General features: G+C 67.7%; 95 protein-coding genes (1 of these 95 running past the window's edge). 48 read left to right on the forward strand and 47 right to left on the reverse strand.

Annotation, left to right across the window (positions count from 1 at the left end; all coding sequences use genetic code 11):
• Positions 1-74: 74 nt before the first annotated feature.
• On the reverse strand, positions 75-725 hold the full coding sequence (locus tag Amac_RS55360; RefSeq protein ID WP_218041330.1) for a hypothetical protein: 651 nt from the start codon (positions 723-725) through the stop codon (positions 75-77).
• A gap of 246 nt (positions 726-971) precedes the next feature.
• Between Amac_RS55360 and Amac_RS28330 the strand changes: the two genes are divergently transcribed.
• The 3 genes from Amac_RS28330 to Amac_RS28340 all read left to right on the forward strand — a co-directional run bounded on the left by Amac_RS28330 (position 972) and on the right by Amac_RS28340 (position 2,944).
• Positions 972-1,592 (forward strand): TetR/AcrR family transcriptional regulator, encoded by a 621-nt coding sequence (locus tag Amac_RS28330; RefSeq protein ID WP_246268757.1) that lies wholly within the window; start codon positions 972-974, stop codon positions 1,590-1,592.
• 9 nt (positions 1,593-1,601) lie between these two features.
• On the forward strand, positions 1,602-2,549 hold the full coding sequence (locus Amac_RS28335) for an LLM class F420-dependent oxidoreductase (protein ID WP_155357463.1): 948 nt from the start codon (positions 1,602-1,604) through the stop codon (positions 2,547-2,549).
• Between the two features lie 65 nt (positions 2,550-2,614).
• Entirely contained in the window at positions 2,615-2,944 is a 330-nt protein-coding gene (locus tag Amac_RS28340) for a YkvA family protein (RefSeq protein ID WP_155357464.1), read from the forward strand.
• Here Amac_RS28340 and Amac_RS28345 read toward each other — a convergent pair.
• The 3 genes from Amac_RS28345 to Amac_RS28355 all read right to left on the reverse strand — a co-directional run bounded on the left by Amac_RS28345 (position 2,941) and on the right by Amac_RS28355 (position 6,117).
• The gene (locus tag Amac_RS28345; RefSeq protein ID WP_155357465.1) at positions 2,941-4,137 is read right to left on the reverse strand and encodes an amidohydrolase family protein; all 1,197 of its coding nucleotides are present in this window, start codon (positions 4,135-4,137) and stop codon (positions 2,941-2,943) included. The two genes, Amac_RS28340 and Amac_RS28345, sit on opposite strands and share 4 nt — an antisense overlap.
• Positions 4,138-4,295: 158 nt before the next feature.
• On the reverse strand, positions 4,296-5,084 hold the full coding sequence (locus Amac_RS28350; protein WP_155357466.1) for an SURF1 family cytochrome oxidase biogenesis protein: 789 nt from the start codon (positions 5,082-5,084) through the stop codon (positions 4,296-4,298).
• A gap of 538 nt (positions 5,085-5,622) precedes the next feature.
• The gene (locus tag Amac_RS28355; RefSeq protein WP_155357467.1) at positions 5,623-6,117 is read right to left on the reverse strand and encodes a winged helix-turn-helix transcriptional regulator; all 495 of its coding nucleotides are present in this window, start codon (positions 6,115-6,117) and stop codon (positions 5,623-5,625) included.
• 133 nt (positions 6,118-6,250) lie between these two features.
• Here Amac_RS28355 and Amac_RS28360 point away from each other — a divergent pair, with 133 nt between their 5' ends.
• The 3 genes from Amac_RS28360 to Amac_RS28375 all read left to right on the forward strand — a co-directional run bounded on the left by Amac_RS28360 (position 6,251) and on the right by Amac_RS28375 (position 9,045).
• Positions 6,251-6,694, forward strand: coding sequence for a GNAT family N-acetyltransferase (locus Amac_RS28360; RefSeq protein WP_246268759.1), 444 nt, complete (start codon positions 6,251-6,253; stop codon positions 6,692-6,694).
• On the forward strand, positions 6,691-7,278 hold the full coding sequence (locus Amac_RS28365; protein ID WP_155357468.1) for a TetR/AcrR family transcriptional regulator: 588 nt from the start codon (positions 6,691-6,693) through the stop codon (positions 7,276-7,278). The genes Amac_RS28360 and Amac_RS28365 overlap by 4 nt, the downstream gene beginning before the upstream one ends.
• Before the next feature lie 327 nt (positions 7,279-7,605).
• A complete protein-coding gene (locus Amac_RS28375; protein WP_373869891.1) occupies positions 7,606-9,045 on the forward strand; it encodes a DUF7059 domain-containing protein in 1,440 nt (479 codons plus the stop codon).
• A gap of 676 nt (positions 9,046-9,721) precedes the next feature.
• On the opposite strand, the gene Amac_RS28380 is transcribed toward Amac_RS28375, so the two are convergent.
• Entirely contained in the window at positions 9,722-12,670 is a 2,949-nt protein-coding gene (locus tag Amac_RS28380) for an AfsR/SARP family transcriptional regulator (protein WP_155357470.1), read from the reverse strand.
• Positions 12,671-13,045: 375 nt separating this feature from the next.
• Here Amac_RS28380 and Amac_RS28385 point away from each other — a divergent pair, with 375 nt between their 5' ends.
• On the forward strand, positions 13,046-13,576 hold the full coding sequence (locus tag Amac_RS28385) for a hypothetical protein (RefSeq protein WP_155357471.1): 531 nt from the start codon (positions 13,046-13,048) through the stop codon (positions 13,574-13,576).
• 81 nt (positions 13,577-13,657) lie between these two features.
• Here Amac_RS28385 and Amac_RS28390 read toward each other — a convergent pair whose 3' ends face one another.
• Complete coding sequence (locus tag Amac_RS28390; protein WP_155357472.1) at positions 13,658-14,302, reverse strand: GNAT family N-acetyltransferase; 645 nt, start codon at positions 14,300-14,302, stop codon at positions 13,658-13,660.
• A 160-nt stretch (positions 14,303-14,462) separates the two neighbouring features.
• The gene (locus Amac_RS28395; RefSeq protein ID WP_155357473.1) at positions 14,463-15,758 is read right to left on the reverse strand and encodes a pyridoxal phosphate-dependent aminotransferase; all 1,296 of its coding nucleotides are present in this window, start codon (positions 15,756-15,758) and stop codon (positions 14,463-14,465) included.
• 98 nt (positions 15,759-15,856) lie between these two features.
• Between Amac_RS28395 and Amac_RS28400 the strand changes: the two genes are divergently transcribed.
• From Amac_RS28400 to rnhB, 3 genes are all read left to right on the forward strand, one after another.
• Positions 15,857-16,792, forward strand: coding sequence for a LysR family transcriptional regulator (locus Amac_RS28400; RefSeq protein WP_155357474.1), 936 nt, complete (start codon positions 15,857-15,859; stop codon positions 16,790-16,792).
• Between the two features lie 364 nt (positions 16,793-17,156).
• The gene (locus Amac_RS55365; RefSeq protein WP_218041331.1) at positions 17,157-18,767 is read left to right on the forward strand and encodes a GDSL-type esterase/lipase family protein; all 1,611 of its coding nucleotides are present in this window, start codon (positions 17,157-17,159) and stop codon (positions 18,765-18,767) included.
• Between the two features lie 485 nt (positions 18,768-19,252).
• Positions 19,253-19,939, forward strand: a complete 687-nt coding sequence (gene rnhB / locus Amac_RS28410) for a ribonuclease HII (RefSeq protein WP_218041332.1) — start codon at positions 19,253-19,255, stop codon at positions 19,937-19,939.
• A gap of 183 nt (positions 19,940-20,122) precedes the next feature.
• On the opposite strand, the gene Amac_RS28415 is transcribed toward rnhB, so the two are convergent.
• The 3 genes from Amac_RS28415 to Amac_RS28425 all read right to left on the reverse strand — a co-directional run bounded on the left by Amac_RS28415 (position 20,123) and on the right by Amac_RS28425 (position 25,111).
• A complete protein-coding gene (locus Amac_RS28415; RefSeq protein ID WP_155357476.1) occupies positions 20,123-20,509 on the reverse strand; it encodes an SCO5389 family protein in 387 nt (128 codons plus the stop codon).
• Positions 20,510-21,134: 625 nt separating this feature from the next.
• The gene (locus Amac_RS28420; RefSeq protein WP_155357477.1) at positions 21,135-22,076 is read right to left on the reverse strand and encodes an ATP-binding protein; all 942 of its coding nucleotides are present in this window, start codon (positions 22,074-22,076) and stop codon (positions 21,135-21,137) included.
• Between the two features lie 701 nt (positions 22,077-22,777).
• On the reverse strand, positions 22,778-25,111 hold the full coding sequence (locus Amac_RS28425; protein ID WP_155357478.1) for an HNH endonuclease signature motif containing protein: 2,334 nt from the start codon (positions 25,109-25,111) through the stop codon (positions 22,778-22,780).
• Between the two features lie 1,438 nt (positions 25,112-26,549).
• Between Amac_RS28425 and Amac_RS28430 the strand changes: the two genes are divergently transcribed.
• A complete protein-coding gene (locus tag Amac_RS28430) occupies positions 26,550-26,993 on the forward strand; it encodes a hypothetical protein (RefSeq protein ID WP_155357479.1) in 444 nt (147 codons plus the stop codon).
• 427 nt (positions 26,994-27,420) lie between these two features.
• On the opposite strand, the gene Amac_RS28435 is transcribed toward Amac_RS28430, so the two are convergent.
• The 8 genes from Amac_RS28435 to Amac_RS28470 form a co-directional block, all read right to left on the reverse strand.
• A complete protein-coding gene (locus tag Amac_RS28435; protein WP_155357480.1) occupies positions 27,421-28,953 on the reverse strand; it encodes a serine/threonine-protein kinase in 1,533 nt (510 codons plus the stop codon).
• Positions 28,954-29,044: 91 nt separating this feature from the next.
• A complete protein-coding gene (locus tag Amac_RS28440; protein WP_155357481.1) occupies positions 29,045-29,443 on the reverse strand; it encodes an RrF2 family transcriptional regulator in 399 nt (132 codons plus the stop codon).
• A gap of 6 nt (positions 29,444-29,449) precedes the next feature.
• The gene (locus Amac_RS28445; protein ID WP_155357482.1) at positions 29,450-30,319 is read right to left on the reverse strand and encodes an ABC transporter permease; all 870 of its coding nucleotides are present in this window, start codon (positions 30,317-30,319) and stop codon (positions 29,450-29,452) included.
• Positions 30,309-31,100 (reverse strand): ABC transporter ATP-binding protein, encoded by a 792-nt coding sequence (locus tag Amac_RS28450; RefSeq protein WP_155357483.1) that lies wholly within the window; start codon positions 31,098-31,100, stop codon positions 30,309-30,311. The genes Amac_RS28445 and Amac_RS28450 overlap by 11 nt, the downstream gene beginning before the upstream one ends.
• Complete coding sequence (locus tag Amac_RS28455; protein ID WP_155344906.1) at positions 31,097-32,176, reverse strand: ABC transporter substrate-binding protein; 1,080 nt, start codon at positions 32,174-32,176, stop codon at positions 31,097-31,099. Before Amac_RS28455 ends, Amac_RS28450 begins: the two co-directional genes overlap by 4 nt.
• A gap of 132 nt (positions 32,177-32,308) precedes the next feature.
• Complete coding sequence (locus tag Amac_RS28460; RefSeq protein WP_155357484.1) at positions 32,309-33,676, reverse strand: LCP family protein; 1,368 nt, start codon at positions 33,674-33,676, stop codon at positions 32,309-32,311.
• 88 nt (positions 33,677-33,764) lie between these two features.
• Positions 33,765-35,132: an LCP family protein gene (locus Amac_RS28465; RefSeq protein ID WP_155357485.1), complete on the reverse strand. Its 1,368-nt coding sequence runs from the start codon at positions 35,130-35,132 to the stop codon at positions 33,765-33,767.
• Between the two features lie 243 nt (positions 35,133-35,375).
• Positions 35,376-36,386 (reverse strand): LacI family DNA-binding transcriptional regulator, encoded by a 1,011-nt coding sequence (locus tag Amac_RS28470; RefSeq protein WP_155357486.1) that lies wholly within the window; start codon positions 36,384-36,386, stop codon positions 35,376-35,378.
• A 365-nt stretch (positions 36,387-36,751) separates the two neighbouring features.
• Between Amac_RS28470 and Amac_RS28475 the strand changes: the two genes are divergently transcribed.
• The 12 genes from Amac_RS28475 (at position 36,752) to Amac_RS58085 (ending at position 49,799) form a co-directional block, all read left to right on the forward strand.
• On the forward strand, positions 36,752-38,506 hold the full coding sequence (locus Amac_RS28475; protein ID WP_155357487.1) for an ABC transporter substrate-binding protein: 1,755 nt from the start codon (positions 36,752-36,754) through the stop codon (positions 38,504-38,506).
• 89 nt (positions 38,507-38,595) lie between these two features.
• Complete coding sequence (locus Amac_RS28480) at positions 38,596-39,591, forward strand: ABC transporter permease (protein ID WP_155357488.1); 996 nt, start codon at positions 38,596-38,598, stop codon at positions 39,589-39,591.
• Positions 39,588-40,493 carry an ABC transporter permease gene (locus Amac_RS28485; RefSeq protein WP_155357489.1) on the forward strand — a complete coding sequence of 302 codons (906 nt, stop codon included), beginning with the start codon at positions 39,588-39,590 and terminating at the stop codon, positions 40,491-40,493. Before Amac_RS28480 ends, Amac_RS28485 begins: the two co-directional genes overlap by 4 nt.
• Complete coding sequence (locus tag Amac_RS28490) at positions 40,494-41,435, forward strand: ABC transporter ATP-binding protein (RefSeq protein WP_155357490.1); 942 nt, start codon at positions 40,494-40,496, stop codon at positions 41,433-41,435.
• Positions 41,435-42,214, forward strand: a complete 780-nt coding sequence (locus Amac_RS28495) for an ABC transporter ATP-binding protein (protein WP_155357668.1) — start codon at positions 41,435-41,437, stop codon at positions 42,212-42,214. Before Amac_RS28490 ends, Amac_RS28495 begins: the two co-directional genes overlap by 1 nt.
• 5 nt (positions 42,215-42,219) lie before the next feature.
• Positions 42,220-44,622: a glycoside hydrolase family 2 protein gene (locus tag Amac_RS28500; protein ID WP_155357669.1), complete on the forward strand. Its 2,403-nt coding sequence runs from the start codon at positions 42,220-42,222 to the stop codon at positions 44,620-44,622.
• Between the two features lie 59 nt (positions 44,623-44,681).
• Entirely contained in the window at positions 44,682-45,638 is a 957-nt protein-coding gene (locus tag Amac_RS28505) for an ROK family protein (RefSeq protein ID WP_155357491.1), read from the forward strand.
• A gap of 10 nt (positions 45,639-45,648) precedes the next feature.
• Positions 45,649-47,595 (forward strand): cellulase family glycosylhydrolase, encoded by a 1,947-nt coding sequence (locus Amac_RS28510; RefSeq protein WP_155357492.1) that lies wholly within the window; start codon positions 45,649-45,651, stop codon positions 47,593-47,595.
• Between the two features lie 26 nt (positions 47,596-47,621).
• Positions 47,622-48,716, forward strand: coding sequence for a mannose-6-phosphate isomerase, class I (gene manA / locus Amac_RS28515; protein WP_155357493.1), 1,095 nt, complete (start codon positions 47,622-47,624; stop codon positions 48,714-48,716).
• 17 nt (positions 48,717-48,733) lie between these two features.
• Complete coding sequence (locus Amac_RS28520) at positions 48,734-49,183, forward strand: FluC/FEX family fluoride channel (protein ID WP_155357494.1); 450 nt, start codon at positions 48,734-48,736, stop codon at positions 49,181-49,183.
• A complete protein-coding gene (gene crcB / locus Amac_RS28525) occupies positions 49,180-49,542 on the forward strand; it encodes a fluoride efflux transporter CrcB (RefSeq protein WP_155357495.1) in 363 nt (120 codons plus the stop codon). The genes Amac_RS28520 and crcB overlap by 4 nt, the downstream gene beginning before the upstream one ends.
• A gap of 77 nt (positions 49,543-49,619) precedes the next feature.
• Positions 49,620-49,799 carry an antitoxin VbhA family protein gene (locus Amac_RS58085; RefSeq protein ID WP_170322692.1) on the forward strand — a complete coding sequence of 60 codons (180 nt, stop codon included), beginning with the start codon at positions 49,620-49,622 and terminating at the stop codon, positions 49,797-49,799.
• A gap of 104 nt (positions 49,800-49,903) precedes the next feature.
• On the opposite strand, the gene Amac_RS28530 is transcribed toward Amac_RS58085, so the two are convergent.
• Together Amac_RS28530 and Amac_RS28535 are read right to left on the reverse strand one after the other, a co-directional pair.
• Positions 49,904-50,119: an RNA-binding S4 domain-containing protein gene (locus Amac_RS28530; protein ID WP_155357496.1), complete on the reverse strand. Its 216-nt coding sequence runs from the start codon at positions 50,117-50,119 to the stop codon at positions 49,904-49,906.
• A 16-nt stretch (positions 50,120-50,135) separates the two neighbouring features.
• Positions 50,136-50,630: an anthrone oxygenase family protein gene (locus Amac_RS28535; protein WP_246268762.1), complete on the reverse strand. Its 495-nt coding sequence runs from the start codon at positions 50,628-50,630 to the stop codon at positions 50,136-50,138.
• 99 nt (positions 50,631-50,729) lie between these two features.
• Here Amac_RS28535 and Amac_RS28540 point away from each other — a divergent pair, with 99 nt between their 5' ends.
• From Amac_RS28540 to Amac_RS28565, 6 genes are all read left to right on the forward strand, one after another.
• Complete coding sequence (locus Amac_RS28540; protein WP_155357497.1) at positions 50,730-52,442, forward strand: phosphatidylglycerol lysyltransferase domain-containing protein; 1,713 nt, start codon at positions 50,730-50,732, stop codon at positions 52,440-52,442.
• A gap of 14 nt (positions 52,443-52,456) precedes the next feature.
• On the forward strand, positions 52,457-53,269 hold the full coding sequence (locus Amac_RS28545; RefSeq protein WP_155357498.1) for a PIG-L family deacetylase: 813 nt from the start codon (positions 52,457-52,459) through the stop codon (positions 53,267-53,269).
• A 41-nt stretch (positions 53,270-53,310) separates the two neighbouring features.
• The gene (locus Amac_RS28550) at positions 53,311-55,692 is read left to right on the forward strand and encodes an ABC transporter permease (RefSeq protein ID WP_155357499.1); all 2,382 of its coding nucleotides are present in this window, start codon (positions 53,311-53,313) and stop codon (positions 55,690-55,692) included.
• 193 nt (positions 55,693-55,885) lie between these two features.
• Positions 55,886-56,440 (forward strand): carboxymuconolactone decarboxylase family protein, encoded by a 555-nt coding sequence (locus tag Amac_RS28555; protein ID WP_155357500.1) that lies wholly within the window; start codon positions 55,886-55,888, stop codon positions 56,438-56,440.
• 98 nt (positions 56,441-56,538) lie between these two features.
• Complete coding sequence (locus tag Amac_RS28560; RefSeq protein ID WP_155357501.1) at positions 56,539-57,081, forward strand: carboxymuconolactone decarboxylase family protein; 543 nt, start codon at positions 56,539-56,541, stop codon at positions 57,079-57,081.
• Positions 57,081-58,604, forward strand: a complete 1,524-nt coding sequence (locus tag Amac_RS28565) for an NAD(P)-binding domain-containing protein (RefSeq protein WP_155357502.1) — start codon at positions 57,081-57,083, stop codon at positions 58,602-58,604. The genes Amac_RS28560 and Amac_RS28565 overlap by 1 nt, the downstream gene beginning before the upstream one ends.
• Here the strand turns inward: Amac_RS28565 and Amac_RS28570 are convergent.
• On the reverse strand, positions 58,584-59,732 hold the full coding sequence (locus Amac_RS28570) for a carboxylate-amine ligase (protein ID WP_155357503.1): 1,149 nt from the start codon (positions 59,730-59,732) through the stop codon (positions 58,584-58,586). The genes Amac_RS28565 and Amac_RS28570 overlap by 21 nt on opposite strands.
• Before the next feature lie 143 nt (positions 59,733-59,875).
• Here Amac_RS28570 and Amac_RS28575 point away from each other — a divergent pair, with 143 nt between their 5' ends.
• Complete coding sequence (locus Amac_RS28575; RefSeq protein ID WP_246268765.1) at positions 59,876-60,757, forward strand: DMT family transporter; 882 nt, start codon at positions 59,876-59,878, stop codon at positions 60,755-60,757.
• Here the strand turns inward: Amac_RS28575 and Amac_RS28580 are convergent.
• From Amac_RS28580 to Amac_RS28590, 3 genes are read right to left on the reverse strand one after another with little or no spacing between them, the layout of a single operon-like run.
• Complete coding sequence (locus tag Amac_RS28580; RefSeq protein ID WP_155357504.1) at positions 60,752-63,004, reverse strand: xanthine dehydrogenase family protein molybdopterin-binding subunit; 2,253 nt, start codon at positions 63,002-63,004, stop codon at positions 60,752-60,754. The genes Amac_RS28575 and Amac_RS28580 overlap by 6 nt on opposite strands.
• On the reverse strand, positions 63,001-63,993 hold the full coding sequence (locus Amac_RS28585; RefSeq protein ID WP_155357505.1) for an FAD binding domain-containing protein: 993 nt from the start codon (positions 63,991-63,993) through the stop codon (positions 63,001-63,003). Before Amac_RS28585 ends, Amac_RS28580 begins: the two co-directional genes overlap by 4 nt.
• The gene (locus Amac_RS28590) at positions 63,990-64,463 is read right to left on the reverse strand and encodes a 2Fe-2S iron-sulfur cluster-binding protein (RefSeq protein ID WP_170322726.1); all 474 of its coding nucleotides are present in this window, start codon (positions 64,461-64,463) and stop codon (positions 63,990-63,992) included. Before Amac_RS28590 ends, Amac_RS28585 begins: the two co-directional genes overlap by 4 nt.
• Before the next feature lie 126 nt (positions 64,464-64,589).
• On the opposite strand from Amac_RS28590, the gene Amac_RS28595 reads away from it, so the two are divergent.
• On the forward strand, positions 64,590-65,234 hold the full coding sequence (locus Amac_RS28595) for a TetR/AcrR family transcriptional regulator (protein WP_155357507.1): 645 nt from the start codon (positions 64,590-64,592) through the stop codon (positions 65,232-65,234).
• Positions 65,235-65,242: 8 nt separating this feature from the next.
• Here Amac_RS28595 and Amac_RS28600 read toward each other — a convergent pair whose 3' ends face one another.
• The 6 genes from Amac_RS28600 to Amac_RS28625 form a co-directional block, all read right to left on the reverse strand.
• The gene (locus Amac_RS28600; protein ID WP_155357508.1) at positions 65,243-65,905 is read right to left on the reverse strand and encodes a potassium channel family protein; all 663 of its coding nucleotides are present in this window, start codon (positions 65,903-65,905) and stop codon (positions 65,243-65,245) included.
• Positions 65,898-67,256, reverse strand: a complete 1,359-nt coding sequence (locus Amac_RS28605) for a TrkH family potassium uptake protein (protein WP_155357509.1) — start codon at positions 67,254-67,256, stop codon at positions 65,898-65,900. The genes Amac_RS28600 and Amac_RS28605 overlap by 8 nt, the downstream gene beginning before the upstream one ends.
• 179 nt (positions 67,257-67,435) lie before the next feature.
• On the reverse strand, positions 67,436-68,449 hold the full coding sequence (locus Amac_RS28610) for a zinc-dependent alcohol dehydrogenase (protein ID WP_155357510.1): 1,014 nt from the start codon (positions 68,447-68,449) through the stop codon (positions 67,436-67,438).
• Positions 68,450-68,744: 295 nt separating this feature from the next.
• Positions 68,745-69,689 carry a DNA polymerase domain-containing protein gene (locus tag Amac_RS28615; RefSeq protein WP_155357511.1) on the reverse strand — a complete coding sequence of 315 codons (945 nt, stop codon included), beginning with the start codon at positions 69,687-69,689 and terminating at the stop codon, positions 68,745-68,747.
• 21 nt (positions 69,690-69,710) lie between these two features.
• A complete protein-coding gene (locus Amac_RS28620; RefSeq protein WP_155357512.1) occupies positions 69,711-70,739 on the reverse strand; it encodes a hypothetical protein in 1,029 nt (342 codons plus the stop codon).
• A 428-nt stretch (positions 70,740-71,167) separates the two neighbouring features.
• The gene (locus Amac_RS28625; protein WP_155357513.1) at positions 71,168-71,935 is read right to left on the reverse strand and encodes an alpha/beta fold hydrolase; all 768 of its coding nucleotides are present in this window, start codon (positions 71,933-71,935) and stop codon (positions 71,168-71,170) included.
• A 68-nt stretch (positions 71,936-72,003) separates the two neighbouring features.
• Here Amac_RS28625 and Amac_RS28630 point away from each other — a divergent pair, with 68 nt between their 5' ends.
• Positions 72,004-72,618 carry a TetR/AcrR family transcriptional regulator gene (locus Amac_RS28630; RefSeq protein ID WP_155357514.1) on the forward strand — a complete coding sequence of 205 codons (615 nt, stop codon included), beginning with the start codon at positions 72,004-72,006 and terminating at the stop codon, positions 72,616-72,618.
• On the opposite strand, the gene Amac_RS28635 is transcribed toward Amac_RS28630, so the two are convergent.
• The 3 genes from Amac_RS28635 to Amac_RS28645 form a co-directional block, all read right to left on the reverse strand.
• Positions 72,570-74,303 carry a cytochrome c oxidase assembly protein gene (locus Amac_RS28635; protein ID WP_155357515.1) on the reverse strand — a complete coding sequence of 578 codons (1,734 nt, stop codon included), beginning with the start codon at positions 74,301-74,303 and terminating at the stop codon, positions 72,570-72,572. The genes Amac_RS28630 and Amac_RS28635 overlap by 49 nt on opposite strands.
• A gap of 2 nt (positions 74,304-74,305) precedes the next feature.
• On the reverse strand, positions 74,306-74,755 hold the full coding sequence (locus tag Amac_RS28640; protein ID WP_155357516.1) for a hypothetical protein: 450 nt from the start codon (positions 74,753-74,755) through the stop codon (positions 74,306-74,308).
• Positions 74,756-74,826: 71 nt separating this feature from the next.
• Positions 74,827-75,306 carry an NUDIX domain-containing protein gene (locus Amac_RS28645; RefSeq protein ID WP_246268766.1) on the reverse strand — a complete coding sequence of 160 codons (480 nt, stop codon included), beginning with the start codon at positions 75,304-75,306 and terminating at the stop codon, positions 74,827-74,829.
• 201 nt (positions 75,307-75,507) lie between these two features.
• Between Amac_RS28645 and Amac_RS28650 the strand changes: the two genes are divergently transcribed.
• The 6 genes from Amac_RS28650 to Amac_RS28675 are packed head-to-tail and all read left to right on the forward strand — an operon-like array spanning position 75,508 to position 83,322.
• A complete protein-coding gene (locus Amac_RS28650; RefSeq protein WP_155357518.1) occupies positions 75,508-75,597 on the forward strand; it encodes a potassium-transporting ATPase subunit F in 90 nt (29 codons plus the stop codon).
• Positions 75,598-77,232 carry a potassium-transporting ATPase subunit KdpA gene (gene kdpA, locus Amac_RS28655; protein WP_155357519.1) on the forward strand — a complete coding sequence of 545 codons (1,635 nt, stop codon included), beginning with the start codon at positions 75,598-75,600 and terminating at the stop codon, positions 77,230-77,232.
• The gene (gene kdpB / locus Amac_RS28660) at positions 77,232-79,289 is read left to right on the forward strand and encodes a potassium-transporting ATPase subunit KdpB (protein ID WP_155357520.1); all 2,058 of its coding nucleotides are present in this window, start codon (positions 77,232-77,234) and stop codon (positions 79,287-79,289) included. Before kdpA ends, kdpB begins: the two co-directional genes overlap by 1 nt.
• On the forward strand, positions 79,290-80,126 hold the full coding sequence (locus tag Amac_RS28665) for a potassium-transporting ATPase subunit C (protein ID WP_155357521.1): 837 nt from the start codon (positions 79,290-79,292) through the stop codon (positions 80,124-80,126). It abuts the gene before it with no gap.
• Between the two features lie 5 nt (positions 80,127-80,131).
• The gene (locus Amac_RS28670; RefSeq protein ID WP_155357522.1) at positions 80,132-82,657 is read left to right on the forward strand and encodes a DUF4118 domain-containing protein; all 2,526 of its coding nucleotides are present in this window, start codon (positions 80,132-80,134) and stop codon (positions 82,655-82,657) included.
• Positions 82,654-83,322, forward strand: coding sequence for a response regulator (locus tag Amac_RS28675; RefSeq protein WP_155357523.1), 669 nt, complete (start codon positions 82,654-82,656; stop codon positions 83,320-83,322). The genes Amac_RS28670 and Amac_RS28675 overlap by 4 nt, the downstream gene beginning before the upstream one ends.
• Positions 83,323-83,363: 41 nt before the next feature.
• On the opposite strand, the gene Amac_RS28680 is transcribed toward Amac_RS28675, so the two are convergent.
• From Amac_RS28680 to Amac_RS28700, 4 genes are all read right to left on the reverse strand, one after another.
• Entirely contained in the window at positions 83,364-86,597 is a 3,234-nt protein-coding gene (locus Amac_RS28680; RefSeq protein WP_155357524.1) for a discoidin domain-containing protein, read from the reverse strand.
• Positions 86,594-87,997, reverse strand: a complete 1,404-nt coding sequence (locus tag Amac_RS28685) for a glycoside hydrolase family 43 protein (RefSeq protein WP_155357525.1) — start codon at positions 87,995-87,997, stop codon at positions 86,594-86,596. Before Amac_RS28685 ends, Amac_RS28680 begins: the two co-directional genes overlap by 4 nt.
• A 177-nt stretch (positions 87,998-88,174) precedes the next feature.
• Positions 88,175-90,088 carry a putative Ig domain-containing protein gene (locus Amac_RS28695; RefSeq protein WP_218041334.1) on the reverse strand — a complete coding sequence of 638 codons (1,914 nt, stop codon included), beginning with the start codon at positions 90,086-90,088 and terminating at the stop codon, positions 88,175-88,177.
• A gap of 54 nt (positions 90,089-90,142) precedes the next feature.
• Entirely contained in the window at positions 90,143-91,120 is a 978-nt protein-coding gene (locus Amac_RS28700) for a LacI family DNA-binding transcriptional regulator (RefSeq protein WP_246268767.1), read from the reverse strand.
• A 211-nt stretch (positions 91,121-91,331) separates the two neighbouring features.
• On the opposite strand from Amac_RS28700, the gene Amac_RS28705 reads away from it, so the two are divergent.
• From Amac_RS28705 to Amac_RS28720, 4 genes are read left to right on the forward strand one after another with little or no spacing between them, the layout of a single operon-like run.
• Positions 91,332-92,597 (forward strand): ABC transporter substrate-binding protein, encoded by a 1,266-nt coding sequence (locus Amac_RS28705; RefSeq protein WP_155357527.1) that lies wholly within the window; start codon positions 91,332-91,334, stop codon positions 92,595-92,597.
• Positions 92,598-92,645: 48 nt separating this feature from the next.
• On the forward strand, positions 92,646-93,578 hold the full coding sequence (locus Amac_RS28710) for a carbohydrate ABC transporter permease (protein WP_155357528.1): 933 nt from the start codon (positions 92,646-92,648) through the stop codon (positions 93,576-93,578).
• Positions 93,575-94,363: a carbohydrate ABC transporter permease gene (locus Amac_RS28715; protein ID WP_155357529.1), complete on the forward strand. Its 789-nt coding sequence runs from the start codon at positions 93,575-93,577 to the stop codon at positions 94,361-94,363. Before Amac_RS28710 ends, Amac_RS28715 begins: the two co-directional genes overlap by 4 nt.
• Positions 94,364-94,385: 22 nt before the next feature.
• Positions 94,386-96,047, forward strand: a complete 1,662-nt coding sequence (locus tag Amac_RS28720; protein WP_246268768.1) for a glycoside hydrolase family 127 protein — start codon at positions 94,386-94,388, stop codon at positions 96,045-96,047.
• Positions 96,048-96,078: 31 nt separating this feature from the next.
• Here the strand turns inward: Amac_RS28720 and Amac_RS55370 are convergent, their stop codons facing one another.
• Together Amac_RS55370 and Amac_RS28730 are read right to left on the reverse strand one after the other, a co-directional pair.
• Positions 96,079-96,537, reverse strand: a complete 459-nt coding sequence (locus Amac_RS55370; RefSeq protein ID WP_218041335.1) for a DivIVA domain-containing protein — start codon at positions 96,535-96,537, stop codon at positions 96,079-96,081.
• A 23-nt stretch (positions 96,538-96,560) separates the two neighbouring features.
• Positions 96,561-97,682, reverse strand: a complete 1,122-nt coding sequence (locus Amac_RS28730) for a ZIP family metal transporter (RefSeq protein WP_155357531.1) — start codon at positions 97,680-97,682, stop codon at positions 96,561-96,563.
• A 202-nt stretch (positions 97,683-97,884) separates the two neighbouring features.
• Here Amac_RS28730 and Amac_RS28735 point away from each other — a divergent pair, with 202 nt between their 5' ends.
• From Amac_RS28735 to Amac_RS28750, 4 genes are all read left to right on the forward strand, one after another.
• Positions 97,885-98,763, forward strand: a complete 879-nt coding sequence (locus Amac_RS28735) for an ABC transporter substrate-binding protein (RefSeq protein WP_155357532.1) — start codon at positions 97,885-97,887, stop codon at positions 98,761-98,763.
• Positions 98,724-99,605 carry an amino acid ABC transporter permease gene (locus tag Amac_RS28740; protein ID WP_246268769.1) on the forward strand — a complete coding sequence of 294 codons (882 nt, stop codon included), beginning with the start codon at positions 98,724-98,726 and terminating at the stop codon, positions 99,603-99,605. The genes Amac_RS28735 and Amac_RS28740 overlap by 40 nt, the downstream gene beginning before the upstream one ends.
• Positions 99,605-100,327, forward strand: a complete 723-nt coding sequence (locus tag Amac_RS28745) for an amino acid ABC transporter ATP-binding protein (RefSeq protein WP_155357534.1) — start codon at positions 99,605-99,607, stop codon at positions 100,325-100,327. The genes Amac_RS28740 and Amac_RS28745 overlap by 1 nt, the downstream gene beginning before the upstream one ends.
• Before the next feature lie 96 nt (positions 100,328-100,423).
• Entirely contained in the window at positions 100,424-101,422 is a 999-nt protein-coding gene (locus Amac_RS28750) for a zinc-binding alcohol dehydrogenase family protein (protein ID WP_155357672.1), read from the forward strand.
• Between the two features lie 76 nt (positions 101,423-101,498).
• Here Amac_RS28750 and Amac_RS28755 read toward each other — a convergent pair whose 3' ends face one another.
• Complete coding sequence (locus Amac_RS28755) at positions 101,499-102,347, reverse strand: hypothetical protein (RefSeq protein ID WP_155357535.1); 849 nt, start codon at positions 102,345-102,347, stop codon at positions 101,499-101,501.
• Positions 102,348-102,701: 354 nt separating this feature from the next.
• Here Amac_RS28755 and Amac_RS28760 point away from each other — a divergent pair, with 354 nt between their 5' ends.
• Positions 102,702-103,643, forward strand: a complete 942-nt coding sequence (locus Amac_RS28760) for an endonuclease/exonuclease/phosphatase family protein (RefSeq protein WP_170322693.1) — start codon at positions 102,702-102,704, stop codon at positions 103,641-103,643.
• A 36-nt stretch (positions 103,644-103,679) separates the two neighbouring features.
• Here the strand turns inward: Amac_RS28760 and Amac_RS28765 are convergent, their stop codons facing one another.
• From Amac_RS28765 to Amac_RS28790, 6 genes are all read right to left on the reverse strand, one after another.
• The gene (locus tag Amac_RS28765) at positions 103,680-104,813 is read right to left on the reverse strand and encodes an esterase-like activity of phytase family protein (RefSeq protein WP_246268771.1); all 1,134 of its coding nucleotides are present in this window, start codon (positions 104,811-104,813) and stop codon (positions 103,680-103,682) included.
• Between the two features lie 245 nt (positions 104,814-105,058).
• A complete protein-coding gene (locus tag Amac_RS28770; RefSeq protein WP_155357537.1) occupies positions 105,059-106,300 on the reverse strand; it encodes a trypsin-like serine peptidase in 1,242 nt (413 codons plus the stop codon).
• Between the two features lie 232 nt (positions 106,301-106,532).
• The gene (locus Amac_RS28775) at positions 106,533-108,143 is read right to left on the reverse strand and encodes an MFS transporter (protein ID WP_155357538.1); all 1,611 of its coding nucleotides are present in this window, start codon (positions 108,141-108,143) and stop codon (positions 106,533-106,535) included.
• Positions 108,144-108,161: 18 nt separating this feature from the next.
• A complete protein-coding gene (locus Amac_RS28780; RefSeq protein WP_155357539.1) occupies positions 108,162-110,195 on the reverse strand; it encodes an ATP-binding protein in 2,034 nt (677 codons plus the stop codon).
• Positions 110,192-111,073 (reverse strand): SIR2 family NAD-dependent protein deacylase, encoded by an 882-nt coding sequence (locus tag Amac_RS28785; protein ID WP_155357540.1) that lies wholly within the window; start codon positions 111,071-111,073, stop codon positions 110,192-110,194. Before Amac_RS28785 ends, Amac_RS28780 begins: the two co-directional genes overlap by 4 nt.
• 103 nt (positions 111,074-111,176) lie before the next feature.
• Positions 111,177-111,332, reverse strand: coding sequence for an FxSxx-COOH-like cyclophane-containing RiPP peptide (locus Amac_RS28790; protein ID WP_155357541.1), 156 nt, complete (start codon positions 111,330-111,332; stop codon positions 111,177-111,179).
• 220 nt (positions 111,333-111,552) lie between these two features.
• On the opposite strand from Amac_RS28790, the gene fxsT reads away from it, so the two are divergent.
• On the forward strand, positions 111,553-114,105 hold the full coding sequence (gene fxsT / locus Amac_RS28795) for an FxSxx-COOH system tetratricopeptide repeat protein (RefSeq protein WP_281356352.1): 2,553 nt from the start codon (positions 111,553-111,555) through the stop codon (positions 114,103-114,105).
• A gap of 21 nt (positions 114,106-114,126) precedes the next feature.
• Here the strand turns inward: fxsT and Amac_RS28800 are convergent, their stop codons facing one another.
• A protein-coding gene (locus Amac_RS28800) for an HEXXH motif domain-containing protein (protein ID WP_155357542.1) crosses the window boundary here: on the reverse strand, positions 114,127-115,343 show its 3' portion. 112 nt of this gene lie beyond the right edge of the window; the window shows 1,217 of its 1,329 coding nt (coding positions 113-1,329); its start codon lies off the right edge, out of view — the gene reads right to left on this strand; it ends in the stop codon at positions 114,127-114,129.

The raw sequence follows: 115,343 nt of genomic DNA on the forward strand, positions 1-115,343 counted from the left end.
GAACAAAATGGGTGGGCGGGTGGGGGAATCACGGAGGTGATGTCCGTGATTGCCCCACCCGCACCACTCCGAGGTCAGTGCAGTAGTAGGTCCCAGTGGTCGGGTTCGCGGGCGTAGATGTCGTTTTCCTTGTTGCGGTAGAGGGCGGCTCCGTCGCCGCGGGTGCGGTAGAAACGGAATTTTCGGGTTATATATGAGTCGATGCATTCATTGTGTTTGATGTCGACTTTGTAGCCGTTGCCGTGGCTGTAGACGCCATGGGCGTGGCCGGTTTCGGTGCCGCCGGTGATGACGATGCGGCAGCCGCTGCGGCGTTTGAGGTCGATGGTCTTCATGAGTGTGCCGTACCGGATCGAGTGGAGCGAGGTGCAGTACGGGCGGTTCTGGTCGGTGCATCTGCCGGTGGCCTGCCAGCCGAGGCCGGCTCGGGAGATGCGGCGCATGGCACGGTTGCCGCTGATTCGCAGGCCGGACGCTCGGCCGTGCCACGTGGTACTTCTCACCTTGCCTTTCGTGGCCGCGATCCGGCTGCGCAGGGCGGCGGCGGCCCGGCCTTTCGTGCGGAGCGCCTGGAGCGGCGGCCGGATCTGCACCGATGACGCCGGAGCGCGCCGGACCGGCGTCCCGTTGGCGTCCTGGCGGGCAGCGGTGTCCTGTTTGGTGTCCTGCCGAGCCGCGGCCGGCCTGGCGTTCATGGGCAGGGTGGCCAGGACAATCATCGTCATTCCGGCTGCACCCCACAAAGTGTGACGTAACTGCACCTCGGTTTCCCCCGTTACTCTCAGTCGTGGGGGAGTTGCCAAAAGGATCAATCCCACCGGGATGTCGCGCCCATCCCTGTGTGGGGTGAGAGTTTGCCCCAGGATGCGCATCATCTGGTGGGTCCATGACCTAACGGGGGCGGGAGCCGTACAGTGACCGATGTGCCCGAGCCGCGTGTGAGAGCTTCCGAGAGGACCCGGGAGCTCATTGTGGAGACAGCCCTCCGGCTGTTCAGGGAACGGGGGTTCGAGGCGACGACAATGCGGGCAATCGCCTCCGAAGCGGGTGTTTCCGTGGGTAACGCGTATTACTACTTCGCTTCGAAGGAACAGCTGATCCAGGCGTACTATGACCGGGCGCAGGCCGAGCATGAAGCGGCGTGTGCGGAGGTGCTGGCCACCGAGGGGGCGTTCGCCGCGCGGCTGCGCGGGGTGCTGTGCGCGTGGGTGCGGGTGTCGGAGCCGTACCATGAATTCGCGGTCAAATTCTTTAAGCACGCGGCCGAGCCGAGCAATCCGCTGAATCCGTTCAGCGCGGATTCCGCGCCGGCGCGAGAGTCGTCTGTCGCGATTTATCGCCAGGTTGTGGATGGTTGTACGGATCGAATGGACGCAGAACTCCGGGCGGAGTTGCCGGAGTTGTTGTGGTTGCTATCGATGGGCGTGGTTTTGTTCTGGGTACACGACACATCCGCTGGATGCGCGCGGACCTATCGTCTGATTGATAGGACCGTGCCGCTGGTCGATAGGCTCGTCGGGTTGTCGTACTTGCCCGGTTTGCGCGGTGTGACCAGGGACTTTATCGAGGTCGTCCGCGAGCTTCGAGAGTGAGGATGGACTGTGGAACGTTGGGGCATCACGATTCCGTATGCCGGGCAGGTGCTTGATCGCGAGCTTGTCGCGGAGCTGCCGAAGCTGGGATACACGGACGCGTGGTCCGCGGAGGTGAACGGGAGCGACGGGTTCACGCCGCTGGCGCTGGCCGCGGGGTGGGCGCCCGAACTCCGGCTGGGAACCGCCATCGTCCCGGTGTCCACGCGCGGTCCCGGACTGCTGGCGATGACCGCGGCCACGCTGGCCGATCTCGCTCCGGACCGGTTTGTTCTGGGTATCGGCGCTTCGTCCCCCGTGATCGTCGAACACTGGAACGCGGGTGAGTTCGTCAAACCCTTCGCCCGTACCAGGGACACCCTCAGATTCCTCCGCGCCGCGCTCGCCGGCGAGAAGGTGACCGCGACATACGAGACCTTCGACATCAAGGGGTTCAAGCTTGAGCGAACCCCTCGTATCCCACCCAGAATCGTTCTGGCCGCGCTCCGGCCGAGGATGCTGCGGCTGGCCGCCGCCGAAGCCGACGGTGCGATCACCAACTGGCTGTCCCCGGAGGACGTACGGAAAGTCCGAGCCGAGCTCAACGACGACACCGAACTCATCGCCCGGCTGTTCGTGGTCGTCAGCGAGGACGCCGACAAGGTCCGCGCCCTGGGCAAGCGCATGATCGCCGCGTACCTGACCGTCCCCGTCTACGCGGCGTTCCACGACTGGCTCGGCCGGGCCGAGATGCTCCGCCCGATGCACGAGGCCTGGGCGGCCAACGACCGCCAGGCCGCACTCAAAGCCATCCCCGACGAGCTCGTCGACCAGCTGATCGTGCACGGCGACGCCGCCACCTGCCGCGCCCGGATCACCGAATACGTCGCGAACGGCCTCACCACCCCGGTTCTCGCCCCGATTCCCGCCGACGAGACGCCGATCGCCCAGATCGTCCGCGACCTCGGAACGGCCTGAAAAGATCGTTCGTTATCCGGGGGAATGCTCGGGTAAAGCACTCCTGAGCCCCTTGGAGGTCGGCGATGGCGAAGGCGCGGCGAGCGGCGCAGGTCTACCGTGCGTACCAGGACGTCTCCCGGCCGGGCAGCCCCGGCCTGATGGCCCGAATTCGGGCCGTCCCCCGCATGATCCGCGGGGCCATCCGCGGTGAGTATCGCGGCCTGGGCAAGGGCAGGCTCAGCATGATGGGCTTAGCCATCCTCTACATCGTCTCCCCCATCGACGCGATCCCCGACTTCCTCCTCGTCATCGGCGTCGTCGACGACTTCGGCGTCCTGCTCTGGCTCGGCACCGCCCTGCTCGGCGAAAGCGGTCAGTACGTCACCTGGGAGAAGCAGCGCCGCCTCCCCTAGAGCTCTTCCATTCGCAGCCACGCCCGCGAGGGCAGCGGATGGCCGAAGAGGCGGGCGGCATTGCCGTACGCGACCCGGGCGAGGTCGGCGGGGGGCAGGTTGCCGAGGCGGTGGGCGATGGCACGCTGCGTGTCGGGCCAGGACGATTCCGACCGGGGGTATCCGCTCTCCAGGAGCACGTGCTCCATTCCGACGGCCATCCGTACGGCGCTCAGCGCGGTGTCGTCGAGCGAGCCGAAGAAGAAGTTCCGGCGCAGGACCTCGCTCGGCTTGAGACCGCCCTCCCAGCTGGTCTCGCTGGCGACCGGGTGATCGAGGGCGTAGTCGGCCCGCTCGGAGAGCATCGGCAGCCAGCTCACGCCGCCCTCGACGATCAGGATGCGCAGGGACGGGAACCGCAGCGGGACGCCTGACCAGAGCCAGTCGGCGCAGGCGAACATCGCGCTGGCCGGGATCAGTGTGGTGATCGCTTCGATGGGGGTGTCGGTGGACGGGACCGGCGCCCAGGAGGAGCCGCCGGTGTGCAGGCAGACGACGGTGCCGGTCTCCTCGCAGGCGGCGAAGAACGGATCCCAGTGCCCGCTGTGAATGGACGGCAACCGCAGCCGCGTCGGGAACTCGGGGAACACCACGGCCTTGAAGCCACGCGCCGCGTTTGCCTTGATCTCCGAAGCGGCGATCTGCGGATCCGGTAGCCAGGGCAACTGCAGGGCGATGATCCGCTCCGGGTAGCTCCCCGCCCACACGTCCACATGCCAGTCATTCCACGCCTTGACCAGGGCAAGCCCGAGATCCTGGTCGCGGGTCCTGGCGAACGCCATGCCCGCCTGCCCCGCCAGCATGCCCGGAAAGTTGACCGCCGCCCAGATTCCGGCCCGATCCATGTCCTGGATCCGCTCATCGATGTCATAGCAACCCGGGCGCATGTCATCGAATCGCACAGGATCGAGCGTCCACTGCTCCTTGGGCAGCCCAGCACCAACGTCCAGCCCGGCGACCGGGTACGTCGCACCGCCATAGCGCCACACCTGGTGCCCGGAATCGGTGTCCACCACTCGGGGCGCCAGGTCTTCGAACTTGGCCGGAAGGCGATCTTCGAACAGGTCCGGCGGTTCGATCACATGATCGTCAGCTGAGATGATCACATAGTCCCGCCGCCTCGGCTCTGGGTCAGGAAGCAGCGGCGTGTTCACAGGAGTCAACGGTAGAGGCAAGGAATAACACCAAACAAGCTGCGAGGTCTCCGGTTGGTATCCGTTCGTTCACCCGGGGCGTCTGAGGTCTTTCGTCCAGATCGGGGGCTTGGTTAAACCTTACGTGCGAACGCGCGAGCAGGCGGAGAAATGCGGGTTCAGCGCGCCGTGGATTGCACGGATTCTGGCGAAGATTGCGCTGCGGCCCGCAGATCGCGAGCCTCCCGCCGGATCAGCAACAGCCACCCGCCGATCGCGATCCCGATGAACATCCACCACTGCACCCCGTAGGCCAGATTCAGCCCGCCACCGTTTCCCGCGTCGGGCTCCGGCACCGGCTCCGGCGCACTCGCCGCCGCGGGTTCCTGCGCACTGAGCTCGACAAATCCCCCATAAAGCCGGTACGGCAACCCAGCCCCCAACACGGAATCGTTGATCAACAGGATCTGCTTCGGAGGCAACCCCGCACGATCCTCGATTCCAGTCGTCTCCTCAGTCTCCGCAGGCCGCAACCGCCCGGTCACGCTAACCTCACCCGCCGGAGCCGCAGGCACCGAAGGCGTGCCATCCGCGTCCGTCCCCGCCGCGACCCACCCACGATTCACCAGCACCGCCCCCGTCGGCGTCACCAGCGGTGTGACCACATAAAACCCCACCCGCTGATTCTGGGTACGCCGCCGCACCAGCCACTCATGCGACGCGTCATAACTCCCCCGCACAGTCACCGCCCGGAACTTGTCCCTCTCCGGTACGGCACCGCCCACCACCGCCAGATCCGCCAGCGGAACCGGCCCGGCGGCCAGATTCGCGGAGGTCCGATCACTGGCCGACGAACGTTCCTCGTACCGCCCGAACTGCCATCGCCCCAGAAACACGAACGCCGGAATCACCAGCAGCACCACAACGTGAAGCGCCACCCAGCGGGGAGTCAGCAGAAACCGGTACACGAACTCAAGCCTAGGCACCCACCCGAGTGCCCCGTCAGCCGACCACGGCAACGCGAAGGTGGGAGCCCGCAAGACGGTGGCCCGACAACAGCGAAGGCGGGAAGCCCGCAAGTTGGTGGCCGACAACGGCCACGGCGCCCCCGGGGTCGGGCGGGAGCCCGGACAAGCACAAAGGGTGGGAGTTCCACCGCAACCAATCGAGCGTGAGGTGGTCGAGTTCCGTAGCGGATGGGTGGCGAAAGCCACGGCGCCCCCGGGGCCGGGCGGGAGCCCGGACAGGCATAAAAGGGGTGGGAGTTCCACCGTAACCAATCGACACCAGTCCGAAGGGTTGAGGTCCGTAGCGGGTGGGCAGGGCGGACACTCCGGCCGACCGTGATAGCTAGCCTCTCGTTAGCCGCTGGTCAGCGGCAATCGCGGGCGCGGTGGTCTCGGGCACGGTCTTACGTCGGCCTACGTGTCCGCCCTGCCCACCCGCGGGGTGACCCGCCGTACTTCGCGTCGGTTCTTAAGGCTTGCCGGGTGGTCTTGGTGAGTGTTAGCCGGCTGTGGCGGTTTGCTTTAGGCGGGCGCTGGGGCCTGGGCGGGGGGTGACGTCGCGGGGGGTGGCTACCTCGTGGCCTTGGGTGCAGCGCATGTGTTGTTCGATCAGGGCGCCGCAGCCTCGGTGGGTGAGGAGGACGGGAGGGCCTTCGGGGTCGGAGACGTAGCGGTCGCCCCAGTGCATCAGGGATACGAGGATGGGGTAGAGGTCGACGCCTTTTTGGGTTAGGCGGTATTCGTCGCGTTGGCGCTGGCCGGGCTCCTGGTAGGGGACTTTTCGGAGGAGGTCTTCTTCTACCAGGCGGGTGAGGCGGGCGCTCAGCACCTGGCGGGGGGCGCCGGTGTTGGCCTGGAGGTCGGCGAAGCGCCGTACTCCATTGAATGCCTCGCGTAGGACGAGGAAGGTCCACTTTTCGCCCAGCACGGCAAGCGTTCGTTCGATCGAACAGTTATCCAGCCGGTACGCGCTCCGATCGGTCACGCCGTCCATGGCTCGCATCGTAAATCATTACCTCCAGCTTCATCTGAGTCTACTTGACAGACCTAGCTGGCCCAAGGAGGCTGAGTCCATGGAGAGAACTCAGGTGGAGGTTCGGCCCACGCGGGCCGGCGATGAGGATGGCGTGCGGAAGTTCCTGCTCGGGCTGTCGTTGCACACTCAGTCTCACCGGTTCTTCGCGGGGGTGACGAAGCCGAGCGCGAGCATGATGCGGGCTTTACTGGCCAGGGACGAGCGACGGGATTCGCTTGTGGCGGTCGTGGAGGATCGGGTGATCGGGCATGCCATGGCGTTTCGGGATGGCCTTGATGTGGAGATCGCCGTGGTCGTCACCGATGAGTGGCAGGGGGTGGGGGTGGGGTCCCAGCTGGTGCGTACGTTGCTGGGGCGGGTGAGCGGGGCTGAGTGGGTCGCGATGGATGTGATGGGCGACAACCGGAAGGTGCTCGCCATGGTTCGGCGGGCCTGGCCGGATGCCATCATGACCATCGAATCCGGGTCTGTTCAGGTCAGAGCGGAACTTACATTTGCAGAACAAGGTTCTGTTGCGTCACCATTGACGGTGTGAAGAGCGCGAAGAATGGTCGTGACGGTCGGACCCGGATCATCGAGGGCGCCCTGCGCCGGTTCAGCCAGGATGGCGTCTCCGCGAGTACGCTGGCCAGCCTTCGCGAAGAAAGCGGCGTCAGCGTTGGTAGTTTCTATCATCATTTTGCAAGCAAGGAACATGTCTTTGGGGTTCTGTACTCGGAGACGCTGGCCATGTACCAGGAGGCGTTCGTCACCGAGCTGACCCGGCATGAGGAGGCTCGCGCCGGGATCGAGGGCATCGTCACCCTGCACATGGCTTGGTGTGGGGAACATCCGGAGCGAGCCCGGCTGCTGGTCAGCGAGCGTCCGCCCCGGCGCGAGGAGCCGGGGGGAGCCGAGGTGGCGGAGACCAGGCGCACCTTCTTCCGCCAGGTCTCCGACTGGTGGCGACCCCACACGAAGGCAGGCCTGCTCAAACCGGTGGACGCCACCATGTGCTACGTCCTCTGGCTGGGACCGGCGCAGGAGATGTGCCGCCTCTGGTTCGCGGGCGCCCACCAGCCCACCCAAGCGGAGATCAAGGAACTCAGCGAAGCCGCCTGGGCCAGCCTCCGCATGTGAGAAGGCCCCCGCGAAGCTGCCCGCGGCCGTCCGCCAGATCGCGCACCGCGCCCGCAGGCACGTCGATGCCCGCCGCCCTCGCGAGGTGGTCTCCCCGAGCGAGAACCCGGGTGGCTCTGGAGGCGTTCCAGCGCGCGCTCGAAAGCGGGGACCTGCAGAGCCTCCTCGATGTGCTCGCCCCGGATGTCGTCCTCGGCGGCGTGTGCACGCGAGAAGGGATCAAGGAGCTCCGCGAAGCCGTGTGCGCTTGCGAAAGGTGTGTATGTGAGCGGGTCCGAGCTGACCGTGCTGCGGGAGCGGGACTTGGGCACTCTTCGGCGGCGCTAGATTGCTTCCGTGAAAGCTCCATCTGACCTGCTGCGACGGCTTCGGGCCCGGTTCGATGAGACCGGATACACGATCGACGGGGTGCGTGAGCGGCTGGGGGACGTAGCCGCCGGGGCGCTGGCCCGGGAGGAGCTCGTTCCCGCGTTGCGGGCCACCAAGGACCTTGACCCGCTCGCGGCGCTGATCCGCCTGTGGTGGCTGGGCGTCCCGGTCAGTACGGCCGCCGCCGACCTTCCGCTCTCCGAACTCGTGCAGTGCGGCCTGCTGGTGAAAGTCGGAGACGCGGTGCAGGCCAGCGTGCACCTCCAGCCCTGGGAGACAGGCGGCTACGTCGTCTCCGACCGTAAGGTACGCCCAGGCGACCCCGCGGTTCGCCGCGACCACGTCGTCGGCGCGGGCGGCGCGTCCGCCAACCTGGCCCAGCTGGTCACCCGCCAACCGGTCGAACGCGCCCTGGACCTGGGCACCGGCTGCGGCGTACAAGTCCTCCACCTCGCCGATCGCGCCGGTCACATCGTCGCCACCGACGTCAACCGCCGCGCCCTCGACCTGGCCCAGCTGAGCTGGGGCCTGTCCGGAATCGAGGGCGTGGACGTGCGCAGAGGCTCAATGTTCGATCCGGTCGAGGACGAACGTTTCGACCTGATCGTCTCCAACCCGCCGTTCGTGATCTCTCCTCATGCCCGCCTCACCTACCGCGAGGCCGGCTACCAGGCCGACGACTTCTGCCGCGAGCTGGTACGGCTCGCGCCCACCCACCTCAACCCCGGCGGCCACTGCCAGCTGCTGGCCAACTGGCTGCACGTCAAAGGGGAGGACTGGCAGGACCGCCTGGGCGGCTGGCTGGCGGAGACCGGTTGCGATGGCTGGGCCGTACAACGGGATGCGCAGGATCCGGCCGAGTATGTCGAACTCTGGCTCAAGGACGCCGCCGAACAGGGCACGCCCGCCTACCGGGAACGCTACGACGAGTGGCTGGCCTGGTTCGAGGCCCAGAACGTCACCGGCATCGGTTTCGGCTGGATCACCCTGCACGCCTCCGGAACTCTTGATCCGGTCGTCCGCGTGGAGGAACTCTCCCAGCAGGTCGAACTTCCGGTCGGGGCCTACCTGGCCGACATCCTCGACTCGATCACCACTGCCCACCGCCTGACCGACGACGACCTGCTCGCCACAGCCCTGCACCTGAGCAAGGGCGTCCTGGAAGAACGCATCGGCCTCCCCGGCGCCGAAGACCCCACCCACATCATCCTCCGCCAGACCCGAGGCCTCCGCCGCACCACCACCGTCGGCACAGTCGAAGCCGCCCTGGCAGGCGTCTGCGACGGACAACTCCCCCTGGCCCCCCTCCTAGCCGCCATCGGCGACATCCTCGGCGAACAACACCTATCCCCCACTCCTCTCCGCCCTCTGATCGCCGAAGGCTACTTCCACACCTGACCCGGCCCGATGGCCGCCGTTCGTGTGGAACCACGGCCATGGCGGCGTCGGGCGGAGCCCGAGGGAAGGGCGATAGCGGGGCGGAGCCCGAGGAGGGCGATGGCGGGGCCGGGCGGAGCCCGAGCAGGGCGATAGCGGGGCCGGGCGGAGCCCGGGGAGGGCGATGGCGGGGCCGGGCGGAGCCCGGGGGAAACCAAAGGGCTGGGTGGGTGGGACAACCACCGAGCTCCCGGGGTGGCTTCATAACGGCAATCACGGCAGTGGCGGGGTTGGGTGGAGCCCGAAGCGCAACAAAGGGTGAGTGGGTGGGAGAACCCGGGTGACTCGCCGTTACGGCGTGGGCGGCAATCGGATGGTGATTGGACGTTGAGTTTGGTGCGGGAGGGTGAGGAGTGGGCATGGACCCGGGGGGTTCGGGGTCTGTGTCAAGTCCGGCCGGTCGTCGTAGAGAGGCGGCTAGCTGTCATGAGGCGCTCCGGTTAGCCGGGCCCCCCTACGCGCCGATTGAGAGCTGACGACCGGCCGGGCGCCCATCTGCACACTGGCTGAAAAACGCCATCAATGGGGAATGCCACCAAGGGGGCACAAAACGCTGGGGGAGCTGGACAGCCACGGAATGCACGCTTAGGAGGTCGCGGTGATCAATCACGTCTGGATGACCAGGTTGGATGATGAGCTAGGTCTCGACCTTCTGGGTGAGGAGGGCGCGGACGTCGTCGGCTTCGGGGGAACCGAGCCGAGTGAAGATGTCGAGGGCCTTCTCTAGCGCGTCGGTGCTCCGGGTGATGCTGCCCAGGCCGCGCAGCGCCTTGCCGAGGGCGGTCAGCGACAGCGCTTCGCCGTACGGATGGGTGATCTCGCGGCTGACGATGAGGGCTTGCTCGGCGTGCCTGGCGGCGTCCTGGAAGCGCCCGGCGGCGGTGAACGTGGTGGCCAGCCGGACGCAGACCCGCTGCTCCCACACGCGCTGGTTGCTGGCCCTGAAGAAGTCCAGGCATTCGGCGTGATGCACGACGGCCTCGTTGAGCCGGCCGACGGCGGAGAGCACGATGCCCAGGTGGTACCGAGCGCGGGCCACGCCGGGCGCGCTGCCGAGTTCGCTGAAGATGGCCAGCCCCTGTTCGGAGACGGCGATGGCGTCTTCCGGCCGCCCCAGACCGAAGTGGTCGCGCGCGGAGTAGCTGAGCACGAGCGCCTCACCGGCCACGTTCCCGACCTCGCGGTAGATCTTCCCGGCCCGGCCGAACCATTCCAGCGCTTCGTGGTGGCGGCGCTGCCGCCCGGACACCACGGCGAGCGCGTTGAACGTCTCCCCGAGCACGATCGCGTCGCCGCACTGCTCGGCCAGCGCCCGAGCACCCAGAAACTGCTCTTCCGCCTCGGCCATACGATTCGCCCCGAACAGCACCCGACCGAGCACATACCGGCAGCGCAACTCGCTACGCAGATCGCCGGCTTGCCGCGCGGCTTCGATGAGCACGCGCGTACGCTGGTCGAACTCGCGCCCGGTGGCACCGGTCTCCAGCAGCGGCTCCATCGCGACAAGCAGGTCCGCAGCGGGCAGCAACTCGCCGGTCGCCGCTTCCGCGGCTTGGCCGAGTATGGCGAACAGCGCCTCACTTTCGGCCGCCAGCCACGCCACCGACTCGTCCGCGGACGAGAACGTATGCCCACGATGCCCGATGACCTGGAGATTGTCGGCAACCGCGCTGCCCTCATAAGCGAGCCGATGAGCCGACCGCGCGGTCGCCAGATAGAACCCGAGCAGCCGCCGCAACGCCTCCGCCCGCTCGCCCGCGTCGTCCGCACCCTCCGACTGCCGCCGCGCGAACAATTTCAGCAGGTCATGAAAGCGATACCGCCCCGGCGCAGGCGCCTCCAGCAAACTGGCATCGACCAACGACTCCAGCAGATCCTCAGTCTCCACCAGACTCAGATCCAGTACGGCATCCGCCGCAAACACCGAAATATCCGACCCATTCGGCAGCGACAACAACCGGAACGCCCGCTTCTGCCGGTCATCCAGCTGGCCGTACCCCAGCGCAAAAGTGGCCGACACAGCCAGGTTGCCGATCTTCATCTCGTCCAACCGGCGACGCTCGTCAGCCAGCCGGGGCACCAGCGAGGCAACCGTCCAGGACGGCCGCGCGGCCAGCCGGGCGGCCACGATCCTGACCGCCAGCGGCAGGAAACCACAGGCGGCGACGACATCCATGGCAGCGGCACGCTCGGCCGACACCCTTTCAGGACCAGCGACGGCGCCGAACAGGGAGAGCGCCTCGTCGGGCTCCATCACATCCAGGTCGATCAGCCGGGCCGACGGCAGATCGCCGAGCTTCCCCCGGCTGGTGATAATCGCCGCACATCCAGCCGAACCGGGCAGCAGATGTTCGACCTGATCGGCATCACGCGCGTTGTCGAGCAGCACCAGCATGCGCCGATCGCCCAGCAGCGACCGGAACAGCGCAGACCGATCGGCCAGGCTATCCGGGATCACATCGACCGGGATGCCAAGGGCGCGCAGGAAAGCCACCAGCGCGGTCTCCGGCGGGGTCGGCTCCTGACCATAACCGCGCAGATCGGCGTAGAGCTGGCCATCCGGGAACAGATCATGAACCAAGTGAGCAACATGCACCGCGAGCGTGGTCTTGCCGACGCCGCCGATGCCGGACATGGCCACCACAGGCACACCGTCGCCGCTGCTAAGCAGTGTGAGCATGCGGTTGACCAGCTGCTTGCGCCCGGTGAAGTCGGTGACCGCCGCCGGGAGCTGCGCCGGTTTGGGCATCTCGATGAGGGTCTCAGGCTCGTCGGGCGCCGGAGGCCGTACCGGCGTGACAGTGAGCGTCGGGTCGGCGGCGAGGATGCGGCGGTGCAGGTCGGCGAGCTCGGCGCTGGGCTCGATGCCGAGTTCCTCGATGAGGGCGTGCCGGGTGTCGGTGAAGACGGCGAGGGCTTCGGCGGCGCGGCCGTTGCGGTAGTAGGCGAGCATGAGCTGAGCGCGCAACTGCTCACGCAGCGGATGCTCGGCGACCAGAGCGATCAACTCCGAGACGACCCCGGCGTGCCGGCCGAGCGCCAGGTCGTGCTCCATCAGGGTCTCGACCACGCCGAGCCGGCGCTCGATCAGACGGTCCCGCTGGTGGTCCGCGTACGGGCCGACAGCGCCGGCCAGCGGCTCACCGGTCCACAGGGCGAGCGCGGAGCGCAGCGTTTCCGCGGCCTCAGCGGTGGCCGAGGCCCGGTGGGAGGCTTCGGCGTCCGCGACCGCGCGGTCGAAGAGCGCCAGGTCCAGCATGTCGGGCGCGAGCCGCAGCGCGTAGCCGCGGCCCACCGAGGTGAGCAACTCCGGCGGCGTACGCGGCGAGCGGTCGGGCTCCAGCACGGTACGCAACCGGGACACGTATGTCCGTAACGCGCCCAGCGCCCGGGGCGGCGCGTCCTCGCCCCAGATCGCGTCGATCATTTCGGACGGCGTGACCGCCCGGCCTTCCCGCAGCAGCAACATCGCCAGGATGGAACGTTGCAAGGGCGTGCCCAGATCCAGCTCGACCTCGTCGCGCCAGGCCCGGACCGGTCCGAGTACGGCGAAGCGCAGCCCGTCCTCGGCACCGCGACCAGACATTTTCCATCCCCAGAAGGCCTCTATTGGCAGGTTTTCCGACCAAATGATAGATCCCACTGGGCCTGTCCAATAGTGCGGGATCCTCTCGTTAACCGGCGCGTTGGTTGTCATTCATCCTATTGATCAGGCGTTGATCGGTCGTTGAGCGGGCGGGGCCATCCTGTAGGCATGTGAGTCATGGCCCCTGCGGGGGCGGTCATGCCTCGTCTACATATGGAGTCCCTCCCCGGTCGGGGAGGGACTTTCCGCTGGTGGGGCGGGATCTTGCAACGGTCCCGTAAGGAACCTGTAAGTCGCCTGCAGGCGGCCGAGCCTACAAATGGGGCAACCCCGAAACGGGGGGCATCGTCCTCAAGCACACAGCAGGAGCACCCCATGCGTATCCGTAAGTTCTTCGGCGTCGCCGCCGCGACCGCGATCCTCGCGACCGGTATGGTCGGTTTCGCCTCGACCGCCGCCAACGCCTCGACCCAGAACACCGTCACCGCCTCGTCTCCCGACTGGGAGGACGACAGCTGGGGCCCCTACTTCTCCAAGAACCACAAGGCCAAGGCCAAGGGCTGGATCGACGTCGACTACTACGGCGACGAGGACAACAAGGTCCGCGTGGGCGGCAAGCTCTGGGACTACGACCACAGCAACAAGAAGTGCGCCTACGTCGTCTTCCGCTACACCAAGTGGAGCGACCACGAGGACGACTGGTACACCGACTACGTCAGCTACAAGGAGTGTGGCTGGGACAAGAAGTTCTCCTTCACCCGCTACGACGTCTCGCAGGTCCAGGTGAAGGTCTGCCAGATCGACAAGTGGAGCAGCTACCCCTACAAGTGCGGGTACTGGAAGGACATCTACAACGCGTACGACGACGACTACGGCTACGACGAGGACTACTGGGACGAGCACTAAGCCCTAACCCAGCAGGAAAACACAGCGCGGCCCGTCCCCAGCAGGGGGCGGGCCGCTCCGTTCCGTGTGCGAATAGAAGGGTCAGGCTGCTTCCACGAGGCCGAGCCGCGCGTGGAGCCGTTCTCGGACCATCGGCCATTCGGAGCGGAGAATCGAGTAGTACGCGGTATCTCGGACCGTATTGTCGGCGCCCCGGCTGTCAGCCCGTCGCACACCGTCCAGGTGCGCGCCGAGGGCCTCGATGGCGGCCCGAGATCGTGCGTTGCGTACGTCTGCTTTAAGCGTTATCCGGTGAACCTGCCAGGTCTCGAAGGCGAGTGAGAGCATCAGCAGCTTGCTCTCCCGGTTCACACCTGTGCCCTGGGCGGAGGCGCCCAGCCAGGTGTAACCGATGTCCGCCACGGACGGGACCTCGCCCACCACGCCTTTGGTACCCGGCGGCCAGGGCATGGGGCCCTGCCAGTACTCCAGGTGCATCAGACGGGTGGCACCGACCACACGATCGGTGAGCAGCCACCGGATGGCGAAGGGCATCGACCGGCCCTCCGCCTGCTCAGCCATGGCGGCCTCCACGTAGGAGACCATGTCGTCCCGACCGGCGGGAACGCGAGTGAAGGCGTAAGTTGAACGGTCCTCACTCGCCGCTGTGACGAGGTCGTCGACCACCGCGAGGCTAAGCGGTTCCAGGCGCACAGAGCGCCCGGACAGGGTGACAAAAGCGGGCATGAGCACATGATGGGGGCTCAGTGGCATTTGTGGTACCAAATGACACACGACATCTTGTGGAGACTCTGGTTAATCACCACGCGAGGCCTTGAAACCGCAGGTCAGACGGTGTGTAGCCTATCCTGCTCGCCCGCTTTTCAGGGTAAAGATTTCGACAAGATCACCGCACCGCATGGGCGGGTTTGAGGACGCCGATCCGGCGCTGGCTCGGGTGCCTGGCGGCGGTCAGATCGGCGAGGGCGGATTCGAGATGGATCAAGGATTCCGCCACCCACGGAAGGGTCAGCGGATCATCGGCGTGCAGGGTGGTCAGGCGCTGGTCCGGGGTGTCGCCGTAGAGCAGGCTGGTGGCGACGCGAACCCGGGGAGCGCGCGGATTGTCACCGAAAGCGGAGCCGGGAAGCACGCCCACCCCGTGCTGCTCGATCAGGGTGTGCGCCAACTCAGCCGCACTCTCAAACCCCGAAATTTCGGGGTATAGGTAGAAACCGCCTTGGGGGGCGTGCACGGATGCGCCCGCTTTCGTGAAGCGGTCGGCCACCGCGCGGGCGACCAGGCCGTGCAGCCGGCGTGACTCGTTCACCCGTTGGACGATCTCTGCCGGCTCAGTCAGCGCGTACGCGGCGGCGTGCTGCACCGGCGCGGCCGGGCTGGACCAGATCTCGCTGGCCACCGCGAGCAACCGGTCCCGCAGGGCCCAGCCAGCAGGGGTATGGCTCAGCCGGGCCATTCCGATCCGCCAGCCGCCGACGGCCAGGCTCTTGCTCAGCCCGCTGGTGATGATCGTCCGCTCCGGCGCGACCTCGGCCGGGCTCAGATACTCGGCCACCGGATCGTGCACCAGATCGCGGTAGATCTCATCGGAGATGATGACCAGATCCAGATCGCGGGCGATCTGGGCCAGCCGCCGGATCGTGCCCGGGCGCGCCAGCCGTCCGGTCGGGTTGTCGGGCAAGGTCACCAGCAACGACCGCACCGTACGCCCCTGCGCCCGCGCATGCAGCACCGCCGAAGCCACCAGATCGGGATCGGGCACCCCACCCTCGCCGGGAGGCGCCGGAACCATGATCGGCCGGACTCCGATGATCTCCGCCTGCGCGGCGTAGCTGACCCAGCTGGGCATGGGCAGCACGATGTCGGCCGGGCCGTCCGCGCCGATGGCCAGCAGCAGGCCGAACAGCAACGACTTGCTGCCGGGCCCGCACACCACCAGATCGGGATCGGTGGGCAGGTCGCGCCTGGTCCAGTAGCCGGCGGCGGCCTCGCGCAGCGCGGGCGACCCCGCGACCTGGCCGTAGCCGTTGTTGCCGCTCGCGTCGGCCAGCCGGGCGCGCAGGGCCGGGTGCACGGGCAGACCAGCCTCGCCGAAGGCCAGATGCAGGACCCGTTGCCCGGCGCGGCGTCTTCGCTCGATGTCCTGGTTGGCTGCCAGAGTGGCTGAGAGGGTAACGTGCATTCTTCTTTTTCCTTCCATCGCTCGGAACGTTCCCAGCCTGAGGCGGGAGAGGCATCGGTACAAGCGAGGCTTTTCGGTGCCTGGCATAAGGAGATCCGATGCTTGATTTGCGGCGTTTGACGTTGATATGTGAATTCGCCCGGCGGGGCAGCATCGCGGCCACGGCGTCCTCGCTCGGATACAGTGCGTCGGCGGTCTCGCAGCAGCTGGCGGCGCTGGAGCGGGAGGCCGGGGTGGCGCTCATCGACCGGACCTCGCGCAGCGCCGAACTCACCGACGCCGGGCGGCGGCTGGTCGAGCACGCCGAGCACATCCTCAGCCTGGTGGAGAGCGCGGAGTCGGATCTGTCCAGCCATGCGGCGACGCCGTCCGGGCGGGTGGTGGTGACCGCCTTCCCCACCGCGGCCGTCGCGTTCGCGCCCGCGCTGGCCCGGTCCTTGCGGCGGCATCAGGAGCTGTCGCTACGGCTCATGCAGAGCCGGTCCGGGCGGGGCATGCGGGAGGTCGAGTCCGGGGAGGTGGACATCGCGCTGGTGGACGACTGGTGGGGGCGGGTACGCCAGCATGCCACGCTGACGGTGTTTCCACTGCTCAACGACCCCTTGGTGCTCGCCGTGCCGCGTCGGCACCGGCTCGCGGATCCGGACGCGTCGGTGGATCCCGTACGCCTGCGGGACGAGTCGTGGATGGCGACCCCCGAAGGCGAACCGTCCCGTACGGCGGTGGACCGGCTGCTCGCCGATGTCGGGGGCGCGCCTCCGGTGGCGTGGGAGTTCGAAGGGCTCGGCACGATCCTGAGCCTGGTCGCCAAGGGGATCGGGATCGCGGCGGTGCCCGCGCTCTCGCTGGCCGCCGGGGTGCGCGGGGTGGTGGTCCGGGAGTTTCCCGGGGAGCAGATCGAGCGTCGCATCTATGCCGTCGCGCGGGGTTCCAGCGTGCAGCGGGCCTCGGTGGCGGCCGTGCTCCGGGCGCTGCACGTGGCCGCCCGCTATCTCGCGGCGGATCTGCCGCATCTGACCGTCGCCGAAGACTAGTCCGGATATTTCGTGACATCTTCCGCCTTGCTGGGGACGCCTAGGCGGGGTCGACGTCCCCGGTGGCAGCAGCCGAACCGGCCCCAGGGGCGAAGCCGCGCGCCCGATTTTCCCCTTTGAAGCGTTCCTACCATTCCATTCGAGAATGTAGAAGATCCGATGTCTAGTCGACCGAGGGTCCTCGCCATCTGGGGAATTAGGCGGTATCGGAATCGTAAGTCAACATTACGCCTCCCATACATCCTATCTATCTCTTGACGGCCTTGATGTGTCGGCTTAATCTCACCGTGATTACGCCAGGCCCCGAATCACCGATGAAGGCCGCCCATTCACGAATCCGGTTGCCCCTGACAAGAAGGACACCATGCGCCGAAGCCCTGTCCCCCGGCCGTCCACAACCTCCCTCGTGGCCGTCCTTCTCATGGTGATCGCCTTCGCGATCACCCCGTTGGCCACCGGTACGGCCATGGCCTCGACCTGGACCGGCACCTGGGCGGTATCGCCGCAAACCGGCGACCGCGAGTTCACCAACCAGACCCTGCGGCAGATCATCCGTACCAGCATCAGCGGCACGGCGATCCGCGTGCAGCTCTCGAACGCCTTCGGCAACCGGCCGGTGACCTTCAGCAATGTGCATGTGGCACGCCGTACCTCGGGATCTTCGGTGGATGTCAGCACCGACAAGGTGCTGACGTTCGGCGGCCAGCAATCGATCACCGTCCCGGTCGGCGGCCTGGCGGCCAGCGACGAGATCGCGATGAACGTCGCCGCGGAGTCCGACCTGGCCGTCAGTGTGCACCTGCCCACGGCTACCGGCCGGGCCACCTACCACCAGATGAGTTCGCAGAGCAACTACGTCGCCCCCGGCAACGTCAGCGGGAACGCCAACCTGACCGGGGTCCAGGAGTTCGGCAACTACTTCTTCCTGGCCAATCTGGACGTGGTCCACGCAAACGCGGCGGGCGCGGTAGTCACCTTCGGCGCGTCCATCGTTGACGGTGTCGGCTCCAGCTTCAACGCCAACCGGCGCTGGCCCAACCGTCTGGCCACGCGTCTCAACGGCTCGGGCCGTACCGTCGGAGTGATCAATCAGGGCATCAGCGGCAACCGGCTCCTGGTTGACGGAGCCGGGCAAAGCGCTGGAAACCGGTTTGATCGCGACGTGCTCAACCAGCCCAACGTCCGCTGGGTGATCTTCGCGGACAATCCGATCAACGACCTTACGTCCAGCAATCCGCCGCCCACGTCCAGCCAGCTGATCGCCGCGGCGCAAAGCCTGATCAACCGGGCGCATGCGCGCGGCATCACGTTCATCTGCGCGACGCTGACCCCGTTCCAGGGCGCCGGCGGCTGGACTCAGACGGTGGAGACGCATCGGGTCGCGTACAACAATTGGGCGCGCGGCGCGGGCAGCGGCTGTGACTCCTTCGTCGACTTCGACGCCGCCACCCGGGATCCCGGCAACCCCCAGCGCCTGCTTCCCGCGTACGACCCCGGCGACCACCTGCACCCCAACGACGCCGGCCTCCAGGCCATGGCCAACGCGGTGGACCTGAACTGGTTCGGCCCGCCCGGCACTCCCGTCCCCTCCGGAGTGAGCCTCCGCTCCCGGGTCAACAACCTCTACGTCACTGCTCCCGCCAACGGCCCGCTGATCGCCAGCAAGTCGACGGTCACGACCGCCGAACTCTTCGAGCGCGTGGACTTGGGCAACGGCAACATCGCCCTGCGCTCCAAGGCCAACAACCTGTACGTCGCCGCCGAGGCGGCGGGCACCCAGCCACTGATCGCCAACCGGACCGCCGTCGGCCCCTGGGAGACTTTCCAGGTCGTCACCAACCCGAACGGCACGATCAGCCTCCGCGCCCAAGCCAACGGCCGCTACGTATGCGCCGAAGGTGGCGGTTCCCAGGCATTGATCGCGAATCGCACCGCAATCGGTCCTTGGGAGCAGTTCGACCTGATCACCAACTAGCCTCGGGGCTTTCGCCTGGGCAGCGGGTGACCGGTCTGCTCCGCCACCTCCCCATGGACAAGCTCCGGCAGCTCACGCTGTTGGTCCGCCCGGACACGATCCTGCGCTGGCACCGGGACCTGCTGCGGCGCGGCCTGCGCCCCCGAGGGCTAGGACGGCCGCGCACCGTTCGGTCCATCCGCGCTCTGGTGCTGCGGCTGGCGAGGGAGGTTCCTGGGTCTGATGGCTTTACCTGGATCCGAAAGGTGAAGGGGACAATAGCGTGCCAGGAAAGCAGCGGTCGTGTTCAGGCGTATGAAGCGAGGCGCTGGGGGACCCGCGTGATATGGCGAAAGCTCGATTGCCTGAATCTCAATCTCCAGACGATGCAACAGGACATCCGTCGGAAAGACGTCTGAAACCGGCACCACGCTCTGTGTCGGTGTAGGTAACCCGCCGATGCAACCTCCAGGTTGGGTCTCGGCGGGAACCTCTGCTCCAGTAGGTTGTGCGGCGTGACGGATGCCCCCACCTATGACCTGGAACGCCTGCTCACCAGCGCCGGTGGGGCCAAACTCGTGGCCGGGGTGGACGAGGTGGGCCGCGGCGCCTGGGCGGGTCCGGTGTCGGTGTGCGCGGTGGTGACCGATCTGTCCGAGCCGCCGGCGGGTCTCACCGACTCCAAGATGCTCACGGTCAAACGCCGAACCGCCATGGTCGCCGAGATCGAAGCCTGGGCTCTGGGCATCGGCCACGGCGAGGCCACCGTCGAGGAGATCGACACCCTCGGCATGACCGAAGCCCTCCGCCGCGCCGCCCGCCGCGCCCTGGAATCCCTGCCGGTACGCCCCGACGCGGTCATCCTCGACGGCAAACACGACTACCTCGGCCCACCGTGGCCCGTCCGCTGCGAGATCAAGGGCGACCTGACCTGCGTCTCCGTCGCCGCCGCCTCCGTCCTCGCCAAGGTCAGACGCGACACCCACATGGCCACCCTCGGCTTCGAGGCGTACGGCTTCGCCGACAACGCGGGCTACCCATCCCCCGTACACCAGCAGGCACTGGCCGAATTCGGCCCCACTCCACACCACCGCCTGTCCTGGTCCTACCTGGACGACCTCCCGCAGTGGCGCCACCTCAAGCGCCACAGAAACGCCCTGGCGGGCGAAGGACAATTGCCGCTCTTCGGCTAATTCCCCGGCGTGGCCCCGCTGGCCACGGCCTGTCTTGGCCTGTCTTGGTCCTACCTGGAGGCCTTCCGTAGTGGCGTCACCTTAAGCGGGCGGGAACGCCTGGCGGGCGAAGGGCAATTGCCGCGCTTCAGCCGATTGAGGGGTGGCCCCGCCGGGATTGGCGGCGGAGCCACGGGAACGCGCTTAACAGTCCACGAGTTCGGGCTTCTGGTTCAGGATCTGGGCCCGGGGGCTGGTAAATTCCGTGAGGGCGTCGGTGGCGCTCGGGTGGAAGACAGCCACGCGGTGGCAGTTCTGGAAGGCGAGCCGGATACCGAAGTGGCGTTCCAGCGCGCCGCGCATGGAGTCGCTGGCCAGGCAGCGCAGGAGCTGGCCGCGGGCGGACTCGTCCGGCGGCGGGACGAGGTTGTCGGCGAACTCGGCGCCGCTGGTGGCACGCTGCTCGACCAGATCGCTGATCACCGACCAGGCGTAGGGAAGCGAGTCACGAACACAGGCGACGAAAGCCGCGTCGTCGACATCCCCCTCCCGCGCCCGATCGAGCAGATCGTTGGAAACGGTCAGCGACATGTGCTTTCTCCTCTCAAAGAGATCCATCTGACTCAAAGAGATCGATCCGACGCTATGTCGGCATCTCAGCGCCTCCACCTGTCGGCGAGGCGACACTCATATCCGCCCAACGCCACGCTTCACCCGGCCCAAAGGAGATCGTTACACCCAGTGAAGTCCTACAACCCCAACGGATTACCGCCGCTCTCCGAGCCAGCACGGCATGATCGGCTCCGATCAGACGATCCGCACCTTCACGATTGCCGTGGGTCCGGTTCAGGGAATCCGGGTCTGTCACGGTTGCCGCCGGTATGGCGTGATGGGGTCCGGTCAGACGATCCGCGCCCTTCACGATTGCCGTTGGGTCCGGTTCGGATGATCCGTGTCCCTCACGGTTGCCGCCGGTATGGCGTGATGGGGTCCGGTCAGACGATCCGCGCCCTTCACGATTGCCGTTGGGTCCGGTTCGGATGATCCGTGTCCCTCACGGTTGCCGCCGGTATGGCGTGATCGGGTCCGGTCAGCTGATCTGCGCCCTTCACGATTGCCGCAGCTCTTGGCGCCGTTACGGCGAGGACCATCACTGGCGTGAACGGTGCCGGATAACGGCGAGTAACCCGGCACCATGCTCATCCGTTGTGGGCTCTCAGAAGTGGGCGGGGGCAGGGCCGTACTGGTGGTGGGGGTCGATCTGGGTGGTTAGGTCGGTGCCGGTGGCGAGATTGGCCCAGGAGTGGGCGTTCTTGCGGTGGAACTCGGCGGTCTGGCGGGCGAAGCGAGGCCAGTTCTTCTCCTGGGCGTCGAGCGTGGTGAGCATGGTGGCGAGGGTTGCGAGGTTGGTGGGCTCCAGGTCGTGGAGGGTGAAGGCGTGGCCCTGTTCCATGGCGCGGATGGCGGGGGAGTGGGTCATCGTGGCGAGCAGGGCGTCGCCGACGTGGTCGCGCAGGAAGGCGAGGTCGGCGGGGGACTGCACCTTGTTGCCGATGACGGCGAGGGGGACGTCGAAGCCTGCGGCGTACTCGCGGTACTGCTGGTAGACGCCGATGCCCTGGCGGGTGGGTTCGGCCACCAGGAAGGTGAGGTCGAAGCGGGTGAACAGGCCGGAGGCGAAGGAGTCGGCGCCCGCGGTCATGTCCACGACGACATATTCGCCGTGGCCGTCGACCAGGTGGTTGAGGTAGAGCTCGACTGCGCCGATCTTGGAGTGGTAGCAGGCGACGCCCAGGTCGTCCTCGCTGAACGGGCCCGTTGCCATCAGGTGGAGGTCGCCGTCGCGGACGGCGAAGGTGTCCAGGAAGAAGAGGTCGTCGATGGTGGGCTGGCGGGAGCCGCGGCCGGGCGGGGTGGTCTTGACCATGGCCGCCGCCGAGGGGATGAGCGGGTTGTCGCCGCGCAGGTAATCCTTGATCTCGGTGAGCTGGGCGCCCATGGGCGGGGGCGTCGTCTCGATGCCGAGGGCGAGCCCGAGGTGCTGGTTGATGTCCGCGTCGATGGCCACGACCGGGCCCGCCGTCGTCGCGTACCTCGCGAACAGCGACGACATCGTGGTCTTGCCGCTGCCGCCCTTACCGACGAACGCCACACGCATGAGCGCACTCCTGAGTGAATGTGAAAACCGTTTCCACTGTCACTCGGCATCATGCCACACTTCGACCCCCTGGAGTCGCCGTGGCGCCCTTACTGTGGTTGCCACGGACGAAGCCGGAGGTCGTTCCAGGTCGTTTCCCCACCCGCCCACATTGGCACTGAACCGAGAAACTGCGGGGCTTCGCTCCCTCCGCTGCATCAGGAACGCCCCTCGCCTGCCTGGCAACAGCCCACGCGGAACGGCTCAACCCCGGACTTGAGGCATGACCAGAGGGACCACAGGACCTGGGAGGCAGCCTCACCTCAGCAACTACCCGACACGCCCCCGCGAGCCCGGACCGCCGCTGGCATCCTCATTCCCGCTGGCGCCGTCATTCCCGCTGGCGCCGCCCTTGGCTGAACCCGCCTGACAGTCCCGGAGGGGCAGCTATCGGGAGCGGGGAGGAGTGTGCACCCGCGTGTTGCGATGGCGCGCGTCGCGGATCCTCATGGCCAAAGCCCGACGCGACCTTCCGATCTAGTGCTGCGATCTCCCGCAGATCGGCACGCGGTCATCCGCGCTGTCAAAGCCGAAGGACCCGACGAAGTCGGCGCCGACCAAACGAGAGTCGGCACACAAAGTCGGCACGCAGTCGGCACGGACGGTTCCCGGCCTGGGTGGTTCCCGGCCCTGGGTGGGTGGCGTGCTCGTGCCGGTCCGGTTCAGCGCCGGAATCGTCCAGCGAAGCGGCTTTTGCCGAGGTAGAGGAGGGTCCAGGTGCCGTCGTGGTTGCGGCGGGTGCGGTAGCGGTCGGGGTGGGTTGCTTTGTCGCGGTTGTGCCAGGTGCAGGCGGGGGCGAGAAGGTCCAGGTCGGTGGTGCCGCCCTCGGCCCAGCCCTTGACGTGGTCGATTTCGGCCATGTCGGCGGGGATGGGGCAGCCTTCGCGGTAGCAGGTGGTGTAGCGGGCCAGGACGGCCCGCCGCTGGGCGGGGGTGGCCAGGCGAACGGCGCGGCCCATGTCCAGGACGCGTCCGTGGGCGTTGACGACCATGCGGACCAGTCGTGAGGTCCGGGCGAGCCGGTGGACGTCGGAGATGGGCAGCAGCTGCCCGGTGGCGATCAGCAGTCCGGGTGCGAGCCGGTCCGGCGCGTGCCCACAGGTTCTGCATGCATCGCTCACCGGCCTCTCACCCGTGCCCGCGCTCCCGGCACCCGCCCCGGCTGAACCGATGCTCGTGCTGCCCGCACCCGCTCCGGCTGAACCCTTGTCCATGCTGTCGGTGCCCGCTCCGGCTGAACCGGTGTCCGTGCTGTCGGTGCCCGCTCCGGCTGAACCGGTGTCCGTGCTGTCGGTGCCCGCTCCGGCTGAACCGGTGTCCGTGCTGCTGGGACCCGCTCCGGCTGAACCGGTGCTCGTGCTGCTGGGACCCGCTCCGGCTGAACCGGTGCTCGTGCTGTCGGTACCCGCTCCGGCTGAGTTCGTGTCCGTGCTGTCGGTACCCGCTCCGGCTGAACCCGTGTCCATGCTGTCGGCACCCGCTCCGGCTGAAGCCGTGCCTCCAGGGTGGCGGGGACCGCCCGCGCGGCAGGTCGAGCCGTCACCGGCATGAGGTGTCCCGGGCCGGGTATCGCTGGAGCCTGTGGTGTCGGCGTTGGCGGTGTCGGCCGCGGCGGTGTCGGCGGTGCCAGCTGCAGCTGTATCGGGGTTGGCGGTGTCGGCCGCGGCGGTGTCGGGGTCGGCGGTGTCGGCGCGTCCGGCTGTGCTCGGCGAGGGCGGCGCCCCCGTGGCAGGTGTGGTCGGCGTGGCGGGCGTGCCGGACGCCACGGTGGAGGCCGCATGGGTGGAGTCGGCGTCACGTGTGGGGTGGTCGGTGGTGGGGTGGTCGGTGGGGAGGGATTCGGCGCGGACCAGGACCAGCAGTTCGGTGGTGACCTTTTTGCTCAGCAGCGCTGACAGGGCGTCGGCTTGGCGGACCCGGAGTGGGCGGTCGTCGTCTTTGCCTTTCGGCCGGGCGTAGGCGGCCAGGAACTCGCGCAGGCGGGCGCCGGCCTCCCGGGGCAGCCGGAACTCCCCTTCCACGCCGCCGGTGCTGGACGGGCGGACCAGCAGGAACCGGGTGGCGTAGTCGGTTTCGGCGTCATCGTCCAGGGTGCCCGGGTCCAGCAGCTCACGCAGGTATCGCCCGGCCTTGCCGATCTCGGCCGGGGTGGCGGTGTCGGCCAAGTCCAGCAGGATCGGCTCGGCCAGCGCTGCTTGGGCGTCGGTCAGGTGGGTGGTGACCTGGCTGATCGCATCCGCCGATCCCTCGGCGAGGGTGCCGGAGGCCAGCCGGTCCCGGACGACGGGCAGGCGGGCCAGCTGGGTGGCCAGCCGGATCAGACGGGACGCGCCTCCGCCGCTCATGCCCGCCGAGGCGCGCAGCCAGGTGCTGGTGGAGGCGTGCCCGCCGCTTCCGGCGCTTTTGGCCTCACCGGTGGCGTGGACTCGTCCCACCCGGGCGGCGATCGCCGAGCTCAGCCGGTCCTGGGAGAACAGCAGGTCTTCGGTCTCGCCCACGCACAACCCGGCATCCTCGGGCAGGTCGGTCACCGCAATCCGGGAGGCGAGCTGCTTGAACGCGGCCACCAGCACCCCCGAACCCACCGACTCGCCCCAGGCCTCCGGCCACGCCGAGCGGCCAGCGTCGGCCGAGCGGCCAGCATCGGCGGAGCGACCGGCGCCGGCCGAGCAGCCAGAGTCGGTGGAGCGACCAGGGTCGGGGGAACGACCGGCGTCGGCCGAGCGGCCAGGCTCGGGGGAAGGACCAGAGTCGGGGGAGCGGCCGTGGAGGAACTGCTGCCGTGTGTTCTGCTGCGGCGTGTTCTGCTGCCCTGTGTCGCCGTATGGGTCGCCGTGTGGGTCGCTGTGCGCGTCGTCGTGGGTGTCGCCGGCGGGACGCTGGGGCGGGACGTAGTCAGGGTCCAGCACGGTGCCCTTCAGGAACGCGGGCAGTTCGCGTCCGCGGACGCCCTTCGCGCGGGAGGGATCCCGCACCTCGATCGGAGAACCGAGCATGAAGGCGCCCCCCTTTCGCTTCGGCGGATCCGAACAACCACCCTCACGCTATCCAGCGGCTACGACAAAACCTGGCCTTGATCCGCGGTAAAACCGCAGGTCACGCGCCTCGTGAAAAGATCTACCTACCCACCGGCATCCGAAGAGTCATCCGCCACACCCGATCAGGAGCAGGACACCAACCCGCAGACCCTCAACCCGCGAAGAACAGGTCCTCGGTTTGCTTCGTTCGAGCGACCACGGGGATGGCGGGGGGCGGTGCCCGAGATCAAAGGGCTCGTTGGGGGAACCACCGGTCCGGCGGATAGTGCGGTTCCGGGCGAGGCCACGGGGAGCGGCCGTGGCCGGGCGGGGCCCTGGGCGGAGCCCGGGAGCAAGTAAGGGGGAGGGTGGGTGGGAGAACGACCCGGGCACGGCGACGGGCGGAGCCCGAGGGGAACGAAGGATTGCGTGGGAGAACCGCGGTGCTGTGTTGTCGTGTGGGGACCCATGGTGGTGGTCGGGGTGGGCGGAGCCTGAGGGGAGGCAGAGGGCTGGGGGGTGGGAGGACTCGCGTAACGCTTGAACCCCTGCGGAGCCTCGGGGACCATCTCTTCGAGCCTGATATCCCGGTAATTACCTTCGCAGTCGGAAATCAACGAAAACGCTGGGGCGGACGGTCTTCAAAGGCTTCATTGGGGATAGAAGTGGACGTTTATTTTTCGATGTTTTGAGTGTGGGGTGCGGGGTAGATCTGGCGCTGTCGCAATGCGTCAGCCAATTGAGGCCGAAGGTCTTCACCCCCGAATTGGCGACAGGCGGTGAACGTCGTTAAGGGGGAAGTGTGTACCGATTCTGGGAAGTTCAGGCGGGTTGGGGGGTTAAGCGCCTCCTCGCTTTGCTGACGACCTTCGTGCTCACGCTCGTCGAACTAGTGCGCAACGTTTTCCCGAAGCGCGCGGAATCCATCGAAGACGTAGCTGGTCAGGCTATGTCCGATTCCGCAATCTCGGTCCGGCGTCCGGCCCTTCTCCCGAATTCACCGCAATCAACAACGACCTTCTGGACGGTACGTGAGGAACCGCCACTACCGGCACAACCGGTGCTGGCGAGTACCTCGCAGAACATCCAGATTCTGGAACACCCACGACCGGTCTCCCGCAATCCACTCCGGGAAGTTTCATCCTTCCGAGCGGTCATGCGGCTTTTTGAGGGATTCACTTTCGGGCGGGTAGTCCCATTTAGGTGCCGTGCGCCGCCACTAACGAAGTTCTTTACCTGAGTCACACCAGTCACGTGTTTAACAGCAATAACCCAGGGCATCAAAGCCCTTGAGAGCTTCAATCCCCCCGTAATTGAATGCGTGTTTGTTGATAGGGGATTGTCTATGTCAGTTGTGGCATTGGCTGGGCGGTGTCGGCGCACCGCCTCAGCGGTCAGACGGACCATGGTGGCGGCCGTGGTCATGTCACTGACCTTCTGCGCGGCTTTCGTGCTGCCTTTCATGGCGGCTTCCGACGCGTATGCGCAGCAACGGCCTGCCCACTACATGGACGCCTCCCGAGGGGCCCGCGGTGTCGTGGTCATGACACCGCACCGCCCCCTCTGGGTGGACGTGCGATCGTCGCTATGGAGCAACGCCACGATCAGCCGAGCACCCGACCACAGTGGCCCAAATCCAGCCTTCATGGGCGTCAAACTGACCGACCTCAACAAACTTCACACCTGGTACGCACACGTTCGCAACCCCGGCCAAACCAGCGCCGTCCACAGTTCGACCACGGCCAGCCGGGCGGACCTCCCCCGGACGGCACGCCACGCGGCCTTCACCCACACCGACACCCACATGGCGGCCTTCACGGTTCCCGGAGCCCGCGGCCCGCCCACCAGAACAGACCTCTAACCGCAGAAACCCGCGATCGATCCGATGACAGAAGCCACAGCCGAGACCACGACATGACAGGAAATCCCGCGATCACCGCGGCGTCAGTCGAGCTCCATCGGCGGATCGAACCGATCGCAGCAACCACAGCCGAGACCACGCTGGAGACGAAACCACCGCGATCACGCGGCCGTCAGGCAGGGTCCTTCGGCGGATGAACCGATCGCAGCAACGACAGCCGAGACCACGCCAGGACACGAACTACCGCGATCACGCGGAGTCAGGCAGGGCTCTTCGGCGGTTCGTACAAGCGCAGTAACCACAGCCGAGACCACGCCAGGACACGAACTACCGCGATCACGCGGAGTCGGGCAGGGTCCTTCGGCGGTTCATACAAAACCACAGCCGAGACCACGCCGGCGACGAAACCACCGCGATCATCGCGGCGTCAGGTGGGGTCCTTCGGCGGTTCGTACAGACGGAAGACCCGGACCAGGGTTGGGCGCAGGCGTTCCCAGTCGTCGGCCATTGTGGTCCAGGTGAGCACGCTGGTGGTGGTACCGGTGGAGATGACCCGCCGGTACTGGTGGTAGGTGACGCCCTTGACCAGATGCGTGTCAGCCGAAGTCTTTCGCTGCTGCCAGGTGAACTCCCAGTCGGCGGAGGTGCCGTGTTTCGACGTCACCGACCGCAGCCGCAGCTTCTCGTAGTTCTTCACATTCGGATAGAGGAAGGCCTCGGCCTCGTGCAGCGCCGCCAGCGGATCGGTGCCGCTCTGGTTGGTGACCTCCACGTTCAGCTGGGCTCGGCCGTCGGGGTCGAGCCACCACAGCGAATACTCGGTCTCCTCCAGCCGCCACTTCTTCGGCACGGCCGCCCGCCATCCGGCGGGCGCCTCATACCACGACAGCTTCAGCCGCGGCGCGGCCACCGGACTGACCGAGGGCGTCGGCGACGCGGAGACCGCGGACACAGGCGGCGGACTGGAGGAATACGCGCTCAACGTCTCAGTGACACCCGGCTCGGGGCGCATCAACGCCCACCCGCCCACCGCACCCGCGAGCACCACCGACGCGGCCCCCAGCGCGATCATCCGCGCCCGGCTCCGCCGTGGCTTGACCTCCGGCGGCGGCGCGGGCGGCTCGAACTCGGCCAGCATCCGATCGGCCACATCCGGCGCCAGGCGCCGCTTGGGATCGCGCGCCAGCAGGCCGGTGAGCAGCGGCTTCAGCTCCGCGGGCACGGCGGACAGATCCGGCCCGCCCATGGCCTGCCCAGGTTTCGCGCTCGGCCACACGGCCGCGGGCGGCCGTCCGGTCACGGCCAGATACAGGCTCGCCCCCAGCGACCATAAGTCAGAGGAATCCCGCGCTCCCTCCCCGCCGGTGCGCTCCGGCGCGAGAAACGCGCTCACGCCGCGGGTCGCGCTCGCCGCCTCGCCATGCGCAGGGGAACGTTCCCCCGTCCGGCCGGTGAAGGCCGGCTCGTCGGCGAGCACGCTCACCCCGAAGTCGGCTAACAGCACCCGCCCGTCATGCCCGACCAGGATGTTCGCCGGGCGCACGTCCCCGTGCCTGACCCCGGCGGCGTGCGCGGCGGTGAGCGCCGCCAGGATCTGCCGGGTGATGACCGCCGCGCGTTCCGGGCTCAGCGGGCCGTCGCTGGCCACGATCCCGTCCAGGGACCGGGACCGTACCAATTCCATGATGATCCAGGGCGTGCCCTCGTCCTCGGCGACGTCGTAGACGGCGGCCACGTTCGGGTGCCGGAGGCGTTCGGCGTGGCGGGCCTCCCGGGTGACGCGCTGGGTGAGGGCCAGTCGCCGGCTCTCCCGGAGCCCGGCGGGCAGGAGCACCTCCCGGATCGCGATGGGGCGATCGAGGAGCGTGTCGTGGCCTTCCCAGACGATGCCGGTGCTGCCCTGGCCGAGTGCCCGTACCAGCCGATATCGCTTGACGATCAGCTGACCCGGAGTTCCCATCACGCCTGCCTCTGCACACGGCAAATACCACTGGATGGGGAGTCTTCCATAACTAGAGGGGCGTACGGGACCTACTGCTCACTCCGTCATATCAGCGTGACAGGTTGGGCAACGAACCAGCCGCCACGTGGGCGAGCGTGATCTCGGAGAGCAGGCTGTCCTGGTGTTCGCGCAGCGCGCCCAGGACCTTCTCCAGCGGTTCCGAGACCCCGGGGAAACGCTCGTTCTCCTGGGCGACACCCTCGATGACCAGGATGATGTCGGCCAGGCTGATCTCGGTGGCGGGGCGGGCCAGCCAGTAGCCGCCGTCGGGGCCGCGCTGGCTGTGGATCAGCCCGGCCCGGCGCAGCTGCAGCAGGATGTTGTCGAGGAACCGGCGGGGGATGCGCTGCGCGACGGAGATCCGTTCCGCGGGCACCGGCCCGCCGGGAGCGGCCGCGAGTTCGACCGCCGCGCGCAGCGCGTATTGGGTGCGTGCCGACAGGCGCACCAGCGGTCATCCGATCCGCTGGTCCAGGCCCCACCGCTGGCGCAGGGCGCTGTCCGCCACCCCGAACAGCACGTCCACCAGCACTCCGATGACCAGAATGACGATCATCGTGGCCAGCAGGCGGGCCGAGTCGGCCAACTCCCGCGCGTAGTGCAGCTGCTCGCCCAGGGACGGCTGGTTGGCGATGATCACCAGGATCTCGCCCGCCATCAGCGACCGCCAGGCGAACGCCCAGCCCTGCTTGAGCCCCGCCAGGAACGACGGCAGCGAGGCCGGCAGGATCAGGTGCCGGTAGAGCGCGACCCGGCGCAGGCCGAGCACGTGCCCGGCGCGCAGCAGGATCGGCGGCGTGTAGTCGACTCCGGTGATCAGCCCGTTGGCGATGGACGGCGCGGCGCCCAGCACCACCACGAACGTGATCGCGCTCTCGTTCAGGCCGAACAGCAGGATGGCCAGCGGGAACCAGGCGATGGACGGCATCGTCTGGAGCCCGGTGATCAGCGAGCCGAACGCGGCCCGGAGCAGCCGGACCCGCGACACCGCGGCCCCGACCACCACGCCGGCCAGGATGGCCAGCGCGAACCCGGTGATGCCGCGGCGCATCGTGGTGGCGATCGCGTGCCAGAACTCGGCCGTGCCGAGCCGGGCGCCCAGCTCCTGCAGCGCGGTGAATGGCCCGGCGAAGACGTATTCCGGCCAGAAACCGGCCAGCACCACGCCTTCCCAGATGGCCAGCACGATGCCGACCGCGAGCAGCATCGGCCAGATCCGGCCCCACAGCAGGGCCGGGATGCCCCGCTTGCGCTTGACCTGGATCTCCAGCGCGTCGAGACCGGCGATCTGCTCGTTCAGCCGGTCGGGCGCGTCAACGGCCATGCCGGCTCACCTCCTCCTTGAGCCGCTCGGTGATCCGGCCCGCCAGCTCGGCCACCTCCGCCGATTCGGTACGGCGCGGGCGCGGCAGCCGTACCGGATAGTCCTCGATGACCTGGCCGGGCCGGCTGGACAGCAGCACCACCCGATCCCCGAGGCGTACGGCTTCGCGGACGTTGTGGGTGACGAACAGGACGGCGAGGTTGCGTTCCCGCCAGATGCGTTCGAGTTCGTCGTGCAGCAGGTCGCGGGTCATCGCGTCGAGGGCGCCGAACGGCTCGTCCATCAGGAGCAGGTCGGCTTCCTGGGCGAGGGCGCGGGCCAGGGAGACCCGCTGGCGCATGCCGCCCGACAGCTCGTGCGGGCGTTTCTTGGCGAAGCCGCCCAGGTGCACCACGTCCAGGAGTTCGGCGGCTCTGGCCCGCCTGGCCGTACGGTCCAGGCCTTGCACGCGCAGCGCCAGTTCGATGTTGCCCGAGACGGTCAGCCACGGGAACAGGGCCGGTTCCTGGAACATCATGGCGATCTTGCGCTCGCCGGTCTCGATCGTGCCGGTGGTCGGGCGGTCCAGGCCGGCGACCAGGTTGAGCAGGGTGCTCTTGCCGCAGCCGGAGGCGCCCAGCAGGCAGACGAACTCGCCCTGGGCCGCGTCTAACGAAACCTTGTCGAGGGCGAGCAGGCTGCTCGCGCCCCGGCCGTACACCTTGGAGACGGCGTCCAGCCGGACGGCGGGCCGCTGCCCATCCGTCCGGCCGGAACCGAGCTCCTGAGTAGGAGCGGTCACTTGTCGGTCACCGCCGTCTCTCCCTTGGCGGCCAGGATCTGGTTCAGCACGGTCAGGTCGTAGATCCCGTTCAGGTCCACCGGCTGGAGCAGGCCGACCTTGATGGCGTGGTCGGCGCTGCCGATCAGGGAGGAGGCGATGGGGTCGTTGGTGAACTCGATGTTCTTGAACGCGGTGTCCAGCACTTCCGGCTTGAGCGGCTTGCCGGTCAGGGACTCCAGCTGCTTGTTCACGGCGGCCGCGGCGCCCGCGGGGTCGGACTTGATGTACGCGGTGGACTCGACGTGGCCTTCGATCAGCTTCTTGAGCAGGTCAGGGTGCTCCTTGGCCCACTCCTGCCGGACGATCAGGTGGGTGATGACGAACTGCTTGTTCGGCCACAGGTCGCGCTCGTCGATGAGGATCTTGCCGCCGCTCTCCTGGATCAGCCGGCTGGCGAACGGCTCCGGCACCCACGCGGCGTCGATGTCCCCGGTCGCGAACGTCTGCAGGGTCAGCGAGTTCTCCTGCGGCACGATCGAGACCTCGCCGCCGCCCTTGGTGTCGGTCTTGATGCCCTTCTCGTCCAGGTAGTAGCGCAGCGCCACGTCCTGGGTGTTGCCGAGCTGCGGGGTGGCGACCTTCTTGCCCTTGAGGTCCTCGATCGTGTTGATCTCCGGCTTCACCACCAGGTAGACCCCGCCGGAAGCGGCGCCTGCGACGATCTTGATGGCCTGGCCCTTGGACTTCTCCCAGGCGTTGATCGCCGGGTTCGGCCCGATGTAGGTCGCGTCGATGGCCCCCGAGAAGACCGCCTCGATCGCGGCAGGTCCCGCGTTGAACGTGCTGGTCTTCAGCGTGACGCCGCTGCCGAGCGCCTTGGTGAAGAACCCCTTCTCGACCCCCACCAGCGCGGTGGAGTGCGTGATGTTCGGGAAGAATCCCAGCCGCACCTCCCCGGTCGCCGCCGGCGCCGGCTCCCCACTCCCGGCCGTCGTCCCAGCGGAGTCCCCACCCCCGCCGCAGGCGGCCGCGAGCGCGGTAACCGCCACTGCGACCAACGCGGCCGCCACTCCGCGAATCCTGCGAGCATCCATGCGCTTCTCCCTGATTCCTACTAAATAAGTCGGGTTATCTGTATTTAAAGCGATCCCCAGATTTCCGTCAAGTTTGGTGGGGATCCGTTATCGGGCCGTGAGCGGCGGGAGTCGGGCGCGAGAACGGTTGAGTCAGCCGCAGGTTGCGTCGAGGGAGACGGTGTCGGCGGGCGGCGCCAGGGTGAGGGTGCGCTTCGAGGGCATCTCAGGGTGCGCGGGGGCGTTGACGGTGTCGTTGACCTTCTGGCGGATGAAGGTCCAGTCCGGGTTGCCGGTGCTGATCAGCGGGGGGACGAACTGGAGGCTTCGGATCTCGGTGAGCTTGAGCTTGGCGGAGAGCGTGACCAGGGAGGGCAGGAGGGACTGGGGGATGTCGGTGGAGACGTAGCGTTTGGTGACGGTGGCGATCCGTTCGAAGCCGCGCAGGACGGTGAGGGGGTCGGCCTGCTTGGCGACCGCGTGCAGGAGGCACTTCTGGCGGCCCATGCGGACGTAGTCGTCGCTGTCGGTGCGGGAGCGGCCGAACCAGAGGGCTTCATCGCCGGTGAGGCGGCGGGTGCCGGCTTTGACGAGGCCCTCGCGGTAGGCGCCGAAGACGATGTCCTGCTTGACGGTGACGGTGACGCCGCCCATGGCGTCGATGATCTGGGCGAAGCCCTTCATGTCGACCATCGCGTAGTAGTCGATGGGAAGGCCGAGGATGCCGCCGACGGTGGCTTTCAGCAGGGTGATGCCCCGCTGGCGGTCGGGGACGCCGGGAACCAGGGACGGATTGTCCTCGGCCCACTGATAGACCTCGTTGAGCAGGCCGGGTGAGGCGCCGCCGCCGGTGAAGCCGTCCGGGAAGGCGGTTCTGGCGGGGCCGGCGGGCATGGGGACGCGCTGCAGGTTGCGCGGCAGGCTGAACAGCACGGTCTGGCCGGTCTTGGTGTTGACGCTGGCGATGGTCATGCTGTCGGTGCGGGCGCCGGGGCGGTTCTTGGCGGCGTCGACGCCGACCAGCAGGAGGTTGATCCGCTGCTTGCTGCCCAGGTAGTCGACGTGGTCACCCCGGTCCGGCGGGAAGGCTGACTGGTCGGGGAAGACGGTGGTCATCAGGTCGTGCGAGACGTAGGCGACCCGGCTGGCGTACGCCAATGGAGCCGCCACCACCAGGCAGAGCCCGCCCACCAGCCCGCCCGCGAACAGGCGGCGGGTGCCGTGCAGCGGTTGTGGCCGGACCAGCCGGTACGACGAGACGATCACGAGCGCCCAGACCAGGGCGGTGACCAGGGTGGCCACGACGGTGGCGGTCAGCCAGCCGGGCCGTACCAGCAGGGCGAGCACGGTGGAGCGGAAGCTGGTCGCGACCGCGATGCCGGTCGCGAGCAGGAGCGTGTAGATCGCGGCGAGGGCGAGGCCGGTGCGCGTACGGCCGACCCACAGATGCGCGATACCCCAGAGCACGGCGGAACCCAGAGTCAGCCCCAAAGCACGCCAGAGGCTCCTGTTTCCGCCCATTCACACTCCCGGTCCGTTATGCCCCACTATGTCTACCTCTCAGGGCTAGTAACAGGCTAGTTGCGCAGCGTCATTTTGCTTTGAATGATCAACCGCACGTGTCGTGAGTTGCGTCGAAACTGTCGATGTCGTCCAGGGTCTTCGGCGGTTTGAGGCCCTGCCAGTCGCCGCCGAGGACCAGAACCACACGCGGAGTTGTGCCGGATTCGATGCGGGATGTTGTTGTTTGCTGGATCTCGCGGAACAGGCGGGACGCGCGGGCGACGCCCACGGGGGTGTATTTGACCACCGTCTTCGCGGCGAACTTGGGCGCCTGCTCGACCCGGACGATGTGGTAGCCGCGCTGTTCCAGGTTGGCGGCGGCGATCGTGCCGAGGCTGGCGCGGCCGGAGGCGTTCTGGACGATGACGTGGACCTGGGACTTGGGGATCTTCTGCTCGCCGGTGGTGAGGTCGCGGGCGACCGTGTCGGAGGCGACCATCTTGAACAGGCGGTCGGCCTGGGGCTGCACCCATTCGACCCGGCCGGGACTGGTCAGCGAGTAACGCCAGGGTGTGGTCACGAATTTGATCTGACCGGCGGTGATGCCCTTCGCGCTGAGGGCGAGATCCTTCATGACGCCGACCGACAGCGCGGGATCGGTGGTGATCGACCGGGTGACCGCGTCGAGGAAGTCGAACAGCAGGGCCGGGTCGGTCAGGGTCTCGCCGCTCATCGCCTTCTTGGCCATGGAGGCCAGGAACATCTGCTGGCGCTGGATCCGCCCGATGTCGGAGCCGTCGCCCAGGCTGTAGCGGGCCCGGACGTAGCCGAGTGACTGCTCGCCGGTGAGTAAGTGCCGGCCGGCGCTCAGCGTGAGCAGCGCCTTCTTGTCGGCGATGCCGGGTGCCGGCACGCAGATGGGTACGCCGCCCAGCGCGTTCACCATCTCCTTGAAACCGGTGAAGTCGACCTTCACGAAGTGGTCGATCCGGATGCCGGTGAGGTTCTCGATGGTCTTCCAGGTGCAGCCGATGCCGCCGGAGTTGAACGATTCGTTGATCATGCCGACGTGCGCGCGCTGGCCGGGGAAGCCCGCGCGCGCCGGGCAGTTGGGGAGCTTGACCAGGGAGTCGCGGGGGAAGCTGATCAGCAGCGCGCCGTCCCGCTTGGGGGAGACGTGGGCGAGGATGATCGTGTCGGTGCGCTCGCCGCCGAACTTGCCGTAGCGGGCGTTGGCGCCGTCCCTCTTGTCCGACCCCACCAGCAGCACGTTCATCGCCTCGGTGGCGATCTTCACCGGGCGCGGGCCGAGGTCCGCCTCGGTGACCACCTGGCGGGTCACGTTGCTCGTGAGCGTCACGACGCCGGTGACCAGGAAGGTCACCACTCCGGTCAGGACGCCGGTAGCCGCGGCCACGAATGCCCATACCCACGCCCGCCATTTCGGCGCCGGGCGCACGTCGACAGCACTCACGTGCTCACTCCTGAAGGGGGGTCGGCGAGAATCGGCAGTGTAGCGACCGATCCTGAACGTCAGATTCGGGTCGCAATACCAGCACACACTTAGACGCCGAAAATTCAGGAAAAGTTGTGAATTGGAGGGTCTGACGGCACGAGCAGGTCGTCGGCTTGCTCGCCGTTATCCGGCGCCGTTAACGCAGGTGACGGTTCTCGCCGCACCGGCGCCAACAGCGGCTGCGGCACTCTGTAGGTGTTCTTAGGCGGCGGGCGGGCCGGTGCTTCCTCTGGGGTTGAGACGCGCCGCTTGGTCTTCCAAGGCCGCCACCTCGGTCCCGTCGATCAAGGCCAGCAGCAGTTGGGCGGCATGTCCCCCATACGCCGGGATGTCGCGGCTCAGCGCTGTCAGCGGTGGGCGTACCACCTGGGACAGTGGGGAGTCGTCCCACGCCACGATGGACAGGTCGGTTGGCACGGTGAGTCGCAGCTCCTGGGCTACCGACAGGCCGGCCACCGCCATGATGTCGTTGTCGTACACGATGGCGGTCGGCCGGTGTGGTGCGCTGAGCAGGCGGCGGGTGGCTCGTGCGCCCTCCTCGCCGGTGTAGTCGGTGTGCACGGTCACGCACGATTCGAGCCCGGCCCCGGCTTCGCTGAACGCCCGATCCCTTATCGCGGTGTGCATGAGCTTGGGCAGCCCGGCCACCCGCGCGATCCGCCGGTGCCCGAGCGCGGCCAGATACTGCACCGTCTCCCGCACCGCGCTCCGCTCGTCGGACCACACCGACACCAGCGACCCCGACGCGGACGGATCCCCGACCACCACGGCCGGCATGCCGAGCGACTCCAGCACGGGGACGCGCGGATCGTCCATGTGCAGGTCGACCACGATCGCCCCGTCGATCCGCCCCTCGCCCCACCAGCGGTGGTAGACCGCTATCTCGGTGTCGTGATCCCGGACCACCTGCAGCATCAGCGCGCAGGACCGCGCCGACAGCTCCGCCTCGAGACCGCTGATCAACTCCATGAAGAACGGTTCCATGCCCAGGATCCGGGCGGGGCGGCACAGCGCGAGCCCGATCGCGTTGGCCCGGGCGCCGTTGAGGGCGCGTGCGGCGCTGTTCGGCCGCCAGCCGATCTCGTCGGCGATCGCCAGGATCCGGGCCCGGGTGCTCTCCGACACACCGGGCTGTCCGTTCAACGCATAGGACACCGCGCCTTTCGACACACCCGCCTGCCGCGCGATGTCCGCGATGGTCGGTCTTCTCACACACCCACCTTGACGTTCACTGAACCGGTCTAGTCCCTGCTCGAACAGGGCACACCCTACTACGCCCCCTGATTCAAATGTCTCGGTGCCATCACACCTCATCTCGCCCCTATTGACACCCCTGACATGCAGATTTTACGGTCACGGTACTTATCCGGTTCAGCCACCCGTACGACGGGAAGGGAGTCGACACGCGGCGGCTGTTCGGGGCCGGGAGCGTGCTGCTTGCTGACGTGGGAGCGCTCCCACGTACGGTCCAGGAGAGGTGAAGGCACCACCTCTCACGGTCGATCCATCGGGGATTAGGCCTGCTGATGTACGGACCTCCGCGCGGTCTGACCCGCGAGGAGGAAGGAGACAAGACGATGCGAAACCGAACTCGGTTTCTGATCCCGTTCGTGGTGGTCGGCCTGGCTGCCGCCGCCTGTTCGAGCGGAGACACGACGCCATCGACGCAAGGTTCCGCCCCCGCGGCGAGTGCGGCGGCCCCCGCCGACTCCAAGTCGTTCCCCCGGAACGAGACGCTCTACTCGAGCGGCACGATGTGGGGCCCGCCGGCCAACTGGAACCCGCTCCGCGAGTGGGACTCGGCCACCGGAACCAAGGGCCTGCTGTACGAGACGCTCTTCCTCTACGACGCCACCACCGACAAGTTCCAGCCCTGGCTGGCCGAGAGCGGTGAGTGGACGGGCGACAAGGAATACACCCTGAAGCTCCGCTCCGGCATCACCTGGTCGGATGGCAAGCCGCTGACCGCCGACGACGTGAAGTTCACCTTCGAGCTCGGCAAGATCGAGACCGTTCCCTATCACAACATCTGGACGTTCCTGGACTCGGCCGAGGTCGTCGACCCGCAGACGGTGAAGTTCACCTTCAAGGAGGCCCGCTACCAGCAGTGGGCCAACCACGTCTACCAGCGCGCGATCGTGCCCAAGCACATCTGGGAGTCGGTCAAGCCGGAAGAGGTCGTGGACTTCGCCAACGAGAACCCGGTCGGCACCGGGCCGTACAACTACCACAGCCACGACCAGGACCGGCAGGCCTGGGTGAAGCGTGACGACTGGTGGGGGATCAAGGCCCTCGGCAAGGACGTCAAGCCCAAGTACATCGTGGACATCGTGAACTCCAGCAACGAGGTCGCGATGGGTCTGCTGCTGCAGAAGGGCCTGGACCTCAGCAACAACTTCCTGCCCGGCGTGGCCAACCTGGTCAGGGGCAACTTCGGCGTCTCGACCTACTACGCGGACGCGCCGTTCATGCTGTCGGCCAACACCGCCTGGCTGGTGCTGAACACCAAGAAGAAGCCGATGGACGACCCCGCCTTCCGCAAGGCCATGGCCTTCTCGGTGGACACCAAGCGCATCGTCGAGAACGTGTACGGCAACCTGGTCAAGCCCGCCGACCCCACCGGCCTGCTGCCCCAGTGGGACAAGTACGTCGACAAGAGCGTGACCGGCTCGATGGGCTTCAGCTACGACCCGGCCAAGTCCAAGCAACTGCTGGCCGACGCCGGCTACAAGGACACCGACGGTGACGGCTTCATCAACAACAAGGACGGCTCGAAGATCGACCTGAAGATCATCGTGCCGACCGGCTGGACCGACTGGATGGAGTCCATCCGGGTCATCGCCACCAGCGCTAAGGACGTCGGGATCAGCCTGACCCCCGAGTTCCCCGACTACAACGCCCTGGTCGAGCAGCGCAGCACCGGCAAGTTCGACATGCTCATCAACAACGAGCGCCAGCTGTCGAACACGCCGGAGCGCTACTACGACTACGTCTTCAACATGCCGGTGCAGAAGCTCCAGAACACCGTGAACTTCGGCCGGTACGAGAACGAGAAGGCCTGGGATCTGGTCGGCCAGCTCGACGCCACCAAGACCGACGACGTCGAGGGCATGAAGGCCATCACCTCCCAGCTGCAGAAGATCCAGCTGGAGGACATGCCGGTCATCCCGCTCTGGTACAACGGCCTCTGGTCGCAGGTCAGCAACTCGGTCTGGAAGAACTGGCCGTCCGACGCTGCGGGCACGCCCAAGACGCCGCCCACCATGTGGCGTAACTGGCTCGAACTGGGCGGCGTGCTCACGCTGACCGAGCTCCAGCCCGCCGGCGCGTAGTCGGGACCTAGTGGATCGGGCGGGCCAGCCAAGGCCCGCCCGCATCCCCCGCCTGGCCAGGCTGGGGGACACATCCCCCGGAGGATGGTTTGCGACAATATTTCGGCCGGAAACTGCTTATCTACGCACTGACGTTCTTCGTCGCGGTCACCGTGAACTGGATGATCCCGCGGTTCATGCCGGGCGACCCGGTGGCGAGCATGGTCGCCAGGGCGCGCATCTCCGACCCGGAGGCCGTGGCGGCGATGCAGCAGTACTACAGCAATCTCTTCGGCTTCGACCAGCCGATCCTGGCGCAGTACTTCAACTTCTGGGGAGCGCTGTTCGCCGGAAATTTCGGCATCAGCATCTGGGCGTATCCGCTGCCGGTGGCCGACGTGATCATGGACGCGGTGCCGTACTCGCTGGGGTTGCTGATCCCGTCGATCCTGCTCAGCTGGTTCGTCGGGAACTGGGCGGGCGCGCTCGCGGCCCGGCGCAAGATCCTCGACAACACGGTGCTTCCGGTGGGGTATGTGCTGACCGCGATGCCGTACATGTGGATCGCGATCCTGCTCTGCTGGGGGTTCGGGGTCGTCTTCCAGGTGTTGCCGGTGGCCGGGGGTTACAGCTTCGCGATGCAGCCGAACCTGTCGTGGGAGTTCGTCGGGAGCCTGTTCCAGCACTGGCTGCTGCCGTTCGTGTCGCTGTTCCTGGTGGCGCTGGGCGGCTGGGCGATCGGCATGCGGAACATGATCATCTATGAGCTGGAGGCCGACTACTCCAACTACCTGGCCGCGCTCGGCGCGCCGCACCGGCTCATCCGGCGGTACGCCTTCCGCAACGCCGTCCTGCCGCAGATCACCGGCCTGGCCCTGCAGCTGGGCGTGCTGGTGGCCGGCGCGCTGGTCACCGAGATCGTGTTCTCCTATCCGGGGCTGGGCAGCCTGATCCTCAAGGCCATCCAGAACCAGGACTTCTTCCTCCTCCAGGGCACCTTCCTGTTCATCGTCCTGGGCGTGCTGATCGCCAACTTCGTGATCGACGTCGTGTACGTGATCGTCGATCCGCGGACCCGGGCGGGAATGACAGGGGCGACCACATGACCACCACCGATCCGATCACCGCGATCACCGCGCCGGATCCGGGCACACCCCCGGTCACCGTGCGACGGGAAGCCCTCTACTTCGCCGTACGGAACGGAAAGCTCCTGCTCGGCGCGGGCATTGTCGCGATATTTCTCCTCATCGGCATCATCGGGCCGTTCCTGGTGGATCGCCCGCCGATGGAGTACGTCGGCCAGCCCATGATGCCGCCGGACGGCGAATACTGGCTCGGCACCACCACCTTCGGCCAGGATGTGCTGGCCCAGTTCGTGCACGGCGTGCGCAACGCCTTCGTGGTCGGGCTGCTCGCCGGCGGCCTGGCCGCGCTCATCGGCATGGTGATCGGTTTCGTGGCCGGTTACCGGGGCGGCCTGGTCGACGAGATCCTCAACATGCTCACCAACGTGGTCCTGGTCATCCCCACCCTGGCCGTGCTGCTGATCATCAACGCCTACCTGGGCATCCGCAGCGTCGGCATGCAGGCCCTGTTCATCGGCCTCACCTCCTGGCCCTGGGTGGCCAGGGCGATCAGGGCGCAGACGTTCTCGCTGCGCAGCCGCGACTTCGTGGATCTGGCCCGGCTGAGCGGGGTGCGCACGGGCAAGATCATCCTGCGGGAGATCGCGCCGAACATGAGCTCCTACCTGTTCATGACGTTCATCCTGCTGTTCGGCAGTTCCATCCTGATCGCGTCCTCCCTCGACTTCATCGGCCTGGGCCCGACCGACGGCGTGTCGCTCGGCGTGATGCTCAACCACGCCAACCAGTGGAGCGCGCTCCATCTGGGCATGTGGTGGTGGTTCGTCCCGCCGGGTGCCGCGATCACCGCCATCGTGGGCGCCCTCTATGTCGCGAACGTCGGCCTCGACGAGGTGTTCAACCCCAAGCTGAGGGAGCTCTAGATGACCCTGAGTGTGCAGGATTTAAGGGTCTATTACCGGACTCTTCGCGGCGACGTGAAGGCCCTCGACGGGGTCAGCTTCGACGTGGCGGACGGCGAGATCCTCGGCCTGGCCGGGGAGTCCGGCTGCGGCAAGACCACGCTCGGCAAGGCGCTGATCCGGATGGACGGCCGGATGAAGCTCGTCGGCGGCCAGGTTGAACTCGACGGCGAGAACCTGCCGATCGGGGACACGGTCAAGATGAACCCGTTCCGGTTCACCGAGGTGTCGATCATCCCGCAGTACTCGATGAGCGCGATGAACCCGACCCGCAAGATCGGCCGGATGGTCCGCGAGCTGCTCGACTCGCGCGGCGTCACGGTGGACACCGACGAGCTGCATCGGCGGCTCGACCTGGTCGAACTCTCCAGGGACGTGCTCACCAAGTATCCGCTGGAGCTGTCCGGCGGGATGAAGCAGCGCATGGTGATGGTCATCTCCACGCTGCTCAACCCGTCCCTGCTGATCGCCGACGAGATCACCTCGGCGCTGGACGTGTCCACCCAGAAGGCCGTGGTCACCACGCTGAAGGGCTTCCGCGAGCTGGGCTTCGTGAAGAGCATGATCTTCATCACCCATGACATCTCGCTGACCAACCAGCTGGCCGACACGATCATGGTGATGTACGCGGGCAAGCTCGCCGAGAAGGCCCCCGCGGACACGATCGTGAATCGGGCCCGCCATCCGTACACGCAGCTGTTGATCTCCTCGCTGCCCGAGGTCGGGGTTCGCTACGCGGAGAAGAAGCTGACCGGCATTCCCGGCAATCCGCCCTCGCTGCTCAATCCGCCGGTCGGCTGCCGGTTCCAGGATCGTTGCCCGCTCGCTTTCGACAAATGCCGGGAGGAACCCCCGGCCGTCGAGGTCGAGAAGGATCATTTCGTCGCGTGCTGGAAGGCATGATGCTGAAACTCCAGGAAGTCTCGAAAGTCTTCAGAGTCGGCGCCTTCGGCGGCAAGACCATGACGGCCGTGGACGAGGTGAGCTTCGAGGTCGCCCGGGGCGAGGTCGTCTCGCTGATCGGGGAGAGCGGCAGCGGCAAGAGCACGATCGGCAAGATGGTGCTCCGGCTGATGTCCGCTCAGAAGGGCACGATCACCTTCGACGGGGACGACGTCACCAAACTGGAAAAACGCGCCTACTACCGCAAGATCCAGGGCGTGTTCCAGGATCCGTTCAGCTCGTACAACCCGATCTTCAAGGCCGATCGGGTGTTCAGCATGATCAAAGAGGTCTACTTCCCCAAGGAGGCGGACCGGATCTGGCAGGACAAGGTGGCCGCCGCGCTCAACGACGTCCGGCTGGAGGCCGGTCAGGTGCTGAACAAGTTCCCGCACCAGCTCAGCGGCGGCCAGCTGCAGCGGCTGCTGATCGCGCGGGCCCTGCTGCTGGACATCGACCTGCTGGTGGCCGACGAGATCACCAGCATGCTCGACGCCTCCACCCGGATCGATGTGCTCAACCTGCTGGCCGACCTGAAATCCCGCGGCCTCGGCGTGCTGTTCATCACGCACGACCTCGCGCTCGGCAACTACATCAGCGAGCGAACGGTGGTCCTGCACCAGGGCAGGATCGTCGAGTACGGCCCGACGGAGAAGGTATTCGAGACGCCGGAGCACGCCTACACCAGGAAGCTGCTCGCCTCGGTGCCGCAACTGCACAGGAAGTGGGAGGGCGTGTGATCACGATGTTGCACGAAGGCTGGGCCGTCACGGCGGTCTCCTCGACCGGGCAGTCGCGCCCGGTCGTGGCGGGACTCCCGGCGACGGTGCCCGGATGCGTGCACACCGACCTGTTGACGGCGGGGATCATCGCCGATCCCTATCTGGACGACAACGAAGTCAGGCTGACCTGGATCGGGCGGACAGGCTGGTCGTACGAGACCGCGTTCGTCTGGGACGGGACCGAGGATGAGCGGGCCGATCTGGTCTGCGAGGGCCTGGACACGGTGGCCACGGTGCTCCTCAATGGGGTGCAGATCGGGCAGACCGCGAACCAGCATCGTTCCTATCGGTTTCCGGCGAAGCACCTGCTCGTGGAGGGCCGGAACACGCTGAAGATCCTCTTCGAGGCGCCGTACGCGTATGCGGAGCGGCAGCGGGCCGCGCTCGGAGACCGGCCAGGGGCTTATGGCCAGCCGTACCAGTTCATCCGGAAGATGGCCTGCAACTTCGGCTGGGACTGGGGCCCGACGGTGGTCACCTCCGGCATCTGGCGGCCGATCTACCTGCACACCTGGAGTACCGCCCGGCTGGCCGAGGTCCGCCCGCTGGTCACGGTCGCCGACGGCGTCGGCCAGGTCGAGGTGCACGTCACCGCCGACCGCGCCACCCAGGCCCCGCTCACCCTGACCGCGTCCGTCGCGGGCGTGTCCGAGCAGGTACGGCTCGCGCCCGGCGAACGAACGGCAGTGGTCTCGCTCACCGTCCAGGATCCCGACCTCTGGTGGCCGCGCGGGTACGGCGAGCAGCCGCTCTACCCGCTGACCGTGCAACTCGGCGACGACGTGTGGACGAAGGAGATCGGCTTCCGCACGGTCGAACTGGAACCGGACGCGTTCCGGATCATCATCAACGGCGTGCCGGTCTTCATGAAGGGCTTCAACTGGATCCCCGACGACTGCTTTCCCAACCGGGTGACCCGCGAGCGGCTGGCGCAGCGGTTCCAGCAGGCGGTCGAAACCGGGGCGAACACGCTGCGCGTGTGGGGCGGCGGGCTGTACGAGAGCGAGGACTTCTACGCCCTGGCCGACGCGCTCGGCATCCTGGTGTGGCAGGACTTCCCGTTCGCCTGCGCGGCCTACCCGGAGGAAGGGCCCTTCCGGTTCGAGGTGGAAGCCGAGGCACGGCAGCAGGTGACGCGGCTGGCCAACCATCCGAGCCTGGTGTTGTGGTGCGGCAACAACGAGAACCTCGAGGGCCACGCGGACTGGGGCTGGCAGGAGAAGCTGGAGGCGCGTAGCTGGGGTTCCGGGTTCTACTACGAGTTGTTGCCCCGGGTGGTGCGGGAGCTGGATCCGACGCGGCCGTACTGGCCGGGGAGCCCGTATTCCGGGTCGCCGGAGTTGGCGCCCAATGATCCGGCGCATGGGTCCACGCATATCTGGACGGTGTGGAACCGAGAGGACTACACGTTCTACGCGACCTACCAGCCGAGGTTCGTGGCGGAGTTCGGGTTCCAGGGGCCGCCGACGTACGCCACGTTGCGCAGGTCGGTCAGTGACGAGCCGCTGGCGCCCACGTCCAAGGGGGTCATGCACCACCAGAAGGCCGTGGACGGCAACGGGAAACTGCTCCGCGGTCTGGGCTCGCATCTGCCGGAGCCGTCGAACTTCGACGACTGGCACTACTACACCCAGCTCAACCAGGCGCGCGCGATGGTGTTCGGGGTGGAGCGGTTCCGGGCGCTGGCGCCGTACTGCATGGGCACCATCGTCTGGCAGCTCAACGACTGCTGGCCGGTGACCTCCTGGGCCGCCGTCGACGGCGACGCCCGCCGCAAACCCCTCTGGTACGGCATGCGCCGCGCCTTCGCCGACCGATTGCTGACATTTCAGGACTCGTCCGTGGGGGCGGCGCACGGGGTGGACGGGGACGTGCTCGTCGTGGTCAACGACACCGGCGAGGAGTGGGCGGGGGAACTCGCGGTGGTCCGGCAGACGATCGCCGGGGAGACGCTCGCCAAGGAGCACCTCCCGGTCACCGTGCCCGCGCGCGGCACCCTGGCCGTCCCGCTGCCCGGTTCGCTGACGGCTGCCGACCCCGCCCGCGAACTGCTGGTCGCCGTGCTGGGTGACGCGCGGGCGCTGCGTTTCTTTACCGAGGATCCCGCGACCGATTTCCCGCCCGCCGAGTTCGAGGCGACCACCGAGCCGGCCGACGGGGGGCTGCGGGTCTCGATCACCGCCAGGACCATCGTCCGCGAGCTGGCGATCTTCCCCGACCGGCTCGATCCCGACGCCACCGTGGACGACCAGCTCGTCACCCTGCTCCCCGGCGACACGGCCACCTTCCACGTGTCCGGAGACGTGGATCCGGATGAGCTCACCGCCTATCCGGTGCTGCGCTGTGTCAACGAGGCCCACGTGTGATGCCCTAAAGCCCGATATGGGATGGTTCCGGAAAAGTTCTCTTAACGGAGGGGCGGAACATGACGGTTCTGGCGATCGACATCGGAGGGACGAAGTTCGCGGCGGCCATGGTGGAGCCCACCGGGGTGATCACCGCCAGGCTGGAACTGCCGGTGGGCCCGGACGCGACCGCGACGCTGGCCGAACTGGTCGGCCGGATCGCGGTGCCCGGGCTGACCGGGGATTCGGGGCTGACCGGAGTGGGCATCGGGTCTGCCGGGCCGCTGGACGTGCTCGGCGGCACGGTGAGCCCGGTCAACATCCCGTCCTGGCGGGAGTTTCCCCTGGTCAAGACCGTGAGCGAGTTACTGCCCGAGCTGCCGGTGCGGCTGGCGGGGGACGCCCAGTGCATGGCGCTGGGGGAATGGTGGCAGGGCACGTACGGGAAGCGGGCTTCGGACGCGGGGCCGTACAAGACCTTGCTGGGCATCGTCGTGTCCACCGGGATCGGCGGCGGCGTGGTCGTGGACGGCCAGCCCTTCCTCGGCCCCACCGGAAATGCCGGACATATCGGTCATATCAGTGTGGACCGGGATGGGGATGCCTGCCCGTGCGGGGCCACCGGCTGTGTGGAGACGATCGCCAGCGGGCCGAGCATGGTGCGCTGGGCGCTCGACAACGGCTGGCGGCGGGCGGTCGAACCCGCCTTCTGGGCCGGGCGCGCGGTCGACGCGCGTTCGTTGGCGGCCGACGCCAAACGCGGCATCCCGGTGGCCAAACTCGCCTTCCAGCGCGCCTCCGACGCCCTCGGCACGGCAATCCTCACCGCCGCCGCCCTCTTTGACATTGACAACGTTGTCATCGGCGGTGGCGTCGCCGCGGCGGGCCCGACCCTGATGGTCCCGCTGCGCCAGGCCATCGCGCGCCAGGCGGGCCTGGGCTTCCTGCACCGCCTGCGCGTGGACGCCACCTCACTCGGCCGCGACGCCGGCCTGTACGGCGCCGCGGCCCTCGTTCTCGGGGATCGACCATCCTGAAGGAGCAACCGTGAGATTCACCGCCATCCTGACCATGGCGTTATCGGCGGCCTTGATCGCCACCCCAGCGGCCTCAGCGACCCACCAGAACGACGGCTTCGTCCAACGCCAGGGCGCTGACCTGGTGCTGAACGGCAAGAAGTTCCACTTCTCGGGAACCAACAACTACTACTTGCACTACAAATCACGCCTGATGACCGACGACGTCTTCACCGACGCCGCAGCCGCCAAGTTCAACGTCATCCGCACCTGGGGCTGGCTCGACATCGGCAACCAGGACGGCAGCAACTCGGTCGCCGGCAAGGCCGACGGCGTCTACTTCCAGTACTGGAACGGCACCCGCCCCACCTACAACGACGGCGCGGACGGCCTGGAACGCCTCGACTACGTCCTCTACAAGGCCCGCCAGGCCGGCATCAAGCTGATCATCCCGTTCACCAACAACTGGGCGGACTTCGGCGGCATCGACCAGTACGTCCGCTGGGCCGGCCTGGACAACCACGACGACTTCTACACCGACCCCACCATCCGCGGCTGGTACAAGGACTGGATCGACCACGTCCTCAACCGCACCAACACGCTGACCGGCGTCAAATACAAGGACGACCCCACGGTCATGATGTGGGAGCTCGGCAACGAGCCGCGCTGCAAGGGCTCAGGACTCTACCCGCCGTCGGCCACCTGCACCCCGCAGACCCTCACCACCTGGGCCGACGAGATGACCAGGTTCATCAAGTCCAAGGACGGCAAGCACCTGGTCGGCGTCGGCGACGAGGGCTTCCGCTGCACCGACCCCACCAGCTCGGACTGGACGATCAACTGCGGCGAGGGCGTCGACAACACCGCGCTGACCAAGCTGCCCGCCGTGGACGTGATGTCCTTCCACCTCTACCCGGACGGCTGGCTGAAGGACGCCGCCTGGGGCACCGAGTGGATCAAGAGTCACATCCAGAAGGCCCGCCAGCTCGGCAAGCCATCGCTGCTGGGCGAGTTCGGTTTGCGCGACAAGGCCACCCGTAACGTCGTCTACCAGGAGTGGACCGAGGCGGTGCGGTCGTCGGGTGGCACCGGCTGGCTGTACTGGATCCTGTCCGGCATCCAGGACGACAACACGCTTTATCCGGACTATGACGGCTTCACGGTCTACTGTCCGTCGCCGGTCTGCCAGACGCTGACCAACGCCGGGACCGAACTCGCATTTGGGCAGCGTTCGCTGCCGCCGGTAGCCGATCACGACGCCACCACCGTCGAATTCGGCACCGGGGCGACGCTGGACGTGGCCGCCAACGACATCGCATACCGGACATATGTGAAGGCCAGCACCATCGACCTCGATCCGGCCACCGCCGGGCGGCAGACCAGTTCCGGGGACTTCACGCTGGTCGACGGCAAGGTCTCGTACACGCCGCCCGCCGAGTTCGCCGGCCGCGCCACCGCGCACTACACGATCAAGGACGCCGCCGGCCGCACCTCCAACGTGGCCAACATCACCGTCACCGTGAAGCCTGACCCGACCGGCGCGATCAAGCTGTTCTCCTTCGAGGACGGCGTCCAGGGCTGGGCTCCCGGCAACTGGCAGCCCGACGCGGGCTCGGTCGAGCAGACCTCGGCATACGCGACCGACGGCGTCTCCGGCCTCCGGATCAACTCCACCGGCGGCGCCTGGTTCGGGGCGACATTCCCGGAACCGGTGAACCTGGCCAACAAGTCGCAGTTCAAGTGGGACCTGAAGACCGGCCCCGCGGGCACGTCGGTGGCGGTGGCCCTGCAGTTCGGGCCAGGATTCACCTGGTGCCAGTCCAACTTCACCTGGGCCAACCAGGACAGCGTCGTTCCCGTGGAGATCGATCTCACCTCGGCCATGTCCTGTTCACTGGAGGACCTCGCCGATGTGCGAGGAATGTTCCTGTGGATTAGCCCAGGTTCGTTTGACATTGACAACATAAGAGCTGAATAGCCCGCTGACATACCGAAGGACGCCACGTGGACCTGCTGACCAATCCGATCAAGGACTATGCCTGGGGCTCCCGCACGGCCATCGCCGCGCTGACCGGGCGGTCCGCGGCAGGTCCCGAGGCGGAGATGTGGCTCGGCGCCCATCCCTCCGGCCCATCGTTGCTGTCGCGCGACGGGTCGCAGCGCTCTTTGCCCGACGTCATCGCCGCGAATCCGGTGGCCGAGCTCGGGGCTGCCGTGATCGAGCGGTTCGGGGAGCGGTTGCCGTACCTGCTGAAGTTGATCGCGGTGGATCGGGCGCTCTCCATGCAGGTCCACCCGTCGCTGGAGCAGGCCGCGGAAGGCTTCTGCCGGGGCGACCACAACTACTCCGATCCGTGGCCCAAGCCCGAGATGATCTGTGCGCTCACCCCCTTCTCCGCCCTTGCCGGGTTCCGCCCGCCCGGCGAGGCCGCGGAACTGGTCGCCGCCCTCGGCCTGCCCGCCCTCACCCCCATCGCCGACGCCCTCGCCTCCGGCGACGTGCTCGCCGCTCTCCGCATCCTGCTCGGCTGGCCCGCCGCCGACCGTCCCGCCCTGGTCCACGACCTGGTACGGACGGCTGACCACGACCTGGTCACCCAGCTGGCCGAGCAGTACCCGAACGACCCCGCCGTCCTGGCCCCCCTGCTGATGCGCCACCACCAACTCGCCCCCGGCGAGGCCCTCTACCTGGGTGCCGGCGTGCTGCACTGCTACCTCGACGGCTTCGGCGTGGAGATCATGGGCAGCTCCGACAACGTGCTGCGGGCCGGGCTCACCCCCAAGCCCATCGACATCGAAGAACTCCTCCGCATCACCGACCCCGCCGCGCAGCCCGCCGCCATCGAGCCGGTGGCCGACGTCTACCTCACGCCGTCACCGGAGTTCCAGCTCCGGCGCTTCACCCCCGGCGACGCCTACCACGTCCCCGGCGACAAGCCGCGCATCCTCATCTGCGTCGACGGCGTCGTAAGCATCCGGAACGCCGCCCAGGAAGAGCTCAAACTGCACCCCGCGGAGGCCGTCTTCGCCGCCGCTTCCGACGGCGCCCTGGAACTCTCCGGCAACGGCACGGTGTTTTGCGCGGAACCCCGCTTGTGACCGATGCTGGTTTCGCGATGCGCGAACCCATCGACTCCGACGTCGACCTCCACGTACCCGCCGAGCGCGCCGAACTGCGCCCGACGCCGTTCCCCGTGCTCGCCGCCATCTCCGCCGGCGGCGTGCTCGGCGCCCTCGGCCGGTACGGCATCGGCGTGGCACTCCCACACCCACCCGGCGGCTTCCCCTGGTCCACCTTCCTGGTGAACATCTCAGGCTGCCTCCTGATCGGCATCCTCATGGTCCTGATCACCGAGGTATGGACCGCCCGCCTCCTACGCCCATTCCTAGGCGTCGGCGTCCTCGGCGGCTACACCACTTTTTCCACATATGTCCTGGACATCCACCAGACGATGACCAACGGCGCCCCCACCACCGCCCTCCTCTACGCAGCGGCCACCCTCATCGGCGCCCTCCTGGCCGCCTGGACAGGCATCACCGTGACCGCCCGCCTAGTCATCAGATGACCGCCCTCCTCGTAGCCCTAGGCGCCGCAATCGGCGCCCCCCTCCGCTACCTCACCGACCGTTTCATCCAGTCCCACCACGACTCGGTCTTCCCCTGGGGCACCCTGACCGTCAACGTCACCGGCTCCTTCATCCTCGGCCTCCTCCTCGGCCTCCCCGCCACCACCCAAGTCACCGCCCTGCTCGGCCCCGGCTTCTGCGGCGCCCTAACCACCTACTCCACCTTCAGCTACGAAACCATCCGCCTAGCCCAGGAAGGCTTCCGCTTCTACGCCACCGCCAACATCACCGCCAGCCTCATAGCCGCCCTAGGCTCCGCCACCCTCGGCCTCATGCTCGCCCAAGCCTTGACAACCTGAGAGGCTCACCATTCCGCCATTGCGGGGCCTTTAGCGGCACCCTTGCTGCCACGACTACGTCAAAGGAGCTATTCAAAGTGCCCTGCGAACTGACTGCTGAGAGAGCTCGGTCACTGACGCAAGCGTTGGTATCGGTGCAGGCTGAAGGGCTTACGATGGGCGCCGATGTCGAGGCCATCGCTGAACGATGGGCGCGTGGCGAAATCAGCACCGTACAGATGCGTGAACTGGTTCGGCGGCTGTACGACGGACCGTGAGATCCATACCTCGACCGCGCGAGTAGTGTGCCGCGCAGCAAGCCCGGCGTCTCCGACCTGTGGCGCCTGCGTGCAGTGGAGCGGGCGTCAAATGGGCGTGCGAGCTAGCCTGCCACCACGTGGATCTCGAAGCCGTCGCCGCTGACGATTTGGCCGTTGCGGACCTTGCGGCGTTTGCGGAGTTCGACTTCGCCGTCTACTAGGACGTTGCCCTCGGCGATGAAGTGTTTGGCTTCGCCGCCGCTTTCGGTGATGGCGCAGTATTTGAGCAGGTCGCAGAGGGGGATGTAGTCGGATGCCAGGGTGAAGGTCTCTCGCACCTAACCAGGATAGGTCTCACCAGGTGTTGGCCCAGAAGGCCAGGGCGAGGGCGGCGACCAGGAGGCTGGCGGCGCTGAAGAGGGTGCGGAGGGTGTTCCAGCGGTTCCAGCGGGGGGCGAAGGCCGTCCAGATGTCGGTGGCGGGGCCGGTCGCGTGGTCGAGGGCGTTGTTCAGGGGGATGTTGACGGCGATGGTGGGGATGAACGTGCCCCCGAGGTAGACGGCGGCGGCGGCCAGGAAGAGCAGGCCGGGGAGGGTCTGGCCGTCGATCAGCACGAGGACGCCGGTGATGATGCCGACCAGGGGTGTGCCCAGGAAGGACAGGAAGAAGACCGGGTTCTGGATCTTGATGTTGATCTGGCGCATGACCGGGACGGCGTGTTCCGGTCCGGCGGAGTCCATGGCGAGCATCACCGAGACCGAGTAGGCGTAGAAGAGTCCGGCGATCCAGCCGGTGAGGAACACCGTTGCGAACGCCGCGATTGCCGTCAGGGCGAACATCTCGACCATCTCCCCTCGTTTCGGCTAACCCTATGAAACCCGCGTGCCGCGCGCATCGTCCCCAGGTCGGATGCGCTCCCGCCTGTAGCGTTGGTCTGGGGGGAACGCATGGGTGGTCGTTCGCGGGTGCCGCGGATGCTGTCGATATCTCTGACGGTGCTCGCGGTGTATTCGGCGGTGATCGCGCTGATCCCGCCGCTGCGGCGTGGCCTGAGCGGTTTGACCGAGTTCGTGGACAGCTGGCTCTTCCCCATCGCGCCCAACCTCGCCTACGCCGCGTTCACCGCGCTGTTGGCCGGCGCGCTGGCCCGGCGCAAGCGGATCGCCTGGCGGCTGGTCGTGGTCCTGCTCGGCATCTCCCTGGCGCTCAGCCTCGCGGGCGTGCTGGTGCTGCTCTACGTGCCGGGCGGTACGTTCGAAGGCGGCAAGGGAACCCTGGCCGAGACGGCGTTCAGCCTGGTCGTGGTCACCCTGCTGATGGTGCTGATGCTCTGGTCGCGCCAGGAGTTCTACGCCCGGGTCCAGCCCGCGTCGGCCCGCAAGGCGATCCTGACCCTGGGCGGCCTGCTCGCCGTCTCGTTCGTGGTCGGATTCCTGCTGGTCACCGCGTTCTCCGGCACCCTGCCCCCGCACCGGCGGGCGGTGTGGACGCTCAGCCACACCCTCGGCGGCGTGTTCGACGTGCCCCACCCGGGTCACCCGCCGAGCTGGGTGTCGTTCCTGATCGGGCTGATGAGCGCGATCGCGCTGATCACCGCCTTCGCGGTGCTGTTCCGGTCGCAGCGGGCCAAGGCCGTGCTGGCCCCCGAGGACGAGGAACGGATCCGGAAGCTCCTGGGCGAGCGTGATTCGCTCGCATATTTCGCGACCAGGCGGGACCGTAGCGCGATCTTCTCGCCCAGCGGGAAGGCGGCCGTCTCCTACCGCGTCGTCAACGGCGTCAGCCTGGCCGGGGGCGACCCGGTCGGCGACCCCGAGGCGTGGGAGCACGCGATCCGCGCCTGGACCGACCAGGCCGCCGCGTACGGCTGGACGCCCGCCGCGATCGGCGCCAGCGAGGAGGGCGCCCGCGCCTACCAGCGCGGCGGCCTGAAGGTCCTCGAACTCGGCGACGAGGCGGTCATCGACGTGGCCGCGTTCACGCTCACCGGCCGGGAGATGCGCGGCGTCCGCCAGGCCGTCAACCGGGTCGAACGCGCCGGTTACACGCTGTGCGTGCGCCGCCACCACGAACTGAACCCCGAGGAGATGCGCACCATCATCGGCCGCGCCGAGGCCTGGCGCGACACCGAGACGGAACGCGGCTTCTCGATGGCCCTCGGCCGCCTCGGCGACCCGAGGGACGGGCAGTGCGTGCTGGTACAGGCGCGGAAACCGGACGGGGACGAGGCGGCCCTGCTGTCGTTCGTGCCGTGGGGCGCCACCGGTCTTTCGCTCGACCTGATGCGGCGGGACCGGGACGCCGAGAACGGCCTGATGGAGTTCATGGTCGCCGGTCTGGTCGAGGCGGCCCCGGGGCTCGGCGTGGACCGGATCTCGCTGAACTTCGCCGTCTTCCGGTCGGCGTTCGAGGAGGGCGCCAGGATCGGCGCGGGCCCGGTGATCCGGGCCTGGCGCCGGCTGCTGCTGTTCCTGTCCCGCTGGTGGCAGCTGGAGTCGCTGTATCGGGCAAACGTGAAATATCACCCCGAATGGGTGCCCCGATTCCTCGCGTACGGGGACACCAGAGACCTGGTCAAGGTCGGCATCGCCTCAGCCGTCGCGGAGGGGTTCCTGCGCCCGCCGAGCCTGCCGCAGCTGCTTCGGCGCGGGGAGGCGTGACTTAGGGTGGGCTGATGGATCTGACGTTGATGGCCGTGCACGCTCATCCCGACGACGAGGTGCTCACCACCGGGGGGATCCTGGCGCGTTACGCGGACGCGGGGTTCCGTACCGTCCTGGTGACCTGCACCAACGGCGAGGCGGGGGACGGACCCGGGGGAGTGAAGCCGGGCGAGGACGGCCACGACGGCGAGGCCGTGGCCGAGGAGCGGCTGGCCGAATTGCGGGCGTCGGTCGCCCATTTAGGGATCGGTGACGTCGAGCTGCTCGGCTACCGCGACTCCGGCATGGACGGCTGGGACACCAACAAGGACCCGCGGGCGTTCTGGAACATCCCGATCGAGGAGTCCACCGCCAAGCTCGCCGCGCTCATGGAGCGCTACCGGCCGCAGGTCGTCGTCACCTACGACGAAAACGGCGGTTACGGTCACCCCGATCACATCCAGGCGCACCGCATCGCGGTCGCGGCCACCGAGGCGACCGGCATCCCGGACAAGCTCTACTACACGGCGATCCCCCGGACCCGGGCCAGGGCGATGTTCGAGCGCATGCGCTCGATCGGCATCGACCTGGGTTTCGAGCCGTCCCCCGACTTCGGCACCCCGGACGAGCTGATCACCGCCACCGTGGACGTCACGCCGTACGTGGACCGGAAGATCAAAGCGCTGCGCGCGCACGCGAGCCAGAGCGACAACATCTGGCTGCTCCAGCTGCCGGACGAGGCCCAGCAGCTCGTCCTCGGGCATGAGGCCTTCGTCCGGGTCCGCTGCCAGATCGAGGCTCCTGACCAGGAAGACGACCTGTTCGCGGGTTTGACGGAGGGCTAGCACCCTGTCGAGCCCGGCTCACGTCAGCGGAAACTGGCGGCGTGATTCCGGTTGCGGTGGTCTGGCTGCGGCTCGAACTGGGCAGGCGCCTGCGATCCCTGCTCGTGCTCGGGCTGCTGGTGGCGTTCGCCGGGGCGACCGTGCTGACCGCCCTGGCCGGAGCCCGGCGCGGCGACAGCGCGGTGGACCGGCTGCTCGCCGTGACGCTTCCCGCCTCCGCCTCGGTCCTGCCCAACCAGTCCGGCTTCGACTGGGACGCCGTCCGCCGCCTGCCTGGCGTGGCGGCGGTGACCACGTTCCCCAGCTACACCGAACTCCCTGTCGACGAGGCCCCGGACGACCAGATCACCCCGTTCGTCCCCGCCGACACCGACGCGATGGCCACCATCGAGCGACCGGTCGTGTTGAGCGGCCGCCTGCCCGACCCGGTCCAAGCCGACGAAGCCGTGGTCACCGCGGAGTTCGTCCGCAACGTCGGCAAGGGCGTGGGCGATAGCGTCACCCTCCGCCTGCCCACCCCCGAGCAGTCCGATACCAGCATCGGCGCGCGCGACACCGGCGGCCCTCAGGGTCCCGCGGTCCGGATGCGCATCGTCGGCGTCATCCGCTCGTTCTGGTACGCGGACGAGGTCGGCGGCCCCGGCAAACTCATCCCGTCCCCCGGCCTGTTCACCCGCTACCGGGCCAACCTGCTGGGCGACCGCGCCCAGGTCCCGCTCAACGGCTTGGTCCGCCTCCGCGACGGCGAAGCCGGACTCGCCCGCCTCCAGGCGGCGCTCCCCGGCGTCGACGTGGTCAGCCGCTCCGAGACCATCCAGCACACCCGCAACGTCATCGCCTTCGAAAGCGCCTGCCTGGCCGCCTTCGGCCTCGCCGCCTTCCTGGCCGCAGTCGTCCTCATCGGCCAGGCCGTCATCCGGTACGGCGCAGCCGGGGCCACCGAACTGAACGCGCTGGTGGCGCTGGGCCTGACCCGCCGCCAGGGCACCCACCTGAGCGTGATCGCCCCCGGCTTGGCCGCTTTGGCGGGCACGATCGTCGCCGTCGTCCTGGCGGTGGCCGCCTCCTCCTGGATGCCGTTCGGCGCGGCGGCAGCCCGCGAGCCGAACCCTGGCGTGGACGTGGACTGGCTGGTTCTCGGTGCCGGATTTGTGCTCATTCCGATCCTGGTGGCGGTCGCGGCCGGAGCCTCCGCATGGACCGGCCTCACCAGCCCCGAGCGTTTGCGGCCCGGGCGGCAGTCGGCGCTGGTGACGGCGATGACCGTGCTCGGCCTGCCGGTGGCCGTGGTCGTCGGCGCCAGGTTCGCGCTGGAACCCGGGCGAGGGCGCTATCGGGTGCCGGTCCGGCCCGCGTTGCTGGGGGCGGTGACCGGGGTGCTCGGGGTGCTGGCCGCGTTCACCTTCTCGGCCGGGGTCGCGGACGCCGCCAGGAACCCGGCCAGATTCGGGCAGAACTACCAGCTGATGGCGATCTTCGGCTTCGATGGGCACGACTTCCAACCGCCCAGGCCCGTGCTCTCCGCGCTGACCGCCGACCCCGACGTGACCGGCGTTACCGACCTGCGGATGGCCGCCGGGCGGATCGGCCCGCTCACCGTGGTGACGCACAGCTTCGACCCGGTCGGCAACCCGGTCCCGCTGGTGCTCACCGAGGGACGTTCGCCGGCCAACGGCGACGAGGTCGTGCTGGCCCCGACGAGCGCGCGGCGGCTCGGCGCGGGCGTGGGCGACCGGGTCGCGCTCACCGGCGACCTGGGCACCCGCGAGCTGATCGTGACCGGCGTCGGCTTCGCCGTGGAGACTTCCACCCGGGGGTACGAATCCGGCGCGTGGGTCACCTCCGACGGCTACGACGTGGTCTTCCGCGGGTTCAAGGAACACGGCAGCCTCCTCGCGCTCCGGGAGGGCGCCGACCCGGAGGCGGTCGCGGCCCGGCTGCGGACAACCGTGGGTGGCGGACTGCTGATCTTCACGCCGTTCGTGCCCCGCCAGTTCGGGGAGATCAGGAACGTCCAGGTGCTGCCGCTGGTGCTCGGCGCGTTCCTGGCCCTGCTCGCCGTCGGCGCGGTCGGCCACGCCCTGATCATCGCCGTCCGCAGGCGCGGCCACGACCTGGCCGTGCTGCGCGCCCTCGGCATGACCCGCGGCCAGTGCCGCCTGGTCGTCGTCACCCAGGCCAGCGCGATCACCGTGCTCGGCCTGCTCGCTGGAGTCCCGCTCGGCATGGCGCTGGGCCGGATCCTGTGGCGGGCCGCCGCCGGCATCATGCCGTTGCAGTACCAGCCGCCCACCTCACCATGGACGCTCATCCTGATCGCACCGCTGGCACTGCTGATCGCGGCCCTGCTCGCGACCGGTCCAGGACGGCATGCGGGTCACTGTAACCTCGGGCAGGCATTGCGGGTGCTCGACCGCGCCTGAGTCTGGACTGAGGAACGCAGGTCGCGAAGCGGCCGGAGAGACGAGGGAAGACACAGGCTGAAGGCGGTCGAGCCCGCCGTGCCGGAGGCGCGGCCATAAACACAGATAACGTCGCATTTCCGGAGATGCGGGGAAATTCTCGCCGGGTGAATCTGGTCAAGTCACCATGATTTCGTCTGCGGAGGAGGCGTTCATGCCACACATCACCCTCAACTCTGATGAACCTGGAATACGCGGGCTGTTCCGGTTCCGGCCAGAAACCGCGCTCCCACTGAACGAGCTGGCGGAAGTGCTGTTGTGCGGGGAGAGCACGCTCTCCCGAGGCGAGCGGGAGTTGATCGGGGCGTACGTGTCGGCGCTGAACGCGTGCCGATTCTGCTACTCCACGCACGCGGCCATCGCGGCCGTACAGCTGGGCGAGGACCTGGTCCTGGTGGAGAAGGTCCGCGCGGACGTCAACCGAGCCCCGATCTCCGACAAGCTCAAGGCCCTGCTGGCCATCGCCGGAGCGGTGCAGGAATCCGGCCAGAAGGTGTCGGAGCAGCATGTCACCACCGCCAAGGAGGCGGGCGCCACCGACCTCGAAATCCACGACACCGTGCTCATCGCGGCGGCGTTCTGCATGTTCAACCGTTACGTGGACGGTTTGGACACTTTCGCCCCCGACGACCCAGCCGTGTACGCGGCCCGCGCTCAGCGCACCGACGGATATTTGGCCGTATTGGCCGATTCTCTGCGTTTGGGATAGTACGCAATGTGCGGCATGAATGGCCGGGGTTGACCAGTACGAGGTGATCACCCACCCTGCGTGTGGAGGCACCGCCTGCTGATCACCAAGGAGTGTTCATGCCGCACATAGCCCTGGGGAACGAAGCACCGGGAATCATCGGCCTGTTCGAGTACCGCCCGGAGACCGCCCGCCCGATGAGCGCCCTCGCCGAGGTGCTGCTGCGGGGCGAGAACGCGCTGCCGCGCGGGGATCGCGAGCTGATCGCGGCCTACGTGTCCGCGCTGAACGACTGCCGCTTCTGCTACAACTCCCACGCGGCCTTCGCTGCCGCCCAACTGCCCGAAGGCATGGACCTGGTCGAGCAGGTCCGCGCCGACCTGGGCGGGGCGCCCATCTCGGCCAAGCTCAGGGCGCTGCTGATGATCGCGGGCGCGGTCCAGGAGAGCGGCCGCAAGGTCGCCGAGGAGCACATCGCCGCCGCCAGGGACGCGGGCGCGTCCGACGTCGAGATCCACGACGCGGTCCTGATCGCGGCGGCGTTCTGCATGTACAACCGGTATGTGGACGGCCTGGCCGCGCTCACCCCCGACGACCCGGCAGACTACGCGGTGATGGCCCAGTTCATCGTGGCCGCCGGATATGTCCGGGATGAGGCCTGATGCATCGCTATCTCATCATCGGCGCAGGTCCCGCCGGTCTCCAGCTCAGCTACTACCTCAAACGCGCCGGCACCGATTACGTCACCCTCGAACGCACCGAGGCCCCCGGCGCCTTCTTCAAGGAGTTCCCCCGGCACCGCCGCCTGATCTCGCTCAACAAGGTGCACACCGTCGAGGACGAGCCGGAGATCAAGCTCAGGTGGGACTGGAACTCGCTGCTCAACGACTCGCCCGACCTGATGTTCCCGAAGTATTCGAGCGAGTACCTGCCCGGCGCCGACGATCTTGTCAGGTATCTCGCCGACTTCGAGCGCGAGCACGAACTCAATGTACGTTTCATGACTCCGGTCGACCGAATTGAGAAGATCGACGGCCGATTCCACGTGCACACGCCCGCGGAGACGTACGTGGCCGAATGCGTGATCGTCGCCACCGGCTGGGGCGGGCCGAACATTCCCAATATTCCGGGTATCGAGCTGGCGACCGGCTACGAGGACATGGAGGTCGAGGGTTCCGCCTACGCGGGCCAGCGGGTGCTGGTGATCGGCAAAGGCAACTCGGCGTTCGAGACCGCCCAGGCGATCCTGCCGCACGCGGCCATCGTGCACCTGGCGAGCCCGCACGGCGTACGCCTGGCCTGGCACACCAAGCATCCCGGCGACGTGCGCGGCCAGTACGGCGCGTTCCTCGACAGCTACTGGTTCAAGACCCTGCACGGCGTGCTCGAATGCGACATCAACCGCATCTGGCGCGAGGAGGACCACTTCAAAGCGGCCATCACGTACACGCTGGCCAACGGCGAGCAGGCCCTGCTGGAGTACGACTCCGTCATCCGTTGTACGGGCTTCACCATGGATCGCAGCATTTTTGACGACTCCTGCTTACCCGAAATGGCCCCCAACGGGCGGATCCCTGCCATCCGCCCCGACTGGCAGTCCGCCAACGTGGACGGTCTCTACTTCGCGGGCACGCTTATGCAGGCCCGCGACTTCAAGCAGGCGTCGTCGGCGTTCATCGACGGCTTCCGCTACAACCTGCGCACGATGACGGCCTTGCTGGCCGAGCGCTACGAGAACACGCCGCTGGATCGCCAGGTGATCCCACTCGACCACGAGAAGCTCGGCGCGACCATGCTCGACCGCGTGAACTGGAGTTCCGCTCTGTGGACCCAGTTCGAGTATCTATGCGACGCGTTCGTGGTCGACCGCGCCAACGGGCAGATCCAGCATTATCAGGATCTGCCCGAGGACTACGCCGTCGAACGCTTCGCTGACCAGGAAGAACTCTTCACGATCACTCTGCGCTGGGGCCGCCAGAACTACGGCGACGTGTTCGCCATCCAGCGCGACCCCACCCCCGACATGGCCCACGAGAGCGCATTCCTGCACCCCGTGATCAGAGCCTGGCGGCACGGCGAAAAGGTCGCCGAGCGGCACCTCCTGGAAGACCTGCTGGCCGTCTGGCGCAACCCGGTCCGCCACGTGGAGCCGCTCTACGCCTTCCTATCCGAACAACTGACCTGAGAAATCCCGCACCAGCTCGTCGACCACGTCCGCCGCCGAACCCCGGCGGGCGTGGACGACGGCTTGCCGGGCCGCCCCCGTCCCGACCACATGCAAGCGCGCCACCCGCTCGACCACCAGATCAAGATCCCCGGTTTCCTCCAGAGCGGGCCGAAGAAGCGCCAGCAACGCGTCCACCTGCGCCGACGCCGGGAGCAGCCGCCCGCTGACCGGATCGATGGCGTCCCCGGCCAGCCCATCCCTGGCCGCCTGCCAGTACGACGCCCGCAGCAACTCCCCCCGGATCCGCGGCCCCGGATCACCCCGTTCCACCCGTTCCAGCGCGGTCACCACCAGCGCCCGGACAATCGCGCCGAGCAGCGCGGACTCCCCAGCGGTGGCCGGCACGTCGGTCACCCGGACCTCCAGCGTGGGCAGCCGCGCCGACGGGCGGATGTCCCAGAAGATCGTGCCCGGGTCCACCAGGACCTTGGCCTCGGTCAGCTGGGCGATCACCTCGTCGTACTCGGCGGCCGAGGTGAAGTACGGCGGCGGCCCGGCCACCGGCCACTTGCCCCAGCAGAGCGTGCGCCAGCTGGCGTAACCCGTGTCGCGCCCGCACCACAGCGGCGAGTTGGCCATCAGCGCGATCAGCGTCGGCAGCCACGGCCGCAGGTGGTTGCTCACCAGCACGGCACGTTCCCGGTCGGGCAGGTGCACGTGGACGTGACCGGCGCAGATGCTCTGCTCGTCGTGGAGCGAGCGGTAGTTGGCGATGCCGATGCCGTACCGGGGATTCTCGGTGATCAGCGGCGGGACCACGTCGCCGAGCACGGCCGTGCCCGAGGCGACCACCCGCAGCCCCTCGTCGGCCGCGGCGGACGCCACGGCGGCGCGCATCTGGCGGAGCTGGGTCTCCAGCTCGGCGGTTCTGGCGCAGGGCCGGGTCTTGGCCTCCACCTGGTAGCGGGTGATCTCGGTGCCGACCTGCTCGCCCAGCGCCGCCGCCGCCCTGGCCACGACGGCGGCCGACCGCGGGGCCGCCTCCCGCGTCTCGGGGTCGACGACGAGGTATTCCTCTTCCACTCCGACGAGGGGACAGGCCGCGTCGAAGGGCACCACTTGCTCGATATCCGCGGTGGCAGTCATGCCGCTCCTTGGTTCCCATACTTATGACGCGCGTAGGGTATCCGCGTGTCCCCGCGCACGGGCGGATTCCCGGCGAGGTGCGCACAAATAGAGGTCCGAATATTGCGGTGCTCACCGACATGTCCGGCGCCTATCGTCGGGGGGTGAACGAGACCGTGACGATGGTGGACAGGCGGGCGCTGGCCGCTGCCGGGGTCACCCTGGTGTTGTGGGCTTCGGCCTTCGTGTCCATCCGCAGCGCGGTGGCGTCCTACTCGCCCGGCGCGCTCGCGCTCGGGAGGCTGCTCGCCGGCTCGCTGACGCTGGTGGTGATTCTGCTGCTGCGCGGCGAGCGGCTGCCGCCGAGGGCGGCCTGGCCGGGGATCGTGGTGTCCGGGGTGCTCTGGTTCGGCGTCTACATGGTGGCTCTCAACTGGGGCGAGCAGGAGGTGGACGCGGGCACGGCGGCGATGCTCGTCAACATCGGGCCGATCGTCATCGCGCTGCTGTCCGGCTACCTGCTGAAGGAGGGCTTCCCGCGCCCGCTGCTGATCGGCCTGGCGGTCTCGTTCGGCGGGGCGCTCCTGGTCGGCTTTTCGATGTCCGGCGGGGGTTCGTCCTCGGTGCTCGGCGTCGTGCTGTGCGTGCTGGCCGCCGTCTCGTACGCCGTCGCGATCGTCGCCCAGAAGCCCGCGCTGGCGCACGCGTCCGCGCTGCAGGTGACCACCTTCGGCTGCGTGATCGGGGCGGTCGTCTGCCTGCCGTTCGCCGGTCAGCTGATCGACCAGGTCGGCTCCGCGCCGCTGCCGGCCACGCTCAACCTGCTCTATCTGGGCGTGTTCCCGACCGCGCTGGCCTTCACCACCTGGGCGTACGCGCTGGCCAGGACCACCGCGGGCAAACTGGGCGCCACCACCTACGTGGTGCCCGCGATGGTCGTGCTGATGGCCTGGGCGTTCCTCGCCGAGGTGCCCGGCTGGCTCACCCTCGCCGGGGGCGCCCTCTGCCTGGTCGGGGTTGCGATCTCACGCAGACGGCCGTCATAGCAGTTTGTCCAGCGTAATCGGCAGGTCGCGGACTCGTTTGCCGGTGGCGTGGTAGACGGCGTTGGCGATCGCGCCCGCGACGCCGACGATGCCGACCTCGCCGATGCCGAGCAGGCCGAGCGGCATGGTCGGGTCGGGATCGTCCAGGTAGCGAATGTCGATCGAGGGGATGTCCGCGTGCACCGGCACGTGGTACTCCGCCAGACCGGCGTTCATGATGCGGCCGTTGCGCGGATCGACCAGGGTCTCCTCGGCCAGCGCCATGCCGATGCCCATCACGATGCCGCCGCGCAGCTGGCTGGCCGCCGTCTTGGCGTTGATCACCTTGCCCACATCGAAGACGCCCAGCCAGCGGGAGATCCGGATCTCGCCGGTGTCGGAGTCCACCCGCACCTCGCAGAACTGCGCCCCGCAGGCGGCCTTCACCCAGCGCCGCCGATCCATCAGGAACTTGGACATGAACCTGACCTGACCGGTGATCTCGCCGAGCCTGGTGTCGGAGCCGACCTGGGCCTCGATCGAGGCGCGATCGGCGCGGCGCAGGATCTCCTGGTAGCTCTCACCCCGCGAACCGTCGTAGAGGCCGCCGTCCTTGGCCCGCACGTCCGCGAAGCGGCGACCGCGTAGGGGAGAGCCCGGCGTCTTCCTGGCCACCGAGAACACCGAACGCCTGAGCTTCTCGCAGGCGGTGATGAGGCTGGCGGCGATGCTCGCCGTCTGCCCGGAACCGCCGGCGCCGGGTCCGGTGGGCAGGGCGGTGTCGCCGTACTCGACGGTGATCGCCCCCAGCGGCACGCCCAGGGCGTCGGCCGCGATCTGCGCCTGGGCGGTCGCCGCGCCCATACCCATCTCGTGGAAGCCGCAGCGGACCAGAACAGTTCCGTCGGCCGACAGGCGTACCGTCACGTTGGCCTGGAACTGCCAGGCCGGATGGTACGCGGAGGCGACGCCCATGCCGATCAGCCACTTGCCGTCCCGCATCGAGCCGGGTTCCGGCGACCGTTCGCCCCAGCCGAACTCCTTGGCGCCCACCTCGTAACATTCGAGCAGCATGCGGTGGGCGAACGCCTTGCCGTCGATCGGGTTGCGGGCGGGCTCGTTTCGGGCGCGCAGCTCGATGGGGTCCATGCCCAGCTTGTACGCGAGCTCGTCCACCGTGGCTTCGAGCGCGAACGAGCCGATCGACTCGCCGGGGGCGCGCATGACGGTGTTGGCGATCGTGTCCAGCTCGACCAGGTTCTGCTGGACCTGGAGGTTGGCGGCGTCGTAGAGGTGGCGGGTCTGCGAGGTCACCTGTTCCGGGCCGCCGCCGACCTTGCCGTTCTGGGTGATGCTGGTGTGGATGAGCGCGGTCATCGAGCCGCCGGCCTCCGCGCCGATGGCCACCCGCTGGATCGACGGGGTGCGCCCGCCGACCGTGCGGTTGACGCCTTCCCTGGTCAGCATCAGCCTGACCGGCCGTCCCGTCACCTTCGCGGCGAGCACGGTGAGCACCGTGCCGGGCCACACCATGGTCTTGCCGCCGAACGCGCCGCCGACGAACGGCGAGATCACCCGGATGTTCTCCTTGGGCACGTCGAACCGGACCGCCAGATGCCCCTGCGTCCAGGCGATGTTCTGGCTGCCCTCGTGCAGGATCAGCCGATCCTTGTCCCAGAACGCGGTGGTCGAGTGGGGTTCGATCGCGTTGTGGTTGTGCCCCGGCGTCGTGTACCGCAGATCGAGCGAGAACGGCGCCGCCGCCAGCGCCGCGTCGGGGTCGCCCTTCTTGGCTCCCCCCTCCGAGATCAAGCTGTTCTTCTGCGGCGTCGCGTTGCCTTCCTCAGCGGCGAAGTCCAGCACGGCGGGGAACTCGGCGTACTCCACCTCGACCAGGTGCGCGGCCTCCCGCGCGGCTTCCAGCGTCTCGGCCACCACCACCGCGATGGGCTGCCCGTTCCAGTGCACTTCGTCGGTGTTCAGGTAGTTGACCGTCGTGCCGGTGGCGAGCGTGCTCAAATCCATCGGGGTCATCTTCGGCGCGGGTTTCATCGGCGGCGCGTTCTCGTGTGTGATCACCGCCAGCACGCCCGGCGTTTTCCGCGCCGTCGCCGAGTCGATCCGCGTGATCCGCCCGCGCGCGATCGTCGAGTGCACAAGAGCGGCATAAGCCATATTCGGGTACGGATACTCCGCCGAGTACCGCGCCTCCCCCGTGACCTTGGCAGTGCCGTCAAGCCGATCGACCGGCTGTCCCACATACGTCATGCCGCGCTCCCCTCCACCTGCAACTGCCGCAGCGTCGCCGTGATCGCCCGCCCGGCCAGCTCGATCTTGAACGCGTTCTGGGACTGCGCCACCGCGCCCTCCAGCTCCGCGTCGGCGGCCAGCCGGAACCGCTCCTCCGTCGCCGGGCCGCCCATCAGCGCACGCTCCGCCGCGTGCGCCCGCCACGGCCGGGCGGCCACCCCGCCCAGCGCCAGCCGGGCCTCGGTGATCACACCGTCCCTGACCTCCAGCGCGGCGGCCACGCTGACCAGCGCGAACGCGTACGACGCACGGTCGCGCACCTTGCGATACCGCGACCGCGCGGCCACCGGAAGCTCGGGCAGCTCGATCGCGGTGATCAGCTCGTCGGCGGCGATCGCCGTCTCATGCTGCGGGGAGTCTCCGGGCAGCATGTGGAAGCCGACCAGCGGGAGCCGCCGCACCCCGCGCACGCTCTCCAGCTCGATCGTGGCGTCCAGCGCGGCCAGTGCTACGCACATGTCCGAGGGATGCGTCGCCACGCAGCTGTCCGACGCGCCGAAGATGGCCGCGTTCCGGTTGAACCCGCCGATCGCGTCACAGCCCGCGCCCGGCTCGCGCTTGTTGCAGCGCGCGGCCAGATCCGCGAAATACGGGCAGCGGGTGCGCTGCAGCACGTTGCCGCCGACCGTGGCCATGTTTCTGAGCTGGCCGGACGCGCCGGTCAGGATCGCCTGGGCCAGCATCGGGTAGCGCGTGCGGATCACCCGATGGGCGGCGAGGTGGCTGTTGCGGACCAGCGCGCCGATCCGGACGCCGCCGTCCGGCAGCTCCTCGACCCGGTCCAGCGGCAGCCGGGTGATGTCGATCACCGTGTCCGGGCGCTCGATGTTCTGCCGCATCAGATCCACCAGGTTGGTGCCGCCGCCGAGGAACTTGGCCCCCGGCTCGGCGATCGCGCGGACGGCGGTGGCCACGTCCTGGGCGCTCACGTAGGCGAAATCCTTCATCGGCTGCTCTCCTGGATCGCGGCCACGATGCCGTTGTACGCGCCGCAGCGGCACAGGTTTCCGCTCATGCGCTCCCGGATCTCCTCGGGCGTCAAATCGATCTGCTCGGCGGCCAGGTGGCCGGTCACCGCGCTGGGCGCGCCCGCCGCGTGCTCGGCCAGCATGCCGATGGCCGAACAGATCTGGCCCGAGGTGCAGTAGCCGCACTGGAAGCCGTCATGGCGGACGAACGACTGCTGGATCGGGTCCTCGACTCCCTCGATCGTGGTGATGTCGCGGTCGGCGTACTGCACGGCCAGGGCCAGGCAGGAGCTGATGCGCTCGCCGTCCACCAGCACCGTGCACGCGCCGCAGGCGCCCTGATCGCAGCCCTTCTTGGTCCCGGTCAAGCCGAGATGTTCCCGCAGCGCGTCCAGCAGACTCACCCGCGGCTCGAGGTCGAGCTTTTCTATCGAGCCGTTCACTCGCATTCGTACGTCGACCACGACGCCCTCCCGATAGGTATGTCCCTTCTGCCGGACGCTAACAGAACGGTGCTCTCTTAACAAGACGTAAAAGAACGGTCGTCTTTTAGTTGACTGTATGCTTGCGATGACATGGCACAGGTGACATTCATCCGGGCACGGCGCCCGGAGCAGAAGCAACTCCGGCGCGAGGCGATCCTCGCCGCCGCGCGCGAGCTGGCCCTGGAGGTAGGGGTCCAGCATGTGAGCCTGGGCAGCGTGGCGGCGGCCGTGGGCCTGGCCAAGTCCAATGTGGTGCGATATTTCGGGACTCGCGAGGAGATCTATCTCGAACTCGCGGCCGAGGCCTGGCAGGAGTGGGCAGACGCCGTGACCGCGCTGCTGCGCGCCGGCGGCGACCCGATCATGGTGCTCACCGAGACCCTGGACGCCCGCCCGCTCTTCTGCGACCTGCTCAGCCAGACCTCCACGACCCTGGAACACAACGTCTCGGTGGACGCTGCCCGTAAGTTCAAGCTGGTCGCGCTCCGGGTCATGGCCGAACTCGGCGCGGAGGTGGGTGCCGTCCATCCCGAGCTGACCGAGAGTGAGAGCACCGAACTGGTCATGGCCGCCAGCGCCCTCGCCGGCACCCTCTACCCGGTCGTGCACCCCTCCCCGATCATGACCGAGCTCTACGCCCAGGAGCCGGAGATCGCCGCCTCCTGCCCCCAGATGATCCCGACCATGGTCCGGACCCTCTCCGCGATCGCGATGGGCCTGCCCCGCCTGCGCTGACGCGGCGTCTAGGGGAGTTCGGCGAAACGTTCGACGTCTTCGGTGGGGCCGGAGACGATGATGATGTCGCCGTAGGCGAGTTCGGTGTCGGCGGTGGCGTAGGTGAACCGCTCCTCGGGGCTCTTGACGGCCACGATCGTCACGCCGTACTTGCGGCGGAGGTTGGAGCTGCCCAGGGGGATGCCGACGTATTCCTTCGGCGGGTGCGTCTTGGCCAGCGCGAAACCCTCGTCCACCTGCATGAAGTCCAGCATCCGGCCGCTGACCAGGTGAGCGACCCGCTCACCCATGTCGTGTTCGGGGAAGACGACATGATGGGCGCCGATGCGGCGCAGGATCTGGCCGTGCTGGACGGTGACCGCCTTCGCCCAGATGTCGTTGATCTCCAGCTCGACCAGCAGCGACGTGGTCAGAATGCTGGCCTCCAGGTCACCGCCGATCGCCACCACCGCCCGGTAGAAATCCGACACCCCGAGCTGCTTCAGGGCCTCCATGTCGGTGGAGTCGGCGGTGGCGATCTGGGTGATCTGCCCCGCCAGGCCCTGCACGACCTTCGGGCGCCTGTCGATGGCCAGCACTTCGGTGCCGCGCCGGGTGAGCTCCAGGGCCAGCGCGGTCCCGAACCGCCCCAGCCCGATCACGACGACCGGGTAGCTCGACTTCTCAGCCAACGATGACCCTCTCCTCGGGGAGTTCGAAGCGGCGGGTGCGCTCCTTGAGCGCCAGCGCGGACCCCAGCGTCAGCGGCCCGATCCGGCCGACGAACATCAGCACCGCCAGCAGCACATGCGCGGCCATGGATGTGTCCGCCGTGATCCCGGTCGACAGCCCGTTCGTCGCGAAGGCCGAAATCACCTCGAACAACACCCGATCCAGACTGTACGGCGTGAGCACCAGCAGCACATACGTGGAAATGGTCACCAGGGCCACCCCGACCAGGGTGATCGTCACCGCCTGCCGCTGGGTGGCCTCCGCCAGCCGCCGATGCCCCACGTTGACCCTGTTCTCGCCGCGCAACTCGGCCCAGATGATGAAGGCGAGCAGCCCGAACGTGGTCACCTTGATCCCGCCGGCGGTGCTGGCGCTGCCGCCGCCGATGAACATCAGCACGTCGGTGACCAGCATGCTGGACGGGTTCATGGCCGCGATGTCGACCGTGTTGAACCCGCCGGAGCGTGGCATCACGGCGGCGAAGAAGCTGGCCATCAGCTTGTCGGGGTCGTCCAGCGGGCCCATGGTCCTGGCGTTGTTCCACTCGGTGGCCAGGTAGATGAGCGTGGCGCCGACGATCAGGATGGCGCTGACGCCGACCGTGACCCGGGTCAGCACCGACCAGCGGCGGGGATGCCGCCAGGAGCGGGCCAGCTCGAACACGACCGGGAACCCGAGGCCGCCCGTGACGACCGCGATCGCGATGGGCAGGCAGATCCACGGATCGCTGACAAAACCCATTAAGTTGTCGGGCCACAACGCGAATCCCGCGTTGTTGAACGCTGAGATGGCGTGGAATCCGCCCAGGTAGAGGGCTTCGCCGAACGGCTCGTCGTACCCGATCATGAAGCGGGCGGTGAGGAAGACGGCGGTGATGGCCTCGCCCGCCAGGGCGAACAGCACCACGTTGCGGACCACCCGGCGGACGTCGCTCATGCTCAGTGACTTGGTCTCGGTCTGCAGCGCGATCCGCGCCCGCAGGCCGAGGCGGCCCGCGAGCAGGACGGTGAACAGGGTGGCCAGGGTCATGATCCCCAGCCCGCCCACCTGGATGAGACCGGCGATCACCACCTCGCCGAACACCGACCAGTGCGTCGCGGTGTCCACCACCACGAGCCCGGTCACGCACACCGCGGAGGTCGCGGTGAACAGCGCCGTCACCCAGTCCGCGGGCTCCCCTGTGGTGGTGGCCATCGGCAGGGTGAGCAGCACGGATCCGAGCAGGATGGTGACACCGAACCCGGTGGCGACCACCTGCGTCGGATGGTGGAACCGGTCGAGGAAAACAGACCCCCACGTGCGGCGTCTCACAACCGGATGCCCTTGCGACTCACGGTACAGAAGGTAGACCACATTTGCCTGGTTTGGGCACCTTTGATCATCACGGCCCACCGTGCGGCCGGGCGATCGCTAGGGCCGGGTCCGGCCTGGCCATCGCGCTCTCCATCCTGCGACGCGACCGCCGACCGGTGGGCTGCCATCCCTGAATATCAGCGGCGGGGGTCCACGTGGATCTTAGGGGCGTGGCCCCATTCGGGTGGTCGGGTTCCGGCGAGGATGCTGGGTAGGTCGTCCAGGCCGGTGGTGGTGGCGACGAGGGGGCGGGGGTCGACGGCGCGGGAGGCGTACAGGTCGATGGTTTCGGCGAGGCCGCCGGAGGCGCTGAGCACGCCGGCGATGGTGATCTCCCGGAGCACGGCGGTGCGGGTGTCGAGCAGGCTGGGGTCGCTGGAGATGCCGATGCAGACCACCCGGCGGCCGGGTTCGACCAGGTCGAGGGCGAGCGCGGGGAGGGTCTCCGCGGTGGAGGCGTCGACGATGGCGTCCCAGCGCAGGGCGGGGAGGGTGTCGGCGGTCCAGACGTGCGGGAAGCCGAGCGAGCGGGCGAAGTCCAGGGAGGGGGCGTCGCGGCCGAGGAGGTGGACCTCGACTCCTTTGGCAGCGGCGATCTGGGCGGTGAGCAGGCCGATCGTGCCGGGTCCGAGGACCAGGAGGCGCTCGCCGGGTGCGATCTCGGCGGCGCGGAACGCGCGCAGGGCGTTGCCGCCGGGCTCGACCAGGGCTCCGAGGGTGGCGTCGACGGTGTCGGGCAGGGGGTGCAGGGCGGTGACGGGGACCGGGAGGCGTTCGGCGAGGGCGCCGGGCCAGCCGCCGCGGATGCCGATCTCGTAGCGGTCGGCGCACAGGTGCTGGCGCCCCGCCGCGCAGCGTTCGCAGCGGCGGCAGCCGAGCATGGTGTCGGCGGTGACCCGGCGGCCGAGCCAGCTGGGATCGACCCCTTCACCGACGGCCGAGATGGCGCCCATCCACTCGTGGCCGATCCTGATCGGGTAGGGGGCGTCCCCGGAGTGCACGTAAGCCATCTCGCCGGCGAAGAACTCGGCGTCGGTCCCGCAGACTCCGGCCCGCTCGACGTCCACGACCACCTCATCCCGGCCGGGGACGGGCGGCTCGACCTCCTGGACTTCGGCGGTGCGCGGGCCGGTGATGACGAAGGCGCGCATCTACATCAAGCTGGGGGTGATCTGGTGCACACGTGTACCGTATACGGTCAGATGGCCGAATTGCGCGTCGTCCGACGAATCCTCCAAAGGGCCCGCCGCGAATTAACTTGCGCGCTCGCCAAGGGTTCGCCGAGGTCGGTGGCTTGAGGATCTATGAGTTATTGCTCCGCGGGCCCTAAGAGCCCCCTAACGGAATGCCGCTACCACTCCTAGCGCCGGTGCGGCGAGGACCACCGCCAGCGTTAACGGCGCCGGATAACGGCGAGCAACTGAGCGAGCTGCTCATTGTGCTAGGTCAACCCTCGCGCCGGGCCCGGGCCCGGCGTTTGCCTTCATGCATGGCCTGGACGCGGGCGACAGGGATCGTGTGTCCTTCCTCGATCAGATCGGGCGGAAGCTGCTGGGGTTCCGGCATGCGTTCCGCCCATGGATCTCCGTTGCCGAGTAGGTCCGGAGCGGTGTGAATGGTGAAATCTCCTGGCACGACCTGATCCAGGTCCTCCCACGACACCGGGAACGAGACCGGAGTGCCTGGCCGGATCCTCGGGCTGTACGCGGCTGCCACGGTTGCGCCGCCTGCTCGGGTGGAGTCGAGGAACACCTTGCCCGCGCGGTCCTCGCGGATGAATGCCGTCGTGGCCAGCGTGGGGTCCACGCGTTCGGCCCGGGCGGCCAAGGCTCGGGTGGCGGCGGCTAGGTCTTCGATCGGGATTCCGTCGGCGACCGGGATGAAGATGTGCACGCCCTTGGCGCCGCTGGTTTTCACGGCGCCGGTCAGGCCGGAGTCGTCCAGGGCTTGGCGTACCAGGCGGGCGGCCTGGATGACCAGGGGGAACGACTCGCCTTCCGGGGGGTCGAGGTCGAGGATCAGGTGGGTGAAGTGGGTGTCGCGGAACAGGGCGGGGTGGTATTCGACGGCGCGCTGGTTGCCGAACCAGAGCAGGGTCTTGCGGTCGTCGCACAGGGCGTACGAGATTTCGCGGTGGGAGGCTTCCGCCCAGACGGGGACGGTTTTCACCCAGGAAGGGGTGTATTTGGGGACGTTCTTCTGGACGAAGGGGGGCTGGCCGGGGCGTACCCGGATCACGGATAGGGGGCGGCCGCGCAGGGCGGGGATGATGCGGTCGTGGACCGCGTCCAGGTAGTTGACCAGATCCCGTTTCGTCGCGTTCGAACCGTCGAACAGCGGCTGGTCGAGATTGGTCAGCGAGACTCCGTCCCGCGTCTCATCGCTGGTCACTTTGTCCACTATGCCATCGAGTCATCGGCTGGTGCGTAGCCTGCGGAACAGGGCGAAGCCTGACATCAGCACGATCACGAACCCGCCGGCGGCGAGCGCGCCGTTGCGCGGGGTCACGGCTACGGCGGTGCCGAGGATGCCGGTCAGTTTCACCACCGGCGCCTCGCCTGCTTTGGGGAAGGTGATCGTGGTGTCGGCGCTGCGCTGGGTTCTGCCGCTGGCCAGGTAGAGCGTGGCCTGCCAGGGGCCGTCGCCGAGGCCGCTGGCCAGGGGGATCACGACGCGTCCGCGTCCGCCGGGGGGCAGGGAGATGCCATGGTTGACCGGGAACGGGCCCGCGCTCGCGCCGCCGGGGCCGTCGGTCAGGCGGAGCGTGCCGGACATGTCCACCGCGCGCTGGCCGCTGTTGTGGACGACTGCGCGGAACTCGGGACGTCCGGTGGGGCTGCGAAGCGCGATCAGCTGCTCGATCCGGAAGTCCGTTGGTGGTTCGCCGCCAGCACCCACGTCCAGATATATCCGGACTCCTACGCGGTGGGTTTCCTCGGTGTCTCCGATTGGTTCGGCTTCGGCCCACAGGACGCCGTAACGTTCGCCGCGCCAGGCTGTCCGGGGGACCTTGATCGTGGCCTTGACGGTGGTGCGGCCGCGGGGAGGGAGCGTGAGGGAGGTGCGGTCGAACCGTACCCATTCGGTGAGTTCGTTGCCGAGGCGGTCCGGTGCGGAGATGAAGCGGTGCCTGCCCACGCTGGCCGCGCCCGGGTAGAGCTGCACGCGTTGCGGGCGGCGGGATGTGCTGGTCACCTGGAGCAGGCGGCTTATCGTGGCGCCCGGCGACAGGTGGTCGACGATGTGGATCCGGGCGCGCGGGTCGCCGCGGCGCACGGCCGGCGCGTCCATCAGCCGGATTCCGATCGGCCCGGAACCCTCGTCCGCCCAGGTGGGAGTGAGGCCCAGGAATCCGATCATCACCAGGCCCGCCATGGCGGAGATCGCCAGATATCTGATGATTCGCAACTTCCCCGCCCCCGAAACCAGAGATGTGGACATGTCTGGACGAGCGTAAGAAGCCGACCCCCCGCCGTCCCGGGAAGCGCTCCGGCGCTTGATCAGGAAATGACTATCTCAAGGAGAATTCGGTCAGAATCGGCGCGAGCGCCTCGGGCACGTGGTTCTCCCACCCGCCCTCCCCTTGTTTCTCCTCGGGCTCCGCCCGACCCCGCCGTCGCCGTGGTTGCCCTGTACCGGCTCAGGGAGCTCATTTCAACCCGTCTCCGCAGGTCGGAAGGCTGCGGCCGCGAGGTCGGGCCCGTTGACCTGCATGCGGAACCTTGCAAATCTTCACCGGAGGCCTTCGTTGTCAGCAGATTGGCCCTGCTCAACGGCCATACCGCCAGAGGATGAAAGGGTTCAGGAAAACTCGGTTCACCTGGATTCGCTTAGGAAGGACTCCGTCAGGACCGGGGCGAGCGCCTGGATTAGTTTAGGAAGAACTCCGTTAGGACTGGGGCGAGTACTTCGGGGGTCACGCCGTGCCACTCGCCCTTCAGTTGCCGGTGTTCGCCGTTTGGCAGGGTGGTGGCGACGTGAGTTGCCCAGCCGCGGAGCCGGTCGTCGGTTTCCTCGCTGTTGACGACCAGTGTTGGCACGGTGATCGCGCGGACCTGGTCGGTGGTCAGGGTCGATGTGATCGTCGTGTCGTAGACGAGCGTGTGGGCGAGTTTCTCCAGCTCGGGCCAGAACGGCGCGTGTCGCATTCCGGCCGTGATCTCTTCTGGCACCCCGATTGAGGCGTGGAAGTGCAGGACCGCGTCGCCGCGTCGACCGGCTGTGACGAGTTCGGTCAGTTCGGCGGCCAGCGTTGTGTCCGGGGGACCGTCGAGGTCGAGCGGGGGTTCCAGCATCGCCACCTTGGTGATCGGCAGCCCCTGCCCGGCCGCGTATAACGCCAGGACGGAGCCGGAGGAGAACCCCTCCACGAACGCGGGCCCGCCGACGGCGGCGATCACCGCGCCCAGGTCCTCGACCTCCCGCTCGATCGCGTAGGGCAGCGTGTCCGTGCTCTCCCCGCGTCCCCGCCGGTCGTAGGTGACCACGGTGAAGGAGGAGGCGAGTTCTGCCGCGAGCGCGCCCATCGGCCCGAACCCGCGGAAACCTCCGGCGGCGTCCACCAGCACGAGCGCGGGCCCTTGCCCGACCTGGTCGTATCCGATCGTGGTTCCGTCTTTCGACTGCACGGTGGCCATGTCAGCTTCCTTCGAAGAGTACTGGACAGTCTAGTACTGGGTACTGGACAGTCTAGTACCCTTCAAACATGAGCAGCCAGTCCCGTTCCGCCCGCAAGCATGACGCGATCATGGACGCCGCCCGCACCCTGTTCCTGCGCAACGGCTACAGCGGCACCAGCATGGACGAGATCGCCGCTCTGGCCGCCGTCTCCAAGCAGACCGTCTACAAGAACTTCGCCGACAAGGAACGCCTGTTCATTGAGATCATCACCGCGGACATCGCCCAGGCGGAGGCGCAGACGCAGGCGAACGTGCAGGCCCTGGCGAGCAGCGAGGACATCGCCACCGACCTGCGCGACTTCGCCCGCAGGCACATCACCATCGTGCTCCAGCCGCACCTGATCCAGATGCGCCGCGTCATCATCGCGGTCGCCGACCGCTTCCCCGACCTGGCCACCACCTGGTACGCCTCCGGCCCCGGCCGCTCCCACACCACGCTGGCCGCGCAGTTCGAGGAACTCACCCGCCGCGGCCTCCTGCGCACCCCCGACCCGCTGCTGGCGGCTCAGCACTTCAACTGGCTGGTCCTGTCGATCCCGCTCAACCAGCTGATGTTCAGCCCGGAGGAGTTCACCCAGGCCCAGTTCGAGTACTACGCCGATGAGGCCGTGCGGGTCTTCCTCGCCGCATATGGAACGTGAATCTCGGGGGTGCCCTCAAGGCGCCTGGACCGGGCCGGTTGGGTGATTCCCAGCAGCGCGACCAGCGTGAGCCCGGCGTAGAGCAGCGCCCCTAGCCTTTGGTCGGCCTGTGCCGCCGGCAGCCATTCGAGTTCCAGCCCAGGGAACCACGCCTGCCCTTGGATCGGGCCGGTGAGCAGCAGGAATGCCACGACTGCCTGCACTCCGGCGACCACTCCCGTCGCCGCCCACGGCCGGACGAGCACAAAGAACACCGCGCCCGATATAACCAGATAAATCATCACGATCAGCCGGACAGCCAGCACGGATTGCGAAATTTCGTACAACGGCGTCAGGAACAGCAACGGCAACGGCAACGCGTAGGCGACCGCCGCCACCGCCGGATAAATCCGCATAGGTCGACGTATCAACGCGAGCGGCATCCCCAGCGCCAGCAACACCGGCCCAACCGTCCCGACCAACGCGTACTGCACCATGTGCACCGAGAAGATGGCCCGCGCATAAACCCCAACCCCGCCCACCATCCCGTACGCGACGACAACAAGCCCGGCAAACCACGCCACCGTCCGCCACCGCGGCCACGACGACATCCGCCGTACCCCCACGACATAACCAACCCCCGCCGCCACCACAACCAGCAGCAACAACGGATCCAACCGCATCTCCGCAGCCAGCCCCCAAGCCGTGAACGGCGCGAGATCGAACCCCAGCACCGCATGCGTGCTGTCCCCACCTGGCGGCGGTGGCGTCCGCGACAACGCGACCGCCAACCCCATCCCCGCCGCCATCAGCACCAGCTCACCCCCGGCCAGCCGCAGAAACGGCGCCCGCACCCCCGCCTCCATGGCGACGATCGTCGACCGCCGGTGCCGCCACCCGAAGAACCCCAGCACGACGAGCGCGACCACCTTGCCCACCACAAGCAGCCCATACCGCGACCCGAACACCTGCGACAACGACCCCAGCCGCACCCAGGCATTCACCGCCCCGGAGATAGCGACAGCCCCGTAACAACACAACGCGATCGTGCTGAACCTCCGCACCGCCGCGAGCGGCTGCTCCGACTTACGAAGGAACACCAGCAACCCGAACAGCCCGCCCACCCACAGCGTTACAGCCGTCAGATGCACCATCAGACTGGTGATCGCGAAATCGTGGTCGGCGGCCGACGCCGAATGCCCGGCATACGCGGGCGGCAGCAACGCCACCAGGGCCAGCCCGAGCAGGAACCACGGCTTCGCACGCAGGAAGGTGAGCAGGGTGATCGTCAGAGTCAGGCCGTACACGATAAGGAACGCCAGCCCCTGCGGCACGTAGAGCAGGAACGTCGACAGCGCCCCAGACCGCAGCGCCTCGCCCACCGGCACCCCGACGAAGTCGGACAAGGTCAGCAGCACGGTCACCGCCGCGCTCGCCGCCCAGGCCAGCGCCCAGCGCGGCACCGCCCGGCGCAGGATCGACCGCCCATCCTCCAGCAACACGGCGGCCAGCAACGATCCCGTGGTCGCCACCGCGCACAGGTCGTGCAGCAGCCGAACCACCGGCAGCCCCCACGACGTCAGCGGCCCCGGCGACGGCAACCCCCGGATAGCCGGAAGATCACGATCCCCGCCGAACCAGAACGCGACCAGCAACACCCCGAACCCGGCGAACAGCACCCCGAATCCGACCAGTCGGCTCCTCATGGTCAGGAGTGCCCGCCGCCGTGCTCCGCCTGCTCCAGCCGCCCGCCGAGCTTCTCGGCCAGCGGTTCCACCATCTCGGGCAGGCCGACCACCACCCACCGGGTGCCGATCACATAGGTCCCGCCGTAGGCTTCGGCCGCCGTCAGCCAGTCCTTCTGCCCGGCGTCGGTGTCGAACGACACCAGGGTGAACGGGCTGCCGGTCCCGGCGCACGACCCCTGCCGCATGTCCTTGCCCTTGCCCTGGATCGAGAGCGAACACCCGATCTTGGCGGCGAGCTCCTCCAGCGTGGCCGGGCCGCCCGCGGGCTTGGCCTGATGATGCTGGTGCTGCCCGGCGGGCAGCTGGGCCGCGCTGCTGTTGCCGCTGAGGGACCCGGCGATCAGGGGCACCGAGCCCACCAGCGCTACCGTCCAGCACAACCGGCTGACCACCTGGCGCAGAACCGTCATGAGATCACTTCCCTGGCGCGGGACATCGGTCGGCCCCGCGCTGGAAGGTACGGCTCAGCCCGCCCCGGCGTTCAGCCGCCGTTGAAGTAGCGCGCCACCACCTTCGTGTGCAGCGGGAACGCCAGCTCCTGCGCCTTGTCGATGACCAGGAACTCGCTCGCCTCGGCCGTGGCCGCCGCCGGCGGCAGCGCGACGCCCGGAGTCCACGCCCCCAGACCGAAGATCAGGACAGTCCCGTCGGGCGCGCTCAACGCGTCGAACAGGCGCACCCCCGCCACGGAGGTAGCCACCCCGGTCTCCTCCCGGAGCTCCCGGACGGCCGCCTCCTGCCAGCTCTCGCCCACTTCGATGAATCCGCCCGGCAGCGCGAGCCCGCCGATGTGCGGTTCGACGTTCCGCCGCAGCACCAGCAGGCCGTCATCCACCGGCAGCAGCAGGACCGCGACCGGCAGCGGGTTGCGATAGCTGGTCTTACCGCAGTGCGCGCACGCCCGCGGCCACGGCTGATCCGGCGTGAAAGCCGTGCCGCAATAGGTGCAGTGGGTGTTCACGGACGTCAGAGTAGCGTCAAGACATGAGGGGACGCCGTATCGGAAGCGTCAAGTGGGGCATTGCCGCCTGATTCACGGTCTTTGCTGGTCATGTACATGATCCGACTAGTGAGGAACGAGGATGGCCGACCTCATCTTCCTGGCCCTGACCATCGCGATCTTCGTGGTCTTCGGGTTCGTCGTGAAGGCGGTGGAACGGCTGTGAGCGCCGTGAACGCCATCGGCCTCGCGGGCGCGATCCTGCTCGCGATCTTCATGGTCGCCGCGCTCCTGTTTCCCGAGCGGTTCTAGATGTTCTTCATCGCCTCGCTGATCCTCGCGCTCGCGCTCGTCCACAAGCCGCTGGGTGACTACATGGCCCGCGTCTACAGCGGCCCGCCCGGCCGGGAACGGGTGCTCTACCGCTTGCTCGGCGTGCGCCCGGACATCGAACAACGCTGGCCGTCCTACGCCCGAGCCCTGCTCGCCTTCTCCTTGATCTCCGTCCTGGTCGTGTACGGCCTGCAGCGCCTCCAGCACCATCTCCTGCTCTCCCTCGGCTTCGACGCGGTCCCCACCCACGTGGCCTGGAACACCGCGATCAGTTTCGTCACCAACACCAACTGGCAGGCGTACGCGGGCGAGAACACCATGGGCCACCTGGTCCAGATGTCCGGCCTGGCCGTGCAGAACTTCGTGTCGGCGGCCGTGGGCATGTCGGTGGCCGTGGCCCTGATCCGCGGCTTCGCCCGGCGTGGCAGCGAGACCATCGGCAACTTCTGGGTGGACCTGATCAGGGGAACCGTCCGGATCCTGCTGCCCATCGCGTTCGTCGGGGCGCTGATCTTGGTGGCGGGCGGGGTCGTACAAAACTTCACCGGTCCGCACGAGATCGCCACCCTCGCGGGCGGAACGCAGCACATGACCGGCGGCCCGGTTGCCAGCCAGGAGGCCATCAAGGAACTCGGCACCAACGGCGGCGGCTTCTACAACACCAACTCCGCCCACCCCTTTGAAAACCCGCAGACCTGGACGAACTGGATCGAGATCTTTCTCCTGCTGCTGATCCCGTTCTCGTTCCCGCGCACCTTCGGCCGGATGATCGGCCAGCTCCGCCAGGGCTACGCGATCCTCGCCGTGATGGCCATCCTCGCCGTGCTCAGCGTCATCCTGCTCAACGTCTTCGAACTCAGCGGCAAGGCCATCGTCCCCCAAGCGGTCGGCGCGGCCATGGAAGGCAAGGAGACCAGATTCGGCGTCGCCGGCTCCGCCACCTTCGCGGCGGCGACCACGCTCACCTCCACCGGCGCGGCCAACTCGGCCCACGACTCCTACACCCCGCTCGGCGGCATGATGACGCTGCTCAACATGATGCTTGGCGAGGTCGCCCCCGGCGGCACCGGCTCCGGCCTGTACGGCATGCTCATCCTCGCCGTCATCACCGTCTTCATCGCCGGCCTGATGGTCGGCAGAACCCCCGAATACCTGGGCAAACGCATCAGCGCCCGGGAGATCAAACTGGCCTCCCTCTACTTCCTGGTCACCCCCGTCCTGGTGCTCACCGGCACCGGCATCGCGATGGCCAACCGGGCGGGCCTGGCGGCCATGCTCAACGCGGGCCCGCACGGTTTCTCCGAGATCCTCTACGCCTTCACCTCCGCCGCCAACAACAACGGCTCGGCCTTCGCCGGGGTCACCGTCAACACGCCCTGGTACTGCGTGGCGCTCGGTCTCTGCATGGCCTTCGGGCGGTTCCTGCCGATCATCTTCGTGCTCGCGCTGGCCGGGTCGCTGGCGCGGCAGCAGGCCGTACCGGTGTCGGCGGGCACGCTGCCCACGCACCGGCCGCAGTTCGTCGGCCTGGTCGCGGGCGTCACCGTGATCCTGGTCGCGCTGACCTTCCTGCCCGCCCTGGCGCTCGGGCCGCTCGCGGAAGGAGTGCACTGATGGCGGTCGCCGCCGGACTTCTGGACCCCCGGCAGCTCGTCACCTCCCTTCCCGACGCGGTCAGGAAGCTCAACCCGCTGACCCTGTGGCACAACCCGGTCATGCTCATCGTCGAGGTGGGCGCGCTCGCCACCACGATCCTGGCGGCGGCCGAGCCGTCGTTCTTCGCCTGGGCCATCGCGGTCTGGCTCTGGCTGACGGTGATCTTCGCCAACCTGGCCGAGGCCGTCGCCGAGGGCCGGGGCAAGGCCCAGGCCGCCAGCCTGCGGGCCGCCAAGCGGGACACCACGGCCAGGCTGCACGAGAGCGGGGGCGTGGTCAACGCCTCCGACCTGCGCCCGGGCGACCTGGTGGTGGTCGAAGCCGGGGAGATCATCCCCGGCGACGGCGACATCGTCGAGGGCATCGCCTCCGTGGACGAGTCGGCCATCACCGGCGAGTCCGCCCCGGTGATCCGCGAGTCCGGCGGCGACCGTTCCGCCGTCACCGGCGGCACCAAGGTGCTCTCCGACCGGATCATTGTCCGGATCACCCAGAAACCCGGGGAGAGCTTCATCGACCGCATGATCGCCCTGGTCGAAGGGGCCGACCGGCAGAAGACGCCCAACGAGATCGCGCTCAACATCCTGCTCGCCGCGCTGACGATCATCTTCCTGGTGGCCACGGCCACGATGCAGCCGATGGCCATCTACGCCAGGGACATCAACCCCGGCGTGCCGGACTCGCTCGCGCTGACCGCGGACGGGGTCAGCGGCGTGGTGCTGGTCTCGCTGCTGGTCTGCCTCATCCCGACCACCATCGGCGCGCTGCTGTCGGCGATCGGCATCGCCGGGATGGACCGGCTGGTGCAGCGCAACGTGCTGGCCCTGTCCGGCCGCGCGGTCGAGGCGGCCGGCGACGTCAGCACCCTCCTGCTGGACAAGACCGGCACCATCACCCTAGGCAACCGGCAGGCCGCCGCCTTCGTGCCCGCCTCCGGCGTCTCCCCGGCGGAACTCGCCGCCGCCGCCCAGCTGGCCAGCCTCGCCGACAACACCCCCGAGGGCCGCTCCATCGTCGTGTACGCCAAGGAGGCCTTCGGCCTGCGCGAACGCGAACTCATCCAGCCCCGCTGGGTGCCCTTCACCGCCCAGACCCGGATGTCCGGCGTGGACGTCGCCGACCGGCAGATCCGCAAAGGCGCGGCGTCGGCGGTCATGAACTGGGTCCGCGTGCACGACGGCCATCCGGGCGAGCAGATCAGGGGCCTGGTCGACGGCATCTCCGCCTCCGGCGGCACCCCGCTGGTGGTCGGCGAGGTCAACGGCGGCCAGGCCCGCGTGCTGGGGGTCATCCACCTGAAGGACGTCGTCAAGCAGGGCATGCGCGAACGTTTCGCCGAGATGCGCCGGATGGGCATCAGAACCATCATGATCACCGGTGACAACCCGCTGACCGCGAAGGCCATCGCCGACGAGGCCGGGGTCGACGACTTCCTGGCCGAGGCCACCCCCGAGGACAAACTCACCCTGATCAGGAAGGAGCAGGCGGGCGGGCGGCTGGTCGCGATGACCGGCGACGGTACCAACGACGCGCCCGCGCTGGCCCAGGCCGACGTCGGAGTCGCCATGAACACCGGCACCTCGGCGGCCAAGGAAGCCGGGAACATGGTCGACCTCGACTCCAACCCCACCAAACTCATCGAGATCGTCGAGATCGGCAAGCAACTCCTGATCACCCGGGGTGCGCTGACCACGTTCTCCATCGCCAACGACATCGCCAAGTATTTCGCGATAATTCCGGCCATCTTCGCGGCCGTCTATCCCGGCCTCGACGCGCTCAACGTGATGCGCCTGGCCACCCCCCAGTCGGCCGTGCTCTCCGCGGTCGTCTTCAACGCGATCATCATCGTCGCGCTCATCCCGCTCGCCCTGCGCGGCGTGCGCTACCGGCCGTCCAGCGCCGCCGACCTGCTCTCCCGCAACCTCTACCGGTACGGCCTGGGCGGCGTCATCGCCCCCTTTATCGGCATCAAGCTCATCGACCTCGTGCTCCAGCACCTTCCAGGGATGTCGTGAATGGAACGCCTGCTCCACTGGACCCGCGCGCACCTGGTCGCCATTCGCGCGATCGTGGTGCTGACCGTGCTCACCGGAGGGATCTACCCCTTGCTCGTGATGGGCGTCGGACAAGCCCTCTTCCACCATCAAGCCAACGGGTCGCTCGTCCAGAAAGACGGCAAGACCGTCGGCAGCGCGCTCATCGGGCAACTCTTCACCGGCAAGGACGGCAAACCGCTCGCCCGCTACTTCCAGACCCGCCCGTCAGAGGCCGGGGAGGGGTACGACATGCTCTCCACTGCGGCCAGTAACCTGGGCCCTGAGGACATTGTGGACACCCTTCCCGTGCCGGGTCATGCGGGCCGAAAGAGCCTGCTGACTCAGGTCTGCGCCCGGAGCAGGGCGGCAGGAGAGCTCGAAGGGGTGTCCGGCGCACGGCCGTACTGCACGGACGAGGGGGTGGGTGCGGTGCTCAAGGTCTTTCCCCACCGGGTGGTGAGCGTCAACCAGCCCTGCCCCGCCACCCCCTTTATCCCGAAATATCGGGGTATGGCGGTGGAGTGTGCGCGGCCGGGCGAGGATTACGCGGCCGGCCGCACGGTTCCCGTTGACGGCGGTGCCACCGCCGAAGTTCCCCCGGACGCGGTCACCGCCAGCGGCTCCGGACTGGATCCCGATATTTCCGTCGAATACGCCCGGCTCCAGGCACCCCGGATCGCCCGCGAACGCCGTACCCCCGTCGAACGGGTGCTCGCCCTGATCGCCGCGCACACCACCGGCCCCGCCCTCGGATTCCTGGGTGAACCCGCCGTCCACGTGCTCGACCTCAACCTGGCCCTCGACCAGGCCAGGTGATGGCCATGCTCCGCGGGCGCCTGCGCGTCTTCCTCGGCTCGGCCCCCGGCGTCGGCAAGACCTACGCCATGCTCGACGAGGGCCGCCGCGCCGTCGAACGCGGCCGGGACGTGGTCGTGGGCCTGGTCGAAACCCACGACCGCCCCCGCACCGCCGCCCTCCTGGACGGACTGGAGATCATCCCGCGCCGCGCCATGACCCACCGCGGCGCGGCCTTCACCGAACTCGACGTGGACGCGGTCATCCGCCGCGCCCCCCGGATCGCCCTGATCGACGAGCTGGCCCACACCAACGTGCCGGGCTCCCGCAACGCCAAACGCTGGCAGGACATCGAGGAGATCCTCGAAGCCGGGATCGACGTCGTCTCCACGGTCAACATCCAGCACCTGGAGTCCATCAACGACGTGGTCCAGGCCATCACCGGCGTGCCGCAGCGGGAAACCGTCCCCGACGAGGTGGTCCGCCGCGCCGACCAGGTGGAACTCGTGGACATGGCCCCCGAGGCGCTGCGCCGCAGGATGGCCCACGGCAACGTGTACGCCCCCGAGAAGGTGGACGCCGCCCTGGCCAACTACTTCCGCGTCGGCAACCTCACCGCGTTGCGGGAACTCGCCCTGCTCTGGGTCGCCGGAAAGGTCGACGAGCAACTCGACCGCTACCGCGCCGAACACGGCATCGCCGGAACGTGGGAGGCGCGCGAGCGGGTCGTCGTCGCGCTCACCGGCGGCCCGGAGGGCGACGTGCTCATCCGCAGGGCGGCCAGGATCGCCGACCGCTCCAAGGGCGCCGACCTGCTCGCCGTGCACGTCACCAGGGCCGACGGCCTGGCCGACGCCGACCCGGCCAACCTGGTGCGGCAGCGCGCCCTGGTGGAGAGCGTCGGCGGCACCTACCACCAGGTGGTCGGCGACGACGTGGCCGGCGCGCTGATCGACTTCGCCAAAGGGGTCAACGCCACCCAGCTGGTCCTGGGCGCGTCCCGGCGCGGCCGGTTCGCCCAACTGTTCGCCCGTGGCGTGGGCATGGAGACCACCTCGCGCTCCGGCTCCATCGACGTGCACATGGTCACCCACCCGCACATTAAGAAGGGCAAATCCGGCGCGCGGCAGCGGGCGGCGCTGACCCGGACGCGCCGGATCGGCGGCTGGGCGCTGGCCCTGCTCGGTCTGCCCGTGCTCAGCGCCGTCCTGCTCCCGTTCCGGGAGATGATCACGCTGCCGAGCGAGATCCTGCTGTTCCTGCTGCTGGTGGTGGCGGTCGCGCTGGTCGGCGGCATGCTGCCCGCGGTGACGGCGGCGGTGCTGGGGTTCCTGCTGCTGAACTATCTCTTCACGCCGCCGACGAATCAGTTCACCGTCGCCGAGCCGGAGAACGTGCTCGCGCTCGGCGTCTACGTGCTGGTCGCGATCATGGTCAGCATGGTGGTGGATGTCGCGGCTCGCCGTACCAGGGAGGCGGCGCGGGCCGGCGCCGACGCCGAGGCGCTCTCGGCCCTGGCCGGATACGTGCTGCGCGGCGAGGCCGCGCTGCCGTCGCTGCTGGGCAGGCTCAGGGAGATGTTCGGCCTGACCTCGGTCACCCTGCTGGAGCGCGGAGCGGCGGCGACCCCGGACGATCAGGGCGATCCGGCGGCCTGGCGGATCGTGGCGACCTCCGGCGGGGAGCCGGCCACGTGTCCCGCCGTGGCCGAGACCGATGTGGTCATCGACGAGGAGCTCGTACTCGCCGCGCGCGGGCGGCTGCTGGACGCCTCCGACCGGCGGATCCTGGAGGCGTTCGCGGCCGAGGCGGCGGTCGCGCTGCGGCAGCAGCGGCTGGCGGAGCAGGCCGAGCGGGCCAAGCCGCTGGCCGAGGCCGACCGCATGCGCACCGCGCTGCTGGCCGCCGTCAGCCATGACCTGCGCACCCCGCTGGCCTCCGCCAAGGCGGCGGTGGAGAGCCTGGGCAACACGGCCATCGACTGGTCGCCCGAGGACCGTAAGGAGCTGCTCGCCACCGCCGACGAGTCGCTCGCCAAGCTGGACCGGCTGATCGCCAACCTGCTCGACATGAGCCGCCTGCAGGCCGGCGCGCTGGGCGTCTCGCTCCAGCGGGTGGCCCTGGACGAGGTGGTGCCCCGGGCGATCGACGACCTGGGACCGCTGAGCGACCAGGTGGAGACGGACGTGTCGATCGAACTGCCGGAGATCATGGCCGATCCCGGCCTGCTGGAACGGGTGCTGGTCAACTTGATCTCCAACGCGCTCCGGCACAGCCCGCCGGGCGTCAAGGTGCTCGTCTCCGGCAGCTGGCACGAGGAGCATGTGGAGATCCGCGTCATCGACCGGGGGCCGGGCATTCCGGCCGACTCCCACGAACGTGTCTTCCTGCCGTTCCAGCGCCTCGGCGATCGGGACAACCACTCCGGAGTCGGCCTCGGCCTGGCGCTGGCCCGCGGGTTGACCGAGGCCATGGGCGGCGCGCTGAATCCGGATGAAACCCCCGGCGGGGGTCTTACTATGATCGTGACCATGCCGATGGCGGCCGCATGACCCGCATCCTGATCGTCGACGACGAGCCGCAGATCCTCCGCGCGCTCCGGATCAACCTGGTCGCCCGGCAGTACGAGGTCGCCCTCGCCGCCGACGGAAGCGCCGCCCTGCGCGAGGCCGCCCAGTGGCACCCCGACCTGGTGCTCCTGGACCTGGGCCTGCCCGATCTCGACGGAGTGGACGTCATCCACGGCCTGCGCGGCTGGACCACCGTGCCGATCGTGGTCCTGTCCGGCCGGGCCGGAAACCAGGACAAGATCGAGGCCCTGGACGCGGGCGCCGACGACTACGTCACCAAGCCCTTCAACATCGAGGAACTCCTGGCCCGGGTCCGCGCCGTGACCCGCAGGACCCGCGCCCAGGAGGCCGAACTGGCCGCCGTCCAGCTCGGCGACCACACCATCGACCTGACCAACAAGACCATCTCCGGCGGTGTACGGCTCACGCCCACCGAATGGCACATCCTCGAAATCCTGCTGCGCAACCCCGGCCGCCTGGTCAGCCAGCGCCAGCTCCTGACCGAGGTCTGGGGCACGAAGTACCTGAAGGAAACCCACTACCTGCGGCAGTACATGGTGCAACTGCGCCGCAAGCTCGAACGCGACCCCGCCCACCCGGTCCATCTGATCACCGAACTGGGCATGGGCTACCGCTACCTGCCGTGACGGGGGCGTGCCGGGCGGGGCACGCCCCCTGCTCGGTTCTGTCAGGGCGCGTACGCTCTGACCTCCAGCAACCCGACGGAGTTGCTCCCGTTACCGGTGAGCAGCACCCGCAACCGGGTCGTGCTGGTGGCCGTGAACGTCACGTTGTTGAACGCGTTCTTGGTCAGCGTGTATCCGGAAGCTCCGGGCACGTCCACATACGCGGTGCCGTTCCAGGACTGCAACTTCCACGACGCGGGCATGTCGATTCCCTGCTCGTCGTCGAAGAAGTACACCTCGGCCCGGTTCAGCGTCTGCGCCGACGGCCAGGTCAGATCCACCCACTGCTCGCCGGTGTTCGGCCAGCAGCCCCAGCGCGGGTTCACGGTGTCGTTGGACGACGGAGGCTGGATCCCGTCGTTGATCGCCGCCACGCTCTCCCACGCCGACGTGAACGACGCCGACGGTGTGGCGATCAGCGCCAGATTGCTCGGCGGCTGCACCACCCCGCCCCGGTTGAAGATCTTCACCTCGGTGAGCCCGCTCCGCGACCCGGAGGCGTTGGTGGTCACGATCCGCACCCGCTGCGCGCTGATCGCCGGGAACTGCACCAGGTTGTAGTTGGCCTGCGGCGCGGCCGGACTCTTGTTCTGACCTGGCACGTTCGTCCAGGTGCTGCCGTTGAGGTACTGGATGTTGTACGACGCGGGCGCCCGATAGGTGGCATTCGCCGGACGGCTGTCCTTGAAGTGCACGCGCACCTCGTTGAACGTCCGCGCGGCCCCGAAGTTCACCTCGTACCAGTCGGACGCGGCCGTGTTGCCGCCCCAGAACGGTTCGTTGGTCGGGAACCCGTCGATCGCCCCGGCCACGTTGCTGCCGGACGCGGTCGAGGACGCGGTGGCGGTCGCCCCGGCGGCCAGGTTGGTGAGGTTGGCCGTGAGGTCGACGCCCGCCTTGGCCAGCATGTCCACCATGCGCGGGCTGGACTGGGTCACCTGCGTGGGGGTCTGCAGGCTGGGGAAGGCCTGGTTGAAGGCGACCGTTCCCGTGGTCGTCACCGCTCCGGTGGCGGCGTCCCAGGTGAAGGGCACCAGCGAGTTGACCGTCGCCACCCGGGTCCCGTTCAGGAAGATCGAGTAGCCCTGCGGCACGCCGGGATACCGGGTGATGCCGTCGGCCGGGTCGTCCCAGACGATGGTCAGGTCCGTGTTCCGGTAGCGCAGGTTGTTGACGGTGAAGTGGGTCCAGCCGATGTTGATCGGCGAGAGCTCCACCTTCGCGTCACTGCGCGGCCGGAGCCCGGCCACGTCCTCGATCACGGTCCAGTTGGAGCTGCCCAGGATGTTGTGGTGGATCCAGGACCGGTAGTTGATCGACGAGCCGTTCCAGTCGGCCCAGAACTCGTTGGCGTCCGGCCACTGGGTGTTGCCGCCGACGTACTGCGCCCAGGCGTTCCAGTAGAGCAGTTTCTTGTAGTCGGTCGCGCTCATCCACGCGTTCGGGTAGTTGCGCAGCACCGAGGAGTAGAGCCGGAACTGCACGGTGGAGTTGATGGTGGAGAAGTTGTTGGACCCCGGGTTCCCGGCCGCCGCCGCGGCCGCCTTGTCGACCTGGTTGGCGGTGTAGTACGGGAAGATCGGGTATTGGGCGGGGCTGTCGTAGAGGCGCAGCGCCTCCCGGTAGGTCGCCGTGTTCGGGATCGCGCCGACCGCGAACGGGTAGTAGTTGTTGATCTCCTTCCACGGCACCCACTCGTTGGTCGACTTCAGCCGGTGCTCGAACAGCTGCCGGTTGGGGTTCCACAGCACGTTGACGATCGCGTTCTGGATCTGCGTCGCCAGCGTCCGCATCTCCGTGCCCTTGGCCGTGTTGCCGATCGCCTCGTAGGCCTGCGCCGCCGCCAGCGCCCCGCTGTACTGGTAGGCCGACTCGGCCCGGTCCATGTTCCCGGGCTTCCAGTGGAACGACACCGCGTCGGCGTCGTTGCCGGTCAGGGCGCCCCAGTCGTACTCGATGAGCTTGTTGTTGTCGTGGTCGTAGAAGGCGAGCTGGCCCTTGACGTCCTGCTCGGCGTAGCGGGCCAGGTTCCCGGCGATGGCCGGCTGGCCGCCATGGATCTGGTAGCTCTTCCAGGCCGCCTCGGCGATGTACTGCGTGTAGCTGTTGGACCAGTTCTCCGGGTCACCCGGATTGTCGAGGAACCGGCCGTTCTTGGAGATCTGTCCGACGCTCAGCCAGTCGCCGTACGCGTAGATGGGGTTGCGCAGGTACTTGAGATCGTCGATGTGCATCGGCTGGGTGAGCGCGATCGCGTTGTTGTAGCCGAGCACGCCCTCGGTGGACGTCGGGAACTGGAAGGTCTGCCCGGGAATGTCGGCGTCCAGGTTGTTGAAGCGCATCAGCCACCAGCGGTAGTAGATGTTCTTCTTGATGGCCGGTTCCGGCACGTCGATGTAGGGCAGGTTCTGCGCCCACCACAGGTTGTACGCCCGGACGTGCGTGGCGAACGCGGTCGCGTTGCTGTATCCGGCGTAGGCGTTGAACTCGGTCAGCGACTCGGGGATCTCGTTGGTGACGAAGCCCATCACCACCTTCGCGGTGACGGTCGCCCCGGGCGCGACCGTGACCGAGCGGTTGAGGCCCCCGCTGGTCACCGTGAATCCGTCCCCGGTCAGGCGGGGGAGGATCGTGGTGAGGTTGTTGTACGCGTTGACCTGCCCGGTCAGCGTGTTGCCGCTGCCACTGGTGGCGTAGGGCGAGGTCGCCCGCAGCTGCAGCGTCGTGGACGCCGAGCCGTTGTTGGTGATCGACAGGTTGGCCACGGCCACGTTGTTCTCGGTGATGAACTTGGTCTGGTTGACCGTGATCGACCCGCTGGTGTGCACGCTGCGCCAGTGGCTCGGCGCCTGCCAGCGGGAGTTCACCTGCTCGGTGAACGTGCCCGGCGTGATCGCGACCGTGAACGCGTTGTTGTTGCTGATGCTCTCCCAGTACGCGACCTGCCCGCCGAACCCGAGCGTGCCCGGATTATGGGTCTTCATGAAGACCGCCCGGCCCCGGGTCATCAGCCACGTCCCGGCGGGGTCGTTGCCCGGCCTGGCCAGCAGCCGGTCCATCCAGAAGTCGGTGCCGCCGCTCTCGGCGTCGTAGATGGCCTGCATGGAGTTGCCCGGCGCGGCCGGGATGGCGGGCCCGCTGAACGTCGGGAACCCGATGGTCTGCGCGGCCGACGCGGGCGGCCCCGCGACGATCAAACCCGCGACGAGGAGTAAGGCGGCGCTGATCCGCTTCATGAGTGTGCCGTCCATTCGAGCACGCCGGTCGAGAAACCGGTCCGGGAGGTGATGTTCAGCCGCAGCCGCGTCGTGCTGACGGGGGTGAACGTGGTCACGTTCGCGGTGTTGGCGGCCACGCCGCAGGCCGACTGGCCGGGCACGTTCACATACGCGCTGCCGTTCCAGTACTGCACCTGGCAGGAGGCCGGCAGGTCGATGCCCTGGTTGTCGTCGAACCAGTAGGTGGTGATCCGCCGGATGCTCTGCGCGGTCGGCCACTGGTACTCGATCCATTCGGTGCCCTGGTGGTTCCAGTTGCCGTACGCGCCGTGGCTGTGGTCGGCGGAGCTGGTCGGGGTGAAGCCGTCCTTGATCGCGCCGAGGGTTTCCCACGGGGAGACGTAGGAGGTGGACGCGGTCGCGGTCAGCGCGAGGTTGCCGCCCGCCGGGGGCGGACCGCTGGTCTGCACGACCTTCTGCATGGTGCCGTCGGCGTTCCAGAACAGCTTGTCGATGGTGACCGAGCGGCGGAAGTTACCCCCGCCCGGGGCCGCGGCGTTGTGGTAGACCATGTACCACTGGCCCTTGAACTCGATGATCGCCGGATGGTTGGTGGTTGAGCTGACCTGGTCGAGCACGACGCCCCGGTGGGTCCACGGGCCGAGCGGGTTGCTCGCGGTGGCGTACCGGATGCAGGCGTAACCCGGCGCGGAGCAGGCCGAGTCGTTGGCGGCGTAGGCCAGGTAGTAGGTGCCGTTGCGCTTGAACATCCAGGGTGCCTCCCAGAAGTTGGAGACACCGGTCGGGGTGATCACCGAGCCCACGGTCTGGGTCATGTTCGCGTTGAGGCGCACGGCCCGCAGCCCGTAGTAGGAGCCCCAGTACATGTAGACCTGGCCGTCGTCGTCGGTGAACACGGTGGGGTCGATGTTGAGCGGGGAGGAGTTCGGGGTGCTGTCGCTGATCAGCGGCCCGCCCCGGGCGTCGGTGAACGGGCCGGTGGGCGAGTCGCCGACCGCGACGCCGATGTCCATCCAGCCGGCGCCGTTGCCGTTGACCGGGACGTACCAGTAGTACCGGCCGTTGGCCCCGCGCTCGACCTCGCCGGCCCAGGCGTCGGCCCCGGCCCACGGGAAGTTGGCCAGCGACAGCCGCGCGCCCAGGTCGGTGAAGGTGGTCGCGTCGCTGGAGCTGAACACGTGCCAGTCCCGCATGACGAAGTTCCCGCCTCCGGCGGGGGCCTCGTCGTGGCCGGTGTACAGGTAGAGCGTGTCACCGACGACCAGGGCCGAGGGATCGGCCGTGTAGATCGCGGTGGTGATCGGGGCGGCGGCGATTGCCGGGGCGCCGGTGGTGAGGACGCTTACGGAGAGGACGAGGACGGCGGTTGCCGCGAGGGCGGCCCATCGTCGTTTCATGGGGGTGCTCCTTGCCGAGATGTTAGCGCTAACATTCTTGGGGAGGTGCATGAAGGAAGTGGGATGAAAGGTTTTCGGAAACATAAACTTAACTAGGGAGGCTGTCAATAGAGCAGCCTCCCTAGCGGACCCTGAGGATGGAAAAGGTTTTCGTAGCCGCGCGTCAAGGCCTACAGGTCAGGAGTAGGCCTTGACTTCCAGCAGGCCGACCGAGCCGGCTCCGCTCTGCAGCGCGACCCGCAGCCGGGTCGTGCTGACCGCAGGGAACGTCACCCGGTTGTACGCGTTGAGCGCCACCGGATAGCTGCCCGCGATATCCACGTACGCGGTCCCGTTCCAGTACTGCAGCTTCCACGAAGCCGGCACCCGGACACCGCCGCCGTCATCGAAGAAGTACACCTCCGCGGAGCCGACCTGCTGCGCCGCGGGCCAGGTGAGCTGGGCCCACTGCGCGCCCGTCTGCGGCCAGGTGCCCCAGCGCGGATTGGCCGTGTCGTTGGACAGCGCGGGATCGATGCCGTCGTTCACCGCCGCCACGCTCTCCCACGGCGAGGTGTACGAGGCCGACGCCGTCGCGGTCCTGGCCAGGTTGACCGGGGTGGTCCCGCCGCCGGACACGGTGAGCTGGAAGGTCCGGGTGACCGGGGCGCTCTGCCGGTCGTAGTCCCGCAGCTGCACGGTGAAGCTCGCGGTGCCCGCGGTCGTGGGCGTACCGCTGATCGTGCCGGTGAAGCGGTCCAGGCTCAGCCCGGCCGGCAGCGCGCCGCCGACGACCTGCCAGTCGTAGAACGGCACCCCGCCCTGCGCGGCGAGCGTCTGCTGGTACGCGCTGCCCCGGGTGGCCTGCGGCAACGTCGTGGTGAGGATGGCCGGCGCGAGGAACGGCGTCAGGTTGCGGTTGATCTTCCAGCCCGCGTTCTCCGCCACCAGCAGGGCGAGCTTGGTCAGCATCCACCTCCGGGTCGGGAACAGATGCGTCCAGCCGCCGCTCTGCCCGCTCAGCCGGTCCCAATAGCGCTGGTCACCGGGGATGTGGTAGCTGCTGTCCAGCGGCACGGGGTAGCCCTGGTACGCGACCACGTCCTGGTCATTCCCGCCGCCGGCCACGTAGGCGCGCATGCCCGCCCAGTCGCTGTGGAAGGCGACGGCGTGGCCGTACTCGTGCATGACCAGGCCGTGCACGTCCAGGACCGAGCCCTGGATGGTGGTGCGATACCAGTCCTCGTCGGCCAGCGAGGTGAAGAGCTGCTTGCCGGCCTCGTCGTACTCGAAGATCATCGCCGTGGAGCGGTGCAGCGGACCGGGGACCTGTGTGCCGTTCCTGGTGTGGTATCGGCCGTTGTTCGCCGGGTAACCCGTCGAGTACGGGGTCTGGATGCCGCGGAAATACACGTACATGCCGGTGAACGCCGCGCCGTTGGTGACGTTGATGGTGTTCTGCCAGTCGTTGCCCGGCAGGTGGTTGTTGTCCGCCCCGGCGGCCACCGTGTCGAACGGCTGCAGGTCGAAGAAGCGGAACCAGTCCCGGACGGCCTCCTCCGCCGCGGTCCGGAAGGCGGCGTTGCCGAAGTACCCGGTGATCGTGTCGAAGCGGTAGTCGAAATTGATCGGGATCGTGGGCTGGATCGCGGTCTTCTCGTCCTGCTGCACCCGGATCGGCATCGACTGCTGGTACGTCGCGCCACTCCCGTCCCGGATGTTCAGCCGCAGCGTGTAACTTTCATCGGCGCCGGGCCCGCGCTTGGAGTGGATCGCCAGCCGGAAGATCTTCTGCTCGGACGCGTTGGCGAACGTGAGCGTCTTGATCGCGCCGGTGGCGGTGAGCTGGCTGGGCAGGTCCATCATCAGGCGCGAGGTGCCCTCGGCTCTGAGCTCGATGCTGACCGGGAACGGCACGTCAGCCGGGGGGCGGACGGTCAGTTCGACGTACGGGTTGGCGAGGTAGCCCTGCCAGTCCACCAGCTTGACGCCGTAGCTGTTGACGTTGCGGCCGAACAGGTCGATGACCTGCGCGGTTGGTGCGCTGTGGGCGGGGGGAACCCCCACGAGTAAGGCGGCGAGCATGGTCGCCACCACGGTGAGCCGTCTCATGGCCTGAGACCCTTTCCGTCGCGGAATAGGTTTTCAGGCGCGGACGGTAAAGTGTCACACCGTACCGGTCAAGCTCGACTCTCGGATGATCAGGCGGCAGGGCATGCGGTGCACGCCGGGCGTGGCCTTGCCGTCGATGGCGGCGAACAGGTGCTGGGCGGCCGTGCGGCCGAGGCGTTCCAGGTTCATGTCGATCGTGGTCAGCGGCGGGCGCGTCTCCGCGGAGAGCACCTCCCAGTTGTCGTAGCCGACCACGGCGATGTCGTCCGGGATCCGCCGGCCGCGCTCCCGCGCCGCCTCGATGAACCCGGCCGCTATCTGGTCGCTGCCGCACATCACCGCGTCCACCTCGTGCTTCAGCACGATCTCGGCCGCCTGCCGGCCCCAGCGCTGCGACCACACCCCGAACAGCGGCTGCCCGGCGACGAGCTCGAGCCCGGCCTCGGCCAGCGCGGCCTGGGTGCCCTCGGCCCGGTCCTGCGCCGCCCGGTAGTGGGTGGGCCCGGTCACGTGCGCGATCCGCCGCCGCCCCAGCGTGATCAGATGCTGGACGGCCATCTTCGCCCCCTCCACGTCGTCGGGCACGAACGACACGTCGTCGGGGTCGTCCGAAGGCGCGTACGCGTAGACCACCGGAAGCGGCAGGTTCCGGCTGATCGACGGGCGCGGGTCGGTGCTCTCGCCCACCACGATCAGCCCGTCCACCCGCCGCGCCAGCAGCGTGCGCAGGTGGTGCTGCTCGCGGATCGAGTCGCCGCGCGCGTCGCAGAGCATCACCGACATCTCCCCGGCCCCGAACGCGTCCTCCGCGCCGAGCAGCACCGGGATGCCGAACCGGCCCACGCTGTCGCTGGTGAGCAGCCCGACCGTCCTGGTCTGCCCGGAGATCAAGCTCCTGGCCAGCGCGTTCGGCTGGAACGACAGCTCCTCCGCGGCCACCAGCACCCGCTGCCTGGTTTCGTCGCGCACCTGCCCGCGCCCGTTGAGTGCCTTGGACGCCGTCGCGATCGACACGCCAGCGAGGGCGGCCACGTCGTTGATCGTGGCCGCTCGTGGTCGGCGAGGAGTCATCAGCGAAAGCCTTTTCTGTTGGTATGGGATCGTTATCCTAGCCCGATTTCGCAGACCATAACCCCAGTTGGGCCTTGCGGGCAACCCGGGCCCCCCTTGACACTGTCTCATGTTGCGTTTACGTTTCCGAAAACCTTTTCAGTGTGCTTCGGGGGATGCAGAGGAGAGAACTATGGATATGCCTCGACGCCTCGGCGCGCTGCTCGCCGCCGCGCTGCTGGCCACCGCGTGCGGTGGTGGCGGCGGTGCCGAGAGTCCACCGGCGGCCAATCAGAGTCAGGCCCCGGTGACGATCAAGGTGTGGACCCGGGCTGCTACCGAGTCCCACACGAAGGCCCTGGCCGACGCCTACAACGCGTCGCACACCAACAAGGTCGAGGTGACGGCGTACCCGAACGAGGAGTACCCCGCCAAGATCGCGACCGCGGCCGGCGGCAAGAACCTGCCCGACCTGTTCGCCTCCGACGTCGTGTTCGCCCCCAACTACGTCTCGCAGGGCCTGTGGATCGACGTCACCGAGCGGTTCGGCGCGCTGCCCTTCAAGGACAAGGTCGCCCCCGCGCACATCAAGGAAGCCACCGTGGACGGGAAGATCTACGCGGTCCCGCACACGGTTGACACTTCCGTGCTGTTCATGAACAAGGCCCTGTACACGAAGGCGGGCCTCGACCCGGAGAAGCCCCCGACCTCGCTGAAGGAGATGGCCGAGCAGGCCACCACCATCCGGGAGAAGGTCGGCGGCGACACCTACGGCACCTACTTCGGCGGCAACTGCGGCGGGTGCACCTTGTTCACGTTCTGGCCGTCGGTGTGGGCCGGGGGCGGCGACGTGATGAACCCCGAAGGAACCCAGTCCACCGTGGACGCGGGGCCGATGGGGGCGGTGTTCGACGTGTACCGCAAGCTGTTCGAGGCCGGAGTGGCCGCGCCCGGCTCCAAGGAGGAGAACGGCACCACCTGGCTGGGCGCGCTTCAGGCGGGCAACATCGGCGTCGCCCCTGGTCCCTCCGCGTGGCTCGGGTTGCTGGAGGAGAAGGGCATCGACGTCGGCGTCGCGCCCATCCCCGGCGTCGATGGCGGCACCTCCACGTTCGTCGGCGGTGACGTGATCGGCATCAGCGCGACCTCGACGCAGGCCGACGCGGCGTGGGACTTCCTCGCCTTCACCCTCTCCGACCAGGTGCAGAGCGACCTGCAGACCAAGAGCAGGACCACGGTCGCCCGTACCGACCTGACCGCGAGTGACCCCCGCGTGCAGACCATGAACGAGGTGATGGCGGTGGGGCGCACGCCGTACGCGCTGAAGTTCAACGAGTCCTACAACGACTCGCAGAGCCCGTGGCTGAAGACCCTGCGGGACGCGCTGTTCGGCGCGGATCCGGCGGCGGCGCTCAAGGCGGGCGCAGGGACGATCACGGCTTCACTCAACCAGCAGTAGCGGACTCGCCGGCGCTCCGGGATCTCCGGGGCGCCGGCAGGAGAACGAATGACCAACCTTCTCGAACGCGTCCGGCCTGCCCAGGCCGCCGCGCACGCCCGCTTCCGGCGCCGCCGCTCACCCGGCCTGGCCGGGCTCGCCTACGCGGCCCCGGCAGCGGTGATCGTCGCCCTGTTCTTCCTGTTCCCGCTCGGGTTGGTCGTGTGGATGTCGCTGAACAAGTGGCCCCTGCTCGGGCCGCCCACGTTCAACGCGCCCACCAACTACGCCCAGATCGCCGACAACGCGCTCGTTCTGGACGCGGTGGTCTTCACCCTGAAGTACACGGCCGTCGTCACCGTTCTGCTGTTTTCCATCTCGTTCGGGCTGGCGCTGCTGATCCAGAACCGCCGTCCCGGCGTCGGGTTCTTCCGCGGCGCGTTCTTCCTGCCCGCCGCGGTCGGCTGGGCGACGGCCACGCTGCTGTTCTTCGGCCTGCTCAGCGACCAGATCGGCCCGATCAACGACATCCTCCAGTGGGTCGGCCTGATCGACGCGCCCGTGTCGTGGACGGCCGGGGACCCGGGGCTCGCCTTCGGCTCCACGGTCACCCTGGTCATCTGGCGGTGGGCCGGCTTCAACATGCTGATCCTGCTCACCGGGCTCCAGGCCATCCCCACCGAGCTCTACGAAGCGGCCCGGGTGGACGGCGCGTCCGCCTTCCACGCGTTCCGCCGGATCACGCTGCCGCTGATGCGGCCCACCATCGCGCTGGTGCTCTGCCTGATGATCACCGGTTCGCTGCTCGGCTTCGAGCAGTTCTACATCCTCACCCGCGGCGGCCCCGGCAGCAGCACCACGTCGGTGGTGATGGTCATCGTCCGGGAGGCCTTCATCCGCTTCAACCTGGGCTCGGCTGCGGCAATGTCGGTGCTCGTCCTCGCGGCGCTGGTGCTGCTGAACGCGCTCCAGCTCGCCTTCATCCGGCGGAAGACGTCATGAAACGACCCACGTACTACGTCAGCATGGCCATCCTGTCGCTGTTCTTCGTCTACCCGATCGTGTGGAGCGGCTGGTCGTCCATCCGGCTCGGCGACGCCTTCAGCCTGGACAGTTACCGCAAGCTCGCCGACTACGGCGAAGGCGTCGGCACCTATCTCACCAACACCGTCATCCTGGTTCTGCTCACCGTAGGTGGCACGCTCATCGTCGCCACCTTCGCCGGGTACGCCTTCGCCCGCTTCCGCTTCCCCGGCCGGGGGCTGCTGTTCGTGCTGATCCTGGCCATCCTGATGGTTCCGTACCCGACCATCCTCATCCCGCTTTATGTGCTGCTGGGCTGGTTCGGGCTCCAGGACTCCCTGCTCGGCCTGGCGCTCGTCATGATCATGTTCCAGCTGCCGTTCGCCGTCTTCATGATGCGCAACGCCTTCGAATCCGTGCCCCGCACCCTCGACGAAGCCGCCATGATGGACGGCTGCGGCAGCTTCGGCGCGCTGGTCAGGGTCCTGCTGCCCGCCGTCGTGCCCGGCCTGGTGACCGTCGGCCTGTTCGCGTTCCTGGCCTCGTGGAACGACTACGTGGCCCCGCTCATCCTGATCAGCTCCAACGATCGCTTCACCCTGCCGGTCGCCGTGGTCAACATGCGCCTGCACGACTTCGGCGCCGTCGATTACCCCACCATGCAGGCCGGCGTGGTGTTCATGGCCTTACCCTGCCTGGCCATCTTCCTCCTCCTCCAGCGCTACTACGTGCGCGGATTCATGTCGGGAGCTTTGCGTGGTTAACCCAGTCGTTCCATCCAATGGCGTGCTCACCCCTCTCGGCCTCGACGCTGTACGGCTGTCGCCCGGCTTCTGGGGGGACCTGCGCGAACTCAACCAAGAAGTGATCATCGGCCACTGCCTGGACTGGATGGAGAAACTCGGCTGGATCGGCAACTTTCGCGGCGAGCCCGCGCGCGGGCGCGAATTCGCCGACTCCGAGGTGTACAAGCTGCTCGAAGGCATGGCGTGGGCGCGTGATCCGCGTTTCGACGAGCTGGCCGAGACGGTGGTGGCGGCGCAGGAGCCCGATGGATATCTCAATACGCGCTGGAGTGGGGATCGGTATCGGGATTTCGAGTGGGGGCATGAGCTTTACTGCTATGGCCATATGATCCAGGCCGGCGTGGCGCGGTGGCGCACGTCGGGGGAACATGCGTTCACGGATACGGTACGGCGTGTTGCCGATCATGTGTGCCAGCGTTTTATGGACAGTGCCGAGGTGTGCGGGCATCCAGAGATTGAGATGGCGCTGGTCGAGCTTTATCGGGTGACCGGGGCTGAGCGTTATCTGGAGATGGCGCGGCGTTTCGTCGAGCGGCGGGGTGGGCCCGCGCTGGCGGAGGTGGAGTTCGGGCGGGCCTATTTCCAGGACGATATGTCGGTTCGTGAGGCGGAGGTGTTTCGCGGGCATGCCGTGCGGGCGATGTATCTGGCCTGCGGGACGGTGGATGTGGCCGTGGAGACGGGGGATACCGAACTGCTGGCCGCGGTGGAAGCGCAGTGGGAGAGGACGATCGCCCGGCGTACGCATCTGACCGGCGGGATGGGGTCGCGGCATTCCGGGGAGTCGTTCGGGGATGATTTCGAGTTGCCGCCGGATCGGGCGTATTCGGAGACGTGTGCGGCGGTCGGGTCGGTGATGTTGTCCCATCGGCTGTTGCTCGCGACTGGGCGGCGGCGGTATGCGGAGCAGGCCGAACGCACGTTGTACAACGTGGTCGCGGCTTCGCCTGCTTCGGATGGGAGGTCGTTCTTCTATACGAATCCGTTGCAGGTTCGGGTGCCGGGACAGGCGGCGGAAGGGGTGAATCCGCGCGCGGAGGGGGCGTTGCGTGCGCCGTGGTTCGCGGTGTCGTGTTGCCCGAACAATCTGGCGCGGACGTTCGCGTCGTTGCCCGCGTATGTGGCGACTGGGACGTCGGAGGGGATCCAGATCCATCATCCGACCCCGAGCGAAATTTCCCACGATGGGCTGGAATTGCGGGTCGAAACCGGATACCCGTGGGAGGGCGGGGTCGCCGTGCACGTGGTGTCGGCGCCCGCCGAGCCTCGGCGGATCAGCGTGGGCGAGCATGCGGACCTGCGGGTCTGGGCCCCCGGGGATGTGTTCGCCGTTGATCTCGATGTCCGGCCGCGGTGGGTTCGGCCGGATCCGCGGGTGGACGCGGTGCGCGGGTGCGTGGCGGTCGAACGCGGCCCGCTCGTGTACTGCGCGGAGTCACCGGAGGGTGGGCCTTCCCTGGAGCTCGTCCACGTCGATGCCGAAGTCCCCCCTCAAGAAGACGTGGTGGATGGCGTTGTGGAGCTTGACGTGCAGGCCGCCACTCTCGGGGAGGCCGAGGAGTTGACGTTGCGGCTGGTGCCCTACCACCGGTGGGGGAATCGCGGTCCGGCGACTATGCGGGTGTGGATGCCGGGCATGTGACGACCGTGGATGACGCCGCCCAGATGGGCCGTCACGGGTGTTCGCCGACGAGGTTGTTGATCCAGGAGAGGTGGTCCTGGATGTCGGCGCGTCTGCGGTCGGCCTGCTGGCGGCGGACCTCCAGGTCGCGGGCGTGCTCCTGTTCGGTCACCAGGAGGATCTCCGCGGCCCGGCGCAGTCGTTCGCGCAGTTCGAGTTCCAGGTCGCGGGCGCGGGCCTCGGCCTCGGCGATGATCGACTCGGCCTGCCGCTGGGCCGTCGCGATCACTTCGGCTCCGCCCTGCCAGCTGGGCGCGAGCGCCGTGCTGCACAGACCGCACCGCGCTTTCAGCTGCTCGTAGTCCCGGTGCAGGCGGCTGAGACTGCATTGCACTTCACCCAGGAACATGTCGACCTCCGCGAGGTCATAACCCTCCCGGAGCCGGCTGGTGGAGAAGACCTTGTTGCGGACGTCCTCCGCGGTCAGCACGCCGTCGTATCCCTCGCCCATAACGGTCTCCTTTCGGGAAGCGCCTATGACAGTTTCGCCAGCAGGCGGGCGCGTTGCCGTTCGTTCAGGTCGCCGACCGTGTGGTCGGGCGTGATGCCGTTGACGTGCAACAAGTCGGCGATGTGGTTGTGGTCGTAGCCGGGGTGGCCGTCCAGCAGCCACGCCACCCGGGTCCGCAGGGTCAGCCGATCGGTCCGCGCGAACACCTGCGCCAGGGTCAGCGCGCCCGACGCGAAAGCGGCACGCAGGTGCCTTCTATCGCGAAGCGGAAACAGCGTGGGGGTGGGTGCGGGGGACGGGAACGGGCTCGGCACGGTTCTGGGCCGGGCGATGACACGCCCGAGCACCTGTTTGTCGCTCAGGTTCGGCTGCCCGGGAAGCCATTGCAGGGCGCTGATCGCCAGCGCCACCGTGGCGGCCACCCCGGCCGCGGTCAGCACATGCCGCCTCGGCACCCGGCGATCCTCGTGCCTGCTCGCCGCGAGCCGGACGCCGAGTATGGCCGTACGCAACAGGATTCCGGTCGCCACCCCGAGCAGGATCGGCACGACCTGGCCGGGCAGGGGACTGACCGTGCCGATCACCATCCCCACCACCGGGCTGACACACGCCACCGCCAGCAGCGGCGCCAGGCGCTGCCCCGCCATGTCCAGCAGGGCGACCATGGCCAGGCCCTCGCTGGCCGAATGCACCACCAGCGCGATCACGACCACGGCCGAGGCGCTCAACGCCAGCGTGGCCCCCTCGATCGCGCGGTGCACGGTGAGCGCGGCGGCCGTGCCGAGACCACCGAACAGCGCGGCCCCGGCCCATTCCCTGACCCGCCGATGCAGGCCGGGCGCGTGCCGGGCGCCCGGTCCTGACACCTGCGCATGCTCTTTCCTGGTGAAGTAGGTGACCACCACGAAGCCCACGCTGATCGAAACGCCCATCGCCCACAGCGGCACGCCCTTCTCGACCGACTCCCGCCAGGCGTCGGGCAGCAGGTCGATCAAGGCGGTGACCAGCATCAGCGCCGAGGCGATGGCCAGCCAGACGGTGACCCGGCGGGCATGCCGCCTGGCCATCCACGCGCCCCCGAGGGTGGACAGCGAGACCAGCGCGACGGCCACCCATGCCGCCCCGCCAGAAGATCCTGCTTCCACCTGCGCTCCCCCTTTTACCCAAGCTACCTGCGATGATTACTCAGAGTAGATTACCAGCCACTATCTGTTTACACCTCCCGGCGGGTGTCTTGACCGTCCGCTTTGAGGGCGAGGCCGTAGTCATGCCAAACTCGATTTGCTGAGGCCGGAGTATTCCGACATCCTCGGTAGGAAATTCCCCCGCGCGTCCCCGGAGGCCACCTTGCCCCGTTCCGCACTGTTCCTGGCCGCCGGTGTCCTCGCCCTGGCGTCGGTCGCCTGCGCGCCCGAGGACCAGCCGTCCACCGCCAGCGCCACCGCCGCCGCGCCCGCCAGCTCGGCGGCCCCGTGCGCGAAGGATCAGCTCAAGCTCATCACGCCGGGCAAGCTCACCATCGGGACGGACAAGCCCGCGTACGAGCCGTGGTTCAAGGACGACGACCCCGCCAATGGGCAGGGTTTCGAAGGCGCGGTCGCCGCGGCCGTCGCCACCACGCTCGGCTTCACCCCCGCCGAGGTCGCCTGGGAGGTCGTGCCGTTCGACTCCTCGTTCGCGCCCGGGCCGAAGAAGAAGTTCGACTTTGACATCAACCAGATCTCGATCACCCCCGAGCGGGCCAAGGCCGTCGACTTCAGCGACGGGTACTACGCGGTCAAGCAGGCCGTCGTCGCTCTGGACGGGGGCTCGATCGCGGGAGCCACCTCGCTGGCCGCGCTCAAGGGCGCCAAGATCGGCGTGCAGGTGGGGACGACGGCGCTGCAGGCCGTACAGGACGTGATCAAGCCGGACGCCGAGCCGAGCGTTTTCAACCAGCAGATCGACGTGGTCACCGCGCTGAAGAACAAGCAGATCGACGCTATCGTGCTCGACCTGCCCACCGCCTTCTACGTCACCGCCGCCCAGATCGAAGGCTCCAAGATCGTCGGCCAGTTCGCCGCCACCTCCGGCGCACCCGAGGAGTTCGGCCTGCTCTTCGAGAAGGGCAACCCGCTCGTGAGCTGCGTCAACCAGGCGCTCGGCACGCTGAAGTCCTCCGGTGAGCTCGCCAAGATCGAAGGCCAGTGGCTGACCTCTACGGCGGGCGCTCCCGAACTCTCGTGAGCGCCGACTGGGTCAAGAGCGACCGCCAGCTGGCGCGCGAGGCGCTGCTGCGCGCCCGCGGCCGGCGGTCGCTCTCCGCCGCCACCATCTCCACGATCGTCGTGGTCGTGGTGGTGGTCGTCCTGGTCGCCGCCTCGCCCGGCTGGCCGCGCGTCCAGGACACGTTCTTCAACTGGGATGCTCTCGTCACCGCGCTCCCCGACGTGCTGCGCGGCTTCCTGCTCAACGTCATGATCTTCATGATCGCCGAGCCGATCGTCCTCGTTCTCGGCCTGGGCGTCGCCCTCGTCCGTGGCCTGCGCGCCCCCGTGTTCTTCCCGCTCCGCGTGCTCGCCGTGCTCTACACCGACATCTTCCGCGGCATCCCCGTCATCCTGCTCGTTTACCTGGTCGGCTTCGGCATCCCCGCCCTGCAACTCCAGGGCACGCCCGGCGACCCGGTCACCCTGGGCATCATCGCCCTGGTCCTCTCTTACACCTCGTTCGTGGCCGAGGTCTTCCGCTCCGGTATCAACTCCATCCACCCCAGCCAGCTCGCCGCCGCCCGCTCCCTGGGCCTCACCCACGCCCAGACCATGCGGCACATCGTCGTCCCGCAGGCCATCCGCCGCGTGGTCCCGCCCCTGCTCAACGACTTCGCATCGCTCCAGAAGGACAGCGCACTGGTGGCCCTGCTCGGCCCGCTCGAAGCCCTCCGGCAGGCTCAGATCCACGTCGCCAAGACCTTCAACTACACGCCGTACGTGGGGGCAGCGCTGCTGTTCGTCGCGCTGACCGTCCCGTTGGCCCGGTTCACCGACCACCTCGCCGCCCGCGCGGCCCAGCAGCGCGGAGGCGGCTGATGGCCCTGCTCACCATCGACGGCGTCTGGAAGCGCTACCGGCATCACAACGTGCTGCGCGGCGTCGACCTCACCGTCGACCCGCACGAGGTCGTCTGCCTGATCGGCGCCTCCGGATCCGGCAAATCCACCCTGCTCCGCTGCGTCAACCTGCTCGAAACCGTCGATGACGGCGCCATCTACCTGGACGACCAGGAGATCACCGACGTCCGCGTCAACCCCGACCAGATCCGCCAGCGCATCGGCATCGTCTTCCAGGCCTACAACCTGTTCCCGCACATGACCGTCCTGGACAACATCACCCTCGCCCCCCGCAAGGTCCACGGTGTGCCCCGCCCCCAGGCCGAAGCCCAGGCCCGCGACCTGCTCGCCCGCTTCGGCCTGGCCGACAAGTCCGGCACCTACCCCGACCGCCTCTCCGGCGGCCAGCAGCAGCGCGTCGCCATCATCCGCGCCCTGGCCACTCACCCCCGTCTGCTCCTGCTGGACGAGGTCACCTCAGCCCTGGACCCCACCCTCGTCAACGAGGTCCTCGGCATCATCCGCGAACTCAAACAGTCCGGCATGACCATGATCCTCGCCACCCACGAGATGTCCTTCGCCCGCGACATCGCCGACACCATCTGCTTCCTCGACCAGGGCACCCTCCTCGAACACGGCCCCCCGGCCCAGATCTTCGACGCCCCTCAAAACCCCAGAACCCGCGAATTCCTGTACGGCTGACGCCACCGCCCGGGATCTCGGCATTCTGGTGTACGGCGTGCTGGAATGGGGTGATCACGGAGAGTGAGCGAATCGGAGGGGGCAGTGGTGGACATGATGCGGGTGGTTGGGTTTCGGGAGAATCTGCCAGTTGAGGACGCGGAGTGTCTGGTGGATGCGGAGCTGCCGGTGCCGCGGCCGCAGGGGCGGGATCTGCTGGTCCGGGTGCAGGCGGTTTCGGTTAATCCGGTGGATGTGAAGGAGCGGCAGGGGCGGGAGACCCAGGGGGAGCTGCGGGTTCTGGGGTACGACGCGGCTGGGATCGTGGAGGCGGCGGGGAGCCAGGTCGGGTTGTTCGCGCCGGGGGATGAGGTGTATTACGCGGGGTCTATCGGGCGGCCGGGGAGCAATGCCGAATTTCAGCTGGTAGACGAGCGAATCGTCGGGCGCAAGCCGTACATTCTGGATTTTGCGGAGGCGGCGGCGATGCCGTTGACGGCGATTACGGCGTGGGAGACCTTGCATGGCAAGTTTCGGCTCACCAAGGACAGCGGGGGGACGCTGGTCGTGGTGGGGGCGGCGGGGGGCGTCGGGTCGATGGTGTTGCAGTTGGCGCGGCGGCAATGTCCTGATTTGACCCTAGTGGGGACGGCTTCGCGGGCGGAGTCGCGGGAGTGGGCCGAGGCGATGGGGGCGCATCATGTGGTCGATCATCGGGGTGATCTCGCGGCGGCGGTGCGGGCGGTGGCGCCGGACGGGGTGGACTACGTCTTCAGTCCGTATTCGGAGGGGAATGTCGATGCGTACGCGGAGATGCTCAAGCCAGGGGGACAGATCACCGCGATCGACGATCCCAAAGCGCTGGATATCAGGGGGTTGAAGGCCAAGAGCCTGACCTGGCACTGGGAGTCCATGTTCACCCGGCCGCTGTTCGCGCCACATGACACTACCCAGCATGACCTGCTCAATGTCGTCGCCGAGCTGGTGGACGGGCAGCAGGTGCGGAGCACGATGACGCGGCGGCTCGGGCCGATCAGCGCGGCCACGCTCCGGGAGGCGCATGCTCTGGTCGAGGGGTCGGGAATGGTGGGGAAGGTCGTGGTTGCGGGGTGGTGACGTGGGCGACCCGGCAGCAGTGAAAAGGCCGCGCCGCCGTGGAGTTCACAGCGGCGCGGCCGAAATCGCGGGGTGATCAGTCGCCGAGGTCGATGGTGCCGAGGACCGACGGCGGGAGCAGGAGGATCTCCTTCAGGTCGGCGACCAGGCGCTCGTCCGGAGCGTAGATCCACACCTTGTCTCCCCAGCCGGAGAGGTAGGTGTCGCTGCTGAGCTGCAGCTTGATCGGCTTGCCCTTCTTGGGGGTGAGCACCAGGTTCTCGTTGGCGGCGACCCGCCGGATCAGGCCGTCGTTGGCGCCGATCCAGACTTTCCAGTTGAGCTTGATGGCGAACTTGTCGCCCCCCAGCTCCAGGCGGAACACCTCGGCGCCGTTGTACAGCGTCGTCGCCACACCGTCGACGGTGCCTCCGGCCTTCTTGCCCTGCGCCTTGGCGAGCAGGGCCTTCAGTTCGCGCGGCGAGAGCACGTTGATCGCGGATCCGCCCAGACCAGGCTGGGTGAGCACGTTCTCCGACTTGAGCCAGGTCTTGCCCTCGGGCAGGAAGATGTCGGTGATCCCGCCGGTGACGTAGTTGTCGTCCTTGAGGGTGATCGTCTGGGTGGAACCGGTGATCTTGTCCGGGTCCAGGCCGAGGAGCTCGGCGACCTCCTCGGCCGCCTTGGTCATGGTTCCGTAGTCGACGGTGGTGATGATGTTGCTGGCGGCCACCTGGGAGCGGCCGAACTGCAGGTCACCGTACGACCGTGTCTTGATGCCGTAGCTCGGGTTGGTCTTGGAGACGGACGTGAAATGCACGCCGTGTCCGCTTTTGAGCTGTTTTGCCAGTGCGGCGACGGGATCGACCGCCCGCGCCTGCGCGATTCCCGATGTCAGTGCGGCGGTTACCGCCATGCACATGATCACCGTGATCAAACGCCTCATGTGAGGCCCTCCGTGTCAGATCCGGTTTCCCCGTAGATGCCCGCCAACCGGGTATCTTGCGAAACTTTGGCCTACGGGGAAGCGGCTGACAAGCGGTTTCCGGATCTTGCGACCTATTTGAGAGGTACGGGACCTGGCGCGGGGATTTTCACACGCGCCGGGCACCCAATCGGCATATTTTCTTAGCGATTCATTAAGGCAGGGCCACCGCCAAGGGCTTCATGCTGGGGCCGTCCACGGAGTCTGCTTCGGGGCACCATAAGCTGCCGGACATGGGGGGTGATCGCGGTGGCTCTCGACACGGGAGAGGCGGCCGCAGGGTCTGATTCGGTCGCCAGACCGAGACGGCGTTGGGTGACCGTGTTTGTCTGGCTGGTCGTGGCCGTGTTCGGTTTGTGGGCCGCGCTCCGGCTGCTTCCCTGGGATGTGGATTTCGCCTGGGTTCAGCTGGTGGCCTTCACGCCGACGGTCGCCCTGCTTTCCCTGATCGCGCCAATCCTCGCGCTGCTGCTCCGACGATGGATCGCCCTGGCCGCCGGGCTTGCGGTGTGCGCGGCATTCGCGACGGCGGTCCTTCCTCGCGCATTTCCCGGATCGAACCCCGCCGCATCCGGCCCGCCGCTCCGGGTCCTCGCCGCGAATCTCAAGGTCGGATCCGTTCCTTCGGACGCCCTGATCACCCTGGTCCGCGACCTCCGTCCCGACATTCTCGCCCTCCAGGAACTCACCCCGACAGCCGCCGAGAATCTCCGCACGGCCGGGCTCGGCGAACTCCTCCCCTTCTACGCGGGAGAAGCCCGCGCCGGTGTCGGCGGATCCGGCATCTATTCGCGCCACCCGCTACAACTGACCGACCTCATCGACTTCGGCGGATTCGGCCAGGCCAGAGCGACCGTACAAATCCCCGGCGCACGCGTCGACGTCGTCTCCGTCCACCCCTGCGCCCCCTCGCAGAAATCCCGCTACCAATGCTGGGCGGATGGTCTCACCGCATTGCCCCACCCAGACGACACACCCAAAATCCTCCTGGGCGACTTCAACGCGACCCTCGACCACGCCCGCATCAGAGCTCTCCTCGCCACGGGCTACCAGGACGCCGCCGACACCACCGCCTCCGGCCTCACCACCACGTGGCCGGCCACCCCGTGGACTTTCCACGGCCTGCCCATCCCATCGGTGACCCTGGACCACATCGTCGTCGACCAGAGCACCGCCGTACACAAATTCAGCACCCACCTCCTCCCCGAAACCGACCACCGAGCCGTCTACGCGGAAGTCACCTTCGCCGCGAAATAAATACCCGGTGCCCGTGGTGGCACCGGGTATTCGAGGTCAGCGTGCGGCGGGGCACCCATGGACGGCATAAGCGAGGAACTGGGTGACCTCGCGGTCGTCGAAATTGTCGTCGGAGCCCATGACGAGGGTGCATTCGCCGGTGCGGAGCCGGGGTCCCCAGGCCAGGCTCTCCAGGTTCTGGGTCGGCTCGTGCCGGCTGCTCAAGTCGAGCACCAGCCTCTTCTCCACCGGCTGGTACGGCCGGCCATCCGTCAAACTATCCCGGCCGAGCACGTTGGTCGCTCGTCGCAGGTCGATCTCATAAAGCTTGACGCGGTAGTTGACGCCCTCGATCCAGGAACGCTCAAGGGCGAGGTAACGGAAATCGTCGATGGCCAGGATTTCGGAAACTCCGGTATCGGTGTGCCCTGTCGGCGGAATCGGCGCCGCCGGAAGCGGGTCGAGCGGGTACGCGTACTGCGCGAGCGTACGGCCCCGGCGATTCCACACGGTGATGCGGGCGGGCGCGCCACGGTCGACGGTCGGTGGCAGGCCGTCCTCGAAACGCGGGCCTTCGATGACGGCGGCGATGGAATGCGGGGCGAAGGTCAGGCCCTCGAACCCGAAATTGCGGCGAGGCCCATTGTCGGTTCCCGTCAGGTGCAGGTTGGCCGGGATGGGGAGTTCACCGAGGTGCTTGCCATTCGTGTCGGCCCAGCGTACGAACAGGTCGGAAATCGGGATATTCGGATTCCTCTCATCCGGGCGGTCGCCTTCATGACCCCACAGCAGGCTACGGTTCCAGGGGTCGTACCGGATCGTCTCCGGGTCGGCCGATTCGGCCTGGCCATAGGCCGGGTACGGACTGCCGTCCGGCCGCCGGAGGGTGGTCACCCCATCGACATGCACGCCCGTGAACGCACCCGTCGTCCGGTTGATGGACAGTCGCCCGGTGTAGAACCGGGCGGGCTGGTATCGCCAGCGGTCGTCGGCGATGAAGTACCAGGTGCCGGTGCGCGGATCCCGGTCGATCCCGGACAGACCACCGAGCGTGGTTCCGTTGACCTGCATCTTGTGAGGCAGCCGCTGCTCACCGAGAAAACGGACGATCCGAAGGCCCGACCCATCGGCGTCCGCCGCGGACACCCCGACATCCATGCCGCCAAAACCGACCGTGGCCACGATCGCCACTGCGATTCTTCCAATTTTCCCCGGAATGTGCACGCGATTCTCCTCGTCCCCGATAATGGATCGGGAATATGAGATCGCGAAGCCGCCCGAATGTCCACGCCAAATGAGCCGATCTTTATTGTCGGCGTACGACCCAGCCCGGATTTATCCGTATTTCGTACATTGGGAGAAGGTCGTGTCTTCCGAGATAGGAAGACACGACCTTCTCCGGAAACGACACCAGGCGGAAGCCCCGGCCGATTCGGTTACGCGATGGAGCCCGACCAGAGGTTCTTGGCCGCGCTGTAGACGCCGAACAGCTCACCGTCGAAGTACGGGGAGACGCTGGTGTCGTAACGGTTGTTGCTGTCGGTGTCGGAGACGCCGATGGTCACCCCGTTCAGGTAGCCGAGACGGCGGGTGTTCTTGTACCCGACCAGCCACGACGAACCCAGCGCGCCCTCACCGGTGAAGCTGGACTTGACCCCGATCAGCTCCTCGGCCTTGATGGCCGAAGCGCTGGCGGCGAAGGTCTTGCCGTAGCTCCACTTGAGGGTCTTGCCGGAGTAGGCGTAGTTGCCGTCCGGGTGCGACCCGCTCGGGTAGCCGAACACGAAGACCGGCTTGCCGACCTTCTGGTTGTAGGCCAGACCCTGCCCACCGACGTTGTCCCCAAGGCGACCGGCGTCAGCGAACTTCCAGACGAAGTAGTACGTCTTGCCGTTCCAGTGGACCTGGTCGATGTCACCGATGAAGGTGTCGAACCCCTTGTACTGGTCGTAGACCTCCTTGGTGACCTCGACCCAGCCGCCGAGCTGGTTCCAGCCCGTTCCGCCGCTGCTGAAGACACCGCTCGGCTTGCTCTTGCCGGAGGTGACTCCGTCATGCGGGGCCTTGAGGCCGTTGTACACGGTGACGAACGCGTAGTCGCGGTCGCCGTCCTCGTACACGTCGTAGTCGTAGTGCGTGAACGCCTGCTTGCCGACGTAGATGCCCCACGGGGTCTTCCCCTGGTAGTACCCGGGGATGAACACCCAGTAGTCCAAGGTCTGGCCGTTGCTCTCGGTGTCGTAGACGGCGTGGCCGGCTGTGGCGACCAGGTTGCGGTACGCGGACTGCACCGAGGTGGCCGTGGCCCAGTGCGGCTTGCCGTCAGTGCCGAGGAAGAACACCTTGCCTGAGGTCTTGGGCAGGTTGACGTTCTTCGACTTCGCCGTCGACTTCTTCTCGTCGCCGATCGCCGGGACGACACCAGGCTTGCTGTCCGCGGCCGGGCCACCGGTCGAGACGTGCTTGGCCACAACCTTGGTCTCCACGTCGTACGGCGTGGCTCCGATCAGGTTGGCGGCGTCGTTGGCATACCAGTACGCGACGATGTTCTTGGCGGCGATGCCGGTCGAGGCCAGGGGAACAGCCTTGACGTCGTCGGCCGCCGAGGCCGGCGGGGTGACGAGGGCGGTGGCCAGCAGTCCGGCCGCGACACCGCCGATGGGGAGGATGCGCTTCATGGGGAGAACTCCTTGGTCTGTCGTGGAACGCCTCATGCGTCCCATGCGTCAGGAAAGGGATCACGGGGAACCTACTCCCCATCCCTTACGTTTCCAAGTGAGTTGGTAGGAAATACGGGGTTGGCTACCGAGGTGATGAACATGGGCGGTGCCCTGTCCAGCCAAGAGGCGGAAATTTGTAACAGAGCCCGGCAGGGAATGTGATCCATATCACAAGGCAGGCCTGCTCTGATCAGTCGTTCGCCATGGTGTATTGGCCAGTCAGGCGCTGGGTGAGTCGGCGTCGCCGGGTCGAAGGAACTTCGGATGTGCTGGGCTCTGGGGAGATCGGCCCGGGCACTTCGTCCGGGGCGCTGTCCATGAAGAACAATTTTCTCAGCGGCTGGAGGAGGGTGCAGGCCAGCGCCAGCGCCAGAAGCGGCAGCGTCATCATCCACAGAGGGGTGAGGATGCCAAGGTGCTCGACCAGAAGCCCACCGATCAAGGTACCCATCGCCACCGCGCCAAACGAACACAGCCGCGTTACACCGGTGACCCGGCCCAGCTTCTGCGGGTGAACGTAGCGGGCCGCGAACTCTCTGATCGTGATGTTGCTCCGGCCCCCTGCCAATCCCATCAGCAATAGGGCTAGCAGGAAGGACAGCGCGTTCTGGGTGAACAACAGGCAGGCCAGCGCCACCACCCACAGCCACAAATGGACCAGCAGCATGGAGACGCGGTTGATTCGCTTGGAGGAGTTCACCATGCGCCGTGCCAACCCCTGGGAGGGCGCTGCGATGGCGGATCCGAGGACCCCTCCCAACCCGGTTGCGGCCATGACAATGCCGACCACCAGCGGAGACTCGTTATCGCTCAAGTACACCAGGAAGATCGTCAACACCGCGCTGCACACGATATTGGTGATCACCGTCAACACGGTGGCCGTGCGGAGATAGGACAGGCGACGCAACTCCGCGAAGCCGCTGGTCGTCTCCTTCAGTAAGCGGCGCCTGGACGCCGATTTGGGCGCTTCGATGCCCTGACGGGCCAGTTTGATCACGACGAGAGAGGCAAAGCAGAACATCAGGTTGGCGATGAACGGGCTGATGACGCTTATCCCGAACAGCATCCCTCCGAGGGGGCGCCCGACCATCACGGCCAGATGGATGGCGCTCTCATTTCTCGACAGAGCCCCGATCAGCTCCTTCTCGTTGACCAGCGTAGGCACTCGGGTCGATTCCGAAACCAGATAAAAAACGGACAAAGTGCTTTCAATTGTGACAATTAGAATTAAATGGTAGAAACTCAGTGATTTTAGGTCAATAAAGATAAATATCGACGTTATGAGGCTGAATCGGATCGTTTCGGTGACAATCATGATTCTGCGATGATCCCAGCGGTCCACAAGCGCGCCGGCTGGGATGTGAAAGAGCAAGTTGGGCACTAGCCACGCGAAACTCACCCATGCCGCCGCCGTCGGCGAGTAACCCAGATGAAGGGCGAGCAGGGGGTACGCGACACCCACCATTTGCAGCCCGAACGTTGAAGACGCCGAACTCAGCCAAGTGAACGTGAAGGCCCTGGATAGTGCCGGAGGAGCTTTGATGGACTGAAGTGGTGGCGTCTCGCTGGGTAGAGGGCTCTCGGAGGAGCCGCCCGTCATGGGCTGGGCAGGTGCGGGTGAGCTGAGTCCTGCGTGGTCTGGTGCGGGAGAAACCGTATTCCCGTGTTTTGTCTCATTCGTGCCCGACCCCCCCGGTTGTGACTCTTGAAGGTCAGGTGCCCCGGAGTGGTCCGGGGATTCCCGTTCGGGCGAAGCTGTACGCAACAATGTAGAAGCTTGCCCTTTCCGGTACTCAGCCATCCCCCTTTCGCAGGATGATCAGAGATTGAAAAGCATAGTCCTAGCGCGGACGAACTCATGTGGGAACAGCTGAGGCGATGAGGCGTCTGTCGCGCGACGAGCGAGTTCGTAGGATTGCTCCTGATCGCCCATTCGCTTCGCGACCTGGGCGGCGGCAAGCAGGGCAGGGCCGTGGTTCGGCCCCATCGAAGTCGCGATCCTTGCCTCGATCGCTGCTTCGTCCAGTCGCCCGACACCTGCCAGAGCCAGTGCCCGCGCCGCCCGCACAGCCGGATCGGCCAGCACCATCGGATTCAGTTCCGCCGCTCGAAGAAGATCTTCCAGGGCTGCCGCCGCGTCCTCTCGCTCCGCGCGAATCCGGCCCCGGCTCACCAGCGCGGCCGGGTCGTCGGGCGTGACGGTGAGCACCGAGTTGAAAATCGCGATGGCGGGGTTGAGCTGGCCGATCGCCCACAGCGCGTTGGCGAGTTCCCGTTTGATTGAAGGCTCGCTGGGGAGGCGGGCCACCGCGGCCTGGAGTTCGTCGATGGCCGGCCCGAACTGCTGCCGTTCGATGAGAATCTTCGCGACCGCGGATAGCAGGCGGGCCACCGCGCTGGGCAGCTGTAGCGCTTCAAAATTTTGGGCGGCCTGCCGGAAGCGGGCCAGCGCCGCATCGGGTTGGTTCTGGTACAGGGCGAGGTTGCCGAGCAGGGACAGAGTCTCGGCTCGAGTCCGGGTGGCGTTGGCGCCGCCGGCGTCCGAGGTCCTGCGCAGGGCCTCCAGGGCGTATTTCTCCGCCGGCATGAACTCACCCGTCGCGAGCGCGGATTCGGCCGCTTTCAAGAAGTCGGCCCCGCTGAGGGCGGTAGGCCCGGCGGGAACGTGGGCGTCTGGGTCTATCGAGGAGTCGTGCAGGATCTTGACCGCTTCTATCAGGCGGTCGTGCTGGAGTTCGTACCAGCGGGAGCCGGCGCGCTCCTCAGCCCGCAACACCCGGCGTCGTTCGAGCGCCTGGGCGATTTCATTGGGCATGCCGCCGGTCTCGCTCAGCCCCTCGTACGCGGTTCCTCGGGTGCCGTGTTCGGTGACGAATCGGTCGTACAGCCATTTGCGGAGAACTTCTTCGGGGATGCCATGGTCATCCGCGACGGCTTTGACCATCCGCGCACAGAAGCTGGTCAGCGCCTTGGCCACGTCGCCGTACTCGTCGATATGGGCCAGCGTGATCTCTTCTGTGTCTGCGGGGAGGGCGTCCCATAGCTGCGCGCAGACGATCTGAATCTGCCAGGGTTCCACGGAGTCGAGTTCGATGCTGCGCCGCTCACCCAGGACGTTGAACGCGTGAACGGTGCTGAGGTCGCGAACCAGTTGCTCCGCCACCTGGGGGGCGAATCGCCGTGCTGTTCCGGCCAAGGGGCCCGTCACCGCGCTGAGCGCCGCGTCGACGCTGAGCGGGGACAGGCGCAGTCGGGCCCGCGAGTGTCCCGCCAAATCGGCCTCGCGCGGAAGCAACTCGGCGATCGCGTCCTCGCGGATGGAGACCAGCAGCCGGAGGTTCGGGATCTCCTTGGTCGCGTCGCCCAACTGGTCGAGGAACGCCTCCCGGTGCTTGCGCCACGGCGAAGGAGAGTTCAGGACCTCTTCGAACTGGTCGATCGCGGCGAACACCGGTATGTCGTCGCCGTAGCGGTCGGTGCGCCTGGGCCGGCTCCGCAGGAACTGCGAGACCGTGAGCTCGGAAAGCCGGCCCGGCGAATCGGCGGGCGACCACGAGGAGAGCAGGCAGAATGTGTACGGGTTGTGGTGGGAGGGCGTCGGGAAAGGCGTCCCGGGAGAGGCGCGCCCGGTCGGAAGGATATCGAGGTGGTCATCCTCAAGAAGAGGCATGGTCCCCGCGTGTAAAAGCGACGACTTCCCGATTCCCGATGGTCCGTAGAGCACGACCAGGCGGTTGCTCCGCCACAGGTCGGACAGCTCGCGCGATTCCCGGCCACGACCGAAGAACACGTCGCGATCACTACCCGCGAACGCTCGGAGCCCAACATACGGGTTCTCCCTCACCGATGTCATCGGCCCCACCCCATGCGGGTGCGCAACTCGCTACAGAAGTCTTCGACCTTACCCCAGTATACGGATATATTCCATCGGCCGAAGAATTCGGTCAGATAATTCTGCGCGCTGTCGTCTGCACCGTCGCGAACGGTCGGCGGGAGGAGTTGCACGCTGATGTGCCGGCGGTGGTGCACGGCGGACACCGTCTTCAGCAGTCCTTGGAACAATACGGCGAACGACCAGTCCTGCAGGCTGTAACCAATGAAGAGCAGGGGACGGGTGGTGAGGGCGGGGAGCAGCGCCGATGGAATCATCGCGTGGTCATCACTGGCGTGGTCCATGGATAGGCTGATCAGGAATTCGATGTAGTCACTTTTGCTGAGCACCAGGGAACTGGGGTCGGCCATGTTCCCGTGCAGATGGAAGACTACCGGTTCACCCGGGCTGGGAATTAATTCAGGCCCGAAAGTGCCGTTCTGTCGATACCGGTTCACATGCCAGGGGCACGAGAGCGCGGTCGGCTGCTTTCCCGCACGTTTGAGCGCTTCAACCATGAAATCGTCATAGTTCGTGGTGAAGTAGACCGGTATCGGAAATCTCGCCATCACCGCGTGGGCCTCCACGTCCGACGAGAAATCGGGTCGTCCCCGGGCCGTGAGCTCCTGGATCACCTGCCTCTTCACATAGATGGAATCGCCCTGGGTGATCATGGCGTAGTCCATGACCTCGGGCAGCAGGTCGCTGGCCTTGAACGGGTATCCCAATCGGTTCGCCCAGTCCTCACTGAGCTCGCTACCGGTGGGCAGGGTTCCCCGGCTGACCCCAGCGCCGAGAAAAGGAGTGCAGTCGCCTGTGGTCAGCCCGTCGATGAGCCGGTTCCAATCGACCTCACGCATACGACCTACCGCCCCGGTCCATGACGGCGAGTCTCGCCGACGTTGGATGGTACCCCCGATACGGGATTATTTCCCAGGACGGATGGTTTTGGTGGGGCCCTTGCTACAGGGCTGCCTGGAATCGGGACAGTGGATCCTCACGCAATGCCGCTTCCGCTATCACACGGCTGATCGCCTTGCTGAGAACACCGTGATCAAGAGCTGCGATTTCAGTCAAGGTCATCTTTTCGGTGTCCACAAGCGTGGTGTGTTCCGTCATTCGGAGTCCTCCCGGGATCGGCCGCTCGCGTGTCGCGTCACCCTTGTTAATAGAGGAGAATGCGTGCTAAGTCCATAGCCGCTCAACCTAAGTCCAGAGGGCCCCTCGACGGTCGCGATCTAATCCGGTTTAGGGTTGGCCGAATTTATTTCGTGTTTCGGACGGCGGTCGATTGTGCGTTAGCATCACTGAAGTGTCGCCCAGTTACCCGGAGGCGTTTGTGGTCGATTCTGACACGCAGGGTAAGGGTCCCGCGGGAATTGGTTTTTCTGCACCCGAAGTATGGGGGAACGTTCCGCAGCGAAACACCAGTTTCACGGGCCGGTCGGAGTTGCTTGATCAGCTGCGCGAGCATCTCACCGGGCAACGGGACGCTGTGGTGCTTCATGCGCTGCAGGGATATGGCGGCGTGGGCAAGACCATGCTCGCGATCGAATATATCTATCGTTACTCCCGGGACTACGAAGTCATCTGGTGGGTCCCATCGGACCAGCAAGCCCTGATGCGAAGCGCGCTCGCGGCGCTCGCGCCTCGGCTGGGCATTACCGGTCTTCCGCCGGACAAACTCGATGAAGCGATCGGTGCGGTGCGTGACGCTCTCAGGCGCGGCCAACCGTATGGTCGATGGCTGGTGGTCTTCGACAACGCCGACCAGCCCGAGGATCTCAAGGAGGTGCTCCCGCACGGCACCGGGCATGTGCTCGTCACTTCGCGCAACCACCGCTGGAAGCAGTCGGCCAAGACGCTCGAAGTCGACGTGTTCATGCGGGAGGAGAGCCAGGAGTTCCTGGGGCGGCGGGTGCCCGGCATCAGCGAGGCCGACGCCTACCGCCTGGCCGAGAGCCTGGGAGACCTGCCGCTCGCCCTCGAACAGGCCGGCGCGCTGATGTTCGAGACGGCCATGAGCGTCGACACCTATCTGGACCGTCTGTCCGAGGAGGCCGGCAAGGTCCTCGGGCAGGGCACCGTGCTCGACTATCCGGTTCCGATGGCGGCCGCGTGGAGCATCTCGCTCCAACGTGTGCGCGACCAGATGCCATCAGCCATGGCTCTGCTGCACCGCATCGCCTACTTCGGCCCTGAGCCGATCCCGCTCGATCTCATCAACCTCGGGCGTTTCGTGCTGGCTCCGTCGAATCTGCGGGACACGATCCGCGATCCGTACCGGATGAGCGACGTGGTTCGTGAGATCGGCCGTTACGCTTTGGCTCGCCTGGACAACCTGCGCCGTACGCTTCAGATGCACCGGATCATCCAGGCGCTCATCCGGGAGGAACTGAACGAGAAGGAGCAGGAGACGGCGCGGCACGATGTTCACCTGCTGCTCGCCGCCGCGGACCCGGACCGGCCAGACGACTACGAGGCGTGGGAGGACTACGACAACCTGGTCGCCCACGTCGGTCCCTCGGCCATTATTGACTGCGATGATCCCGACGTGCGCAGGCTCGCCACGAATGTAGGCCGATTCCTGTTCGTCAAAGGTGACCTCAAGGCGTGTGAGGCATGGCTGAGCCGTGCCCTGGAACAGTGGACGGACAAGTTCCCGCCAACCGATCTGCACCTGCTGATCGTTAAGCGGTTGCTGTCCACACTGCTGAACGCGTTAGGCCGTTTCGACGAGGCGTTCGCCATCGGAGAAGACGCGCTCGGCCTGCTTCGGCAGGAGCACGGAGAAGAGCATGACGAGACGCTGATCATGCTCAACGTGCTGGGCGGAATCCTCCGCCAACGCGGCGAGTTCGTCCGCGCGCTGGAACTGGACGAAGGGTCGGTGCCGCTGCACACCCGGGTGTTCGGCAGCCAGCACCCCAACACCTTCCGAGCCACGAACAACTTCGCCATCGACAACGCGCTGGCCACCCGATATGAGGAGGCCCTCCGGCTGGATGAGGCGATCTACGAAGGCCGGCTGAACCACTACGGCAACGACGGTCACTACCAGGTGGCCTTCAGCCGGAACGCGATCGCCCGCGATCTTCGCCTGCTCGGGCGTTATGCCGAGGCGCGTTCCGAAGGCGAGCGAACCTTCGCCACCTACGCGGATATCGTCCGGCAGAAGACGCTCATCGAAAATCACACCGATGTGCTGCTCCAGGCCCGGGAACTGTCGGTGGCCCGGCGTAAGGCCGGCGCCTTCGACGAAGCCATCGAACTCGCCCGGACCGTGTTCCATCGTCACCGTGACACCTACGGGGAGGATCACCCCGGCACGCTCGCGGCGGCGGTGAGCCTGGCGAACGCGCAACGGCTGGTTGGAGATCACGAGCGGTCCGCTGAGTTCTCCGCGGACACCTCGGCTCGGTATGCCAAGACGCGAGGCCCTGACCACCCCTTCACCCATGGTTCGGCGTTGAACACCGCCATCGCGCACCGCCTGCTCGGTGAGCCATTGAAGGCCAAGAAGCTCTTCGAGAGTGCTTTGGCAGGCCTGACACGAAGCCTGGGCGAGGAACATCACTACACCTTGACCTGCGTGACGAACCTTGCCAGCGTGCTGGCGGATCTCGGGGACAACGCGGAGGCGCGACGCCTGGGCGAGGAGAGCCTGGAGCGTTTCCGCAACGTGCTCGGCCTGGACCATCCGCACACGCTCGCCTGCCAGGCCAATCTGGTGCTCGACCTCAACGCGCTGGGAGAGACCGAACGGGCGGCCGACCTGAAGGATGACGCGATCAAGCGATTCACCCGTGCGCTGGGCGAAGACTATCCAGATGTGCTTGCTGTCCAGCGCGGGTTACGGCTCGACTTCGACTTCGAGCCGCCGAACGTCTGATCGCTGGTTCCGGGCGTTTCGTCAGATGTTGCGCTCGGCCCAGCGCTTCTGGTGTTCCAGCGCGGCTTCATGGGCCCGGCGAGCCGCGGCGAAGGGGACGTCGTCGTCGCGCCAGCCGTCGATGGCTGTCGCCATCCCGCTGACGAACGCGTCGCCGGCCGGGGTGAGCATCCCGCAGACGCGCAACGTCTCGATGACGTCGATCGTGTGTTGCCGCCAGCGGGCGTACTCGGCGTGCGCGTGCAGCGCTTCCTCGCCCTGATCGAGGAAACGCTGGACTCGCCAGAAGGCGGCCACCGCGAGGTGTGCGTAGGCGCCTTGGAGGAGAGCCATCAGGGGACGTGGATCCTCTCGCCAGGGGGCGTACCAGAGCGGGCGGTCGGCGTGGTCGTGGGCCGCGGTGAGCGGGATGAGATCGAGGAGGGCCCAGAGCTTCGAATGCTGGACCTCGTGGGACAGCAGCGAGGCCAGCATCCGGCCGTTCGGCGGGAGCGAGCCCGCGAAGGCGCCGAAGGCATAGCGTGACGTGGCACTCGTCGGCCTGCCTGCTGGGCGGGACAAGGGGACGAACGTGGTCACTCCCCCGAGCACCTCCTCGGCGTACCACGGATGGTGGTTTTTCAGCAGGACCCAGGCTTCGGTCAGCGCCTGCTGCCACTGCTGTACGGTGCCGGGTCGCTGGCGGGCGGCCGGCCAGCCTTCAGGAAGCCGGAACGGGTCGATGTCATCGAGCAGCACGTGAAATGTCTCGTTTCGGTGCGTCGTCGACAACCGGCGCAGGCCCATCCAACCCTCCGCGTAGTGCTCCGGGTTGCCGGGCACGGATGCCGACATCCCGCCGCTCCAGAGTTGGGCGCCGTCGGCGTGCGTGCTCACCGTTACCCGGGTCGTGGTACGGCGCGGCACGCCGTACACACGCGCCACTCCGAGCGAGGGCAGGACGAGGCGGCCATTGGGGACCGTGACCTCGAGCGTGGTGGTGGCGCCCGCCCGGATCGCGGCTGCCAGGGCCAGGCCCGGCAGGTAGGCGAAGGAGAGCGGGCCACCGGTCTTGGACGGAAGGACGCGGAGCAGCATGCGAATCGCCCACGTCCCGACCGAGGGGTAGGTGAGCACTGCTTCGACTGCTTCCGGAGCGTCCTTCTGCAGGTTGGCGAGCAGGTCGTAGGCTTCGGCGAGTTCCCAGGCCCGCTCGTGGCCCATGCGCTCCGCCGTGACGACCACGTTCCGGACCAGGA

The organism is Acrocarpospora macrocephala (assembly GCF_009687865.1).
Classification (GTDB): Bacteria; Actinomycetota; Actinomycetes; order Streptosporangiales; family Streptosporangiaceae; genus Acrocarpospora; species Acrocarpospora macrocephala.

What these genes read in the sequence shown, in the direction of transcription:
- Amac_RS55360 (WP_218041330.1), bottom strand. Translation starts at nt 725, where the DNA reads ATGACGATGATTGTCCTGGCCACCCTGCCCATGAACGCCAGGCCGGCC.
- Amac_RS28340 (WP_155357464.1), top strand. Translation starts at nt 2,615, where the DNA reads ATGGCGAAGGCGCGGCGAGCGGCGCAGGTCTACCGTGCGTACCAGGAC.
- Amac_RS28355 (WP_155357467.1), bottom strand. Translation starts at nt 6,117, where the DNA reads ATGGACGGCGTGACCGATCGGAGCGCGTACCGGCTGGATAACTGTTCG.
- Amac_RS28380 (WP_155357470.1), bottom strand. Translation starts at nt 12,670, where the DNA reads ATGTCTGGTCGCGGTGCCGAGGACGGGCTGCGCTTCGCCGTACTCGGA.
- Amac_RS28385 (WP_155357471.1), top strand. Translation starts at nt 13,046, where the DNA reads ATGCGTATCCGTAAGTTCTTCGGCGTCGCCGCCGCGACCGCGATCCTC.
- Amac_RS28390 (WP_155357472.1), bottom strand. Translation starts at nt 14,302, where the DNA reads ATGCCCGCTTTTGTCACCCTGTCCGGGCGCTCTGTGCGCCTGGAACCG.
- Amac_RS28395 (WP_155357473.1), bottom strand. Translation starts at nt 15,758, where the DNA reads ATGCACGTTACCCTCTCAGCCACTCTGGCAGCCAACCAGGACATCGAG.
- Amac_RS28400 (WP_155357474.1), top strand. Translation starts at nt 15,857, where the DNA reads ATGCTTGATTTGCGGCGTTTGACGTTGATATGTGAATTCGCCCGGCGG.
- Amac_RS55365 (WP_218041331.1), top strand. Translation starts at nt 17,157, where the DNA reads ATGCGCCGAAGCCCTGTCCCCCGGCCGTCCACAACCTCCCTCGTGGCC.
- Amac_RS28415 (WP_155357476.1), bottom strand. Translation starts at nt 20,509, where the DNA reads ATGTCGCTGACCGTTTCCAACGATCTGCTCGATCGGGCGCGGGAGGGG.
- Amac_RS28420 (WP_155357477.1), bottom strand. Translation starts at nt 22,076, where the DNA reads ATGCGTGTGGCGTTCGTCGGTAAGGGCGGCAGCGGCAAGACCACGATG.
- Amac_RS28425 (WP_155357478.1), bottom strand. Translation starts at nt 25,111, where the DNA reads ATGCTCGGTTCTCCGATCGAGGTGCGGGATCCCTCCCGCGCGAAGGGC.
- Amac_RS28435 (WP_155357480.1), bottom strand. Translation starts at nt 28,953, where the DNA reads ATGGGAACTCCGGGTCAGCTGATCGTCAAGCGATATCGGCTGGTACGG.
- Amac_RS28445 (WP_155357482.1), bottom strand. Translation starts at nt 30,319, where the DNA reads ATGGCCGTTGACGCGCCCGACCGGCTGAACGAGCAGATCGCCGGTCTC.
- Amac_RS28455 (WP_155344906.1), bottom strand. Translation starts at nt 32,176, where the DNA reads ATGGATGCTCGCAGGATTCGCGGAGTGGCGGCCGCGTTGGTCGCAGTG.
- Amac_RS28460 (WP_155357484.1), bottom strand. Translation starts at nt 33,676, where the DNA reads ATGGGCGGAAACAGGAGCCTCTGGCGTGCTTTGGGGCTGACTCTGGGT.
- Amac_RS28475 (WP_155357487.1), top strand. Translation starts at nt 36,752, where the DNA reads ATGCGAAACCGAACTCGGTTTCTGATCCCGTTCGTGGTGGTCGGCCTG.
- Amac_RS28485 (WP_155357489.1), top strand. Translation starts at nt 39,588, where the DNA reads ATGACCACCACCGATCCGATCACCGCGATCACCGCGCCGGATCCGGGC.
- Amac_RS28490 (WP_155357490.1), top strand. Translation starts at nt 40,494, where the DNA reads ATGACCCTGAGTGTGCAGGATTTAAGGGTCTATTACCGGACTCTTCGC.
- Amac_RS28495 (WP_155357668.1), top strand. Translation starts at nt 41,435, where the DNA reads ATGCTGAAACTCCAGGAAGTCTCGAAAGTCTTCAGAGTCGGCGCCTTC.
- Amac_RS28500 (WP_155357669.1), top strand. Translation starts at nt 42,220, where the DNA reads ATGTTGCACGAAGGCTGGGCCGTCACGGCGGTCTCCTCGACCGGGCAG.
- Amac_RS28505 (WP_155357491.1), top strand. Translation starts at nt 44,682, where the DNA reads ATGACGGTTCTGGCGATCGACATCGGAGGGACGAAGTTCGCGGCGGCC.
- Amac_RS28520 (WP_155357494.1), top strand. Translation starts at nt 48,734, where the DNA reads ATGCGCGAACCCATCGACTCCGACGTCGACCTCCACGTACCCGCCGAG.
- crcB (WP_155357495.1), top strand. Translation starts at nt 49,180, where the DNA reads ATGACCGCCCTCCTCGTAGCCCTAGGCGCCGCAATCGGCGCCCCCCTC.
- Amac_RS28535 (WP_246268762.1), bottom strand. Translation starts at nt 50,630, where the DNA reads ATGGTCGAGATGTTCGCCCTGACGGCAATCGCGGCGTTCGCAACGGTG.
- Amac_RS28540 (WP_155357497.1), top strand. Translation starts at nt 50,730, where the DNA reads ATGGGTGGTCGTTCGCGGGTGCCGCGGATGCTGTCGATATCTCTGACG.
- Amac_RS28545 (WP_155357498.1), top strand. Translation starts at nt 52,457, where the DNA reads ATGGATCTGACGTTGATGGCCGTGCACGCTCATCCCGACGACGAGGTG.
- Amac_RS28555 (WP_155357500.1), top strand. Translation starts at nt 55,886, where the DNA reads ATGCCACACATCACCCTCAACTCTGATGAACCTGGAATACGCGGGCTG.
- Amac_RS28560 (WP_155357501.1), top strand. Translation starts at nt 56,539, where the DNA reads ATGCCGCACATAGCCCTGGGGAACGAAGCACCGGGAATCATCGGCCTG.
- Amac_RS28565 (WP_155357502.1), top strand. Translation starts at nt 57,081, where the DNA reads ATGCATCGCTATCTCATCATCGGCGCAGGTCCCGCCGGTCTCCAGCTC.
- Amac_RS28570 (WP_155357503.1), bottom strand. Translation starts at nt 59,732, where the DNA reads ATGACTGCCACCGCGGATATCGAGCAAGTGGTGCCCTTCGACGCGGCC.
- Amac_RS28580 (WP_155357504.1), bottom strand. Translation starts at nt 63,004, where the DNA reads ATGACGTATGTGGGACAGCCGGTCGATCGGCTTGACGGCACTGCCAAG.
- Amac_RS28585 (WP_155357505.1), bottom strand. Translation starts at nt 63,993, where the DNA reads ATGAAGGATTTCGCCTACGTGAGCGCCCAGGACGTGGCCACCGCCGTC.
- Amac_RS28590 (WP_170322726.1), bottom strand. Translation starts at nt 64,463, where the DNA reads ATGCGAGTGAACGGCTCGATAGAAAAGCTCGACCTCGAGCCGCGGGTG.
- Amac_RS28595 (WP_155357507.1), top strand. Translation starts at nt 64,590, where the DNA reads ATGGCACAGGTGACATTCATCCGGGCACGGCGCCCGGAGCAGAAGCAA.
- Amac_RS28610 (WP_155357510.1), bottom strand. Translation starts at nt 68,449, where the DNA reads ATGCGCGCCTTCGTCATCACCGGCCCGCGCACCGCCGAAGTCCAGGAG.
- Amac_RS28620 (WP_155357512.1), bottom strand. Translation starts at nt 70,739, where the DNA reads ATGTCCACATCTCTGGTTTCGGGGGCGGGGAAGTTGCGAATCATCAGA.
- Amac_RS28625 (WP_155357513.1), bottom strand. Translation starts at nt 71,935, where the DNA reads ATGGCCACCGTGCAGTCGAAAGACGGAACCACGATCGGATACGACCAG.
- Amac_RS28630 (WP_155357514.1), top strand. Translation starts at nt 72,004, where the DNA reads ATGAGCAGCCAGTCCCGTTCCGCCCGCAAGCATGACGCGATCATGGAC.
- Amac_RS28635 (WP_155357515.1), bottom strand. Translation starts at nt 74,303, where the DNA reads ATGAGGAGCCGACTGGTCGGATTCGGGGTGCTGTTCGCCGGGTTCGGG.
- Amac_RS28640 (WP_155357516.1), bottom strand. Translation starts at nt 74,755, where the DNA reads ATGACGGTTCTGCGCCAGGTGGTCAGCCGGTTGTGCTGGACGGTAGCG.
- kdpA (WP_155357519.1), top strand. Translation starts at nt 75,598, where the DNA reads ATGTTCTTCATCGCCTCGCTGATCCTCGCGCTCGCGCTCGTCCACAAG.
- kdpB (WP_155357520.1), top strand. Translation starts at nt 77,232, where the DNA reads ATGGCGGTCGCCGCCGGACTTCTGGACCCCCGGCAGCTCGTCACCTCC.
- Amac_RS28665 (WP_155357521.1), top strand. Translation starts at nt 79,290, where the DNA reads ATGGAACGCCTGCTCCACTGGACCCGCGCGCACCTGGTCGCCATTCGC.
- Amac_RS28670 (WP_155357522.1), top strand. Translation starts at nt 80,132, where the DNA reads ATGCTCCGCGGGCGCCTGCGCGTCTTCCTCGGCTCGGCCCCCGGCGTC.
- Amac_RS28675 (WP_155357523.1), top strand. Translation starts at nt 82,654, where the DNA reads ATGACCCGCATCCTGATCGTCGACGACGAGCCGCAGATCCTCCGCGCG.
- Amac_RS28680 (WP_155357524.1), bottom strand. Translation starts at nt 86,597, where the DNA reads ATGAAGCGGATCAGCGCCGCCTTACTCCTCGTCGCGGGTTTGATCGTC.
- Amac_RS28685 (WP_155357525.1), bottom strand. Translation starts at nt 87,997, where the DNA reads ATGAAACGACGATGGGCCGCCCTCGCGGCAACCGCCGTCCTCGTCCTC.
- Amac_RS28695 (WP_218041334.1), bottom strand. Translation starts at nt 90,088, where the DNA reads ATGAGACGGCTCACCGTGGTGGCGACCATGCTCGCCGCCTTACTCGTG.
- Amac_RS28705 (WP_155357527.1), top strand. Translation starts at nt 91,332, where the DNA reads ATGGATATGCCTCGACGCCTCGGCGCGCTGCTCGCCGCCGCGCTGCTG.
- Amac_RS28710 (WP_155357528.1), top strand. Translation starts at nt 92,646, where the DNA reads ATGACCAACCTTCTCGAACGCGTCCGGCCTGCCCAGGCCGCCGCGCAC.
- Amac_RS28715 (WP_155357529.1), top strand. Translation starts at nt 93,575, where the DNA reads ATGAAACGACCCACGTACTACGTCAGCATGGCCATCCTGTCGCTGTTC.
- Amac_RS55370 (WP_218041335.1), bottom strand. Translation starts at nt 96,537, where the DNA reads ATGGGCGAGGGATACGACGGCGTGCTGACCGCGGAGGACGTCCGCAAC.
- Amac_RS28745 (WP_155357534.1), top strand. Translation starts at nt 99,605, where the DNA reads ATGGCCCTGCTCACCATCGACGGCGTCTGGAAGCGCTACCGGCATCAC.
- Amac_RS28750 (WP_155357672.1), top strand. Translation starts at nt 100,424, where the DNA reads ATGCGGGTGGTTGGGTTTCGGGAGAATCTGCCAGTTGAGGACGCGGAG.
- Amac_RS28755 (WP_155357535.1), bottom strand. Translation starts at nt 102,347, where the DNA reads ATGAGGCGTTTGATCACGGTGATCATGTGCATGGCGGTAACCGCCGCA.
- Amac_RS28770 (WP_155357537.1), bottom strand. Translation starts at nt 106,300, where the DNA reads ATGAAGCGCATCCTCCCCATCGGCGGTGTCGCGGCCGGACTGCTGGCC.
- Amac_RS28775 (WP_155357538.1), bottom strand. Translation starts at nt 108,143, where the DNA reads ATGGCTGAGTACCGGAAAGGGCAAGCTTCTACATTGTTGCGTACAGCT.
- Amac_RS28780 (WP_155357539.1), bottom strand. Translation starts at nt 110,195, where the DNA reads ATGACATCGGTGAGGGAGAACCCGTATGTTGGGCTCCGAGCGTTCGCG.
- Amac_RS28785 (WP_155357540.1), bottom strand. Translation starts at nt 111,073, where the DNA reads ATGCGTGAGGTCGATTGGAACCGGCTCATCGACGGGCTGACCACAGGC.
- Amac_RS28790 (WP_155357541.1), bottom strand. Translation starts at nt 111,332, where the DNA reads ATGACGGAACACACCACGCTTGTGGACACCGAAAAGATGACCTTGACT.